Origin of the sequence: Xanthomonas sp. LMC-A-07 (genome assembly GCF_030208825.1) — a bacterium.
GTDB classification, from domain to species: Bacteria; Pseudomonadota; Gammaproteobacteria; order Xanthomonadales; family Xanthomonadaceae; genus Xanthomonas; species Xanthomonas campestris.
On sequence record NZ_JARVTF010000006.1, the window covers coordinates 1 to 114293 of the forward strand.

The 114293-nt window shown below is 66.4% G+C and carries 99 protein-coding genes, 3 other RNA genes and 1 pseudogene (1 of these 103 running past the window's edge); 50 read left to right on the forward strand and 53 right to left on the reverse strand.

The window, feature by feature from the left end; all coding sequences use genetic code 11:
- The coding region (locus QRM89_RS06445; RefSeq protein WP_285447567.1) for a hypothetical protein at positions 1–229 on the reverse strand (229 nt) is incomplete at its 3' end.
- Positions 230–596: 367 nt separating this feature from the next.
- Between QRM89_RS06445 and lepB the strand changes: the two genes are divergently transcribed.
- Entirely contained in the window at positions 597–1223 is a 627-nt protein-coding gene (gene lepB, locus QRM89_RS06450) for a signal peptidase I (RefSeq protein WP_103700489.1), read from the forward strand.
- A 377-nt stretch (positions 1224–1600) separates the two neighbouring features.
- On the opposite strand, the gene QRM89_RS06455 is transcribed toward lepB, so the two are convergent.
- On the reverse strand, positions 1601–2653 hold the full coding sequence (locus QRM89_RS06455; RefSeq protein ID WP_285447568.1) for an MBL fold metallo-hydrolase: 1053 nt from the start codon (positions 2651–2653) through the stop codon (positions 1601–1603).
- Positions 2654–2742: 89 nt separating this feature from the next.
- On the opposite strand from QRM89_RS06455, the gene QRM89_RS06460 reads away from it, so the two are divergent.
- A complete protein-coding gene (locus QRM89_RS06460) occupies positions 2743–3375 on the forward strand; it encodes a TetR/AcrR family transcriptional regulator (RefSeq protein ID WP_115572128.1) in 633 nt (210 codons plus the stop codon).
- A gap of 220 nt (positions 3376–3595) precedes the next feature.
- Here the strand turns inward: QRM89_RS06460 and QRM89_RS06465 are convergent, their stop codons facing one another.
- The 3 genes from QRM89_RS06465 to QRM89_RS06475 all read right to left on the reverse strand — a co-directional run bounded on the left by QRM89_RS06465 (position 3596) and on the right by QRM89_RS06475 (position 5743).
- Positions 3596–3937: a VOC family protein gene (locus tag QRM89_RS06465; protein WP_285447569.1), complete on the reverse strand. Its 342-nt coding sequence runs from the start codon at positions 3935–3937 to the stop codon at positions 3596–3598.
- A 75-nt stretch (positions 3938–4012) separates the two neighbouring features.
- Positions 4013–4738 (reverse strand): helix-turn-helix domain-containing protein, encoded by a 726-nt coding sequence (locus QRM89_RS06470; protein WP_285447570.1) that lies wholly within the window; start codon positions 4736–4738, stop codon positions 4013–4015.
- 48 nt (positions 4739–4786) lie between these two features.
- A complete protein-coding gene (locus tag QRM89_RS06475) occupies positions 4787–5743 on the reverse strand; it encodes a LysR family transcriptional regulator (protein WP_012437041.1) in 957 nt (318 codons plus the stop codon).
- Positions 5744–5863: 120 nt separating this feature from the next.
- On the opposite strand from QRM89_RS06475, the gene aceB reads away from it, so the two are divergent.
- From aceB to QRM89_RS06495, 4 genes are all read left to right on the forward strand, one after another.
- On the forward strand, positions 5864–7486 hold the full coding sequence (gene aceB, locus QRM89_RS06480; protein ID WP_285447571.1) for a malate synthase A: 1623 nt from the start codon (positions 5864–5866) through the stop codon (positions 7484–7486).
- A 185-nt stretch (positions 7487–7671) separates the two neighbouring features.
- Positions 7672–8967 (forward strand): isocitrate lyase, encoded by a 1296-nt coding sequence (gene aceA, locus QRM89_RS06485; RefSeq protein WP_103700496.1) that lies wholly within the window; start codon positions 7672–7674, stop codon positions 8965–8967.
- 190 nt (positions 8968–9157) lie between these two features.
- Entirely contained in the window at positions 9158–10201 is a 1044-nt protein-coding gene (locus tag QRM89_RS06490; RefSeq protein ID WP_011035494.1) for a GGDEF domain-containing protein, read from the forward strand.
- A gap of 3 nt (positions 10202–10204) precedes the next feature.
- Positions 10205–12865 (forward strand): putative peptide modification system cyclase, encoded by a 2661-nt coding sequence (locus QRM89_RS06495; RefSeq protein ID WP_285447572.1) that lies wholly within the window; start codon positions 10205–10207, stop codon positions 12863–12865.
- Here QRM89_RS06495 and QRM89_RS06500 read toward each other — a convergent pair.
- Positions 12805–13143, reverse strand: coding sequence for an NHLP-related RiPP peptide (locus QRM89_RS06500; protein ID WP_161960243.1), 339 nt, complete (start codon positions 13141–13143; stop codon positions 12805–12807). The genes QRM89_RS06495 and QRM89_RS06500 overlap by 61 nt on opposite strands.
- Positions 13144–13229: 86 nt before the next feature.
- Between QRM89_RS06500 and QRM89_RS06505 the strand changes: the two genes are divergently transcribed.
- Positions 13230–14426 carry a putative peptide maturation dehydrogenase gene (locus QRM89_RS06505; protein ID WP_119960602.1) on the forward strand — a complete coding sequence of 399 codons (1197 nt, stop codon included), beginning with the start codon at positions 13230–13232 and terminating at the stop codon, positions 14424–14426.
- Positions 14427–14630: 204 nt separating this feature from the next.
- On the opposite strand, the gene QRM89_RS06510 is transcribed toward QRM89_RS06505, so the two are convergent.
- From QRM89_RS06510 to QRM89_RS06525, 4 genes are all read right to left on the reverse strand, one after another.
- On the reverse strand, positions 14631–16724 hold the full coding sequence (locus tag QRM89_RS06510) for a S9 family peptidase (protein ID WP_285447573.1): 2094 nt from the start codon (positions 16722–16724) through the stop codon (positions 14631–14633).
- 102 nt (positions 16725–16826) lie between these two features.
- Complete coding sequence (locus tag QRM89_RS06515) at positions 16827–18854, reverse strand: acetyl/propionyl/methylcrotonyl-CoA carboxylase subunit alpha (protein WP_285447635.1); 2028 nt, start codon at positions 18852–18854, stop codon at positions 16827–16829.
- A gap of 256 nt (positions 18855–19110) precedes the next feature.
- Entirely contained in the window at positions 19111–20721 is a 1611-nt protein-coding gene (locus tag QRM89_RS06520) for a carboxyl transferase domain-containing protein (protein ID WP_285447574.1), read from the reverse strand.
- 10 nt (positions 20722–20731) lie between these two features.
- Entirely contained in the window at positions 20732–21895 is a 1164-nt protein-coding gene (locus QRM89_RS06525; protein ID WP_115529656.1) for an isovaleryl-CoA dehydrogenase, read from the reverse strand.
- Between the two features lie 128 nt (positions 21896–22023).
- Between QRM89_RS06525 and QRM89_RS06530 the strand changes: the two genes are divergently transcribed.
- From QRM89_RS06530 to QRM89_RS06540, 3 genes are all read left to right on the forward strand, one after another.
- Positions 22024–22641, forward strand: a complete 618-nt coding sequence (locus QRM89_RS06530; protein WP_012437051.1) for a TetR/AcrR family transcriptional regulator — start codon at positions 22024–22026, stop codon at positions 22639–22641.
- Positions 22642–22726: 85 nt separating this feature from the next.
- Positions 22727–23101: a hypothetical protein gene (locus QRM89_RS06535; RefSeq protein ID WP_014509401.1), complete on the forward strand. Its 375-nt coding sequence runs from the start codon at positions 22727–22729 to the stop codon at positions 23099–23101.
- The gene (locus QRM89_RS06540; RefSeq protein ID WP_011035504.1) at positions 23098–23634 is read left to right on the forward strand and encodes an RES family NAD+ phosphorylase; all 537 of its coding nucleotides are present in this window, start codon (positions 23098–23100) and stop codon (positions 23632–23634) included. The genes QRM89_RS06535 and QRM89_RS06540 overlap by 4 nt, the downstream gene beginning before the upstream one ends.
- Positions 23635–23932: 298 nt before the next feature.
- On the opposite strand, the gene QRM89_RS06545 is transcribed toward QRM89_RS06540, so the two are convergent.
- The 4 genes from QRM89_RS06545 to QRM89_RS06560 are packed head-to-tail and all read right to left on the reverse strand — an operon-like array spanning position 23933 to position 26856.
- The gene (locus QRM89_RS06545) at positions 23933–24268 is read right to left on the reverse strand and encodes a DUF3325 domain-containing protein (RefSeq protein ID WP_259177353.1); all 336 of its coding nucleotides are present in this window, start codon (positions 24266–24268) and stop codon (positions 23933–23935) included.
- On the reverse strand, positions 24265–25881 hold the full coding sequence (locus QRM89_RS06550) for a PepSY-associated TM helix domain-containing protein (RefSeq protein WP_285447575.1): 1617 nt from the start codon (positions 25879–25881) through the stop codon (positions 24265–24267). The genes QRM89_RS06545 and QRM89_RS06550 overlap by 4 nt, the downstream gene beginning before the upstream one ends.
- Positions 25878–26189: a DUF3649 domain-containing protein gene (locus QRM89_RS06555; RefSeq protein ID WP_285447576.1), complete on the reverse strand. Its 312-nt coding sequence runs from the start codon at positions 26187–26189 to the stop codon at positions 25878–25880. Before QRM89_RS06555 ends, QRM89_RS06550 begins: the two co-directional genes overlap by 4 nt.
- A gap of 19 nt (positions 26190–26208) precedes the next feature.
- Positions 26209–26856: a DUF4198 domain-containing protein gene (locus QRM89_RS06560; protein ID WP_285447577.1), complete on the reverse strand. Its 648-nt coding sequence runs from the start codon at positions 26854–26856 to the stop codon at positions 26209–26211.
- 273 nt (positions 26857–27129) lie between these two features.
- Here QRM89_RS06560 and QRM89_RS06565 point away from each other — a divergent pair, with 273 nt between their 5' ends.
- Together QRM89_RS06565 and QRM89_RS06570 are read left to right on the forward strand one after the other, a co-directional pair.
- Entirely contained in the window at positions 27130–27648 is a 519-nt protein-coding gene (locus tag QRM89_RS06565; RefSeq protein WP_011035509.1) for a c-type cytochrome, read from the forward strand.
- A gap of 194 nt (positions 27649–27842) precedes the next feature.
- Entirely contained in the window at positions 27843–29561 is a 1719-nt protein-coding gene (locus QRM89_RS06570) for an ExeM/NucH family extracellular endonuclease (protein WP_285447578.1), read from the forward strand.
- A 209-nt stretch (positions 29562–29770) separates the two neighbouring features.
- Here QRM89_RS06570 and QRM89_RS06575 read toward each other — a convergent pair whose 3' ends face one another.
- Positions 29771–30154, reverse strand: a complete 384-nt coding sequence (locus QRM89_RS06575; RefSeq protein ID WP_285447579.1) for a MerC domain-containing protein — start codon at positions 30152–30154, stop codon at positions 29771–29773.
- Between the two features lie 61 nt (positions 30155–30215).
- Here QRM89_RS06575 and QRM89_RS06580 point away from each other — a divergent pair, with 61 nt between their 5' ends.
- Entirely contained in the window at positions 30216–31541 is a 1326-nt protein-coding gene (locus QRM89_RS06580; protein WP_285447580.1) for a GTP-binding protein, read from the forward strand.
- A gap of 42 nt (positions 31542–31583) precedes the next feature.
- Here QRM89_RS06580 and QRM89_RS06585 read toward each other — a convergent pair whose 3' ends face one another.
- Complete coding sequence (locus tag QRM89_RS06585; RefSeq protein ID WP_285447581.1) at positions 31584–32474, reverse strand: EamA/RhaT family transporter; 891 nt, start codon at positions 32472–32474, stop codon at positions 31584–31586.
- A gap of 66 nt (positions 32475–32540) precedes the next feature.
- Here QRM89_RS06585 and QRM89_RS06590 point away from each other — a divergent pair, with 66 nt between their 5' ends.
- The 7 genes from QRM89_RS06590 to QRM89_RS06620 all read left to right on the forward strand — a co-directional run bounded on the left by QRM89_RS06590 (position 32541) and on the right by QRM89_RS06620 (position 38329).
- Entirely contained in the window at positions 32541–33203 is a 663-nt protein-coding gene (locus QRM89_RS06590; RefSeq protein WP_050911859.1) for an alpha/beta hydrolase, read from the forward strand.
- Positions 33204–33282: 79 nt separating this feature from the next.
- Positions 33283–34377 (forward strand): cell division protein ZapE, encoded by a 1095-nt coding sequence (gene zapE / locus QRM89_RS06595; protein WP_285447582.1) that lies wholly within the window; start codon positions 33283–33285, stop codon positions 34375–34377.
- 137 nt (positions 34378–34514) lie between these two features.
- Entirely contained in the window at positions 34515–35054 is a 540-nt protein-coding gene (locus QRM89_RS06600) for a hypothetical protein (RefSeq protein ID WP_225043229.1), read from the forward strand.
- Between the two features lie 284 nt (positions 35055–35338).
- Positions 35339–35800: a MarR family transcriptional regulator gene (locus tag QRM89_RS06605; protein WP_285447583.1), complete on the forward strand. Its 462-nt coding sequence runs from the start codon at positions 35339–35341 to the stop codon at positions 35798–35800.
- 97 nt (positions 35801–35897) lie between these two features.
- Positions 35898–36326, forward strand: a complete 429-nt coding sequence (locus QRM89_RS06610; RefSeq protein ID WP_011035519.1) for an organic hydroperoxide resistance protein — start codon at positions 35898–35900, stop codon at positions 36324–36326.
- 20 nt (positions 36327–36346) lie between these two features.
- Complete coding sequence (locus QRM89_RS06615; RefSeq protein ID WP_285447584.1) at positions 36347–37378, forward strand: alpha/beta hydrolase; 1032 nt, start codon at positions 36347–36349, stop codon at positions 37376–37378.
- A gap of 249 nt (positions 37379–37627) precedes the next feature.
- Positions 37628–38329: an alpha/beta fold hydrolase gene (locus QRM89_RS06620; RefSeq protein WP_285447585.1), complete on the forward strand. Its 702-nt coding sequence runs from the start codon at positions 37628–37630 to the stop codon at positions 38327–38329.
- A gap of 137 nt (positions 38330–38466) precedes the next feature.
- Here QRM89_RS06620 and QRM89_RS06625 read toward each other — a convergent pair.
- Positions 38467–39189 (reverse strand): annotated as a pseudogene (locus tag QRM89_RS06625) (DUF2884 family protein); the annotation flags it as partial.
- Positions 39190–39252: 63 nt separating this feature from the next.
- Here QRM89_RS06625 and QRM89_RS06630 point away from each other — a divergent pair.
- Both QRM89_RS06630 and QRM89_RS06635 read left to right on the forward strand, forming a co-directional pair.
- A non-coding RNA gene (locus tag QRM89_RS06630) (sX9 sRNA) lies at positions 39253–39327 on the forward strand.
- A 448-nt stretch (positions 39328–39775) separates the two neighbouring features.
- A complete protein-coding gene (locus QRM89_RS06635) occupies positions 39776–40192 on the forward strand; it encodes a hypothetical protein (RefSeq protein ID WP_042597834.1) in 417 nt (138 codons plus the stop codon).
- 179 nt (positions 40193–40371) lie between these two features.
- On the opposite strand, the gene QRM89_RS06640 is transcribed toward QRM89_RS06635, so the two are convergent.
- From QRM89_RS06640 to QRM89_RS06655, 4 genes are all read right to left on the reverse strand, one after another.
- Entirely contained in the window at positions 40372–40674 is a 303-nt protein-coding gene (locus QRM89_RS06640) for a hypothetical protein (protein ID WP_285447586.1), read from the reverse strand.
- Between the two features lie 162 nt (positions 40675–40836).
- Positions 40837–41637: a 2,5-didehydrogluconate reductase DkgB gene (dkgB, locus tag QRM89_RS06645; RefSeq protein ID WP_285447587.1), complete on the reverse strand. Its 801-nt coding sequence runs from the start codon at positions 41635–41637 to the stop codon at positions 40837–40839.
- A gap of 67 nt (positions 41638–41704) precedes the next feature.
- Positions 41705–42733 (reverse strand): NADP-dependent oxidoreductase, encoded by a 1029-nt coding sequence (locus QRM89_RS06650; protein WP_076038120.1) that lies wholly within the window; start codon positions 42731–42733, stop codon positions 41705–41707.
- A gap of 112 nt (positions 42734–42845) precedes the next feature.
- Positions 42846–43814 carry an aldo/keto reductase gene (locus tag QRM89_RS06655; protein ID WP_285447588.1) on the reverse strand — a complete coding sequence of 323 codons (969 nt, stop codon included), beginning with the start codon at positions 43812–43814 and terminating at the stop codon, positions 42846–42848.
- A gap of 195 nt (positions 43815–44009) precedes the next feature.
- Here QRM89_RS06655 and QRM89_RS06660 point away from each other — a divergent pair, with 195 nt between their 5' ends.
- On the forward strand, positions 44010–44864 hold the full coding sequence (locus QRM89_RS06660; RefSeq protein ID WP_042597825.1) for a class I SAM-dependent methyltransferase: 855 nt from the start codon (positions 44010–44012) through the stop codon (positions 44862–44864).
- A gap of 596 nt (positions 44865–45460) precedes the next feature.
- Complete coding sequence (locus QRM89_RS06665; protein ID WP_285447589.1) at positions 45461–46024, forward strand: pseudouridine synthase; 564 nt, start codon at positions 45461–45463, stop codon at positions 46022–46024.
- A 340-nt stretch (positions 46025–46364) separates the two neighbouring features.
- Here the strand turns inward: QRM89_RS06665 and QRM89_RS06670 are convergent, their stop codons facing one another.
- Positions 46365–46796 carry a hypothetical protein gene (locus QRM89_RS06670; RefSeq protein ID WP_285447590.1) on the reverse strand — a complete coding sequence of 144 codons (432 nt, stop codon included), beginning with the start codon at positions 46794–46796 and terminating at the stop codon, positions 46365–46367.
- 393 nt (positions 46797–47189) lie between these two features.
- Positions 47190–49691, reverse strand: coding sequence for an ATP-dependent helicase HrpB (gene hrpB / locus QRM89_RS06675; protein WP_285447591.1), 2502 nt, complete (start codon positions 49689–49691; stop codon positions 47190–47192).
- Between the two features lie 162 nt (positions 49692–49853).
- On the opposite strand from hrpB, the gene QRM89_RS06680 reads away from it, so the two are divergent.
- Positions 49854–51971, forward strand: coding sequence for a methyl-accepting chemotaxis protein (locus QRM89_RS06680; RefSeq protein ID WP_285447592.1), 2118 nt, complete (start codon positions 49854–49856; stop codon positions 51969–51971).
- Between the two features lie 306 nt (positions 51972–52277).
- Here QRM89_RS06680 and QRM89_RS06685 read toward each other — a convergent pair whose 3' ends face one another.
- The 8 genes from QRM89_RS06685 to QRM89_RS06720 form a co-directional block, all read right to left on the reverse strand.
- A complete protein-coding gene (locus tag QRM89_RS06685) occupies positions 52278–52751 on the reverse strand; it encodes a DUF1456 family protein (RefSeq protein ID WP_285447593.1) in 474 nt (157 codons plus the stop codon).
- 116 nt (positions 52752–52867) lie between these two features.
- Positions 52868–53200: a hydroxyisourate hydrolase gene (gene uraH, locus QRM89_RS06690; RefSeq protein WP_285447594.1), complete on the reverse strand. Its 333-nt coding sequence runs from the start codon at positions 53198–53200 to the stop codon at positions 52868–52870.
- Positions 53197–54618: an FAD-dependent urate hydroxylase HpyO gene (gene hpyO / locus QRM89_RS06695; protein ID WP_285447595.1), complete on the reverse strand. Its 1422-nt coding sequence runs from the start codon at positions 54616–54618 to the stop codon at positions 53197–53199. Before hpyO ends, uraH begins: the two co-directional genes overlap by 4 nt.
- Entirely contained in the window at positions 54615–55106 is a 492-nt protein-coding gene (gene uraD / locus QRM89_RS06700) for a 2-oxo-4-hydroxy-4-carboxy-5-ureidoimidazoline decarboxylase (RefSeq protein WP_274341445.1), read from the reverse strand. Before uraD ends, hpyO begins: the two co-directional genes overlap by 4 nt.
- Positions 55103–55498, reverse strand: a complete 396-nt coding sequence (gene hpxZ, locus QRM89_RS06705; protein WP_285447596.1) for an oxalurate catabolism protein HpxZ — start codon at positions 55496–55498, stop codon at positions 55103–55105. The genes uraD and hpxZ overlap by 4 nt, the downstream gene beginning before the upstream one ends.
- Positions 55495–56385 (reverse strand): allantoinase PuuE, encoded by an 891-nt coding sequence (puuE, locus tag QRM89_RS06710; protein WP_285447597.1) that lies wholly within the window; start codon positions 56383–56385, stop codon positions 55495–55497. Before puuE ends, hpxZ begins: the two co-directional genes overlap by 4 nt.
- Positions 56382–57638, reverse strand: a complete 1257-nt coding sequence (locus tag QRM89_RS06715; protein WP_285447598.1) for an alanine--glyoxylate aminotransferase family protein — start codon at positions 57636–57638, stop codon at positions 56382–56384. The genes puuE and QRM89_RS06715 overlap by 4 nt, the downstream gene beginning before the upstream one ends.
- Positions 57628–58899, reverse strand: a complete 1272-nt coding sequence (locus QRM89_RS06720; RefSeq protein ID WP_285447599.1) for an allantoate amidohydrolase — start codon at positions 58897–58899, stop codon at positions 57628–57630. Before QRM89_RS06720 ends, QRM89_RS06715 begins: the two co-directional genes overlap by 11 nt.
- A 314-nt stretch (positions 58900–59213) precedes the next feature.
- On the opposite strand from QRM89_RS06720, the gene QRM89_RS06725 reads away from it, so the two are divergent.
- The 3 genes from QRM89_RS06725 (at position 59214) to QRM89_RS06735 (ending at position 63475) form a co-directional block, all read left to right on the forward strand.
- Positions 59214–60107 (forward strand): LysR family transcriptional regulator, encoded by an 894-nt coding sequence (locus QRM89_RS06725; protein WP_011035540.1) that lies wholly within the window; start codon positions 59214–59216, stop codon positions 60105–60107.
- Positions 60108–61107: 1000 nt separating this feature from the next.
- A complete protein-coding gene (locus tag QRM89_RS06730; protein ID WP_285447600.1) occupies positions 61108–62304 on the forward strand; it encodes an MFS transporter in 1197 nt (398 codons plus the stop codon).
- A 436-nt stretch (positions 62305–62740) separates the two neighbouring features.
- Positions 62741–63475 (forward strand): endonuclease/exonuclease/phosphatase family protein, encoded by a 735-nt coding sequence (locus tag QRM89_RS06735; protein ID WP_285447601.1) that lies wholly within the window; start codon positions 62741–62743, stop codon positions 63473–63475.
- Here QRM89_RS06735 and QRM89_RS06740 read toward each other — a convergent pair.
- Positions 63442–63756, reverse strand: a complete 315-nt coding sequence (locus QRM89_RS06740) for a hypothetical protein (RefSeq protein WP_285447640.1) — start codon at positions 63754–63756, stop codon at positions 63442–63444. The two genes, QRM89_RS06735 and QRM89_RS06740, sit on opposite strands and share 34 nt — an antisense overlap.
- A 56-nt stretch (positions 63757–63812) precedes the next feature.
- Here QRM89_RS06740 and clsB point away from each other — a divergent pair, with 56 nt between their 5' ends.
- Positions 63813–64652, forward strand: a complete 840-nt coding sequence (clsB, locus tag QRM89_RS06745; protein WP_285447636.1) for a cardiolipin synthase ClsB — start codon at positions 63813–63815, stop codon at positions 64650–64652.
- 149 nt (positions 64653–64801) lie between these two features.
- Here clsB and QRM89_RS06750 read toward each other — a convergent pair whose 3' ends face one another.
- A complete protein-coding gene (locus tag QRM89_RS06750) occupies positions 64802–65734 on the reverse strand; it encodes a LysR family transcriptional regulator (protein ID WP_285447637.1) in 933 nt (310 codons plus the stop codon).
- Between the two features lie 366 nt (positions 65735–66100).
- Here QRM89_RS06750 and QRM89_RS06755 point away from each other — a divergent pair, with 366 nt between their 5' ends.
- Both QRM89_RS06755 and QRM89_RS06760 read left to right on the forward strand, forming a co-directional pair.
- On the forward strand, positions 66101–66988 hold the full coding sequence (locus QRM89_RS06755; RefSeq protein ID WP_285447602.1) for an alpha/beta hydrolase: 888 nt from the start codon (positions 66101–66103) through the stop codon (positions 66986–66988).
- 112 nt (positions 66989–67100) lie between these two features.
- Positions 67101–69602, forward strand: coding sequence for a prolyl oligopeptidase family serine peptidase (locus QRM89_RS06760; RefSeq protein WP_285447603.1), 2502 nt, complete (start codon positions 67101–67103; stop codon positions 69600–69602).
- 204 nt (positions 69603–69806) lie between these two features.
- On the opposite strand, the gene QRM89_RS06765 is transcribed toward QRM89_RS06760, so the two are convergent.
- Positions 69807–70337, reverse strand: coding sequence for a DUF2199 domain-containing protein (locus QRM89_RS06765; RefSeq protein ID WP_285447604.1), 531 nt, complete (start codon positions 70335–70337; stop codon positions 69807–69809).
- Between the two features lie 182 nt (positions 70338–70519).
- Between QRM89_RS06765 and QRM89_RS06770 the strand changes: the two genes are divergently transcribed.
- A non-coding RNA gene (locus QRM89_RS06770) (sX9 sRNA) lies at positions 70520–70594 on the forward strand.
- A gap of 602 nt (positions 70595–71196) precedes the next feature.
- On the opposite strand, the gene QRM89_RS06775 is transcribed toward QRM89_RS06770, so the two are convergent.
- From QRM89_RS06775 to QRM89_RS06805, 7 genes are all read right to left on the reverse strand, one after another.
- Positions 71197–72777 (reverse strand): gamma-glutamyltransferase family protein, encoded by a 1581-nt coding sequence (locus QRM89_RS06775; protein ID WP_285447605.1) that lies wholly within the window; start codon positions 72775–72777, stop codon positions 71197–71199.
- Positions 72777–74237: an AtzE family amidohydrolase gene (locus QRM89_RS06780; protein WP_285447606.1), complete on the reverse strand. Its 1461-nt coding sequence runs from the start codon at positions 74235–74237 to the stop codon at positions 72777–72779. Before QRM89_RS06780 ends, QRM89_RS06775 begins: the two co-directional genes overlap by 1 nt.
- A 136-nt stretch (positions 74238–74373) precedes the next feature.
- Positions 74374–75537, reverse strand: coding sequence for a nucleoside hydrolase (locus QRM89_RS06785; protein WP_285447607.1), 1164 nt, complete (start codon positions 75535–75537; stop codon positions 74374–74376).
- 143 nt (positions 75538–75680) lie between these two features.
- Complete coding sequence (locus QRM89_RS06790) at positions 75681–77249, reverse strand: adenosine deaminase (protein WP_285447608.1); 1569 nt, start codon at positions 77247–77249, stop codon at positions 75681–75683.
- Positions 77250–77370: 121 nt separating this feature from the next.
- On the reverse strand, positions 77371–78684 hold the full coding sequence (locus QRM89_RS06795; RefSeq protein WP_285447609.1) for an NCS2 family permease: 1314 nt from the start codon (positions 78682–78684) through the stop codon (positions 77371–77373).
- A gap of 453 nt (positions 78685–79137) precedes the next feature.
- A complete protein-coding gene (locus QRM89_RS06800) occupies positions 79138–80097 on the reverse strand; it encodes a PDR/VanB family oxidoreductase (RefSeq protein WP_285447610.1) in 960 nt (319 codons plus the stop codon).
- Positions 80098–80114: 17 nt separating this feature from the next.
- Positions 80115–81167, reverse strand: a complete 1053-nt coding sequence (locus tag QRM89_RS06805) for an aromatic ring-hydroxylating dioxygenase subunit alpha (RefSeq protein WP_285447611.1) — start codon at positions 81165–81167, stop codon at positions 80115–80117.
- Between the two features lie 127 nt (positions 81168–81294).
- On the opposite strand from QRM89_RS06805, the gene QRM89_RS06810 reads away from it, so the two are divergent.
- A complete protein-coding gene (locus QRM89_RS06810; RefSeq protein WP_011035553.1) occupies positions 81295–82212 on the forward strand; it encodes a LysR family transcriptional regulator in 918 nt (305 codons plus the stop codon).
- A gap of 335 nt (positions 82213–82547) precedes the next feature.
- On the forward strand, positions 82548–83354 hold the full coding sequence (locus QRM89_RS06815) for a TatD family hydrolase (protein ID WP_076053267.1): 807 nt from the start codon (positions 82548–82550) through the stop codon (positions 83352–83354).
- 15 nt (positions 83355–83369) lie between these two features.
- Here the strand turns inward: QRM89_RS06815 and QRM89_RS06820 are convergent, their stop codons facing one another.
- Both QRM89_RS06820 and QRM89_RS06825 read right to left on the reverse strand, forming a co-directional pair.
- The gene (locus QRM89_RS06820; protein WP_285447612.1) at positions 83370–84038 is read right to left on the reverse strand and encodes a hypothetical protein; all 669 of its coding nucleotides are present in this window, start codon (positions 84036–84038) and stop codon (positions 83370–83372) included.
- Positions 84039–84534: 496 nt separating this feature from the next.
- The gene (locus QRM89_RS06825; RefSeq protein ID WP_100101131.1) at positions 84535–85422 is read right to left on the reverse strand and encodes a LysR family transcriptional regulator; all 888 of its coding nucleotides are present in this window, start codon (positions 85420–85422) and stop codon (positions 84535–84537) included.
- 97 nt (positions 85423–85519) lie between these two features.
- Here QRM89_RS06825 and QRM89_RS06830 point away from each other — a divergent pair, with 97 nt between their 5' ends.
- Positions 85520–86788 carry an MFS transporter gene (locus QRM89_RS06830; protein ID WP_285447613.1) on the forward strand — a complete coding sequence of 423 codons (1269 nt, stop codon included), beginning with the start codon at positions 85520–85522 and terminating at the stop codon, positions 86786–86788.
- Between the two features lie 209 nt (positions 86789–86997).
- Here QRM89_RS06830 and QRM89_RS06835 read toward each other — a convergent pair whose 3' ends face one another.
- On the reverse strand, positions 86998–88026 hold the full coding sequence (locus QRM89_RS06835; RefSeq protein WP_285447614.1) for a nuclease: 1029 nt from the start codon (positions 88024–88026) through the stop codon (positions 86998–87000).
- 68 nt (positions 88027–88094) lie between these two features.
- Entirely contained in the window at positions 88095–90620 is a 2526-nt protein-coding gene (locus QRM89_RS06840) for a TonB-dependent receptor (RefSeq protein WP_285447615.1), read from the reverse strand.
- 619 nt (positions 90621–91239) lie between these two features.
- Between QRM89_RS06840 and QRM89_RS06845 the strand changes: the two genes are divergently transcribed.
- The 5 genes from QRM89_RS06845 to purU all read left to right on the forward strand — a co-directional run bounded on the left by QRM89_RS06845 (position 91240) and on the right by purU (position 96044).
- The gene (locus QRM89_RS06845) at positions 91240–92121 is read left to right on the forward strand and encodes an NAD-dependent protein deacetylase (RefSeq protein WP_285447616.1); all 882 of its coding nucleotides are present in this window, start codon (positions 91240–91242) and stop codon (positions 92119–92121) included.
- Positions 92122–92169: 48 nt separating this feature from the next.
- Positions 92170–93300 (forward strand): NADH:flavin oxidoreductase/NADH oxidase, encoded by a 1131-nt coding sequence (locus tag QRM89_RS06850; protein ID WP_012437089.1) that lies wholly within the window; start codon positions 92170–92172, stop codon positions 93298–93300.
- 52 nt (positions 93301–93352) lie between these two features.
- A complete protein-coding gene (locus QRM89_RS06855) occupies positions 93353–94228 on the forward strand; it encodes an NAD(P)-dependent oxidoreductase (protein WP_285447617.1) in 876 nt (291 codons plus the stop codon).
- A 353-nt stretch (positions 94229–94581) separates the two neighbouring features.
- Positions 94582–94974, forward strand: a complete 393-nt coding sequence (locus QRM89_RS06860) for an XVIPCD domain-containing protein (protein ID WP_011035564.1) — start codon at positions 94582–94584, stop codon at positions 94972–94974.
- Positions 94975–95192: 218 nt separating this feature from the next.
- A complete protein-coding gene (gene purU, locus QRM89_RS06865; RefSeq protein WP_161962224.1) occupies positions 95193–96044 on the forward strand; it encodes a formyltetrahydrofolate deformylase in 852 nt (283 codons plus the stop codon).
- Between the two features lie 90 nt (positions 96045–96134).
- On the opposite strand, the gene QRM89_RS06870 is transcribed toward purU, so the two are convergent.
- Positions 96135–97052 carry an AraC family transcriptional regulator gene (locus QRM89_RS06870; protein ID WP_285447618.1) on the reverse strand — a complete coding sequence of 306 codons (918 nt, stop codon included), beginning with the start codon at positions 97050–97052 and terminating at the stop codon, positions 96135–96137.
- A 97-nt stretch (positions 97053–97149) separates the two neighbouring features.
- Between QRM89_RS06870 and QRM89_RS06875 the strand changes: the two genes are divergently transcribed.
- Positions 97150–97908, forward strand: coding sequence for an SDR family oxidoreductase (locus tag QRM89_RS06875; RefSeq protein WP_285447638.1), 759 nt, complete (start codon positions 97150–97152; stop codon positions 97906–97908).
- Positions 97909–98522: 614 nt separating this feature from the next.
- Here the strand turns inward: QRM89_RS06875 and QRM89_RS06880 are convergent.
- The 3 genes from QRM89_RS06880 to QRM89_RS06890 form a co-directional block, all read right to left on the reverse strand.
- Positions 98523–100478 carry a choice-of-anchor X domain-containing protein gene (locus QRM89_RS06880; RefSeq protein WP_285447619.1) on the reverse strand — a complete coding sequence of 652 codons (1956 nt, stop codon included), beginning with the start codon at positions 100476–100478 and terminating at the stop codon, positions 98523–98525.
- A 276-nt stretch (positions 100479–100754) separates the two neighbouring features.
- Positions 100755–101630 (reverse strand): methylenetetrahydrofolate reductase, encoded by an 876-nt coding sequence (locus tag QRM89_RS06885; protein ID WP_285447639.1) that lies wholly within the window; start codon positions 101628–101630, stop codon positions 100755–100757.
- A gap of 112 nt (positions 101631–101742) precedes the next feature.
- The gene (locus tag QRM89_RS06890; protein ID WP_115556980.1) at positions 101743–102648 is read right to left on the reverse strand and encodes a LysR family transcriptional regulator; all 906 of its coding nucleotides are present in this window, start codon (positions 102646–102648) and stop codon (positions 101743–101745) included.
- A 97-nt stretch (positions 102649–102745) separates the two neighbouring features.
- Between QRM89_RS06890 and msuE the strand changes: the two genes are divergently transcribed.
- From msuE to QRM89_RS06905, 3 genes are all read left to right on the forward strand, one after another.
- Positions 102746–103339 (forward strand): FMN reductase, encoded by a 594-nt coding sequence (gene msuE / locus QRM89_RS06895; RefSeq protein WP_228419664.1) that lies wholly within the window; start codon positions 102746–102748, stop codon positions 103337–103339.
- Between the two features lie 152 nt (positions 103340–103491).
- Positions 103492–104511, forward strand: coding sequence for a DUF1852 domain-containing protein (locus QRM89_RS06900; RefSeq protein ID WP_285447620.1), 1020 nt, complete (start codon positions 103492–103494; stop codon positions 104509–104511).
- The gene (locus tag QRM89_RS06905) at positions 104504–105535 is read left to right on the forward strand and encodes a methionine synthase (RefSeq protein ID WP_228437622.1); all 1032 of its coding nucleotides are present in this window, start codon (positions 104504–104506) and stop codon (positions 105533–105535) included. The genes QRM89_RS06900 and QRM89_RS06905 overlap by 8 nt, the downstream gene beginning before the upstream one ends.
- A gap of 63 nt (positions 105536–105598) precedes the next feature.
- Here the strand turns inward: QRM89_RS06905 and kdgT are convergent, their stop codons facing one another.
- Positions 105599–106573 carry a 2-keto-3-deoxygluconate transporter gene (gene kdgT / locus QRM89_RS06910; protein ID WP_115572076.1) on the reverse strand — a complete coding sequence of 325 codons (975 nt, stop codon included), beginning with the start codon at positions 106571–106573 and terminating at the stop codon, positions 105599–105601.
- 411 nt (positions 106574–106984) lie between these two features.
- On the opposite strand from kdgT, the gene QRM89_RS06915 reads away from it, so the two are divergent.
- Entirely contained in the window at positions 106985–107722 is a 738-nt protein-coding gene (locus QRM89_RS06915; RefSeq protein WP_259176124.1) for an SDR family oxidoreductase, read from the forward strand.
- Positions 107723–107821: 99 nt separating this feature from the next.
- Here QRM89_RS06915 and QRM89_RS06920 read toward each other — a convergent pair whose 3' ends face one another.
- Complete coding sequence (locus QRM89_RS06920) at positions 107822–108520, reverse strand: YafY family protein (protein ID WP_285447621.1); 699 nt, start codon at positions 108518–108520, stop codon at positions 107822–107824.
- 1 nt (position 108521) lies between these two features.
- Positions 108522–109415 carry an NAD(P)-dependent alcohol dehydrogenase gene (locus QRM89_RS06925; protein ID WP_285447622.1) on the reverse strand — a complete coding sequence of 298 codons (894 nt, stop codon included), beginning with the start codon at positions 109413–109415 and terminating at the stop codon, positions 108522–108524.
- A gap of 624 nt (positions 109416–110039) precedes the next feature.
- Between QRM89_RS06925 and QRM89_RS06930 the strand changes: the two genes are divergently transcribed.
- The 5 genes from QRM89_RS06930 (at position 110040) to QRM89_RS06950 (ending at position 113444) form a co-directional block, all read left to right on the forward strand.
- A complete protein-coding gene (locus QRM89_RS06930; RefSeq protein WP_285447623.1) occupies positions 110040–110642 on the forward strand; it encodes a TetR/AcrR family transcriptional regulator in 603 nt (200 codons plus the stop codon).
- 163 nt (positions 110643–110805) lie between these two features.
- Positions 110806–111669, forward strand: coding sequence for an oxidoreductase (locus QRM89_RS06935; RefSeq protein ID WP_285447624.1), 864 nt, complete (start codon positions 110806–110808; stop codon positions 111667–111669).
- Positions 111670–111727: 58 nt separating this feature from the next.
- Positions 111728–112726: an NADP-dependent oxidoreductase gene (locus tag QRM89_RS06940; RefSeq protein WP_285447625.1), complete on the forward strand. Its 999-nt coding sequence runs from the start codon at positions 111728–111730 to the stop codon at positions 112724–112726.
- Positions 112727–112856: 130 nt separating this feature from the next.
- Positions 112857–113282, forward strand: a complete 426-nt coding sequence (locus QRM89_RS06945; RefSeq protein ID WP_103700555.1) for a DUF1801 domain-containing protein — start codon at positions 112857–112859, stop codon at positions 113280–113282.
- An 86-nt stretch (positions 113283–113368) separates the two neighbouring features.
- A non-coding RNA gene (locus tag QRM89_RS06950) (sX9 sRNA) lies at positions 113369–113444 on the forward strand.
- Positions 113445–113625: 181 nt separating this feature from the next.
- Here the strand turns inward: QRM89_RS06950 and QRM89_RS06955 are convergent.
- A protein-coding gene (locus QRM89_RS06955) for an OprO/OprP family phosphate-selective porin (protein ID WP_014509334.1) crosses the window boundary here: on the reverse strand, positions 113626–114293 show its end. It continues 772 nt past the right edge of the window; 668 of the gene's 1440 nt are visible here — the last part of the coding sequence; the start codon falls outside the window, past its right edge — the gene reads right to left on this strand; the stop codon is at positions 113626–113628.

Genomic DNA, 114293 nt, shown 5'->3' on the forward strand with positions numbered 1-114293 from the left:
CCGGGAATTTTTCAAAGGGACGTCCCTGTCCCTTTGAAAAACGTCGCGCATCCATGCGCGCCGCCCCTGCGGGGTTTGCCCCGAATGGCCTGCCGCTGCGGTATGGGGCCCCAAGAGCGCGGAGCACGAGCAACGACAAGAGCAGCGGCGACAGCAAAGCAAAGCAATAGCTGCTTGGTCCGTGGACCAACCTAGCCTGGATCTTCACTGCCAGCAGCATCTTGCTCACACATGCCGCAACAGCGTAATGATCTGGTGGAACAGCGCGACCAAGCTGCGCCACACCAGATAAAACTTTTGGTGCGCCTAATTCTCCAAGCGCACGGCGCCGTAGGCACCGCGCAGCAACATAGGGCAACCGCAACCGCAACCGCAACCGCAACCGCATCAGCAGCGTGTCGCTCGATCAACCCGTCAGCGCGCCAGCGGATGAACACCTTTGATTTAGCAACCAAGCGCCCGGGCACAACCATCATCGATGCGAAGCAACCCGCAAGGATCCAGGCACCCCTGCCTTTCGTCACTTCCAACAGCCACCGACCTCGGCGCATCGTCCTGCGCAATCGTCCGCATCCCACGCCGCCACAGGTGACCCAATGCATCACCCCACTCCCGCCGCATCCCGCGTACGTCGTCTTGCACACTGGTCACGCAAGGAGCTGCTGCCGCTGTGCGTGATGCTGGTGTTGCTCACCGCTGCACGTTCGTCGTTTGCCAACCACTACCAGGTGCCGAGCGGGTCGATGCAGCCCACCCTGCAGCCGGGCGATCGCGTGGCGGTGGATATGCGCGCCTATGGCTGGCGGTTGCCGCTGAGCAACGCGATCGTGCTGGCCGGTGCGCAGCCGCAGCGGGGTGATGTGGTGGTGTTCGATTCGCCACGCGATGGCACGCGGTTGATCAAGCGCGTGGTTGCGGTGGGTGGTGACCATGTGGTGCTGCACGACGGGCACCTGCAGATCAACGGGCAGCCGCTGGCGCTGGGCGACGGGGACGTGGAACAGATCGGTGGGCAGCTGGCGCAGTTGAATCTGGACCGGGGCGGCGGCCCGGAGATTGCGGGGCTCACCGTGCCGGCAGGGCGGTTGTTGATGCTGGGCGATCACCGTGGCGACAGCCTGGATGGGCGCTTCTTCGGCCTGGTCCCGGCGCAGGAGGTGTATGGCAAGGCGGTGGCGGTGTACTACCGCCGTGGTGAAGGCCTGGAGTGGCGCTCGCTGTAACCCGCGCAATGCGGTGTGTCCGAACACCGCGCTGTAGCGGTCAACCCGCTGGTGTACCGCCCGCGCCAGGTGGTGCTGGAGCGGGGGCGGGGCAATCGCGTGTGAGACACCAGGGCCGCGAGTATCTGGATCTGTCTTCCGGCATCGCGGTCAACGTGCTGGGCGCAACGAGCACTCCACGGCGTTGCGTTGATTCAGTGCCCGCAGCCAACGCGTAGGCAGCAATGCGGTATAGCGACACCCGTGTAGCGCGCAATGTCGCTAGTGGCGCCGATGTGGCGCGCATCGGTGATTGCGCGTTACCGCAGATCACCGGGCTGTTCGAACAAGCGCGCCTCAGCACGAAGCAAAGCGCGCAGCAGCGTCAGCACATCAGCTCACAGCGCTGGCACCATCCCATCGGCTGCGTCGGCCCGCACGCTGCGCCGCCACCAGCGTGCCGTGTTGGCCGGTGCCGTCAGGTCCACGCGCTCGCCCATGCACGGCGTTGCCACCGGCACGCCGGCGGTCTCGGCCAGCGCGACGATGCGGTCGAGCGGGTCGTGCCAGCTGTGCATGGCCAGATCGAAGGTGCCGTTGTGGATCGGCAACAAGGTGCGCGCGCCGAGATCCAGAAACGCCTGCAGGCTCTGTTCCGGATACATGTGCACGTGCGGCCATTGCTGGTCGTAAGCGCCGTTTTCGATCAGCGCCACATCGAACGGGCCGAGCTGCTCACCGATGGTCTTGAAGTGCGGCGCGTACCCACCGTCGCCACTGAAGAACACCCGCAGTTCCTCGTGCTGGATCACCCACGAGCACCACAGCGAACGGCCGCTATCGAACAACCCGCGCCCGGAAAAGTGCTGCGATGGCGTGGCGGTGAGCTGCACACCGTCCACGTTGAGCGAGTCCCACCAGTCCAGCTGGCGCACCTTGGCCGGGTCCACGCCCCAGCGCACCAGTAAATCGCCCACGCCCAGCGGCGCGACGAACACGCCAACGCGGTCGGCCAGTGCGCGGATGGTGGCGCGGTCCAGGTGGTCGTAGTGGTTGTGCGACAGGATCACCCCGGCCAGCGGCGGCAGGTCGGCCAGCGCAATCGGCGGGGCATGGAAGCGTTTGGGGCCGGCGAAGGAAAACGGCGAGGCGCGCTTGGCAAACACCGGGTCGGTCAGCCAGAAACCGCCGGCCAGCTTCAGCAACACGGTGGAGTGGCCAAGCCGGTACAGGCTGCGGTCCGGCGCGGCGAGCAGCTGCGCGCGAGTCAGCGGCAACACCGGCGGCGGCGTGGACGGTACCGTGTCACGTGGCTTGTCGAAGAAGAACGTCCACAGCAACCGCAGCTGCTCGCCCAGGCGCAGCGAGGTGGTCAGCGTGGGCTGGGCGTTGCGAAACCGGCCATTGCGGAACTGCGGCGAAGCGGCATAAGCGGAAGAAGGGGGGGGCACGGGCGAAGTCCGTCGGCGGGGGAAGTGATTACACTGCACAGTGTAGTTTCTGTGGCGTTAAAGTAAACTGCCCGGTGTAAAATCGGCGCATGTCCATTCACTCGTCTACTCCCGCCGCGCCGCAGCGGCTGACCGACCGTAAGCGTCACGCGATCCTGGAAGCGGCGATCGCCGAGTTCCGCCAGCAGGGCTTCGAGGCGACCAGCATGGACCGCATTGCGGCCACCGCTGGCGTCTCCAAGCGCACGGTTTACAACCATTTCCCCAGCAAGGACACGCTGTTCGGCGAGATTCTGCGCGGGTTGTGGCAGCGCAGTGCCGAGGCGGTGAGCCTGGCGTATCAGCCCGGCCAGCCATTGCGGCCGCAGCTGCTGGAGTTGCTGCAGCAGAAGCTGCGGCTGCTGGAAGACCCGGCCTTCATCGATCTATCCCGCGTGGCGATTGCCGAGGGCATCCACTCGCCGGCGCGGGCACGCGAACTGCTCGCGCAGCTGGGCAGCAAGGAGGAAGGCACCACCACCTGGGTACGCGCCGCGCTGGCCGACGGCCGCCTGGTGGCAGTGGACCCGGCCTTCGCCGCGCAGCAATTGCAGGCCCTGGTGAAGGGCTTTGCGTTCTGGCCACAGCTGGCCCTGGGCCAGCCGGCGCTGTCGCCGGAAGAGCAGGCGCAGGTCGCGGCGTCGGCGGTGGACATGTTCCTGGGCGTGTACGCGCGTCAGTGAGTGCGCATTGCGCGTGCCGGGCGTTGGCTCTCGGATGGTGGGCACGCGCGCAAGCCGCTACAGATGACCTGCGCAAGTCGGCACTTACATAGGCAAGCCGTGCTGCCGCCGTCGCGTTGGCGCAGCAACTCCTGGAGACGCCCAGCTGTGCCGCCCACGACCTGCGGGTCACGCGCTTCCAGCGAAGCGGCCTGCAGGCCGAGCGGCCCCGCAGTCGCCGCTAGTCCTTCGACCACACCGCCAGCGCATAACCATGCGGATCGGTGAAGTGGAAGCGCCGCCCGCCGGGAAAGGCGAACACCGGCCGGGTGATCCGCCCGCCGGCGGCTTCGATGCGCGCCTGGCTCTGTGCCAGGTCATCGGAGTCCAGCACCACCAGGGCACCGCCGGGCTGCGGCGTGCCGTGGAAGAATCCGCCGCTGAGCCGGCCATCGCGGAACTCGCAGTAGTCGGGGCCATAGTCCTGGAAGGTCCACGCGAAGGCCTGGCCGTAAAAGGCCTTGGCGGCGGCGATCGAGGTGACGGCGAATTCGAGATAGTCGATACGGTGCTGGGTGTCCACGGCGGGTCCTTGCGAAGGCGAGGGGGACCCAGCATGCCGGCCGCACGGCCCCGTGGCTTGGCGAAAACGGCCAACTCACCGCGCGTGTTGCTGCACCAGCTCGCGCGGCGCCAGCCCGGCCAGCTGGCGGGCATCGCGTACCAGGTGCGGCGCATCGCCGTAACCTGCGGCCAGCGCGGCGTCGGTCAGGGTGCGGTGCCGGTGTGCAATGGCCAGAAAGCGCTGCAGCCGCAGGATCCGCTCCAGGGTCTTGGCGCCGTAGCCGAAGGCGGTCTGGCAGCGCCGCCGCAGCCCACGCTCGCTGATGCCCAGCGTGGCGGTGAGCGCGGCCATCTGCATCGGCATGCCGGCCGCCAGCTGTGCGAACAGCCAGGCCATGGTCGGGTCGCTGCGGCCAGCGTGCTGCTGACACAGTGCCTGCAGCGTCAGCACGGGGTCGGCGCCGTCTTCGAGCCGGTGCTGCCAGGCCAGCCCGGCGGTGCCCCACAACGCATCCAATGCCACGCGCTGGTCGGTGAGCGTGTGCAATGCGGTGCCCAGCACCGCCGTGGCCGCCCCGGGCGCCAGGCGCACACCGCTGAGCACGCGTCCGGCCGGCACGCAGGCCAGGTTGGCTGCGCGATCCGGCCCGGCGACGAACAGCTGCGCACCATCCCAGATCAGGTCGACATGCCCGTCGGGCAGCACCCGCACCGGCGCGTCCGCCACCGCACCCTGGCGAAATCGCCAGCTGCACAGCAGTTGCCCGCGCAACGCAGCGGGTGCGGCGCGTTCGGCATAACGGCTCGCAAGGTCGGTCATCGTGGCGGGCAGGGCGCGTGGACGTAGAGCGCTCAGCGTAGCGCGCGTTCAGCGCTCGGAGTGACCACTCTCGTCGTAGCCGCGCGGGGTGAACAGGTCCGGCTGGATCAGCTCGATAAAAGCGCGTGCCTGCGGCGAGAGGTATTTGCCCTTACGCACCACAACGCCGTAGCTGCGCGTGGGGAAATAGTCCTTGAGCGAGCGGGCGGCGAGTTTGTCGCGGTCGGCATCAGTCAGGCAGATCGCGGTGACGATCGAAATGCCCATCCCCATCGCCACGTATTGCTTGATCACCTCCCAGCCGCCGACTTCCAGCGCCACCGTGTAGGGCACGCGCGCCTGCTGAAAGACCAGATCGACCAGGCGATAGGTCACCTGCCGGCGCGGTGGCAGGATCAACGGATACGGCGACAGGTCCTGCAGCGAGACCGTGCGCTGTCTGGCCAGCGGGTGGTCGGGCGGGGTGATCAGCAACTGCTCGAAGCGGTAGACCGGCGCGTAGTGGAGGTCGGCCGGCACGTCCAGCATCGAACCGATCGCCAGATCCACTGCGTCTTCGCGCAGCAGGTCAGTGCCGTCGGCGCTGATGGCGTTGTGCAGGGTCAGGCGCACGTCCGGATGGCGCGCGCGGAAGTTCTCCACGATGCGCGGCAGCAGATACAGGATGGTGGAGCTGTTGGCGGCGATGTTGAGTTCGCCGGCGTCCAGCCCGCGCACCTTCTCGCGGAAGGCGGCCTCCAGGCCGTCCAGGCTTTCCACCAGCGGCAGCGCCATGTCGTACAGCAGCTGGCCCTCGCGGCTGGGCGCCAACCGCCGGCCGGAGCGTTCGAACAGCGCCACCCCCAGGTCACGCTCCAGCGCCTGCAATTGCAGGGTCACCGCCGGCTGGCTCACATATAGCGCCTCAGCGGCGCGTGAGACAGAGCCCAGTCGCACGGTCTGGCAGAACGCCCGCAGCGGCTTGAGGCGGTCGGATTTGTAGGAAAACCGCGGGGTTGGCGCCATGGCTTTAGGGCTCAGCGACTAACTATAAGTTAGGCTTATTTACAGCATTGATAAAACTGCTTTGTCAAATAGATTGCCGAGGCGCAGGTTGGAGCTCCGGATCACACCAGGATTCCCCCAATGTCTGCCACCGCCGCTTCCGCCCGTCCCGCCGCCGCTGACCGTGCCACACCCGGCGTGTCGCTGACCACCCAGCTGGCGGGTCAGGCCGAGCTGCTCCCCGCTGCCGCGCTGGCCCTGCTGGTGTCGCTGCACCGGGCGATCGAGCCCGGCCGCCAGCAGCGGCTGGCGCAGCGTCGCAGCCGCCAGGCCGCGTTCGACGCCGGCCAGTTGCCCGACTTCCGCACTGACACCCGCGCCATCCGCGCCGGCGACTGGCGCGTGGCCGAACTGCCGGCCGCCCTGCAGGACCGCCGGGTCGAGATCACCGGCCCCACCGATCCGAAGATGGTCATCAACGCGCTGAACTCCGGCGCCAAGGTGTTCATGGCCGACTTCGAAGATTCCACCGCGCCCACCTGGCGCAACCTGCTGACCGGGCAGCGCACGTTGGCGGCGGCGGTGCGCGGCGAGCTCACATTCGACGCGCCCAACGGCAAGCACTACGCGCTGCGTCCGGAACACGAACGTGCGGTGCTGATCGTGCGCCCGCGTGGCTGGCACCTGGACGAAAAGCACGTGTTGATCGATGGTCAGCCGATGGCCGGCGGCTTGTTCGATGCGGCGCTGTTCGCCTTCCACAACGCACGCACGCTGATGGCCAAGGACCGCGGCCCATACCTGTATCTGCCCAAGTTGCAGAGCATGGAAGAAGCCGCGCTGTGGGAGACCGCGCTGGCGCATATCGAAGCGATGCTCGGCCTACCGCACGGGCAGATCAAGGTCACCGTGCTGATCGAAACGCTGCCGGCGGTGTTCGAGATGGACGAGATCCTGCACGCCTTGCGCGCACGCATCGTCGGGCTCAATTGCGGCCGTTGGGACTACATCTTTTCGTACCTGAAAACCTTTCGCGCACATCCGGACCGCGTGCTGCCCGAGCGTGGCCAGGTCACCATGACCCAGCCGTTTCTCAAGGCGTATTCGGAACTGCTGATCAAGACCTGCCATCGTCGCGGCGCGCATGCAATGGGCGGCATGGCCGCGCAGATTCCAATCAACCACGACGAGGCCGCCAACGAACAGGCCATGGCGCGCGTGCGTGCCGACAAGCTGCGCGAGGTCAGTGCCGGCCATGACGGCACCTGGGTGGCGCACCCGGCACTGATTCCGGTGGCGATGGCAGTGTTCGACGAGCACATGCCCACCGCGCATCAACACCATGTGCTGCGTAACGATGTGCAGGTCACCTCCGACATGTTGATTGCCACACCGCCCGGCGGCATCACCCGCGCCGGTTTCGAGGGCAATGTCGAGGTCTGCGTGCGTTACCTGGCCGCATGGCTGGACGGCAATGGCTGCGTGCCCATCCATAACCTGATGGAAGATGCGGCCACTGCGGAAATCAGCCGCGCGCAGCTGTGGCAGTGGCTGCATCACGGCCGCCATCTCGATGACGGCACCGCCATCGACCAGCACCTGCTCGACACCACTCTGCGGCAGTTGCCGGCGCGCCTGGGCGCCACTGCTGGCATGCCGGGCGGCGCACGTATCGCCGAGGCCATCGGCTTGCTCGACCAACTGAGCCGCGCCGAGGAACTGGCCGACTTCCTCACGGTTCCAGCGTATCGCCTGATCGACTGACCGCCGCGCGCATGCGCCAGCTACGGCAGGCGCATGCGCGCACACCGATGCACCCGAGAACACCCGCGTTGCAGCTGCGTGCTGCGCGCAACGGCAACGCCTTGCCTGCAATCACGCAGCACCGCACCCCATCACACCGCCCAACACCGCTGCATTTGCCCCATCCCTGCCCGAGGAGACGCACGATGAGCACACCGCTGCAGACCGCCGAACAGATTCAGCATGACTGGGCCACCCACCCGCGCTGGGCCGGCATCACCCGCAATTACAGCGCCACCGATGTGGTGCGCCTGCGCGGCACCGTGCACGTCGAGCATTCGCTGGCACGGCTGGGCGCGGACAAACTCTGGACATCGCTGCATGCCACGCCCTTCGTCAACGCCTTGGGCGCGCTCACCGGCAACCAGGCGATGCAGCAGGTCAAGGCCGGCTTGAAGGCGATCTATCTCTCCGGTTGGCAGGTGGCGGCCGACGCCAATCTGGCCGGGCAGATGTATCCGGACCAATCGCTGTACCCGGCCGATTCGGTGCCGGCGGTAGTCAAGCGCATCAACAACACCTTGCTGCGCGCCGATCAGTTGCACCATGCCGAAGGCGATGATGCGATCGACTTCCTGCAGCCGATCGTGGCCGATGCCGAAGCCGGTTTCGGTGGCGTGCTCAATGCCTTCGAACTGATGAAGGCGATGATCGAAGCTGGCGCGGCCGGCGTGCATTTCGAGGACCAGTTGGCCTCGGTGAAAAAATGCGGACACATGGGTGGCAAGGTGTTGGTGCCCACCCGCGAGGCGATCGAGAAATTGAATGCCGCGCGGCTGGCCGCCGATGTGCTGGGCGTGCCCACCGTCTTGATCGCACGCACCGACGCCGAAGCCGCCGATCTGATCACCAGCGACGTGGACGACAACGACCGCGGTTTCACCACCGGCGAGCGCACTGTGGAAGGCTTCTTCAAGACCCGCAACGGCCTGGACCAGGCCATCAGCCGCGGCCTGGCCTATGCGCCGTACGCGGATGTGATCTGGTGCGAAACCGGCAAGCCTGACCTGGAATTTGCCCGCGCCTTTGCGCAAGCCATCCATGCCAAGTTCCCCGGCAAGCTGCTGGCCTACAACTGCTCGCCCAGCTTCAACTGGAAGAAGAACCTGGACGACGCCACCATCGCCAGGTTCCAGACCGAACTGGCCAGCTATGGTTACAAGTTCCAGTTCATCACCCTGGCCGGCTTCCACGCGCTGAATTACGGTATGTTCCACCTCGCCCATGGCTATGCGCGCAGCCAGATGAGTGCCTTTGTCGAGCTGCAGCAAGCCGAGTTCGCGGCGGCAGAGCGTGGCTTCACTGCGGTCAAGCACCAGCGCGAAGTGGGCACCGGCTACTTCGATGCAGTGACGCAGGCGATCCAGCAGGGGCAGTCCTCGACCACCGCGTTGCGTGGCTCCACCGAAGAAGCACAGTTTCACGGCGAGAAGGCGGCTTAGCCTGCAGCGGGCCGCCAGCGTGCCGACCCCGGGAGGGGGAAGGGTCCGGGAAACCGGACCCTTTTTTTGCGCTGAAAACCCGTCATTTCGTCTCTTTGTCTGTGAGAACAAGTGTGATCTGGTGCTGAACAAAACCCTCATGTACGATTCGGTGACGGGCCGGCGCTGCAGGTCGGCCTAAGGGATCTGGATGACCTGCCATACCTCCAACGGCGCCGTCGAACCGACTGGAAGCGTTGCCAAAACGCTGTCCGACGGGCTGCATGCCTTGATGACCGCTGAAGAACTCGCGTTTTTCGCGCGTTTCGGCCGTATGCGCGAGATCGCTGCAGGCCAGGCCTTGTTCGAACGCGGCGCGGTGGGCACGCAGATGTTCATCGTGGTCACCGGCCAGATCGACCTGGATTTCGGCGAAGACCTGATGCTCAAGCATCTGGGCCCGGGCGAGTTCTTTGGCGAGCTCGGCCTGCTGATCGGCGACCACGCCCGCAGTGCCGGCGCCAGCGCTTCGGTCGACAGCCGCCTGATCGAACTGGCACATGACGATTTCCAGCGCCTGGTCGATCACGACCCGTCGATGGTGGCGCACTTCCTGCGCCGCTCCATCGTGCGCGTGGTCAATAACGAGCAATTGCTGATCCGCCAGCTGCGCCGCCGCAACCACGACCTGGAAGCGGCGCTGGACAATCTCTACGTCACCTCGCATCAGCTCAACCACACTGAAGAACTCAGCCGCACCGACGAGCTCACCGGCCTGCACAACCGCCGCGGCCTCGCGCTGCATTTGCAGGAATGTCGCCGCGGTGGCGGCGCGCCGGGCGTGGGCCTGATCCTGATCGACTGCGACCGCTTCAAACACATCAATGACGAGTACGGCCACCTGGCCGGCGACCGCGTGCTGCAGAACGTTGCCCACGCGCTGCGCTCGGTGATCGCCGAAGGCGACCTGGTCTGCCGCCTGGGCGGTGACGAATTCTGCGTGCTGGTGGCGCAAGGCTCGATCGAGCTGGTGCAACACATGGGCGAATGCATCGTCAACGCAGTGCAGGCGCGCCAGGCCAGCAGCCCGGATGGCTGCCACAGTTGCTCGGTGAGCGTGGGCGTCTGCAGCATCGACGCCAGCACCTCCTACAACGACTGGTATACGCGCGCGGACACTGCGCTGTACCAGGCCAAGCGCCAGGGCGGCAACAGCCTGTGCGTCTATGAAGCCTTGCCGTTGGACAACAGCTAAGCGATGACCACCCGCAGCCACGCACGCAAGGAGGCGTCGTCGGAAGCGATCCAGGCACCGCGTCTACGCACCCTGTTGTTGACCGACCTGTGCGATTCCACCGCGCTGGTCGAACGCATCGGCGACAACGCCGCCGCCGCACTGTTCCGCGAGCACGACCATCTGGTGGTCAAGCTGCAGCAGCACTGGCGCGGACGCTTGATCGACCGCTCCGATGGCCTGCTGCTGTTGTTCGATCGCCCGATCGACGGCCTGGGCTTTGCACTGGATTACGCGCGCGGCCTCAAGCTACTGGGCGAGACGCGCGACCTGGTCGTGCGTGCGCGCCAGGGCCTGCACGTGGGCGAAGTGCTCACCTGGCGCAATAGCGATGAAGCGGTGAGCATTGGCGCCAAACCGCTGGAAGTAGAAGGCCTGGCCAAGCCCACCGCAGCCCGCCTGATGTCGATGGCCCGGCCCGGGCAAATCCTGCTCTCGGCGGTGGCCGAATCACTCACCCACCGCGCCGCCCGCGAACTCGGCACGCCCAGCGAGCGCCTGCTGTGGAAATCCCACGGCCGCTGGCGCTTCAAGGGCATGCCCACGCCGATGGAGATCTACGAAGTCGGCGAAGTCGGCCTCACGCCGCTGCGCGCGCCAAAGAGTTCTGCCAAGGCATGGCGGGATATTCCGTTGTGGCGGCGGCCGGCGGCGTTGCTTGCCGAGGCGCTATTGGTGACCACGGTGTGTGTTGCGATCTGGTTCTTCACCCGCGCCGAGCCCGCAATTGCGTTCGCCGAACGTGACTGGGTGGTGGTGGGGGATCTGCGGAACCTGACTGGCAACACGGTGCTCGACAACTCGTTGGAGCAGGCACTGCGGATCAGTCTGGAGCAGTCGCGCTACGTCAATGTGCTGAGCGACATGAAAATGCGTGACACGGTGACGCGCATGAAGCGCGACCCGGACCGTGTAGTTGTCGATCGCGCCATTGCCTCGGAGATTGCGATACGTGATGGCGCCAGCGCCGTCATCCTGCCCACCGTTGCCGAGATCGGCGGCAAGCTGCGCCTGAGTGTGGAGCTGGTGGACCCGCGCACGCAGACCACGGTGTACTCGGAGTTCGTGCAGGGAAATGGGCTGCCGTCTGCGCTCTCTTCGGTTGATCAGCTCACGCGGAAATTGCGTCAGGGCCTGGGCGAAGTAGTAGCCTCGATCGACAAGACCTCCGTCCCGCTACCGGCGGTTACCACGGCAAGTCTTGATGCGCTGCGCGCCTATGCATTGGGTGTGGATGCCACGGTCAAAGGCCAATGGCGCGAAGGTCTGGAGCTGTTCAATCGCGCGGTCGCCGTCGATCCGGAATTTGCTTTGGCGTATCTCGGCGCCGCCCGGATCAAGGTGGCGGTATCAGACCGCACGGGAGCGCTTCCCTACCTCGACAAGGCCATTCGCTTTCGACAGCGCCTGCCGCAACGTGATCAGCTGTATCTGGACGCCTGGGCGGCAGAGTTGCGTGCGCCGGACAAGGCGCTGTCGTTGTGGAGAACCCTGGCGTCACTGTATCCGGACAACTTCGCCGGGACTGCGAATGCATCGTGGCATCTCTTCGAGGCCAACCGTTTTGCCGAAGCGCTGCCGTACGCGCAGGCTGCCGATGTACCGCAGGATCCGTTGCGCTCGATTGCCGCCGACCGCGTAGGCCGAATTCTGCTGGCCCAGGGCAAGCCGGAGGCGGCGCTGCAGCGCTTTGCCACCTCCGGTGACGCCGATCGCGCTGGTCCGCTGCGGCGGCAAGCCAACGCGTTGGCGGTGCTGGAACGCTACCCAGACGCGCAGCGCGTGCTCGACCAGATCGTGGGCAATGGCTACAGCAACGATGATGTGGTCCCGTTGATCGACCGCACCAGCATGGCGATCGATCAGGCGGATTGGGACGCGGCACGTAAGGCGATCACGCGCGGCTTGCAGCACAGTCAACAACACGATGACTTCAACCATCGCCAATTCTCGGTCATCGCAGCGACCACCGAGGCGTTGACCACACCTTCCAGCGCAACAGCGACGCTGTTGAGGCCAACACTCGATCGCCTGGCCACTGCGGTCGTCAATGAGGACTGGGCAGCGGCCAACCTGCAGGACAGTGCAGCCATGGTGCTGATCGTTGCCAGTCAGGCGCAGCGCCATGGCGACGATGGCCTGACCGCGCATGCGCTTGCAACGATCGAACCGGCACTCGCACACGAGACACCAATGCTTGCCGAGCTGCGCACCATCGTCGAGGCGCAGCACCTCGCGCTTGCGGGCGACACCAACGGGGCAATCGCACAGTTGCGGCCGCGCGAGGACGACCTGTTTCAGTCCCGCGTTGCGCTCTACAAGCTTTTGAGCGATGCGGGGCGGCATACCGAGGCGTTGGAGCAGGCGCGTTGGCTCACGCAACACCGCGGGCGCGCTTACATCGAAGCCAACGCATCGCAGACATTGCAGCCGCTCAACGTTGCGGATGCGCGTCTTGCCCAGTTGTGGGTTGCCGAGTCGTTGTACGCGCTTGGCCGCAACCAGGCCGCGCGCGAACAGGCGCAGGCGTTTGTTCGCGCCTGGCCCGTCACGCGTCTGCCTGCTTACCTGCGCAGCAGGGTGGAGCGGATACTTTCCGATTCGAAGGCAAAGATGACCGTGTGATTGGTCTTTTCGGTCAGGTAGCTTTGCAGTTCCGCACGGGCCTGGGCGATGTCTTCCTTCGATGCAAGCTGCTGGGTGGTCATGCAGAAGTAGGGCTCGCCCGCGACCGGTGCGCTGTCGTTCGCGCTCGCGCCGCGTGCTCCGATCTGGGCCAGCGCTTGCGCCGGATTGCATTGAAAGCAGTCACGGAAAGTGTCGTCATTGGCAAGCAGTTCAAGCAGCTTGTCAGCGGTGGCTGCGTCTAACGGGGCGTGGACGTTGTTGGCTGGGTCGGTCATTGGTCTGTTCTGAAGGGTGAGGGTGGGTGCAACGCCAGTGAGCTGACACAATATCGACCGTGCTCATGCGTCCTTGAGAGAGTCCCATGCAACTACGTCGCTGTGCCACGCTATTTTTTGAACTTCGCGACGCTGCGGTGTTTGACCTGTCGCAGCTACTCGCAGGAGGCGATGGTCTGCGTCGGCGCATCCGTTGCTTTGCGTTGGCGCCGCATCTGGATGCAGAGGTCGAAATCGCCGCGGCCGATCGCGAGTGGCTGAGTACATTGAGCAGCGTGCGCTGGTGCGCTGTGGATCAGCTGCCATCCTTGCCCGAGTCGCTTGATCAGTTGATCAAGCAAGGCCTGGTGATCAGTGATCAGCCAGAGCACGCACAGCACCGCAGCAACGACGAACAGGTCCAGCAGCAGCGCTGGTGGCCTCTGGCCGCGCTGTGGCATCGCTTTGCACGCTGGCGAGGCGAAGACAGCGTGGCAACGATGGAAGCACAAGGCATGACAACGGCCGAAGGCATGGTGGAGCGTCTCGGCGCACCTCCGCCAGAGGTGGTGGACCGTGGCGACGCTGGCCAGCGAATCCCGTTGCCGCGTGCCACGCCAGGGCCTTTTGATGCGCTGTTGGCCCGCCGCGTGACCTGCCGCAATTTCGACCCGCAACGTTCGCTCTCTGCCGAATTGTTGGGGCAGATGTTGGAGCGCAGCGTCATGGCGCGTGCGCGCGTCGAGGTGGGGCATGACACGGCGTTTCTAAAGAAGCCGGTTCCCTCCGGGGGGAGTCTGCATCCCACGGAAACCTATCTGCTGGTGCAGCGTGTGCAGGGAGTGGACAGTGGGCTGTACCACTATCGCCCGCTGGAGCACGCGCTTCAACGGTTGCCATCGCCTGCGCAGCCGCTTGCTGCTGTTGCGCGCAATGCCCTGTCCGGGCAGCACTGGTTTGCCGATGCGCCGGTGCTGATGATCCTGGCGCCACGCTTCTTGCGTAGTTTCTGGAAGTATCGCAATCACGCCAAGGCCTATCGCGCGATGATCCTGGACGTGGGGCATATCGCACAGACCGTCTATCTCAGTGCGACCGATCTTGGGTTGGGCGCGTTTGTCACCTCTGCCATCAATGAGGTCGACATCGAACAAGTGCTCGGGCTCGACGGGCTGCAGGACGGGCCATTGGCCATCTGCGGATTTGGCTGGCGTGCCGAGCAGATGCGCAACACGGAGCTGGACCCTGGCGGTGCAATCTGGTCGCAAGCAGGTAATCCAGCGCAGGCTGGTAACCACGTGTAAGGCCAAGTTCAAGCTGTCCGCGCCAACGATCCGAGAGGCGAGAGCGAGGAGCGCCACACGCAGCGCGTGCGCCAGACATCGGTTCCAGAATAGATACAACACTGGCTGGCCCCAGCGATACGGCCTGAATTTTCGCGCTGCAAAAATAACCACGTAGAGCGGTTCGTCGCCAGCGTCCGCTGGCGACGAACCGCATCGGCAGGCCTACTTCCGAATCGCCTGCGTATGCGTCTTCAACGCATCGGCCAGGCCAGTGATGCGGTCTGCGCCCTCGGGCACGGTGATGCTGGAGCCTTCGAAGTCTGCGCCGATGGGTTGTGCGCGGCCGCCCAGGCATTGGCTCAGGAACCCTTCGGTCACTGCGCTGAACGCCTTGCTGTTCTCTGGCCGCTTGAAGCCGTGGCCTTCGTCGGGGAACAGCACGTAGGTCACCGGGATGTTCTTGGCCTTCATGGCGTTGACGATCTGGTCGCTTTCGGCCTGTTTGACGCGCGGGTCGTTGGCGCCCTGGCCGATCAGTAGCGGTTTGCTGATCTTGTCGACGTGGCTGAGCGGCGAGCGTTCGGTGAGCCACTGCTTGCCGGCGGCGGTGGCCGGGTCGCCCATGCGTTTGGTCAGTTGCTTGTAGAAGCTGGCCCAATAGGGCGGCACGGTGCCGAGCAAGGTGTTGAGGTTGGCCGGGCCCACGATGTCCACGCCGCACTTGAACGCGTCCGGGGTGAAGGTCATGCCCACCAGCGTTGCGTATCCACCGTAGCTGCCGCCCATGATGGCGACGTCCTGCGGCGTGGTGACGCCCTGTTTGACCGCCCATTGCACGGCATCGAGCAGGTCGTCGTGCATCTTGCCGGCCCACTCGCCGTTGCCGGCATTGGTGAACGCCTTGCCGAAGCCGGTGGAGCCGCGGAAGTTCACCGACAGCACCGCGTAGCCGCGGTTGGCCAGCCATTGCTCGTACGCGCCATAGCCATAACTGTCGCGCGCCCACGGGCCGCCGTGCACGAACAGCACCAACGGCACTGCTTTATCGGCCTTGCCATCATGGTTGCTGTCGGCCTCGGCCGGTAGCGACAGGTAGCTGACCAGTTTCAGGCCGTCGCGCGCCGCAATCTCCTGCGGCCACATCGGCACCAGCGGTTTGCCCTCCAGCGCCGGGCGTGCGGAGAACAGCTTGGTGAGCTTGCCGCCATTGGCACGGTCGTAGCGGTAGTAGGTCAGCGGGGTTTCGGCGGCCGAATAGGCGACGATCCAGGTGCGGTCATCGAGCGTGCGTGCGGCAATGCCGGCATCGCCTGGGCCGAGTGATTTGAGCTTCTGCAGGTCGGCGGCGATGCTGGTGTCCAGCGTCTTCCACTCTTCGCGCAGATAGTCGGTGGACACGGCCTGCACCACGCCGGTCTTGGGGTCGTTCAAGGTGCTGCCGGCATCGGCGCGCGGGTCTTCGAACAGCAGCGTGCGTGCATTGCTGGCGGTGTCGATCGCGTACAGCGCGGCGGTATCGCGGTTACGCGAGTCCAGCATGTAGAGCGTCTTGCCGTCATCGGTGAGGCCGGCCGGCGCGGTGTTGGTGACATCCTCGAACGGGATGCGGTCCACGCTCTTCCAACTCTTGCCCTCGGGCACCAGTAACTCGCGGCCGGCGTCATCGGTGGCGCGGGTGGCGTAGCGCAGCTGGTAATTGCCATCGAGCAGGTAGCTGTCCAGGCTGTCGGTGTTCTTTTGCATCAGGGTGCGTGTGCCCGAGGCCAGGTCGACCTTGTACAGGTCGTGCCATTTGGCATCACGATCGTTCATGCCAACCATGATCGCGTCCGGATGCTGGTCGCTGATGCCGTACACCTCGGCATTGGTCTTCTTGAACGGGGTGAGGTCCTTGCTGCTGCCATCGCTGAGGTTGACGGCATAGAGGTGGAAGTCCTCATCGCCGCCGGTGTCGCGCAAATAGAGCAAGGTGTCGCTGTGATAGGTCCAGTAATAACTGCGGATGCCGCGTGCGGTGTCCTTGGTGATGGCGCGCGCCTTGTCCGGCGCGTCGACCGGCGCCACCCAGACGTTGAGCACGCCATCCAGTGGCGCGACCCAGCTGAGATATTTGCCATCGGGGCTGATGCGCACGCTGGCGCGCTCGGGATTGCCGAACAGGGCGTCGCGGGGAATCAATTCGGGCGCTGTGGCGGGCGCGGTCGCTGCCGGTGCCGCAGCGGGGGCGGCGGCGTCAGCGGTGTTGGCGGGCGCGGATTTGTCGCTGCAGGCGCTGAGCGCCAGGAGCAGGCTGGATGCGAGAAGCAGGCGTTGCATGAAAGCCTCCGGAGGGAACCTCGGCCAATCCAGCCGAAGCAGCCACGCTAGAGGCAGCGGCCGCCCCAAGGGACGTGCCGTTGGTCACGCTGGCGGATGCAACTACGCAGACGCGGACACGAATTCCACTAACGCGACACCGTCTGCGACCAGGTCGCCTTCGGCCACCAGATAGGCCTGCACGGTGCCGTCGGCAGGTGCATGCAGGGTGTGCTCCATCTTCATGGCTTCCAGCACCACCAGGGCCTGGCCACGGCGGACCGGCTCGCCGAGCTGCGCAACCAGCGCGACCACGCGGCCTGGCATGGGTGCGGTGAGGCCACCTTCGGCCTGCGCCGGTTGCTCGGCTTCGACCAGGGCATCGTGATGTTGGAAATGCGCGCGCTGCGCGCCACTGAGCACGGTGATGGCAGCACCATCGCGCAGTATCTGCGCGCGCCATTGGCGGCCATCCATGTCCACACGCAGGTGCTCGCCGTGTGCGTGATAGCGCAGCGTGTGGGTTTGATCGGCACTGTCCACCTGCCAGCCATCGGCGGTGGGCCGCACCGCCAGTGTGCGGCGCTCGCCTGCGGCTTCCAGCACCAGCGTACGCGCGGCATGTGCGCCGATGCGCCAGCCATCCGCGAGTTGCCACGGCGAGAACGGGTCGGCCGGGTCGGCGGCGGCGTGCGGTGCGGCTTCGGCCAGCAGCACCGCGGCCAGGCACCACCATGCCATGGGCGGCGGCTGCGGCGCGGGAAACAGCGCCGCCTGCTCGCGTTCGATCAGGGCAGTGTCCAGGTCGGCAGTCGCAAACGCCTGCGTGCTGACCAGCCGCGCCAGGAACGCGCTGTTGGTGGTCACCCCGATCGCATGGCAGTGCGCCAATGCCTCACGCATGCGCGCCAGCGCGGCCGGGCGGTCGTGATCCCAGACGATCAGCTTGGCGATCATCGGGTCGTAGTACGGGCTGATGGTGTCGCCCTGTTCCACACCGGCATCGATGCGCACATGCGCGCTCGCGGCCGGCAGGCGCAGTTGCCGCAAGGTGCCGGTGGAAGGCAGGAAGCCGCGGTCGGCATCTTCTGCGTACAGGCGCGCTTCCAGGGCATGGCCATGGATGCGCAATTCGTCCTGGCGCTTGGGCAGCGGCAGGCCGGCGGCCACGCGCAGCTGCCAGTCCACCAAATCGGTGCCGGTGATCAGCTCGGTGACCGGGTGCTCCACCTGCAGCCGGGTGTTCATTTCCATGAAATAAAAATCGCCGTCCGGCCCGGCGATGAATTCCACCGTGCCGGCGCCCACGTAGCCCACCGCACGTGCGGCATCCACTGCCGCCTTGCCCATCGCCGCGCGGCGCTGTTCGGTCATGCCCGGTGCGGGGGCTTCTTCCAGCACTTTCTGATGGCGGCGTTGCACCGAGCAGTCGCGTTCGAACAGATGAACCACCGCGCCATGCGTATCGGCGAACACCTGGATCTCGATGTGCCGCGGGCGCTCGACGTATTTTTCCACCAGCACATGCGCATTGCCGAACGCCGATTGCGCTTCGCGCTGACAGCTGGCCAACGCGTCTTCGAATGCTGCGCTGGCATCCACGCGGCGCATGCCCTTGCCGCCGCCGCCGGCGCTGGCCTTGATCAGCACCGGGTAGCCGATCGCATCGGCCTGTGCGCGCAGAAACGCGGGTGCTTGCTCGTCGCCGTGATAGCCCGGCGTCAGTGGCACGCCGGCGCGCTGCATCAGCGCCTTGGCAGCGCTCTTGTCGCCCATCGCGCGGATCGCCTGCGCGGGCGGGCCGATGAACACCACCCCTGCCTGCGCGCAGGCGTCGGCAAACCCGGCGTTTTCCGATAAAAACCCGTAGCCGGGATGGATCGCCTGCGCACCGCTGGCGCGTGCTGCGGCAAGGATGGCGTCGCCGCGCAGGTAGCTTTGCTGCGCCGGTGACGCACCGATATGGATCGCTTCATCGGCCAGGCGCACGTGGCGCGCGTCGCGGTCGGCATCCGAATACACCGCCACGGTGGCGATGCCCAGGCGGCGGCAGGTGGCGATGACGCGGCAGGCGATTTCACCGCGGTTGGCGATCAGCACTTTGTCGAAATACGGCTGGCAGGTGCCAGTGATGGAGGCGTGCTGGGGCATGTCGTGCTGGGTCATGTCAAAGCTCTCTGCACGCCGCCGTGGTGGCGGGTGGAAGGACGAAGAAAAAACAACCGCTGCGGCAGGTCACTGCCCATCACGGCGCACCCCAAAGCTGCATCGTTGCACTGCACTGCACTGCACAGGCGCGACGCTGTGTGCGCACGCACGTGGAGCGCTGCCGCCGCAGCCGAAAACACACCTGCGTGTATCCACGCGCAACCTGTCGTTTCGGCAAGGCCGGCGCGCCGCATCTGCATCACATCCGGAACACGCCGAAGCGCGTGGCTTCGATCGGCGCATTCAAGGCCGCCGACAACCCAAGGCCCAACACGCGGCGGGTATCGGCCGGGTCGATGATGCCGTCATCCCACAGGCGCGCGCTGGCGTAATACGGGTGGCCTTGCTGTTCGAACTGCGCACGGATCGGCGACTTGAAGGCCTCTTCGTCGTCGCCCGACCACGCGCCGCCCTTGGCTTCGATGCCATCGCGCCGCACGGTTGCCAACACGCTGGCAGCCTGTTCGCCGCCCATCACGCCGATCCGCGCATTCGGCCACATCCATAAAAAGTTGGGCGAATACGCGCGGCCGCACATGCCGTAATTGCCGGCGCCGAACGAGCCGCCGATCACCACGGTGAACTTGGGCACCTTGGCGCAGGCCACGGCCATCACCAGCTTGGCGCCATCCTTGGCGATGCCGCCGTGCTCGTATTTGCGGCCCACCATGAAGCCGGTGATGTTCTGCAGGAACACCAGCGGAATGCCACGCTGCGTGCACAGCTCGATGAAGTGCGCACCCTTGAGCGCGGACTCGGAAAACAGGATGCCATTGTTGGCGATGATGCCAACCGGGTATCCATGCAGGTGCGCAAACCCGGTCACCAGGGTGCTGCCGTAGCGCGGCTTGAATTCGTCCAGGCGCGAGTCGTCCACGATGCGCGCGATCACTTCGCGCACGTCGTAGGGCTTGCGTGTATCGGCGGGAATCACGCCATACAGCTCGTCGGCGGCATGCCGCGGCGGCAGCGGTGCCTGCACCGCCATGGAGGGCGCCGGCTTGCGCCAGTTGAGTTGCGCAATGATCGCGCGCACCCGCGCCAGGGCCTGCAGATCGTTGTCGGCGAAATGATCGGCCACCCCGGAAATGCGTGTGTGCACATCTGCACCGCCCAATTCTTCAGCGCTGACTTCTTCACCAGTGGCGGCTTTGACCAGGGGCGGGCCGCCGAGGAAGATGGTGCCTTGCTCGCGCACGATCACCGTTTCATCGCTCATGGCCGGCACGTACGCACCGCCCGCAGTGCACGAGCCCATCACGCAGGCGATCTGCGGGATGCCTTGCGCAGATAGATTGGCCTGGTTGTAGAAGATGCGGCCGAAGTGATCGCGGTCCGGGAAGACCTCGTCCTGCAGCGGCAGGAACGCGCCGCCGGAGTCGACCAGATAGATGCACGGCAACCGGTTTTGCTGCGCAATTTCCTGTGCCCGCAAATGCTTCTTTACCGTCATCGGGTAATAGGTGCCGCCCTTGACGGTGGCATCGTTGGCCACGATCACGCATTCCACTCCGGACACGCGGCCAATGCCGGCCACCACGCCGGCGCAGGGCACCTGATCGTCGTACATGCCATGCGCAGCCAGCGGCGCAATTTCCAGCAGGGCACTGCCCGGATCCAGCAATGCATCGATGCGCGCACGCACCAGCAATTTGCCGCGCGCGGTGTGCTTGGCACGGGCTGCCTCGCTGCCACCCAGCGCGGTGCGCGCCAGCGTGGCACGCAAGTCCTCGACCACCGCGCGCATCGCTGCCGCGTTGTGCTGGAAGCTCTCGCCGCCCACCTGCAGCTGGCTGTTGATCAGGCTCATGATGGCTCCGTCAGGCAGTGCGTTCGAACAACTCGCGGCCGATCAGCATGCGCCGGATTTCCGAAGTGCCGGCGCCAATCTCGTAAAGCTTGGCATCGCGCCACAATCGCCCGGTGGGGTACTCGTTGATGTAGCCGTTGCCGCCCAGCACCTGGATCGCCTGGCCGGTGAGCCAGGTGGCCTTTTCGGCGGCATACAGGATCGCGCCAGCCGCATCCTGGCGCGTGGTGCGGCCGGCATCGCAGGCGCGCGCCACGGCATAGACGTACGCACGGCACGCGTTGAGCCCCACGTACATGTCGGCCAGCTTGGCCTGCATCAGCTGGAAGGTGCCGATCGGCTCGCCGAACTGCTTGCGCTCGTGCACGTACGGCAGCACCACGTCCATGGCCGCGGCCATCAACCCGAGTGGTCCACCGGCCAGCACCACGCGTTCGAAATCCAGCCCCGACATCAACACACGTACGCCGCCGTTAAGCGTGCCCAGCACGTTCTCGGCCGGCACTTCGCAATCGGTGAACACCAGCTCGCAGGTGTTGGAGCCGCGCATGCCGAGCTTGTCGAGCTTTTGCGCGGTGGAAAACCCGGGCATGCCCTTTTCGACGATGAAGGCGGTGATGCCGCGCGCACCGGCGCTGGGGTCGGTCTTGGCGTACACCACCAGCACATCGGCATCGGGGCCATTGGTGATCCACATCTTGTTGCCGTTGAGTACAAAGCGGTCGCCGCGTGCTTCGGCGCGCAGCTTCATCGACACCACGTCCGAGCCCGAACCGGCCTCGCTCATCGCCAGTGCGCCGACGTGCTCACCGGTGCACAGCTTGGGCAGGTAGCGCTGTTTCTGTTCGTGGGTGGCGTTCTTGCGCAGCTGGTTGAGGCACAGGTTGGAGTGCGCGCCGTAGGACAGCCCGATCGCACCGCCAGCACGCGAAATTTCTTCCATCGCCACCACGTGCGCCAGGTAGCCCATGCCGCTGCCGCCGTATGCTTCTTCGACGGTCAGGCCCAGTAGGCCCTGCTCACCGAACAGCCGCCACAGCTGCGCGGGGAAGACGTTGTCGTGATCGGCCGCCGCGGCGAGCGGGGCGATATGGTGGCTGGCGAAGGCGGCCACGCTTTCGCGCAGCAGATCGATGTCTTCGCCAAGCTCGAAATTCAAGGACGGCACATGCATGAAACGGCTCCGCTAAGGATCGGGACGTGCCGGTGGGAGCGGGCAGGGCCGCGCGGCGTGGTGACCAGCGTAACGGCCCTGATTGAAGAAGTGAACTAAAATTCAACTATTGAACCCGAACTCATCTCATGGCTTATCGACGCTCCGCCCTGATGGAAGAACGCCTGGCCGGCAACCGCGAACGCATCCTGCACGCGGCCCGTGCCCTGATTGCCGAGGGCGGTTACCGCAATGCGCCGGTCACCGCCGTGGCCGCAGCTGCCGGGGTCTCCACCGGGCAGATTTACCGGCATTTCCCTTCCAAAGCTGACTTGTTCGTAGAAGTTTTGAATGCCGCCGTCCAGCATGAAATGGGCATCCTGCGCGCCATCAGCGCCGAGCCAGTGAGTGCGGCCGAGCGCCTGCGCAAGGCGATTGCCGCCTTCGTGCGGCGCGCGCTGGCCGGCCCGGCGCTGGCGTATGCCTTCATCGCCGAGCCGGTGGAAGGCGAGGTGGATGCCGAGCGCATCCGCGGTCGGCGCCTGTTCGGCGAGGTCTTTCGCCAGCTGCTGGCCGAAGGCGTGGCGGCCGGCGAGTTTCCCGAGCAATCACTGGACGCCGCCGCGGCCTGCATCGTCGGCGCCTTCACCGAGGCGCTGGTCGGCCCGGTGGCGCCCAGCCGGCACGACCCGCAGCAGGGCGAGCAGCTGGTCGAGGCCATCTGCGGTTTCTGCCTGCGGGCGGTGGGAGCGCGCGGGCCGGGCTGACAGCGCACTGACTGTGCCGCGGCTGTGCTTCACAAGTGCGTTTTGCTGTGCATATACTGTGCAATCACCTTGCCGGAGCCGCGCGATGGTCGCTGTCCTCAATCCCCTGGCCCTGACCGAACGCCTACGCGTGCCGGACCGGACCATCCTCTCGCCATCGGCGATGGCCGGCCTGCTGGATCTCTCCCAACAGGAACTGGCCGAACTCGCTGGCGTGCACCGCAACAGCCTGCGGGTGCACCCGGAAAGCCCGCGCGTGCAGGACTTGCTACGCAATCTTTCGCGCCTGCTGGTGGCAATGGCGCAGATCCAGCCCGATGAGCGCCAACTGGTGTTCCACTTGAAAAACACCCCGATCCCGGCGTTCGAATTCGCCACCTTGCTGGAGGTGGTCAAGCAGGGCCGCACCGACGATGCGCTGACCTATCTGCGCACCGTGGCCGCCGGAGCGGCTGGTTGAAGCTGAGCGCCCCGGCGCAGTGCACGTTGTACCGCGCGTTCACCCCGCGCTGGGCGGCCGAGCCGCTGAGCGGCGCCGGCGCGGCGCGCTCGGGTGGACGCTTCAACCGCTTTGGCCAGCCGGCGCTGTATCTGTCGCTGCACCTGGACACCGCCGCTGCCGAGTACGCCCAGGCCGCGCCGTTCCTGCCGCCCTTCACCCTGGTGAGCTATCGCGCCGACTTGCCGGCATTAGCCGATGTACGGCTGCTCGACGCGAGCTGGGATGCGCTGTGGGCCGACTGGACCGATGACTGGCGCAAGGCGCTGGTCAATAAGGTCGAACCGGTCAGCTGGGTGCTTGGCGACCTGCTGCGCGAGGCGGCGATTCCCGGGGTGATCTTTCCCAGCATGGCGCAGCCTGGTGGCGTCAACGTGGCGCTGTTCCTGGACATGCTGCAGCCCGAGCAGGTGTTGCACGTGCTCGACGATGGCCGGCTGCCGCGTGATGGGCGCAGCTGGGCAGATCCGGCGGCGGAACGTCCCCCGGAATAATCCGGCGCTTGGCCCACTTGCTGATCGACACCGTGCGCGACACAGGTCCTGAATTGTTTCGGCGACATGAGCCTGGTGTGGGTCGACCAAGCCTCCCGGCAATTCGGCATTGCCGTACCGCCCGGCGACGTTGCGCTGAGACGCGGCACTGCATGCACAGCGCCATGGCCTAACCACTACGCGCCTTTACCCGGCCAAGGTGTGGCCTGCACGATCGCCATGGCCGTGACGCCTGTGCCATTCGAAGTCACTCAGGCTTTCGCAACCGCTGCGCCGCCGTCTGCAGCAGCGCCACGCGTCAGTGCAGCAGCGCGAACGCCATCCCGGCGACGACAGGTGCAGCAATGGCTGCCGGCAAGATCAGGCCGCGCCGGTACGGCAGCAACCACAGCGACAACACCGCCGCGCCTGCGCTCAGCGTGCCCAGCCAGAGTACGCTGCCGATGCCCCAGCCTTGCGCCGACACCGCCAGCGCAAAGGTGACCAGCAACAGCAGCCATCCCAGCGCGCGCAACTGACGTGAGCGGGTGATGCCCAGCGCACGCCCACGCACCTCGTGCTGGTGTTTTTCCATCGCCAGGCACAAGGCCGCGAAGCCGGAAAAATTCAAGGCCAGCAACAGCACTACGCTCATGCGCCTTCCTGTACCGGCAAGGCGTTTTGCGGCGCAGGCGCGGCTTGCGCGCGGGCCTTGCGTGCCGCGGCGGACTGCGGCGCCTTCCAGTGCTGCAGGCGCCAGCCCGCGATGCCAAGGCACACGCCCAGGCTCAGGCACACCAGATCCACGCCGGCCAATGCCCATTGGCCTGCCGGCACGGTCACGCCGAGGTGCAGGTCGGTGGTCAGCGCGTTGAGCAGCGGCACCAGCGCGAACAAGCCTGCGCCCAGGTACAGCTGCCAGCTCCACATCGCACGCCGCGGCCACACGAAGGCGGCGAGCAAGGCGCCACCCCAGGCGGCGAAGAACAGATGTGCTTCCATCGCTGCACGCGCTTCCAGCGCCACCGGCACCAGCCGGTTGGCCCAGAAAAACGCGGCGAACGCGATCGGCAGGCCGGCCACCGTGCCGATGTTGAGCGCGTCCACCAGGCGCAGCCCGAACCCGATGCGTCCAGCCTTGGCATGCTTGGGGCGTTCTTTCACGGCCCACATCACCACGCCGCTGGCCACCATCAGGCAGCCAAGCAGGCCGGAACCGAAGAACAGCGCGCGCATCCAGCCACCGGCGAAATGGGCGATATGCAGGCCCACCATCACCCCGCGGGTCTGACTGGCGCCGCCGGGCGCACCGCTGTACTGCAGGCGTTGCCCGCTGACGGCGTCATAGAGGATGGACGGCGCATCGTTGGACAGGTCGTCCGCCCGCTGGGTTACACCCACCGCCGCATGCGCATCGTTGGGCAGCGATACCGCCACCGTGCCCACATCGCCCCCACGCCAGTCGCTGCGCGCGCGCGCCACAAACTCCTCCAGCGGCCGCATGCGCGCCGGCGTGCCTGCCGCGGTGCGCGTGTCTGCGACGCGGTTGGCGGACTCTTCGTAGAACCGCATTTCGTTGTCGGGGTACTGCGCCTTGATGCCCCACGGCAGATACATGAACATCAAGGTCACGATGCCGGTGTAGGTGATCATCGCGTGGTATGGCAACGCGGTCACCGCGCTGACGTTATGAAAATCCAGCCACGAACGCAGGCCTTTGCCCGGGCGGAACGTAAAGAAATCCTTGAAGATCTTTTTGTGGGTGATCACGCCGCTGATGATCGCCACCAGCATGAACATCGCGCAGAAGCCGACGATGTAACGCGCCCACACCACCGGCAGGTAATGCAGGTCGAAATGCAGCCGGTAGAAGAAATCCCCGCCCAGCGTGTCGCGCGCGCTGATCGGGTTGCCGGTGGCCGGGTCGATGATGGCGTTGCCATACAGCTCGCGCCGGCTGAGCGTCTTGCCCGGCGGCGGCGCGGGATTCTGCCAATACATGGTCACCACCGGCGTACGCGCATCCGGCAGCGTGATGTTCCAGCTTTGCGCATCGGCCGCGTGCGTTTGCAGATAGCGCTCGGCGCTGCGCATTGCCACCGCGCTGCTGACCGTGGTGGTGGGCAGTTCCGGGCGCATCCAGCGGCTGAGTTCGTCGCGGTAATAACTCGCGGTGCCGCCCATGAAGATCAGCAGCAACACCCAGCCCACCAGCAGCCCGGTCCAGGTGTGCAGCCATGCCATCGATTGGCGAAACCCCTGCTTCATGCCGCGCCCCGTTGCAGCCACGCAGCGGTTGCGAACATGGCCGCGGCCGGCACGCCGATGCCGACCCAGGCGCGCAGCACGCTGGCAGTGGCAAACGCCCACAGCGGCGCGCAGGCACACACCACGATGCCCACCAGCATGCTGGTCAGCACCGCCTCGCTGCGCGGCATCGGCAGCACCACGGCGAGCAGCAGGTTGGTCGCGCTGGCCAGCGCATAGCCACCGCCGATCGCGGCCACGCTGCGCCCAAGCACACCCAGCCAGGGGCGCTTGAACCAGGGAGCGGGCAGGGGCGAAGCCATGGACATGCGCAGGACGGTGGCCGGCTTACTCGGCCAGGAAGGTCAGCGTGGTGATGTGGTGCACCACCGACACCGGCTTGCCGGCGATCTCACGCTTCACCGGCTCCTTGTTGGTCACCACCATGATCTGGCGGCCCGCACGCAGTGTTGGCAGCGTCACCTGGCCCTGTGCATCGGAGGTCAGCGTCTTCTGCCACTTCTGCGGGTCGATCAGGGTGACCTCGGCCTTGGGCAGCGGCTTGTTCCGATACATCACCGTGAACGTCTTGCCGTTGGCGGTGGTTGGGACCAGCTCGAAGTCGAGCTTGGCGCTGGTGCTGCTGCGGCCGGCGCGCGCGTAGTAACTCACCGTCTCGAAGGTCTCGCCTTCGCCCTTCCAAGGTTCGAACACCGCATCGTCCTTCAGCCAGGCATCGCCGGCGCCGGACAGCGGCGCGGTCAGGTATTCGCTGCCGCGCTGCAGGGCACCGGCCTTGCCGGCGGCGCCGAACACGGTCGGCTTGACCACGCGCTTGATTTCGTCCTGGCCGTGGTCGAGGGTTTCCTGCGCCGGCTCACCGAAATAGATGCGGACCGGGCCGTTGCCGTCGCGTTCGATCCAGATCTCGTGAGCCTGTGCAGAGGACAGGCTGAGGCTGGCCACGGCCAGGCAGGACAGCAGGAAGGATTTCATCGGACACCTCGTTGAACGCGGGAGTGAGCGCGCTAACCGCGCCATCGGTGGATGGGAATGATACGCAATTCCCGGAACCGAGACCAATGCACATGCGGCGCTGCGGCATTTTTCGAGCGGCCGCGAGCGTGTCGCAACCTTGGATGCAACGCGTGCCCAGTCATTGCAAGGGGTGTTGCACAGAGCGCGACGCCGGGCGCGCAGAGCGGCGCGAACTGTGCTCTATACTCCGGCGCTAGCAGAGGTCTTCGACCAACAGCCAGGGGTGAGCGCGTGCGGAATTACGACCTCGAGTTCCTGAAAAAATTCTCGATGGTGATTGGCTTGCTGGTAGTGATCACTCTGGGCTTGATCGCCCTGGCGGCCTATCTGCAACGTGCGGTCCCCGATGAAGTGTCGCCCACAGCCGCCAAGCGCCTGCAGCAACGCATTGCGCCGGCCGGCGCGGTCTATGCAGGCACCACCGGCGCCGCGGCGCAGGCCGCCGCCCAGGCTGCGGCACTGGCCAAGGCCTCGTCGCAATCGGCCTACGGCGGCAGCACCGACGGCAAGACCATCTTCGACAACCTGTGCACCGCCTGCCACACCACCGGCGTGGGCAAGGCGCCGACGCTGGACCACTCGCATTGGGACGCGCGGATTGCGCAGGGCAAGGACACGCTCTACAAGCACGCGATCGAGGGCTATACCGGCCCGGATGGCGGCATCATGCCGGCCAAGGGCGGCAACCCCGCGCTCACCGAAGAACAAGTGCGCGCCACCGTGGACTGGATGCTGTCCAACCTGAAATAGGGGCTTTCCGCGCCAAAGCGCCACGTGTCATCGCGCTTTGCATGCTTGGGCTAACGACAGCGGGTGCGTAACATTCGCTGCGGCGGTATCCGCCCGCAGCGATGGCTGGCTCACTGCAACTGCCGTTGTCCTGCCTGCGCCGCCGTCCTGGCGGCGTTTGTGTTTGTCTTCCCTTGAACGTGTGGAGTGTCTCGATGCTGCGTTGTCCGCTTGTCGTGCTGGGCCTGATCGGCCTGTTGGCGCCCGTGTTGTGCCGCGCCGCCGAAGGCGCGCCGCAACGCCTGACCATTGCCGACGTGCAGGGCGAGGACACCCGCAGCCCGTTCGACGGCCGCCTGGTCGAGGTGGAAGGCATCGTCACCGCCGATACGCGCGTGGGTCTGGCGGGCCTGTTCGTGCAACAGCCCGGCACCGAGCCGCGGCGCTCGCACGGGGTGTTCGTGACCGGCGCCGGCGAGGCGCAGGTGGCGGTAGGCGACCGCGTGCGGATCGTGGGCACGGTGCGCGAGGTCGGTGCCGGCGGCGACGCCAGCCTGACCACGCTGCAGGCCACCACGCTCGAGGTGCTGGCCAGCAATCAGCCGGTGCCGGTGCGCATGCTCAGCGGGCCGCCCGCCAACTGGGAAGCACTGGAAGGCGAGCACGTGCGCCTGGCCGCGGTCACGCTCAATGGCAGCGACCGCCTGGCCAGCAACGGCGAGCTGATCGCCGCCTTCGGTGGCCGGTTGTGGCAGCCCAGCGAAGTGGCCGCGGCCGGCACGCCGGCCTTCGCGCAGACCGAAGCCGACAACGCGCGCCGCCGGGTGTTGCTGGACGACGCGCGCAACGGCCGCACGCCAAAGGCCGTGTCCTACCTGCCGGCTGAGGCGAACTTACGTGTGGGCAGCCTGCTCAGGCAGGTCGATGGCATTGTCGATCAGCGCTACGACGGCCAGTACCGCATCCAGGTGCTGGCGCCGCTGACGCTGCCCGCACTGCCTGCGCCGGTGGCACCGCAGGTGGGCGGCGATCTGCGCATCGCCTCGTTCAACCTGGAGAACTTCTTCAACGGCAACGGGCGCGGCGGCGGCTTCCCGACCAAGCGCGGGGCGCGCACGCACGAACAGTTCCAGGCGCAGCTGGCCAAGCTGGTGGCCACCATCGTGCCGCTGCAGGCCGATGTGGCCGCGCTGATGGAACTGGAAAACGACGGCAACGACGGCGACACCGCCGTGGCGCAGCTGGTGGCTGCGCTCAACGCCGCCGGCAAGGACAAAGATTGGCGTTTCGTGGACAGCGGCAGCGGCCCGGGCGATGACGCGATCCGCGTCGGCATCGTGTACCGCAGCACCCAGGTCACCCCGGTCGGCAAACCGGCCACGCTGACCGGCGGGCCGTTCGACAGCCATAGCCGGGTGCCATTGGCGCAAGCGTTCCGCAGCAGCCGCGGTGCGACCTTCGTGGTGGTGGCCAACCACTTCAAGTCCAAGGGCTGCGGCACCGCCAGTGGCGCCGATGCCGATCAGCACGACGGCCAGGCCTGCTGGAATGCCACCCGCACCGAGTCGGCCAAGCGCCTGCACCAGTGGCTGCAGAGCGACCCCACCGGCGCGCAGACCAAGCTGGCCGTGTTGCTGGGCGACTTCAACGCCTATGCGATGGAAACGCCGATGCGCAGCCTGCGCGCCAGCGGCTGGCAGGACGCCTTTGCCGTGGTCGGCGTGAAGCAGCCTTACAGCTACGTCTACGACGGCATGAGCGGCCGCTTGGACCACGCCCTGCTGAGTCCGGCGATGGCCAAGCAGCTGCGTGGCGCAGCGGAATGGCACATCAACGCCGACGCGATGGACGATGCCGGCTATGCCAAGCGCAACCTGCCAGGCCCGTGGCGCAGCTCCGACCACGACCCGGTGCTCTTGGGATTCGCGCTCTGAGCGCACTTCCACGCGCGGCAGCAGCGCGCGCTGCTGATCGCAAACGCTGGCCGATCACCCGCCGGCTGGGTTAGGCCAGCCGGCGGTGCGCCGCGGCCGGCACGCGTGCAGGCTTGCCCAGTGGACCTGCGTATGCGGGCGGGGAGCGGGGTATCGCCGGCCCGGCCTTGCCGAGCCGCAGCGAGCCGATCGCCCAGGGCGTGCCGCGCCTAGCGGGCGCAATGCACATGACGGCGCAAGCGCAGGTTGACTAGGTGGGCGCCGGCCAGCAGCAGGCTGCCGGCGACCGTGACCGGCGTTTCCAGCGCGGTGGCCAATAGCCCGCTGGCGCCCAGCACCAGCCCGGCCAGCCCGAACACCGCCAGCCCCCAGACCGGCGCCGGCAACCGGTGGCGGCGATGGCTGCTCCAGAGCGCGTAGCCACTGAGCGGCACCGCGGCGGTGGCGAAGACCACATGCACCCATTCGGCTTGCTCCCAGCGCCCCAACAGCGGCAGCGCCGCCGCCAGCAGCGGCAGGGCCAGGCAGTGCAGCAGGCACAGGCTGGACAGGGCAATGGCCGAGGTGTCCAGCGCAGACGCAGAGGCGCGCATCGATCGTTCTCTGAAATGGCGAAGTGTTATACAGTAACATTTCTAGCCACGAGAGTTCGCCATGCCTGTCCTCGCTCCCCGCGATTCGCGCCTGCCCGTCACCGTGTTGTCCGGCTTCCTGGGCGCCGGCAAGACCACTTTGCTCAACCGCATCCTGCACAACCGCGAGGGGCTGCGTGTGGCGGTAATCGTCAACGACATGAGCGAGATCAACATCGATGCGCAGCTGTTGCGCGAGGGTGGGGCGGCGCTGCGGCGCACCGACGAGACGCTGGTGGAATTCAGCAATGGCTGCATCTGCTGCACGCTGCGCGACGACCTGCTGCAGGAAGTGAAGCGCCTGGCCAGCGAGCGCCGCTACGACTATCTATTGATCGAATCCACCGGCATCGCCGAGCCAATGCCGGTGGCGGCCACCTTTGCGGTGCGCGATGCCGACGGTTTCAGCCTGTCGGATATCGCCCGGCTCGACACCATGGTGACGGTGGTGGACGGCAGCCGTTTTCTCGAGGATTTCGGCTCTGCAGCCACGCTGGCCGAGCTCGGCCAGCAGGCCGGCCCGGACGATACGCGCGGGCTGGTGCAACTGCTCGGCGACCAGGTGGAGTTCGCCGACGTGTTGGTGATCAGCAAGTGCGATCAAATCGACACGCCGCGTCTGCACCGCCTGCATGCCGTGTTACGTGCGCTCAATCGCGATGCGGCGATCGTCGATGCCGCGCATGGCGAGGTGCCGCTGGGGCAGCTGCTGGACACCGGGCGCTTCGACTTCACCCGCGCGCAGCTGGCACCGGGCTGGATGCAGGAGTTGCGCGGCCAACACACGCCGGAGACCGAGGAATATGGCATCACCAGTTTCGTCTATCGTGCGCGCCGGCCGTTCCACCCGCAGCGCTTCGCACGCATGGTGCAGGACGGCCTGCCGCGGGTGATCCGCAGCAAGGGTTTCTTCTGGCTGGCCAGCCGCATGGACTGGGTGGGCGAATTGTCCAGCGTCGGCGGTGCGACCCAGACCATGGCTGCGGGCTTCTGGTTCGCCGCGCGCCATCGTGTGGATGCGCAGATCATCGGTGAGGCACCGCAGATCCCGATCACGCCGCTGCCGTACACCGACATCGGCTGGCAACGTCAGCAGACCACCTGCTGGAGCGCACCGCTGCCGCAGCTGCACGAAGTGGGCGATGCCAGCGAATACGCCGCGATGCAGCGGCTGTGGCACCCGCTGTGGGGCGATCGCCGGCAGGAACTGGCGGTCATCGGTGTGGAGATGGATGCCCCGCGCACACGTGCCGCACTCGATGCCTGCCTGTTGAGCGACCAGGAACTGCGCCAGGGCCCGGCACACTGGCAGTTGCTGGACGATCCGTTCCCGCATTGGGAGCGGTGACGCCCACGCACAACGCGTGCGAGCTGCGCTGTCGCACCGCGGCTATAACGCCGAGCGCGAGCCCCAGGCAATCAGTGCGATGGCCAGCACCGCCATCGCCAGGCCCAGGCGGTTCCAGCGCGTGGTGCGTTCGCCGAAGACCACGATGCCTACCAGTGCACCCAATGCCACCACGCCGATATTCATGCTGGCGAAGACGGTCGCCGGGCTGTGCGGCAGCGTCTGGTGCGCGCGCACGTAAAACAGGATGTTGCCGAAGTTGAGTACGCCCAGCAGCACGCCTGCGGCGAGATTGCGCAGCTGCAGACGATAGCCGCGGCGCAGGCGTACGCATTGCACGCACAGCAGCAACACGAACGCCAGCGCAAAGCACACCGTCAAGGCCGTCAGCGACGGCGTGCCCGACAGTGCCAGCGATTTGAGCAGGATGTCGATCACCGCAAAGCCCGCCCAGACACCGAGCAGCCACGGCCAGCTGCGCGCTGCGGGTGCATCAACGCTGCCGCTCACCACAGCAGCGCCTGCCCGCGGCCGCTGCACGATGGCGACGATCGCCAACAGGCCCACGCCCAATCCGGCCAGCTTCCAGCCACCGGCGCGTTCGCCGAACACGGTAAACGCCGCCGCCAGCGACAACAGCAGCGACAGCCGCTGCGCCACGTCGGTGCGCACGATGCCAGCCACACGCACCGAGCGTGCCAGCACCAGAAAAATGCCCGGCAACGCGACCGCCAGGCCCAGCAATGCCAGCCACGGTGTGTGCGCGGCGGTGAGGCTGGCAAAGGACGGTTTGAGGATGGCAACGGCCAACGCGCTGGCGGTGGCGTAGTTCCAGGTGATGGCCTGAAACACGTCGATCTGGCGGCGTGGCGCAAGCTTCAGCAGCACCGACACCAGCACACTGCAGACAACGGCAAACAACAAAAAATGCATGGGCAACACAACGATCTGTGCAGGCAGGGCGATGAACGCGGCCGGCGGGGCGGCTATTATGACCGTATGTCCAATCCCCCATTCCCCACCGAATCTTCGACGTTGACGCTCGACGGGCCGGTCGGCCCGCTCGATGTGGCAGTCGACCTGGCCGAGCCGGACGTCACCGCGCAGCCGGTCACCGCCATCGTCTGTCACCCGCTCTCCACCGAGGGCGGCAGCATGCACAACAAGGTCGTGACCATGGCCACGCGCGCGCTGCGCGAGCTTGGCATCACCGTGGTGCGCTTTAATTTCCGCAGCGTCGGCACCTCGGCCGGCAGCTTCGATCACGGCGATGGCGAGCAGGACGATCTGCGCGCCGTTGCCGAGTGGGTGCGTGCACAACGCCCGACCGACACGCTGTGGCTGGCCGGTTTCAGCTTCGGCGCGTATGTCTCGCTGCGTGCGGCCGCCGCGCTCGAACCGCAGGTGCTGATTTCGATCGCGCCGCCGGCCGGGCGCTGGGATTTCAGCGACGTGCAGCCGCCAGCGCACTGGCTGGTGATCCAGGGCGATGCCGACGAGATCGTCGACCCGCAGGCGGTCTATGACTGGCTGGAGACGCTGGACCAGCAGCCCACGCTGGTGCGCATGCCCGATACGAGCCACTTCTTCCACCGCAAATTGATCGACCTGCGCGGTGCGCTTCAGCACGGTGTGCGGCGCTGGCTACCGGCCACGCCCTGAGTGCGACAGCTTGCAGGCGCATTGCCAGACGATGCGCCGTTGAACGGCGCCGGCCACGGCCGGCCCGCGGAGAAACACGATGAGTGAGATGACCCCGTCGCAGCGCTACGCCGCCGGCGTACAACGTGGCGACTGGCGTGCCGATCCTGCGCAGCAGGCGGCCCTGGCCGAGCTGGACCGGATCCACGAAGCACTGGTGGACAGTGCGCAGGAGGGCTGGCTGGATCGGCTGTCGGCGTTCTGGAAAAAACCCGAACCGGTGCGCGGGCTGTATTTCTGGGGCGGCGTGGGGCGCGGCAAGACCTTCCTGGTCGACCTGTTCTACGACGGCCTGCCGATCAAGCAGAAGTACCGCACCCACTTCCATCGTTTCATGCGCGGCGTGCATGAGCGCCTGCGCGAGCATGCCGGGCAGAGCGACCCGCTGGCCAAGATTGCCCAGGAATGGCGCGAGAACCTGCGCGTGCTGGTGCTGGACGAATTCTTCGTCACCGACATTGGGGACGCGATGCTGTTGGCGCGCCTGCTCGAGCGCCTGTTCGCCGAAGGCGTGACGTTGGTGACCACCTCCAACACCGCACCGGAAAACCTGTACGCCAACGGCTTGCAGCGCGACAGCTTCCTGCCGGCGATCAGCTTGCTGCAGAAGTTCTGCGTGGAGCTCTACGCCGAGGGCACCGAGGACTACCGCATGCGGGCGCTGACGCGGTCGCCGGTGTACCGCGCGCCGCTGGATGCGCAGGCCGATGGCTGGCTGGCGCAGCGCTGGGCGGAGTTGAGCGGCAATGCCGAGGCGCGCAGCGGCAACATCGAGATCGAAGCGCGCAAGATCGCCGTGCGTGCGCGTGGCAAGAGCATCGCCTGGTTCGATTTTGCCGCGTTGTGCGAAGGCCCGCGCGGGCCGGCCGACTACATCGAGATCGCCCGCGAATTCACCACCGTGCTGTTGGGCGGCATCCCGCATTTCGACCGCATGAACGAAGACGCCGCCCGCCGCTTCGTCAACCTGATCGACGAGTTGTACGACCGCCACGTCAATCTGGTCTGCACCGCGCAGGACGCACCGCCGGCGTTGTACAGCGGCCAGCGCCTGGCCGGCGCATTCGAGCGCACCGCCTCGCGCCTGATCGAAATGCAGAGCGCCGAATATCTGGCAACCGCGCATCGCGCATGAGTGCGCATATGCGCCCTGCGCCGGGTCGCCACACGATCTGCGTCAGCGAAGATGACTGCGGGCTGGGCCAGTTTGGCGGTGGCGCGTGGTTGAGCGATGCAGCGTTGTGGCCCAGCGATCCATCGACCGGCCGGCCCATGACGCCGATCGTCATGCTGACCGATCTGTTCCTGCCCAGCGTCTGGTTGGCCGACGACATGGCTGTGACGGTCTTCGCGGCGCTGGGCCGCGAAGGCGACGCGTACAACCGGACAGCGCTGCGCACGTTCACCATCCACCAGCAGAGCGAGCTCGAAAAAATCGATGCTGGCCACAGCAAGGTGGTGTTGCACCGACGTGCCGCGCGCGAACTGGTGCGCGACACGGTGATGCTCCCGCGGCATTTTGTGGGACTGCAGCCCTTCGACGAACGCGATGCTGAGGAAGAGGCCGAAGACGCCGACAACGGTGCGGGCATGAGCAAGCAGCTGGGTCGCCCGTGCTGGCTGCAAGATCCCATCCACGAGCATCCGCGTCATTACTTCCTTGCCCAGTTCGTCGAGTCGGACCTGCGTCAGCAGGATCCGGCCTACGATGGCCTCTTCGCCGATGGGACGGGTTACCTGTTTGCGGAACAGCGCGCGAAAGTACTGCGCGAAGGCGATACGGCTGGGTATTTCTTCATCCAGTTCACCTGAGCCCAGCCAAGCCCGGGCACTCGGGCTAGCGCTGCGCCACTAATGCGGTGATAGCCATCCGCGCTGGCATCCTGCGAAAGACGCAGGTGCGCCGACGCACGGCCACCGGATGACGGAGGGCAGGGTGGTGCCGATGTGTGCCCCGATCCACAGCCCCGAGTTTTCCCGAACACAGACACAGGTCCAGTTCGCTTGCAGCCACACCCCAGTAGCTGCGACCAGCCGAATCCTTCATCCAGAAAAATCGCTTGCAATTAAATAGCACGCTATGTAAATTGCAGCCCATGGACACCGCAACGCCCACCACCGATCGCACCAACGCCCTGCTGCAGCTGGACAACCAGCTCTGCTTCGCGCTGTATTCGGCCAACCTGGCGATGCACAAGCTCTACCGCGGGCTGCTGAAGGATCTGGACCTGACCTATCCGCAGTACCTGGTGATGCTGGTGTTGTGGGAAAACGATGGCCGCAGCGTGTCGGAGATCGGCGAGCGGCTGTACCTGGATTCGGCCACGCTGACCCCGCTGCTCAAGCGGCTGGAAAGCGCCGGTCTGCTGACCCGGACCCGGGCCGCGCACGATGAGCGCCAAGTGATCATCGGGCTTACCGATGCCGGCCGCGCGCTGCGCAGCAAGGCGGGCGCGGTGCCGGAACAGGTGTTCTGCGCGTCGGCCTGTTCGCTGCAGGAACTGCGTCAGCTCAAGCAGGAACTGGAAAAGCTGCGCACCAGCCTGGGCGCCGCCTAACCGAGCCACGTGATTTCATTGCGCTGCCCAACATGTAGTGCACGATTTAATAACTCGCTATTCAATGCGCAATCCGCGCTCACTCAGGAGAACCACCATGGCCTCACCCGAAAAAGTCCTCTACACCGCCCACGCCACTGCCACCGGTGGCCGCGAAGGCCGCGCCGTGTCGTCCGACAGCGCCCTGGACGTCAAGCTCTCCACCCCGCGTGAGCTCGGCGGCGCCGGCGGCGATGGCACCAACCCGGAGCAGCTGTTCGCAGCTGGTTATTCGGCCTGCTTCATCGGCGCGATGAAAGCCGTGGCTGCGCAGGACAAGCTCAAGTTGCCGGGCGAGATCAGCATCGACGGCAGCGTCGGTATCGGCCAGATTCCAGGCGGTTTCGGTATCGCGGTGGAGCTGAAGATCGCCGTGCCGGGAATGGAGCCGGCCGAGCTGCAGGCGCTGGTCGACAAGGCCCACCAGGTGTGCCCGTACTCCAATGCCACCCGCGGCAACATCGACGTCACCCTGACGCTGGCCTGATCCTTTCCCGGATATCCCCCATGAAACGCTACGCATCGTTGCTGCTGCTGGGCACGTTGGCGTCGGCAATCGGCGGCGCGCTTGCCGCGCCGACCGGTCCTGCCGCACCGGCCGCTTCCCCGAAAGTCCAGGCCTTCCTGGACGTCCTCAACTCCGCCGGCGGCAAGCCGATGGAGCAACTCACCCCGCAGCAGGCCCGCAAGGTGCTGGTGGACGCGCAGGCTGGCGCAACCCTGCCGGCCGCCGAGGTGACCCGCAAGACGATCACCGTCGATGGCAAGCCGCTCGGGCTGGTGGTGGTCAAGCCGCCGGGCAGTGCCGGCAAGACGTTGCCGGTGTTCATGTTTTTCCACGGCGGCGGTTGGGTGCTGGGCGATTTCCCCACCCATGAGCGGTTGATCCGCGATCTGGTGCGGGCCTCGGGTGCGGCAGCGGTGTATGTGGACTACAGCCCTTCGCCGGAGGCGCGCTATCCGGTGGCGATCCACCAGGCCTATGCCGCGACCAAATGGGTGGCTGCGCACGGTGCCGAGATCGGCGTGGACGGCACGCGGTTGGCGCTGGTGGGCAACAGCGTCGGCGGCAACATGGCGGCCTCGGTCGCCCTGCAGGCCAAGGCGGCGGGCATCCCGGCCATCCGCTATGAAGTGCTTCTATGGCCGGTGACCGATGCCGCGTTCGATAACGGCTCTTACCAGCAGTTTCAGCAGGGTTATTTCCTCAGCCGCAACATGATGCGCTGGTTCTGGGACAGTTACACCACCGACCCGGCGCAGCGCCGCGAGATCTACGCCTCGCCATTGCAGGCCAGCGTAGAACAGCTCAAGGGCTTGCCGCCGACCTTGATCCAGACCGCCGAACTGGATGTCTTGCGCGACGAAGGCGAAGCCTACGGCCGCAAGCTCGACCAGGCCGGCGTGGAGGTGACCGTGACCCGCTACAACGGCCTGATTCACGACTACGGCTTGCTCAACGCACTCAGCGATGTGCCGGCCGTCCGTACCGCGATCCGTCAGGCCGGCGACGCGTTGCAGCAGCACCTGGCCAACTAAGCACAGGTGTTGCTGGACTGTCAGGAACACACGCCCGCTGCAGCTGCAGTGGGCGTGCTGCATCCTGGTGTCTGCGCATCACCCATCCTCTGCGTGCCGGTGAACACACTGCGCACGGTATGCCTCCACGTCGGCCGTGTGCTGGCAGGCGCACACAGACTCGCGGCACACTGATGCAATGACTGCCGCACTCGCACGCCAACCCGGTTCTTGCATCTCTGCATTCGCCCTGTGCGGCGCGGCACGCAGATGACCACCGATCGTCCCACGCTATTGCTGCTGCCCGGCCTGCTCAACGATGCCGAGTTATGGCATGCGCAACGCGCAGACCTGGCCGATGTGGCCGACTGCGTGGTCGGCGATCTCACTCACGGTGACAGCCTGTCTGCGCTGGCCACGCAGCTGCTCGCACAGATGCCACCACAGTTCGCCCTGGCAGGCTTCTCTTTGGGTGGCTACGTGGCGCAGGAACTCCTGCGGATCGCACCCGAGCGAGTGGAGCGACTGGCCTTGCTGGACACCTCGGCGCGTGCCGATTCTCCCGAGCGGGCCGCGCAACGCCGCGCGCAGGAAGCCAGCGTGCGTGCGGGCAGCACCTTCGTCGGCTTTGGCGAGCGGCTGATGCGGCAGTACGTGCATCCCTCGCGCTGGCAGGATGCGGCGCTGCTGGCACGCGTGCGTGACATGACCCAGCGCCTGGGCGTGGAGGTGTTCCTGCGTCAGAACCGGCTGGAGCGCGAGGACGGACGCGCGCTGTTGCGTGCCTACACGCGTCCGGTGCTGGTGCTGTGCGGGCAGGACGATGTCATCACCCCGCTGGCGCTGCATGAGGAAATGGCAGCGCTGGCACCGCACGCGCAACTGGTGCAGGTGCCCGAGTGCGGGCATCTGTCGCCGCTGGAACAACCGCAGGCGGTGACGGCTGCATTGCGTGCGTGGCTGCTTGCCTGAGTGCGGAGGCGTGTGCCCGCACGTGCTACCGCACGCGGGGCTCGCTGCAACAGGCAGGAGCGCTGTCAGTGTCGCTGCGCGGATCAAGCCATCGAAGATATCAGCCGGTGCGCGTGCCGTGCCGAACCACGCGCCTGTCAGTGCCCGGCCGCAGCGATCACGCTGCTGCTAGCGGGTGCGTCGTCCTGGCCCGGCGGCAGAGTGTGCGGCGTCTCCGGCCGCGTCACTTCCAGCAGCTGCAATGGCTTGCCGTCGAAGCGGTAGTCCAGCGCCTGTTGCAGTGCGTACAGCGCCTGCACCTGGGTGCACAGCGCCTTTGCCTGGGCTTCCAGCACCTCACTGCGTGCGCGTAACTGCTGATCCATGCGGGCGTCCAACTGGGCGCTACGCCGTTCCAATGCGTCGGTGCGGCCGGTGACCACGGTCCACAGCACGCTGCGAGTGAGGCTGCCGGCCAGCGCTTCGGCGGCGTGCTCCACGCTGGCTTCGAACCGCGCATCGAATAGTTCCTGCTCCCAGCGCCCGCGCCCCAGGGTGTCCTCCACCTGGGCCAGCGCGGTGCCGCGCAGGCGCTCGACCTTGCGTGCCTGGCGGGCACTGCCGGTGAGCATCTGCACCACGCCACCGAGCGCATCGAAGCTCAGGTCCACCACCGAGCGCGCAATGGCGGTGATCGCCGGCATCAAGGCCCGGGTGCCGTGCTCCAGCGCGCGCAGGCGCTGCGCATCGGCATCGCTGACCGGCTGCGGCCGGTGGTCCACATTCAGTTCGCCACCATGGAAAAAGATCTCCCGCGGTGCGCCCTGTTTGCGGCGCAGCCAGATGCCGCCGGTATCGGCCAACACGTCGTAGGAGGTGCTAAGAGCAGTTATCAAAACTACTGCGCAGCCGTCAGGCGGGCGCGGCCGGTGCTCGGAATCGGCATGTACCCACTTACACTCCGGTTCCTCCGCGCCGTCCGCACCCACCTGACGACTGCTCGCTACGTTTTGTTAGCCGCTCTGATGCCGCACTGCTGGGCCGATAGCTGCGGCTTGGGCGTGTCTGCCTGCGCGGCGCAGGCCACCAGCCACAGCAGCGGGAGCAGGAAAACGCTGGGACGCATCGGACGCGCTTCCGTGTCGGGGATTGCAGCATCGGGCAGTGGGCGCCGCCGCGCCATGGCCAGAAAGTCAGGGTGCCGACAGGAGGCCCGGCCAACGGTGGGGTGAGACCAACGATCAAGGCGACCGGGCAGCCGCCAGGCGGGCGCGGCCGCGCCTGGACCCGCATGGACCCGTTCCTCCGCGCCGCCTGCACCGATAACGCCCGCCATGTTTTGTCAGCTGCTCTAAAGCGTGAACCGGGTCGAGCATCTGCGTCATGACGTCGCGCAAACGACTGGATCACTGGAATCTCACGGCGTATGGTGTGAATTATGTTGCACAGCAGCATCGGAGCCCCGCAATGCTCGACTCACGCATCGAAAAGGTTGACCTGGCACTGACCGAGATCGCCCAGGACCCATCGGAGAAGGTGGCGCTTTGGCAATGGGCCTGCCGCGAAATGCTGCATGAGACGCTGATCGGCATGCACCAGCTCTCGCATCTGGCCGGCATCGCACGGCACGTGGCCAATGACTGGCGCGCACCGGTGGATGTGATCGCACCCGCGAAGCCCTACCTGGCGCCGTCGGCACTGGCCGACCGCCGCCTGCCGCAGGTGCTCGATGGCCTGGGCAGCACCCAGGACGACGCCGACCGCGCCAACCTGTGGCGGCTGCGCTACGCCAGCCTGATCGCTTCCACGCTGCAAGGCATGCAGGCGCTGGCCGAAAAGCACCGCATCGATCGCCAGGCAATGGCGATCAGCCAGTTGAATTGATTCGCAGCAGTAACGGTCGGCGCGCTGCGCCGACAGCTGTATTCAAGGCACTACGCATGTTGGCGCGTCAAACGCACGCGCAAGCCGTTAGGGCACAACGCAGTGCGCAGCCTGCGCACTAGCGCACCCTGCAACGTCCAAGCGCAACACGCTTGAGGTGAGTGATGCGCGCAATGCGCCTAGTGACGCACCGCGGCGTCTTCCATATGCCGCCATGCCTGCCGCACGATCCAGCGCGCCTGATCCCAGGGCACCGATAACGTGGGTTGATACCGGTAGTAGCCGTCCTGAAGGACCCGATACAGCTGCGCCTCGGTGGCGCGCGGGTAGGCCAGGTAGATGTCGTAGCCGAGCGTGAGCACGCGTACGTAATCGGCGAAGTCATAGCCGCCCAGATGCCCTTCGGCGTGGATGCCGCGCCAGTAGGAAATCTCGGCGTCGACATTGAAGACGCGCTGGGTCGAAACAGATGCGGTGTGCATGGGTAGGACTCCGTGGTCGAGACTACCCCCCTGTTTTTGCACCCTAGCAGCGCCTTGGCCGCGCAGCCAGCGCATGGCGACGAGCGGTGCAGCAGTGCCGCAAAACCCGCACCGGCGGCGTGCCGGTGCGGATGCAAACCATCGCGTGTGTCGCAGTCAGGCTCAGTCCCAGTCGGGCGCAATCGCTTTCGGGTTGGCCAGGCGTTCGCCACGGTCCAGCGTGGCGATCTCGGCCATGTCCTGCTCACTCAGGTGCAGGCTCTGCGCCTTGAGGTTGCTTTCCAGATTCGCCCGCTTGGTCGAGGACGGAATTACCGAATAGCCCTGCTGCAGCGCCCAGGCCAGCGTGACCTGCGCCGGCGTGGCGTCGTGGCGCTTGGCGATCGCCTGGATCACCGGATCCTTGAGCACTTCGCCCACGGCCAGGGTCATGTACGAGGTGACATGGATGCCGTGCTCGCGCAGGAACGCGATCAGCGTGCGGTTCTGCAGGTACGGATGCACTTCGATCTGGTTGGTGGCGATCGCATCGGCGCCGAGGATCTCGATTGCCTGGCGAATTAGCGCAATGGTGAAGTTGGAGACGCCGATCGCGCGGGTCAGCCCCTGCGCCTTGGCATCGGCCAGCGCCTCCAGATACTCGCGCATCGGCACCTGGTCCTTGGGCGAGGGCCAGTGGATCAGGGTGAGGTCGACATAATCGGTGCCGAGCTTGCGCAGGCTTTCCTGCAGGCTGGGCTGCAGCGTGTCGCGGCTGAACCGGTCCACCCAGATCTTGGTGGTCACAAACAGCTGCTCGCGCGGGCCGGCATCGGCAATGGCCTGGCCAACCTGCGCTTCGTTGTCGTAGATCTGTGCGGTATCGATGGCGCGATACCCCAGCGCCAGCGCGTTGCGCACCGAGTCGATGACAACCTGGTCCTTGAGGCGAAACGTACCGAGGCCAAATGCGGGGACAGTCATGAGGTTCCTTGCGTGTTGGGATGTAGTAATTGAGGCAGTGATACGGATGCAGGTATGGCAGCGCGACTCAGTCGAGTGCGACCACGGCCTTGCCGAAGTTTTCGCCGCGCAGCAGGCTGATCAGCCCTTGTGGTGCGCTATCCAGGCCGTGCAGCACGTGCTCGCGGTACTGGATCTTGTCCTCGCGCAGCCACTGGCCCATTTCGCGTAAAAACGCCGGCATCAGGCGGATGAAATCGTGCTGGATAAAGCCGCGCACGGTCAGGCGCTTGCGCAGCACCTGGCCGATGAAATCAGGCAGCCGATCCGGGCCGGGCGCGACCTGGCCGCGGCTGTTGTAGGTGGCCACCACGCCGCACACCGGGATGCGCGCGAAATCGTTGAGCTGCGGCACCACCGCATCGAACACCTTGCCGCCGACGTTTTCGAAATAGACGTCGATGCCGTCCGGCGTGGCGGCGCGTAGTTGCGCGGCAAAATCCTCGGCGCGGTGATCCAGTGCCACGTCGACACGCAGTGTGTCGCGCAGGTAGCGGACTTTTTCTTCGCCACCTGCGATGGCCACCACACGCAGCCCTTGCAGGCGCGCCAGCTGGGCCACGGTGGCACCGACCGGCCCGCTGGCCGCCGCCACCACCAGGGTTTCGCCGGCTTGCGGCTTGCCGATCTCGTGCAGGCCGGCATAGGCGGTGAAGCCGGGCATGCCGTACACACCGAGCGCGGTGCTCAACGGCAGCGCATCGTCCTTGGGCAGCTTGCGCAGCGGCGCGGTGGGCTCCAGCACGGTGTGGGTCTGCCAGCCGCCGCCCAGCACCAGCAGCTCGCCTGGGTGGTAATCGGGATGGTTCGATTCCAGCACCTCGCCCACGGTGCCGCCTTCCATGACCGCATCGATGGCGACCGGCGCGGCGTACGAGGGGCCTTCGTCCATGCGACCGCGCATGTACGGGTCCAGTGACAAAAAGCGATTGCGGACCAGGATCTGGTTGTGCCCGGTTGGCGGTACCGGGGCGTCTTCGATGCGGAAGTTGTCGGTGCCGGGTTCGCCGTGCGGGCGTGAGGCCAGCACGATGCGGCGGTTGGTGAGCGATGTCATGCGAGTTCCTCGCGGAAGGGACCGCGCCAGGCGCGGTCGTGGGGGCACAGCCGCGGTGCGGCTGCGCGAGGTGAGTGAATGGCGAGCGCGGTGGCGCAGTGGCTGATGCGGATCAGGCGCCGGCCGGTTCCGCTGCGCTGGCCTCGTCGAGCTGCGCGATCTGCGCATCGCTGAGCGATATCTGCCCGGCCGCCAGCACGTCCTGCAACTGGGTCACGCTGGTGGCGCTGACGATCGGGGCGGTGACACTGGGGCGCGCGATCAACCACGCCAGGGCAATTTGTGCAGGTGTTGCTGTGTGGGTGGCGGCCAGATCGTCCAGCGCCTGCAGGATGCGCAAGCCACGCGGGTTGACGTATTGCTTCACCACCGAGGCGCCACGCGCGCTGCTCTTGCCGGCGTCATTGGCGCTGCGGTACTTGCCGGTGAGAAAACCGCTGGCCAGCGAGTAGTAACTGATCACGCCCAGGCCGCGTTCCTGCACCAGCGGTTCCAGCTCGTCTTCGAAGCCGGCGCGGTCGTAGAGGTTGTATTCGGGCTGCAGGCTTTCATAGCGCGGCAGGTTGTATTGCGCCGACACATCCAGCGCATCGCGCAGGCGCGCGGCCGTGTAGTTGGAGGCGCCGATCGCACGCACCTTGCCCTGTTCGATCAGGCGGCCGAATGCTGCCAGCGTGGCTTCCAGCGGAATCGATTCGTCGTCTTCGTGTGCCTGGTACAGATCGATCACATCGGTCTGCAGGCGCGACAGCGAATCTTCCACCGCCGCTGCGATGTTGTCCGGCGACAGGCCCGGGTGTTCGCTCCACTTGGCGACCTTGGTGGCGATCAGCACCTTGTCGCGTTTGCCGCTGCGCGCCAGCCAGCGGCCGATGATGGTTTCCGATTCACCACCACGATTGCCGGGCACCCAACCGGAGTACGCGTCGGCGGTATCGATCATGTTGAAGCCGGCATCGACGAAGGCGTCGAGCAACGCGAACGAGGTGGCCTCGTCGGCGCTCCAGCCAAACACGTTGCCACCGAACACGATCGGCTGGACTTGCAGGCCGGAGCGGCCAAGCGCACGGGAGTGGGGCATCACAGGGCTCCTGTTTCGAACTGGCCACAGGATAGTCATGCCCGGTGCTGTTGCGTGTGACATCGGTGTGGATTCAGCGTTCCGCACACCGCGCTGCCGCGCTCACGGAAATTGAACACACCGCGCCAGGCGTGCGTGGTGCGGTGCAGCCTGCATGCTAGGCTCGCGCTACTTTTCCCGGAGGAGGGCGCTGCGATGATCCGCAACAAACTGGCCTGTGCATGCGTGGTAGGTGTGACATTGGCGATGAGCGCGCCGTTGGTGATGGCGATGAAGCCGGCGGACACCGCCACGCTTCCCGCTCCCGACGCGGCGTTGCAGGCCGCTATCGATGGCACGTGGCGCGACCGCGTGTACGTGCAGCGCGACGTGTACCGCCACCCGGGCCAGACGCTGGCCTTCTTCGGCATCAAGCCCACCCAGACCGTTATCGAGATCACCCCCGGTGGTGGCTGGTATTCGGAAATCCTGGCGCCGTACCTGCGCGAAAAGGGCAAGTACGTGGGTGCGGTGGTCGACCCGGCCGCGGTGCCGGAAGGGCGCAGCCGCGACTACGCGCAGCGTGCACGCGACGGCTTGGAAAAGAAGTTCACCGCAAAGCCGGACATCTACGGCAAGCCCACCCTGGTGGCGTACAACCCGACCGCGCCCAGCTTCGGTGCGGACAATTCTGCAGACCTGGTGTTGACCTTCCGCAACGTGCACAACTGGCGCATGGCGGGCCAGGCCGAGTCGATGTTCAAGAGCTTCTACAAGGTGCTCAAGCCCGGCGGCGTGCTCGGTGTGGTCGAGCACCGTGCCAAGACCGATGTGCCGGCCGATGACAAGAGCGGCTACGTGGGCCAGGCGCAGGTGATCGCCATGGCCGAGGCGGCCGGCTTCACCCTGGCCGGCAAGAGCGAGCTCAATGCCAACCCGCGCGACACCAAGGACTACCCGGGGGGCGTGTGGACATTGCCGCCGAGCAACAGCCACGACGCAGCCGACGCTGCCAAGTACAAGGCGATCGGTGAGAGCGACCGCATGACCCTGAAGTTCGTCAAGCGCTGACCGCGGCGATGCGGTGGCTGCGCCGGTCAATGGGCTGGCGCAGCTTCTGCTGGGTTGATGGCAGTTGGTAAGTGGCGCGGCGCTCTGCGTGTCTGCGCCATTTTTTGTTGCTTTGAATTGGCTCAGGGCGTGGTGAGTGCTGCGCATTGCGCTGTACTTTTGTGACTCATCAGTGCGCCGATAGGGCGGCTTGCAATGAGATCGACGAATTGCTCATTGATGCAATTCGCAATTCGCAATTCGCAATTCGCAAACCGCATGAGCCGTAGATATTGGTTGCACGTGCACAGCCGCTGAGCTACGCCGTACCCTGTATCACCGACACTTCGCTAAGGATCGGCAATGCGGGGTAACGGCCGATCAGCAGCCGCGAGCATGAGTGCTTGGTTGAAGCGATCGCACATGCTGTGCCTCCACGGACCTTCCAGAGGGCGTAAGGCCTTCGGGAACCAGGAAAAAGTCGCTGCATCGCTGTCGTCAGCGCGTTCCCTGAGATGTGGGTTGCGCACCGCAGCTCCATGTGCTGCCCGCGATTTCCCACGCGCTGCCGATTGCCCGATCATGTCGCCTTCCGCGATCTGCCTGGATGGGCTCCGATGTTGGTGTTGTTGAACAAGCCGTACGGTGTGCTGTCGCAATTCAGTGACCGCTCCACGCCACCCAAGCGCACGCTGGCCGAGTTCGGCCTGCCGCCGCAGGTGTATGCGGCCGGGCGCCTGGACCACGACAGCGAAGGACTGCTGCTGCTCACCGACGATGGCCCGCTGGCGCATCGGCTAACCGACCCGCGCCACAAGCAGCCCAAGACGTATTGGGTGCAGGTGGAAGGCGACCCGGATGCGGCACAGCTGCAGGCGCTATGCGATGGCGTGCTGCTCAACGACGGCCCGACGCGCCCGGCCAACGTACGCAGGCTGGAGTGCGCGCCCGGGTTGTGGCCGCGCGATCCGCCGGTGCGTGTGCGCAAGACCGTGCCCGATGCCTGGCTGGAAGTGCAGATCACCGAGGGACGCAACCGCCAGGTGCGGCGCATGACGGCGTCGGTGGGCCTGCCCACCTTGCGCCTGGTGCGCGTTGCTATCGGCGGATGGTCGCTGGCGTCGCTACAGCCCGGGCAGTGGCGCGTGGACGACGCGCGTGCGGTGCGGCCGGCGCGTTGATCGGTCGAGGTCTGCGTCATCCTGGTCACGTGCAACCGTTGCGCTGAGAAGGCCGTCGGGCGTACAGGCGCGAACAGTGCTGATTGCGCCATCGATGCACGACGCTGCTCCGCGGTGCCAGTGCCGTACGGTCACCGGATGGCGCCTGGCCGCGCAAATGGCTGCCAGCTTGCATGCAGTGTCTTGCGACTCACCGCTGAGCTGAAGACGCTAGACGCCGGAACCAAGCCGCAAGAACGAAGACGCACGTGCGTCCCTAGACCGCCGGAAACATCCGGTGCCACAACGAAAAACGCCACGGTGTCAGCCGTGGCGTCAAAGGGTATTACAGCGCGGCTGCTTATTCGATGCCGTCGCTCGGTGTCACTGCACCGCGACGCTGGTACGCGGCGCGACGGGCATTGGCGTTGCTCGCGTGCTCACGGTCCAGACGATGCACGTTGCCGCCCAGCACTTCCTGATCACGCTTGCGCTTGCGATACACCGCATAACCGATCAGGCCGATGCCGGCGACCGCTGCGGCGACCGTGACGGCCGGATTGCGCTTGACCAGCCGCGTGGCAACCTTGCCGCCGGTGCGCACGGCACCGAGCGCTGCGCCCGTCTTCAGCCACTCGCTGGCACCGGGGCCGAAGTGGCGCAGGCTGCTGCCGGCATGACGTGCCTGGTCGCCCGCATTGGAAGCCGCGTGACGCAGGTGGTCGCCGGCATTGCCTGCCAGTTCCAGGGCACGCTCCAGGGCGCGTTCGGTGATCACTGTCAGCTTGCTCATTGGGGGCGTTTCCTTTCTGAGTATCGTGGGGCGCAGTCTGTGCGCTGGCGCGTATAGGCAGTGTTAGCGCGGCTGCGCGCGTTTTGCTCGCGGTTAGGATTGGCGCGCGGCGGGCTGCTCGGCAGCGCTGGCCGGGCACGGCGGTTGGCGTGGGGCAGAGCACGCTGCGGACCGCAGTTTTATCGTGGCAAGCGCGGCGCTCTGCAGCTGCACACGGGTACGTGGCGCTATCCGCGTGGCGTGTGCCAACACAAAACCGAGGCTTCGCGCACGGGCAAAGTCCGGGACTTGTCCTGCGTGCCGTATGGCCTGGTGCCAGGCCGCAGTTTTGCCGGGGTTTGCGCACGCATCGCACGGCACGCATCCCTGCGCCCATGCAGCCGCACGATTGCCTCAGGTGCCCCTGGGTTTGGCCCGATGCGTGGCGTGGGCGGTCCAGGGATCGTCTGGCCAGGGGTGCCGTGGGTAGCGGCCTTTCATTTCCTTTTTGACGTCCGGGTAGGTGGTGGCCCAGAAGCTCTTCAGGTCCTGGGTCACCTGCAACGGCCGCCCACCGGGTGAGAGCAGGTGCAGGGTGAGCGGGATGCGGCCATCGGCCACCCGCGGGGTTTCGGCCAGGCCGAACAGCTCCTGCAGTTTGACCGCCAGCACCGGCGGCAGCGGCTGCTGGTCGTGATCCAGCGCGTAGGTGATGGCGCGTTCCATGCCCGAGGGCACGCTGATGCGGGTGGGCGCGTGGCGGTCGATGGCCTGCCGGCGCTCCCAGGGCAGCGCGGCCTTGAGTGCTTCGCCCAGGCTGGCTTCGTCCAGCGCATCCAGCCGGCTCTTGCCGGCAAACGCTGGGCGCAGCCAGTGGTCGAGCGAGGCCAGCAGTGCGGTGTCGGAGAGGTCTGGCAGGCCGAGTTCCGGCATCCAGGCACGCAGCGACACCACCCGCGCGCGCCACTGGCGGAGCCCATCGGTCCACGGCAAGGCGTCCAGCCCCAGCTGGCGGACCGCCTCGGTGAGCGCGGCGGCGGCCTGGGCCGGGTCGACGCGGCCGGCCGGGCGGCTGTCCAGCACGATGCGGTCGAAGCTGGACTGCCGCCGTGCAACCAGTGCGCGTTTGTCGGCATCCCACTGCACCACGTCCTGCTGCACGAAGCGCTCGGGCACGCTCTGGCGCAGATAGCCTTCGTCCACCGGTGCGGCGCGCAGCAACAAGGCGTCCTTGGCTTCGTAACGCAATTCGCTGGCGACCAGCCACGGTTCGCCGCGCAGGTCACTGTGGTCGAACAGGCGCGCGCTGCGGCCATTGGCCAACAGGTAGCGCAGCGGGTCAGTGGGGTGGCGTGCGGCGATGCGGTCCGGAAACGCATGCGAGAGCAGATCGCCCAGCGCATGCGCCTCCACGCTGGTGGGTGGGGTGGCATCGCAGCGCAGGCGGCGGCGCCACTGTTTGGCGGCGGCATCGATCGCGGCCAGCGCACCGCGGTTGGCATCCGCGCCAGTGCGGCCCTGGCGGAACGCGGCCAGCGCCCGCCAGCGCGCGGCCAGCCCGTCGCCGCCTTGGCGGAGGGGGTCGCGGGCTTCCAGCAGTGCGGCCAGGTCGCAGGCCAGCGCCAGCCGCGCCGATGTGCCGGCCTGTGCCAGCAGTGCGGCCAGGCGCGGGTGCGTGCCCAGGGCCAGCATGCGCCGTCCCAACGCCGTGATACCGCCCCCTGCGTTCAAACCGCCCAGCCGCTGCAACAGCTCGCGCGCGGCGGCCAGTGCGCCGCTGGGCGGGGCATCGACGAAGCGCAGCGCATCGCTGCCCCAGGCGGCCAGTTCCAGCGCCAGGCCGGTCAGTTCCACCTGGGTGATCTCGGCGCGGCGCTGCGGCTCCAGCCGCTGCGATTGCGGCCACAGCCGGTAAGCCCAGCCGCTGGCCACGCGCCCGGCCCGGCCGGCGCGTTGATCGGCCGAGGCCTGCGCGATATTTGTCACGTCCAGCCGCGAAAAGCCGCTGTTGGGGTCGTAATGCGGCTCGCGCGCCAGCCCGCTGTCGATCACCACGCGCACGCCCGGCAGCGTCACCGACGACTCGGCCACGTTGGTGGCCAGCACCACGCGGCGCCGGCCCTGCGGGTCGGGCTGCAGCACCTGGCTTTGTGCCTCCACCGGCAGCTCGCCGTGCAGCGGCAGCAGCTGCATTGCCGGATCCAGCGCGTCCTGCAAGGCCGCCTGCACGCGTGCGATCTCGCGTTGACCGGGCAGGAACACCAGCACGTCGCCAGGATGCGTGGCCAGCGCATGTTCCACCGCGCGGCGGGTCTGCGGCTCCAGCGCTTCGTCGCGACGCGCCGGAAAATGCGCCACTTCCACCGGGTAGCTGCGCCCGGCACTGCTCAGGCGTGGGGCATCGAGAAAACTGGCCAGGCGCTCGCCATCCAGCGTGGCCGACATCGCCACGATGCGCAGGTCCTCGCGCACCTGGCTCTGCACATCCAGCGCCAACGCCAGACCCAGGTCGCCGGCCAGGTGCCGTTCGTGGAATTCGTCGAAGAGCAGCGCGCCCACGCGTTCCAGCATCGGGTCGTCCTGCAGCATGCGGGTCAGGATGCCCTCGGTGACCACCTCGATCCGCGTGCGCGCGGAGGTCTTGTTCTCGAAGCGTATGCGGTAGCCCACGGTCTCGCCGACCGGCTCGCCGAGCTGGCGCGCCATGAACAGCGCGGCGCTGCGCGCGGCCACCCGGCGTGGTTCCAGCATCACGATGCTGCGGCCCGCCAGCCAGGGCGCATCCAGCAGCGCCAACGGCACCTGGGTGGTCTTGCCGGCGCCGGGCGGCGCTTCCAGCACCAGACGCGGATGGGCGGCGAGGCTGTCGCGGATCTGCGGCAGCAGCGGGGAAATCGGAAAGGCAGGGTCACTCATGCGCGGCAAGGATACTGGGGGCGGGGTGGCGCGGGCGATGACCGGCCGTGTCCGGGACTGACCCACACGGTGTCCGTGGCCCGTCCGCCGTGGCCTGCCGCAGACTTCAGTGCCAGGCAGGCGCGTCGATATCAACAAGACATCCTCCAGTGGATCTCCGGTATGTCCTCCCCGTCCCCCCGCTTCATCAGTCTGCAAAGCAAATTGCTTGGCGCGCTCGCGCTGGGTCTATCGGTCATCCTGCTGTGCGCGCTCGGGGGCCTGGGAACCGCGTGGTTGAGCCTGTCCGGCAAGGTGCCGCTGGAAGTGGCACAGGCATCGGCGAGCGAAGAGGTCACCCGCGATTTCCGCATGCAGGTGCAGGAATGGAAGAATGTGTTGATCCGCGGCCGCGACCCGGCGCAGCTGGACAAGCACTTGAGCGCCTTCCGCGCGCAGGGCAGCAAGGTGCAGGCCGGTACCGAAGCGCTGGCCAAGACCTTGTCGGATGCGCAGGCGCGCGCGCTGGCGCAGGAATTCGCCAAGGCGCATCTGACCCTGCAGGCGCATTACGAAGCCGCTTTGGGCAAGTTCGCCGATGCCGGCTATGACACCCAAGTGGGCGATGCGCTGGTGAAGGGGCAGGACCGCGCGCCCAGCCAGACCCTGGAGGCACTGGTGACCCGTGCCAAGACGCTGGCGGACGCCGCGGTGCTCGCCAGTGCCCAGGCAGCGCAGCAGAAGCTGGTGTATGCCGGCGTGGCGACGATTGCCGCTGCGCTGTGCCTGGTGGTGGTGCTGGGCTGGTGGATCCGCCGTTCCATCGTGCGCCCGATCGAAACCGTGGCGCGGGCGGCGCGTTCGGTGGCGGCCGGCGATCTGGCCGCACGTGCGGTGATCGGCAACCGCGATGAAATCGGCCTGCTGGGCCAGGCCATGACCCAGGTGGTCAGCACGCTCACCGATGTTTCCAGCGCGCAGGCCGACATGGCGCAGCGGCATGAAGCCGGCGAAATGAGCTACCGGATGGACGCCGACGCATTCCCGGGCGCCTACGGCCGCATGGTGGGCGACACCAACGGCCTGGTGGGTGCGCAAGTGGGCCTGATCGGCGACATGTTGCAGGTGATGCAGCATTACGCGGTGGGCGACATGTCGGTGGACATGCCGCGTTTGCCGGGCGAAAAGGCACGCATCACCGAAGCCATGGACACCACCAAGCACAACCTGGCCGCCATCAACGGCGAAATCCGCGGGCTGGTCGAGGCCGCGGCAGCCGGCGACTTCGCCACGCGCGGCAATGCGCAGGCGTATCAGTTCGAATTCCGCGGCATGGTGGAAGGCCTCAATGGCCTGATGCACAACGTGGACCACAACCTGGGCGAGCTGTCGCAGTTGCTCAAGGCCATTGCCGACGGCGACCTGACCGCGCGCATGCACGGCAACCAGCAAGGCGTATTCGCGCGCATGCGTGACGATGCCAACGCCACCGTGCAGCGGCTCACCGACATCGTCGGCGATATCACGCTGGCGGCGCAGACCATCCGCACTGCTTCGGCGGAAATTGCCGCCGGCAATGCCGACCTGGCCCAACGCACCGAACAACAGGCCGCCAACCTGGAAGAAACGGCCGCCTCGATGGAGGAACTCACCTCGACCGTGCGGCAGAACGCCGACACCGCGCAGCAGGCCAGTCGCGGCGCGCAGGCGGCAGCCGACATCGCCGGCCGTGGCGGCGACATGGTGGGCAGCGTGGTGGAGACGATGGGCGAAATCGAAGTGTCGTCAAAGAAGATCGCCGAGATCATCAGCGTCATCGACGGCATTGCGTTCCAGACCAATATCCTGGCCCTGAACGCTGCGGTAGAAGCGGCGCGCGCCGGCGAGCAGGGCCGTGGATTTGCGGTAGTGGCCTCGGAAGTGCGTGCGCTGGCGCAGCGCTCGGCCGGTGCCGCCAAGGAGGTCAAGCACTTGATCGACGCCTCGGTGGATAGCGTCGAACGCGGCAGTGCACGGGTGGAGCAGGCCGGGCAGACGATGCAGCAGATCGTGCAGTCGGTGCAGCAGGTCACCACCTTGATCGCGGAGATTTCCGCGGCGTCGCGCGAGCAGTCGTCCGGCATCGAACAGGTAGCACGCACGGTCAATGACATGGACGAAACCACCCAGCGCAACGCCGCGCTGGTGGAAGAAGCCTCGGCCGCGGCACGTGCGATGGAAGAACAGGCCGTGGAACTGAGCGAAGCGGTCTCGGTGTTCCGCCTGGATGCACGGCGCCCGCGTCTGGTGGCCGCTGCCTGAGCAAGCGCATCGACCTGGCGATGTGGCCGTGTCATCAGGCTGCATCGAGGTCGTGCGGGTCGCAGCGTGGGTGCATTGCTGCCCTCTCACACGCTGCGATGCGTGCAGGTGCGGCGCACTGGCGTGCCGAGCTTCATCACCCGCAACGGCCGTTGCACGGCAGGTAGCGTTGGGGCGGCCGCGAGACGCCGTCAGCGGCGGTCAGAGGGTGCAATGCTGCGAAGGGACCGGAACGTACGCGTCGTCCATGCCGGTTCCATGCACATGGCCGCCTGCCGGTTGAGCAGGCGCCTGCTAGTCGGAGGCTTAGCCGGCTTCGCGCATGCGGGCGGTGAGGCCCTTGAGGAAGGCGCGTAGCAGCTGGTCGCCGCAGGGGCGGAAGTTCTTGTGGCCGGGTTGGCGGAACAGTGCCGACAGTTCCGGCTTGGACAGCGGGAAGCCGGCGTTGGCGAAGATGGCGTGCATGTCCACGTCCTTCAGTTCGAAGGCCACGCGCAGCTTCTTCAGCACCAGGTTGTTGCCGACGCGGGTTTCCAGCGGGCGCGGCGGCTGGCTTTCGTCGCGGCCGCGGAAGCGCAGCACCAGGCCGTCCAAAAAGCGCGCCAGCATCGCATCGCTGCAGGGCTCGAAACCGGGCTCGTCTTCTTTCTTCAGCCAGGCCTGTACCTGCGGCTTGTCGAGCGCGAACTCGGGGTCGGCGAGCTGGGCGATCTCCACCACCTTGTCGTCGCTGAGGTCGAGCATGTAGCGGATGCTGCGCAGTACATCGTTGTGAATCATGGCGGTTCCGGAGCTCCGGCGCGGTGCCGGAAAGCGGCCATTCTACGGGCGCGCGGTGAAACCGGGCGTGTGGTCGGTGCCGCTTGCGCCGGTGACGCGGCCCGCACCGGCGCAGATCAGCTGCCGCGATAGGTGGAATAGCCGTAAGGCGACAGCAGCAGCGGCACGTGGTAATGGCCATGCTCGCCCAGGTTGAAGACGATCGGCACCATCTCCAGGAACGGCGGGTCGGCCAGCGCGGTGCCGCTGGCCTGCCAGTAGCCGGCCACGTCGAACTCCAGCCGGTAGCGGCCCCTTGCCAGATGCAACGTGGCCAGGGCCGGGCAGCGCCCGTCGGCATCGGTGGCCGCCTCCAGGCACAGGGTGTCGCCGGCGAACAGGCGCAGCGCGACGCCCGCAGCCGGGCGGCCGGCGGCGGTGTCGAGCACATGGGTGGAGAGCGTGCTCATGCCACCGCCTGCGTGGGCTGTGGCCATTGGCCGACGAATTCGGCCTGGTCGTAGCCCAGGTAGGCCTCGACCATGGCCTGGCGGTCGTCCAGAAACAGCTGGTCGGCCACTGCACGGGCCAGCCGCGGCAGCGCCACCTTCAGTCCCGACAACGCCGCTGCGGACAGGCCGTGGTTGATCAGCGCCGAATAGTTGAAGGCGAACAGCCCGTGCACCGCGGCGGCATCGTCGGGCGTGCGGGGCAGCAGCTCGAATCCGGGGCCCAGGTAGGGGTGTGCGTCCAGTACCGGATTGGCCTGGCCGGGCGGGGCCTGGTAGCGGTCGGCCCAGCAGGCGATGCGCCCGGACAGCGCGGCCAGCTCCGGGCGCAGCCGCGGGTCGGTGACCAGGCCGGTGGCGATGGCCAGGAAGTCGAAACGGTGCTCGCCCTGCGGGGTGCGCACCACCACCGCGTCGTTGCGTTCTTCCACGCCCAGCCATGGCGCGTCCAGGTGCAGCGCAAAGCCGGCATGCGCGCAGGCGCGCTGGAAGGTGTCGTTGGTGGGCGGTTGGTTGCGGCCGAAGAAGCTGGCCATCATCCGGTACTTGTCGGCGTCGGGCAGGGCGGCGAAGCGCGGAATGATGCCGGCCTGTTCCATGTGGCGGATCGGGTTGACCCGCGGCAGCGCGGCACGGCGCACGAACACCTCCGCACGCGCCACGCCCTGGTCCAGCGCGAAGCAGGCGTTGTCGAACGCCGAGGCGCCGCCGCCCAGGATGCCCACGCGCTTGCCGGCCAATGCGGCGTAATCGATGGGCCCGGAGGTATGCGCGTAGCGCTGCGCCGGCAGGGCCTGGGTGATCCACTCCGGCACCTGCCATTGGCCGCCGCCCTGGATGCCGGTGGCCAGGATGATCTTGCGCGCCATCAGCGGCGCGCCCATTGCCAGGTGCAGGCGATGGATGCCGGGCGCGGCGTCTGGCTCGATGCGCACCAGCTGGGTGGCATTGCGCACCGGCAGCCGCAGCGCCGCGCGGTACCAGCGCAGGTAGTCCATCCAGGTGCCGCGCGGAATCTTGTCCAGCGCGTCCCAGCCGGCGGCGCCGTGCTGGGCTTCCCACCAGGCGCGGAAGGTGAGCGTGGGCACGCCCAGGTCGATCGAAGTGATCTGCTTGGGCGTGCGCAGCGTCTGCATGCGTGCGTAGGTGATCCAGGGGCCCTCCTGCCCGGGCGGGTTTTCGTCGATCACCAACACGTTCTGCACGCGCTCGCGTTGCAGGGCGAAGGCCGCGCCCAGGCCGCTCTGCCCGGCGCCGACGATGACCACGTCGTACACATGGCCGGCCGGGTGGACGCGCGGGCGCACCCAGGGTTCGCCGCCGTGGGCGAGGCGTTGCAGGTCGTGTTGCAGCGCGTGTTCGAGTTGAGCCAGGCTCATGGCAATGCCTCCAGGCGCAGGTGCACGATCTTGCCGATCTCGGCGAGGGCGGTGGCGATTTCGTCGTTGCGTGATGCGTCCAGGCGGCGCTGCAGTTCGGCCAGGATTCCGGCCTTGTCCTGCAGGCGCACGCAGATCACGAAGGGGAATCCAAAGCGCTGCCGGTAGGCGTGGTTGAGTGCGTGGAAGCGGTTGAATTCGTCTTCGTCGAGCCGGTCCAGGCCGGCCGAGGCCTGCTCGGCGGCGGAGGCGGCGGTGAGGGTGCGGTCGATTGCGGCCCTGCCGGCCAGCTCCGGATGCGCGCGGATCAGCGCCAGCTGATCGTCGGGTGAGGCGTCGTACACCACCTGCATCAATCCGCCAAACACATCGTCGAACGGGCGGCGGCGCGCAGCGCGTTCGACCACCCACGGCGAATGTTCGAATAGCGCGCGGTAGCGCGCTACGAAAGCGGCAGTGTCCAGCGCGTTGGCATCGATCACGCTCATGCGTGGCTGCCTTGCAGCGAGACGTGCGCAGCCACCACTTTCCAGCCATCGGCAAAGCGCACCCAGGTCTGGCTCTGGCGGCCGTGCGCGGTGCTGCCCTCGCGCACGAATTCCGCATGCGTGGTGGCAAGATCCTGGCCGAAGCCGTGCACCGCAACGTGCACGAGCCGGCGCTGCGGCGAGCCGCCACGGCCGATGCGAAATGCACGGATCGCCTCGCTGCCGTACAGCACGTCGCCCACGCCATAACGCACCGTGCTTGGCGCCGCATGGAACAGCGCATCCATCGCGGCGATATCGTCGTGCATCAAGGCCTGCTCATACGCATGGAATGCCGCGGTGACCTGGGCGATCACCTCCGGTAGATCGATGCTGGCCGTGTCGATGCTCATGCCGGGTGCACCTGTAGCCAGTGGCGCGCGATGTCGATACGGCGTGCAACCCAGGCATCGCCACTGGCCAGCACGTGATCGACAAAACGTGCCAGCGCCGCAGCACGCGCCGGCTTGCCGACGATGCGCCCGTGCAGGCCGATGGAGAGCATGCGCCCGCCTTCGCTGCGCAGCTGTTCGAAGCTGTCGTGCAGATAGCGGAAGAAGGGCTCGCCATCGGCAAAACCGTTGTAGGCGACGAATTTCATGTCGTTGACATCGAGCGTGTACGGCACGATCAGTTGCGCACGGCCGTGGCGCCGGTCGTAGTACGGCACGTCGTCGGCATAGCTGTCGGCGTCGTAGACAAAGCCGCCTTCCTCGGCCACCAGACGCGCGGTGTTGGGGCTGGTGCGGCCTTGATACCAGCCAAGCGGGCGGCTGCCGGTGACTTGCGTATGCAGGGCGATGGCCTGTGCCAGATGCGCGCGCTCGGTGGCTGCATCCACGTGCTGGTAGTCGATCCAGCGCAGCCCGTGGCTGGCGATTTCCCAGTCGGCCGATTGCATCGCCGCCACCGCCTCGGGATTGGCCGCAAGCGCGGTGGCGACACCGAACACGGTGACCGGAACGCCGCGCGCGCTGAACAGCCGATGCAGCCGCCAGAACCCGGCGCGGCTGCCGTATTCGTACAGGCTTTCCATCGCCATGGCGCGTGCGCCCGGATGCGACGGCGCGCCGACCATTTCCGACAGGAACGCTTCCGAACCGGCATCGCCGTTGAGCACGCAGTTTTCCGCGCCTTCTTCATAGTTGATGACGAACTGCACGGCGATGCGCGCGCCACCTGGCCATTGCGCCGGTGGCGGCGTGGCGCCATAACCGACCAGATCGCGCGCCGCACTCATGCAGCCGGCTCCGCATGCCAGGCGGCGCGTGCGGCTTCGACCGCCAGGCCTTGGGTGCAGGCGTAGCCCTCGGCGCGCAGCACCGCTTCCAGTGCGGCCAGGGTGAGCAGCACCTTGTGCTTCATCGCGTTGTAGCCCATCGCACCGATGCGCCAGATCCTGCCTTGCAGCGGTCCGAACGCGGTGCCGATCTCGATCTCGAAATCCTCGCGCATGCGCCGCCGCACCGCTTCACTGTCGACGCCGTGCGGGATGACCACGCCGGTGACATTGCTCATGCGGTGCGCATCGTCGCCGAACACCTCCAGCCCCAGTGCGCGCACGCCGGCACTGACGGCGCGGCCGGCAGCGGCATGCCGGGCGTAGCGCGCCTCCAGGCCTTCCTGCAAGGCCACGCGTGCGCATTCGCGCGCGCCGTACAGCATGGTGGTGGCTTCGGTGTGGTGATTGAGGCGCTTGTCGGACCAGTAGTCCATGATCATCGCCAAGTCGAAATAATTGGAGGCGATGCGTGGGCCGCTGCCGTTGGCGATGTCCTCGCGCACGATGCCGCGTTCGACATGCCGCCGCGCAAAGATCGCCTCCGCTGCCGCGGCAGAGACAGTGATCGGCGCCGAGCCGGACGGCCCGCCCAGGCATTTCTGCAGCCCCGCGGTGACCACGTCCACCTCCCAGCGGTCGCTGGCGATGTCCATGCCGCCGATGGTGGCGGTGGCGTCCACGTAAGACAGCGCGCCCGCTGCGCGGCACAGCGCGCCCAGCCCATCCAGCGGCTGCGCCATGGTGGTGGAGGTGTCGCCGTGCACGGTGGCCACCAGCTTGGGTGCCACGCGTGTGATCGCCTCGGCAATCGCCGCCAGCGGCACCACCTCGCCCCACGGTGCATCCACGGTGTGGACCTCGGCGCCGAGCCGGCCAAGGATTTCGGTCAGCAACAAACCGAAGCGGCCGAAGTTGATCACCAGCACGCGGTCGCCCGGCTGCGCTAGCGACACCAGCGCGGCTTCGATGCCGGCGCGCGCCGTGCCATCGACCAAAAAGGTCCAGCGGTTCTGGGTGCCGAACAAGGGGCGGTACAGCGCCATCACCTCGTTCATGTAGGTGGTCATTTCCGGGTCGAACTGGCCCAGCAGGTCGGCCGCCATCGCACGCAGCACGCGTGGATGCGCATTGACCGGGCCGGGGCCCATCAACAGGCGTTGCGGCGGATCCAGTTCGCCGAAGGTGTGCAGGTGGCGCAGGTCAGGTGCCAATGGGAGCTCCGAAGTGTTCGATGAAATGGCGCATCACCGCCAGGGCGACCTCGGCATCGGCCGGGTCGACGTGTTCGTCCGGATGATGGCTGATGCCGCCGGCGCAGCGCACGAACAGCATCGCGGTGGGGCAGAGCGCCGCCATCACCATGGCGTCGTGCCCGGCGCCGGAGACCAGCGGCCGTGGTGTGATGCCCTGCGCGGCGACCGCTTGCGTCAGGCGGGCGATCAATGCCGGCGCGCAAGGGCTGGCCGCCAGTGCCTGCAGCGGCTCGACGGCGATGGCAACGCCGCGCGCGGCGGCCACCTGCTCCAGGGCGCGTTCGATCTGCGCCACTGCAGCGTCGCGGCGGTGGTCATCGCCGGCGCGCACGTCCAGCGTGCAGTCCACGCGGCCGGGCACCACGTTGATGGCGCCGGGGGCGACCTCCAGCTTGCCAACGGTGGCAACCAGATCGTCGCCGCCACTGCGCGCGATCTGCTCGATCATCAGCAGCGCTTCGGCGGCCGCGCTCAAGGCATCGCGGCGCAGCGCCATGGTGGTGGTGCCGGCGTGGCCGGCGCGGCCGTCGAAGCGCAGCCGGAAGCGCCGTTGCGCGGCGATGCCGGTGACGATGCCAACCGGCAGCTGCGCGACTTCCAGCACCGGGCCTTGTTCGATATGCGTTTCCAGATACGCCAGCACGCTGCCCGGCGCGCGCGCGGCCTCGTGCAGGCGTGCAGCGTCCAGGCCCCACGCAGCCAGCGCGGTGGCCACGTCGACGCCGTCTGGATCGCGCACGGCCAGGGAGGCCGCATCCAGCGTGCCGGCCACCGCGCGGCTACAGAACATCGATGCCGGAAAGCGCGAGCCTTCTTCATCGCCGAACCCAATGACTTCGATCGCAAACGGCAGCCGGCGCCCTTGTGCGTGCAGCGCGGCCACGCATTCGATGCCGAGCAGCACGCCCAGCGGGCCGTCATAGCGCCCGGCCGAGCGCACGCTGTCCAGGTGGCTGCCGATCAACAGCGTCGGAGCGTGCGCATGCGCGCCTTCGTAGCGCCCGACCAGATTGGCGGCCGCATCCAGGCGCACCTGCATGCCGGCCTGGCGCATCCACGTGCCCACCTGCTCGGTGGCGGCCCGATGCGCCGGGCTGAGCCAGCTGCGGAACAGACCGGTGGGGGTATCGCTGAAAGGCGCCACGCCCAGCGCATCACAGCGCGCCACGGCCCGTGCGCCGGAGGCAACGGGGGCGTTGCTGGCCACCGCACTCAGCATGCGGCTACCCGGGAGCGGTGGGGCAGGGCGAACGCAGCGGTGGGCTGTGGCATGTCTGCGTGCTCGATGTGGTGGCCCGTGTTGCGGGGCGGGAGGAGGCGTCTCGACTATACGAACGCGGTCGTGTCGCCCCAAAGCGGTTTTTTTCGAGGTTGGCGTTGCAAAAAATGCGACGGGCCTGGAGCAAGCGCCTGCACAGGGGAGCGCGGACACACGCAGCGGCCGAATTCCGTGCTGCGGGCATCGCCGACCGGGCGTGCCAGGCCCATTGCCGGACTGTTACAGTCGGTGCGGGGCATGAATCGGATTCACCAATGGCGCGCGATAATTTCAAGGACCTGCTGGCGCTGATCGCCATCGTGCGGGAAGGCAGCTTCACCCGGGCCGCGGCAAAGCTGGGGGTGTCGCAGTCGGCGCTCAGCCACACCATCCGCGGCCTGGAGGCGACGCTCGGCCTGCGCCTGCTCACCCGCACCACCCGCAGCGTGGCGCCGACCGAGGCCGGCGAGCGCCTGATCCAGACGGTGGCGCCGCGCTTTGCCGAGATCGAAGAGGCGCTGTCGGCGCTGAGTGAGATGCGCGACACCCCGGCCGGCAGTGTGCGCATCACCGCCACCGACTATGCCGCGCGCGAAATCCTGTGGCCCAAGCTGGCGGTGCTGCTGCGCCAGTACCCGGACATCAAGGTGGAACTAGTGGTGGACAACGGCCTGACCGACATCGTGGCCGACCGCTACGATCTCGGCGTGCGCCTGGGCGACCAGGTGGAAAAAGACATGATCGCCGCGCGCATCGCGCCGGACATGCGCATGGCATTGATCGCCTCGCCGGCCTACCTGGAACGCCGGCCGCTGCCCAAGACCCCGCAGGATCTCACCGCGCACCTGTGCATCAACCTGCGCATGACCACCGCCGGCGGCATCTACGCCTGGGAACTGGAAAAGGACGGCCGCGAGATCGCGGTGCGCGTGGAGGGCCAGCTCACCTTCAACAGCATCTATGAAGCGCTGGATGCGGCGCTACAGGGATTCGGCATTGCCTTCGTGCAGGAAGACCTGGCCCGGCCGCACATCAAGGCCGGGCGGCTGCGCTGGGTGATGAAGGACTGGTCACCCACCTGGCCTGGCCTGCATGCGTTCTACCCCAGCCGCCGGCATTCCTCGCCCGCGTTCAACCTGGTGCTGGAGGCGCTGCGGCATAAGGGCTGAGGGTTGCGCTGGTGTTGGGACGCGGTCGAAATCCTGAGCGTGTAACTGGCCAGGGAGTTGGGGCCGCGCAGTATCACGGGCAACACGGTGGCGCCCGGTGCAATTGCCACTGGCTTTCCCGGCGGTGCGGTGCGCGATAGGCCGGACTACACCAACGCTGTCGTCATCGCACACCACGTAGGAGCGCGCTCGCGCGCGAAGAAGCTGTCCCGGCAACGCCCCATCGCGCGCAAGCGCGCTCCTACGACCGCCGACGCGTGCGGAAGTGTCGTGACATCAGACCAGCCACAACAGATTCGCCTGTTTGGCAGAGGTGTCGTATGCGTGATTGTGACCGCCATCCGTGACGGCGGCACACAGCATGTAGGAGCGCGCTTGCGCGCGATGAAGCTGTCGCGGTGACGCCCCATCGCGCGCAAGCGCACTCCTACGACCGCCGACGCGTGCGGAAGTGTCGTGACATCAGACCAGGCGCCGCAGCTTTGCCTGTTTAGCGGAGGCGTTGCACGCGTGACTGTGACTGCCATCCGTGACGGCGGAGCACATCACGTAGGAGCGCGTTTGCGCGCGATGAAGCTGTCCCGGTAACACCCCATCGCGCGCAAGCGCGCTCCTACGGAGGGCATGTGCGTGGCCAGCCGGTGCCGCGTTCCGCACCGGGCGCATGACCTCCGCCCGTGCCTGAGTAGACAGATGCCGCAGACGGCCAGGCAGCGGGAACGCACACGAGCCAATGAACAGCGCTCATAAGCCCATGCGGCTTGCCCAGCTTTATCGCACTGGCCATTCTGCGTACGCTGCGCAGCCTGGCGTTGCCCTTGTTGAGGCTTGCAACGCTGCGTGCGTTGCGGCGTGGGCGCTATGCGCCAACCGTGACTTCTTCAGAACAATGCCTCACGGCGCAGCGTATGCGTACGCCACAGCTCGGTACTCCCACGCCGTCATGTGCGGCGCTAAAGCGCAGTGGCGCTCTCCCGTTCCAGTCTTCAAAGGATCCTGCATGTCTTCCGCATCCACTGCTTCCGCCGCCGTGCGCACAGCGCCCAGCGCCAGCCGCCAGACCTGGAGTGCGGTGGGGTCGTTATCGTTGTGCGTGGCGTTGTTGATCGCTTCAGAGTTCATGCCGGTCAGCCTGCTCACGCCGATCGCGGCTGATTTGCATGCGACCGCCGGCATGGCCGGGCAGGCCATCTCCATCTCGGGGTTGTGTGCGGTGCTGGCCAGCCTGCTCATCGCGCCACTCACGTCGCGCTTCAATCGCCGGCATGTGCTGATCAGCCTGAGCGCGGTGATGTTGCTGTCGTTGCTGCTGATCGCCAATGCGCATTCGTTCGGCATGTTGATGGCAGCGCGTGCGCTGCTGGGGATCACCATCGGTGGTTTTTGGGCACTGGCCACCGCCACGGTGATGCGCATGATGCCGGAAGAGGCGGTACCCAAGGCGCTGGGCATCGTCTACATCGGCAACGCGGTGGCGACCGCATTTGCCGCGCCGTTGGGTAGCTATCTGGGCGCGGTGATCGGCTGGCGTGGCGTCTTCTGGGGCATGGTGCCGTTGGTGGCGCTGACCATCGTCTGGCAGTGGCGCAGCCTGCCATCCTTGCCTGCGCAGGGTGGCACCTCGCTGGGCAGCATCGCCGCATTGCTCAAGCGTCGCTACGTGGCGCGCGCGATGCTGGCGATCATGTTGGGCTTCGCCGGTGCGTTCTCTGCGTTTACCTATTTCCGCCCGTTCCTGGAGAACGCCGCGCACGTGGATGTATCCCACTTGTCGTTGCTGCTGCTCGGGCTGGGCCTGGCCGGTTTTGCCGGCACGTATGCAGCCACGGCTCTGCTGCCGAAGCGCTTGTTCAGCCTGCTCACGGTGGTGCCGGTGGCGCTGGGCGTGGCCACCCTGGCGATGCTGCTGACCAGCCATCTGCTGTGGGGCGTGGCAATCGCGATGATTGCGTGGGGCACGCTCAATTCGGCACTACCGGTGGCGTGGTCCACCTGGCTGAGCCGCTGCATCAAGGACGCACCGGAAGCCGGTGGCGGCCTGATGGTGGCCGCCATCCAGCTGGCCATCATGCTCGGTGGCGCACTGGGCGGCGTGCTGCTGGATCACGTCTCCATCGCCGCCACGTTCATCGGTGCCAGCGTGCTGCTGCTGGCTGCATCGCTGGTGGCCGGTAATGGCGCGCGGTTGCAGCCTTGACCGTGAAATCCTCATCAATTTCGGCCCGCGCGGCGAAACGATTTTAGGGTTTACGCCGACTTGTGTGGTGAGCCACGTAAGCCTGATCTGGCTGGTGTGCATGTGCGATGTACGTGCTCAGCGGCCGCGAGAGGTCATACGCAGCTTGGAGCGCGACAGAGCTCTCCGTGCAACGCGTGCAGCCTGGCGACTGGTCAGGCACTCTGCTTGCTGCCGTTGTAGAGCTTGATCGACGATGCGCTAGGTAGATCGGCTGCGTCCAAATCACCGCCAAACAGCAGACGGATCGAGCAAGCGAGCCGATCCATCTCATCCGCACAGGTGCTGACTCAAAGGAGGCCGAGCGGTCGCTGGCACAACGCCGGCCGCGCGCTCACACATGCACTGAACACGTCATCGGCACAATCGGTCGTCAGCCCCACGCAACTGACATCCGTTGATCAATGTCCTGACCCTCAATGCCCACATGGGCTTTGACCTGCTCAAGCGGCGCTTCATTCTTGCCGCGTTGCGTGAGGCCATTCGCGAGGTCTGCGCCGAGATCGTGTGCCTGCAGGAAGTCCTGGGCGAACACACGCTGCACGCCCGGCGACATGCGCAGTGGCCTGCCGTGGCGCACTACGAATATCTCGCGGAAACGCTGTGGCCGCAGTTCTCCTATGGGCGCAATGCGGTGTATCCGCACGGGCACCATGGCAACGCGGTGTTGTCGAAGTTTCCTATCTCAAGTTTCGCCAATCACGATGTGTCCGTGCCCGGCCACGAGCCACGGGGTGTGCTGCACTCGGTGCTGCAGGTGCCGGGCTGGTCGGAGGAGCTACACGTGTTCTGCGTGCACCTCGGCTTGCACGAGGCGCACCGGCAGCAGCAGATCGGCCTGCTATGCGCGCGCGTGGCTGCGCTCCCGGCCGATGCGCCGGTCGTGGTGGCGGGCGACTTCAACGACTGGCGGGCGCGCGGCCATCCGCTGCTTGCGCGCTGTGGTCTGGTCGAGGCCGTCGAATGCATGCACGGGCGCTTGGCACGCAGCTTTCCCTCGCGCTTTCCCATCTTGCCGCTGGACCGCATCTATCTGCGCAATCTGCGGGTGGTGCAGGCGCGCGTCTTGTCCGGTCCGCCGTGGTCGCGGCTCTCCGATCATCTGCCGTTACTGGCGAGTATCGCGCCATGAGTCAGCAGCGCGCGCTCTGCTGGCGCCAAGGGCATCGCATGCGCCTGCTGGAAAATGGCGAGGACTACTTCGCACGCATTTACCAGATGATCGCCGCCGCGCAAGACGCGATTCTGCTGGAAACGTTCATCCTGTTCGACGATGCGGTGGGCCTGCAATTGAAGCAGCACCTGATCGACGCGGCACAACGCGGCGTGCGGGTACACCTGCTGGTGGATGCATTCGGCTCGCGCACACTGTCCGCGCAGTACGTACGCGACCTTGCCGAGGCAGGCGTGCAACTGCGCCTGTTCGACTGCGCCTGTTCGACCCGGAGCCCACACCGCTGCGCAGACGCATCAACGTGTTCCGCCGCCTGCATCGCAAGCTGCTCGTCGTCGACCAGGCCATTGCCTTCGTCGGCGGCATCAACTATTCGGTCGATCAACTGGCCGGGTCGGGGCCGCAGGGGAAGCAGGATTACGCCATCGAGCTGCAGGGGCCGGTGGTGCGTGATATCGCTGCCTTCATGCAGCAGGCCGCGCGTGGCAGTGGGACCGGCGAGGGCTGGACGCCGGATCCGTCATCGCCGGCATCAACAGCTGCCGAGGGCGGCGAGGTTTGCTTTATCGCGCGTGACAACGGCTCACGCTCGCGCAGCATCGAACAGGCGTACCGGCAGGCATTTGCCGATGCGCGGCAGGAAATCATCATCGCCAACGCGTACTTCTTCCCGGGCTACGGATGTCTGCGTGATCTGTGTGCGGCCGCGCGGCGCGGCGTCCAGGTGCGCCTCATCGTGCAGGGACAACCCGACACCCCGCTTGCCTTGTTGGCGGCGCGCCTGCTGTACCGCCAGCTGCTCGCTGCCGGTGTGCAGGTCTTCGAGTACTGCGAGCGGCCTTTCCATGGCAAGGTTGCGGTGATCGATGGGCACTGGAGTACGGTCGGTTCCAGCAACCTGGATCCACTGAGCCTGGCACTGAACCTGGAGGCGAACGTGCTGGTACGCAACCATGCCTTCGCAAAGGTCTTGCGTGAGCGCCTGCAACGGTTGATGACCCATCACTGCCAGCGCGTGGAGCCGGCACACGTCCCACGCAGCCGCTTCTGGGATCTGCTGACACGGCCATTGCTGTTCCACGTGATGCGCTATTTTTCGCGATGGGCGCGCCACCTGCGTGGCCAGTTTGCATGAGCCGATGCATTGCCCACATCGGCCGGGCGCGTGCCTGCGTAGAACGACGGCTGTGATCGTTCGAGGGTTACCCCTGCATTGGTGAAGACGTGGGTACGTGTCGATATTCGGTGCATCGGCATGTACCGCGATCTATCTGGCACCGCGCATCACAGGTGTGCCGGCGCTACCTGCGCTGCACGTTGGTCGAAGCCCAAATCCTGCCGCAGCGAGGTCACGCAGGCCTCCACGAAACTGCGCACTTTGGAGGAACCACGGCGGCCGGCCAGATACACCACGTGCACCGGTTCGGGGGCGATCTCGAACGCATCGAGCACGCTGCACAGCGTGCCCGCTTGCAGGTGAGCACGCACCTGATACGACGGCGCTTGCGTCAGCCCCCAGCCCTGCAGTGCCGCACTGATCGCAGCATTGAACGCGCTGACGGTGAGCCGCGACTCCACAGTGACCAGATGTGCGGTGCCGTCGATCTGGAACGGCCATTTGTGCGCGCGTTCTGCGGCGGAGGTCGAGATGGTGGCGTGCGTGCGCAGCGCGTCGGGATGCTGCGGCGTGCCGTGTGCGGCCAGATAGCCAGGGGAGGCGACCACCATGCGCCGCACGCTGCCGACCGGGATGGCGGTCAGGCCCGAATCCGGTAGCGTGCCGATGCGCACCGCCACGTCGATGCCTTCTTCCAGTAGCGGCACCACGCGGTCCACCATCACCGCGCGGATCGCGATGGACGGATACATCGCAAGAAACCGCGTCAGTACCGGCGTGACATGCAGCGCACCAAACATCTGCGGCGCGGTGACGGTGAGCAGGCCGCTCGGGTGCGCGTGCAGCCCGCTGGCGCGGCCTTCCATCTCTTCAAGTTCGGCGAGCAGGCGCCGGCAGTCGGCGGCGAACTGTTGGCCGGCATCGGTGAGCCGCATGCTGCGCGTGGTGCGCACCACAAGCAGCACGCCGAGGCGGCTCTCCAGTTGTGCGATGGTGCGCGTGACCGTCGCGGTGGATAGCCCGAGCCGCCGCGCCACGCCGGCAAAGCTGCTGTCCTCGGCCAGGGCGGCGAACAACGTCATTTCCTGGATACGGTCCATCGGTGGCTGTGTCTGGGTGAAGTGCACAGTATCCACCGGCGCATGGGGCACTGGTTTGTCCGGCGATCATTCCCCGCCGTATCGCATGCGCACGCATGGCCGCGTTGCAGCGGCCGCAATGGTGAATTGAGCGCCATGGTGGTTCTACGCATTGGCGGCCAGGCCTAGCATTGCCACCTGTTCACTGCCCGCAACGTCATGACGCAACTCCCCATATCTGCCGCTGCCGCGCCCGCCATCACCGCGCCAGACCTGAAGCGGCGCCAGCTACTCGCACATGCGGTCGGGACCGCTGTTGCGTTGGGCGCCGGCACTGTGAGTAGCACTGCCGCGGCTTTCACCTCTTCGACCACCAAGGAGCTTTCCATGTCCAGCAACGCCACCCCACGCGTCACCTTCCATACCCAGCAGGTGGGCGATGTGGGGGTGTTTTATCGCCAGGCCGGGCCCAAGGACGCACCGGTGCTGTTGCTGTTGCACGGCTTCCCTAGTGCCAGCCATATGTTCCGCGACCTGATGCCGCTGCTGGCCAGCCGGTATCGCCTGATCGCGCCGGATCTGCCAGGGTTCGGCAATACCCAGGCGCCGCCGCGCGGGCAGTTTGCGTACACCTTCGAGCAGCTCTACAAGGTGATCGAAGGTTTTACCGAAGCGCTCGGGCTCACACGCTACAGCCTGTACGTATTCGACTACGGTGCGCCGATTGGGTTGCGCCTAGCTGCGGCCAATCCGCACAAGATCAGCGCCATCATCAGCCAGAACGGCAACGCCTATCTGGAAGGCTTCAGCGACGAATGGGGGCTCTGGCAAGCGTACTGGCGTGACCCCACGTCCGCCCATCGCGAGGCCTGCCGCGCGTCGTTGTCGCCGCAGACCATCCGCGACTGGCAGTACGGCACCGGTGCCGATCCGGCCAGGCTGTCGCCGGACGGCTATACGTTGGATATCGCCTACATGGCGCGCCCGGGTGCCGAAGAGATCCAGCTCGACCTGATCCTGGACTACCGCAGCAATGTGGCCGCCTATGACGCATTCCACGCGTATTTCCGCGCGCAGCAGCCACCGCTGCTCGCGGTGTGGGGCAAGCACGACCCGGCCTTCATTCCCGCAGGCGCACACGCCTATCGCAAGGACCTGCCAAACGCCGAGGTGCATCTGCTCGACGCCGGCCACTTCGCGCTGGAGACACATGCGGTGGAAATTGCGCAGTACATCGGCGATTTCCTGGAGCGGCTGCCGCGCGGTGTGGGCTAGGCCGGTCGCTGCGCGCACCTGCTACGCACGCAGCGACGGGGGTGCGTCTGCGTGCCGCATCGGTTGGCAGCGACCTGCTACGGTCTGGTCGTGATTCTTCCGAAGGGACACCATGATTGCCACGTCGCACCGATGGAGTGGGTTGCTGGTGCTTGCCAGCCTGTTAGCAGCGTCTGCGTTTGCGGGAACGCCCGACGGCGGCTACCGGCAACCACCGGAGCCATTGCTGAGCGTGATGCGCGCGCCGTTGTATCCCTCATCACTCCCGGATCCCACGGGCAAGACACTGCTCCTGGCGCAGCGCACTGCGTATCCGCCGATTGCGCGCGTGGCCGAGCCCTATCTGAAGCTCGCTGGCGTGCGGGTCGAGCCGCGCACACATAGTCGGCACGACAGGCGCAATAGCTATGGCATTCGCTCCTGCCTTGCGGGTTTGAGCCTGGTCGATATCGCGAGCGGCAAGCAGACAGACATCGCACTGCCGGCCGAGGCGTGCCCCGCGCAACCGGTGTGGTCGCCGGATGGACGTCGTTTCGCGTTCAACAACACCGCTGCCGATCGTGTGGAGTTATGGCTTGGCGACGTGGCCACCGGCAGCGTGCGCCGTATCGATGGCGTGCAGCTCAATCCAGTGCTCGACGGCGAAATCCAATGGCTGGGCGGCTGCGACACGCTGTTGGTGAAGGCAGTCCCGCAAGACCTGGGCGCCGCGCCGCGCAAGGCAGCGGTGCCGCCCGGCCCGGAGGTCAAGGAGACCATCCAGGGCAAGGGCGAGAGCAGCACGTACGAAGCACGCGACACGCTGTCCAGCCCGGAAGACGAGGCGTTGTTCACCTATTACGCAACCTCACAATTGCTCACGGTCAATGTCGCCAACGGTAGCGTGACCAAGCTGGCAGCACCGGCCGTCTACGCGGAGGTCGATGGTGCGCCGGACGGGGCGCATGTGCTGGTGGAGCGCTTGAAGCGGCCTTATTCGTATGTCACCACCTACGCACGCTTCGCGCGCGATGTGGCGGTGCTCGACCGACGCAACGGCAGCGAGCGCGTGTTGGCCACGCTGCCGGTCGCCGACCGTGTGCCGGTACAAGGCGTGCCAACTGGACCGCGTGCCTATGCCTGGCGCGCCAATCAGCCGGCCACGCTGATCTGGGCGGAAGCGCTGGATGGCGGCGACTGGAAAGCGACGGTGCCGGCACGCGACAAACTGCTGACCCTGTCAGCGCCATTCACCGCCAAACCACGCGAGCTTGCACGCGTGCAGCAACGCTTCGACGGGTTGTCGTGGTTTGCCCAGGGTGGAAAGGCGCTGCTGGATGACTATGACGAGAACCGCCATTGGCGACGCACCACGCTGCTGGACACCGACCACCCTGGCGTTGCCGGACGTGTGCTGTTCGATCTCTCCACCGATGACCTGTACGCCGATCCGGGCAAGCCGGTCCTGCAGACGCTGGGCAACGGTCAATCCGTGGTGCGCGAGCAGCAAGGCGCGCTGTTCCTGGGCGGCAAGGGCGCGTCGCCGGCGGGTGACCGTCCCTTTCTGGACCGCTACGACCTGGCCAGCGGCAAGACCACGCGGCTGTTCCGCAGCGCTGCCGATGTCGACGAGTTGTTCTTGGGGTTTGCGGGCGACGACGCGTCGCGCCTGTTGACCTGGTACCAGTCGCCGACAGCGCCGCCCAACATCCATCTGCGCACGCTCGGTCAGCCGTTGCCGCCCACAGCCGCAGGCGAGGCCGTGTATGCCTCCACCGCCACGCCGATCACACACTTCCCGGACGCCACGCCGTTGGTACGGCAAATCAAGAAGCGACTGGTGACCTACAAGCGCAAGGATGGCGTGGCGTTGTCGTTCACTCTGTACACGCCGCCCGGCTACACCGAAGGCACGCGTGTGCCGGCGATCCTGTATGCCTACCCGCTGGACTATGCCGACCCCTCCAAAGCCGGCCAGGTCAGCGGCGCCAGCGAGCGCGACTTCACGCGTCTGTGGGATTATCAGCTGCTGTTGCTGGCCGGCTACGCCATCATCGACGAAACCGCCTTCCCGATCGTCGGCGATCCCAAGACCGCCTACGACACCTATCTGCAGCAGTTGGTCGACAACGCCACCGCCGCAGTGGACAAGGCCGTGGAGCTGGGTGTGGTTGACCGTCAACGCATCGGCGTCACCGGCCACAGCCACGGCGCGCTGATGACGGCCAACCTGTTGGCGCATACCGATCTGTTCCGTGCCGGCGCCGCCACCAGCGGCAGCTACAACAAGACACTGACGCCGTTCGGCTTCCAGAACGAGCGTCGTTCGTTCTGGGCGGCGCCCGAGGTCTATGCACAGGCGTCGGCGTTCTTTCATGCCGACAAGATCAACGAACCGCTGCTGATCGTGCATGGCATGGACGACGCCAACCCGGGCACGGAAACCACGCAAGCGCCACGCCTGTTCCAGGCGATCCGCGGCAACGGCGGCACTGCGCGTCTGGTGCTGCTGCCATTCGAACCGCACTGGTACACCGCGCGCGAATCCAACGAGGACCTGGTGGCGGAAATGCTCGACTGGTTCGATCGCTATGTGAAGAATGCGCCACCGCGCGAACAAGCGCCAAAACGCTAAATATCGGCAACCTGAAGAATGGCGCGGGGAGCGGCTGAGCAGGCGCCGCGCTCCATCTTGCAGACCAGCGCGGTGGGCGATTGATCACGTGCCGTGCCGGTCCCTCGCGTGACGTCCCTTTGCATCGCGGGGACGCACGCTGAGCGTGCTGCGATCGCAAACAGATTGCGTGGTCTTGCCCATGCTGTTGGGAAGCGGTGGATATCAGGCAGGCTGAGCAGATGCAGGATGATGCGACGGCAGTGAACCGGTGGCGACCAGCATGTCGTGGTGGCGCTGATTGCTGATGCCGCCGATTTGTTCGGCTGCCAATGGATGGTCGCTGCCGTTCGGTACGATCACCGAGGGCCTGCTCGTACTTGTTTGAAACTGCACCATGACCGGAAGCCCGAGCGTTGGCCGATAGCCGGAGATCATGTTGGCGATCGCGCCCGAGATGGCCGGTTCACTCCTTCCGTCCGCGTTGTACAGCTCGACATAACGCCAGAAGTCCTGCTTCGCCACTTCCACCCAAATGCCCCAGCTAAAAAAGTCACGCTGCTCATTGAATGGAAGCTTCAAGACGCAGCGGATGAAGTAGCGCTCGCCCAGCTGGCAGAGATCGCTGTCGAACTTGGCTTGATTAGCCCGTTCCTGCTCCGGGATGGCCCACACCACGTCCGGCAGTGTCCAGCCATGATCGGTGGGTAACCCTTCGTGTGTGGAACCGCAGGTGTGGCAAACAAAATGATGCATGGTGATGGATGTCTTGTGTCTCAACGCAATGCGGATGGGTGCGCATCCTCTTGCCACGCAATCGCTCAGCGGTTATCGGGATCGGCACCGTGTGCCGTGTCTGCTAGCTCAGCGGCCCTAAGAGCAGCTATCAAAACGACTGCGCAGCCGCCAGGCGGGCGCGGCCGGTGCTCGGAATCGGCATGTACCCCCGTACACTCCGGTTCCTCCGCGCCGTCCGCGCCCACCTGACGGCTGCTCGCTACGTTTTGTTAGCCGCCCTAAGCCTCAGTGCGCACAATCCAGTTCGCCTGAAATGTCTGCGTCCGCGGTACGCAGATGCACCTGTTTTCCAGTGCCTTTGAGGGCAAAGGAAGACGGGAGATCCGGATTACCGGGGCTCCGATAAACAAGATCAATGGTTGCACTGCGCTCGTCGAATGACAGCACCTTGTAGGAGCCACCTGGGAGGCTGCTTGGCGACGCCGAGCCAGGCCAGCGGAATAAAACTTGCTGGATCTCGCCATAGCCCAGGAACTCAAGTTCGTAACGGGACGCGTCACTGGAAGGCCGGGACGTGCACATGGTGCTGCTGGCGCAGACCGAGGCCGCGACCAGCAATAACGGGACGGCAATGAGCCACGGGCAACGGGTACGGATGACGCCAGATGGTGCAAAAAGGGCTGGGTTGCGTCCCCGGCGCCCTGCGAACCAGCCTAAAAGCAGACACGACGCAAGAATGGTAGGAGCCGGCAAGGCGATGTTGCTGTGCTGTGTTGTCTGGGTGCGTCAGCATGATCTTTGCGCTTCCATGGCAGTGCGTTGTAAACCCATCATCCGGGCTGGCTGACGAAAAGGCACGAAAGGTCGCACCCAACCCTCACCACCCAGCCACCGCACCATCCGATCTTGGGTCGCTCGCACCACTCACCACGCCGGTGACCTCACGCACCAGTGCGCCAGCGTGCCCCATCACCGAGCTATAGGCCGGTAACAGTTCGACGGCGTGGCCCGCGTCGCGCAAGGCTTGCACCACGGCCGGGTCGAAGCGGTCTTCCAGCTTCAAGGTGGTGCTGTCTTCGCCCCAGGTGCGGCCGAGCAGCCAGCGCGGCGCGGTGATGGCCTGTTGCAGGGGCATGCCGAAGTGGGCGTAGCGCGAGAACAGCGCGGCCTGGGTTTGCGGTTGGCCTTCGCCGCCCATGGTGCCGTAGGCCATGACGCGGCCGTCGTCGAAGGTGGCCAGGGCGGGGTTGAGGGTGTGGAAGGGTTTGCGGCCTGGGGCAAGTGCATTCCAGCCGTCGGTGGCGAGGCGAAAGCTGCAGCCGCGGTTCTGCCAGGTGATGGCGGTATGCGGCAGCACCAGGCCGGAGCCGAATTCGAAATAGGTGGACTGGATGCAGCTCACCGCGCGGCCCTGCGCGTCGATGGCGCCGAACCAGACGGTGTCGCCGGCCTGCGAGGGCTGTGGCCAGGGCAGGGCCGCGTGCAGGTCGATGCGGGCGGCCAGTGCGTCCAGCGCAGCGCTGTCGTCGAGCAGGGCTTGTGCGTCGAGCGTCATCCAGGCGCGGTCGCCGATATAGGCATCGCGAATCAGGAAGGCCTGTTTGGTGGCTTCGATCAGGCCATGCAGGTGCGCGAAGCTGTCTGCCTGCGTGGCCGGCAGGCGGTCGAATAGCGCCAGGATCAACAGCGAGGCCAGCCCTTGCGTGGGCGGTGCGTGGTTATACAAACGTGCGCCGGCGATGGCGACTGAGAGCGGCACGCTGGCCTCGGCGGTGTGTGCGGCCAGGTCATCCGCATGCAACGGGCTGCCGAGTGTGCGTAGGTCGGCGGCGATGTCATCGGCGAGCGCGCCGCGGTAGAAACTGTCCAGGCCATCGTGCGCCAGCCGTTGCAGGGTGCGGGCGAGGTGCGGTTGCTGCAGCACGGCGCCCTCGTGCAGGGGCGCGCCGCGTGGCTCGAAGATGCGTGCATAGGCGCCCGGCAGGCAACGCAGTTCATCGCCCTTGCTGGCGGCGATGTGCGCACCGCCGAGTGTGATTGGCACGCCCACCTCGGCATGGTGAATGGCCTCTTCCAGCAGCTGCTGCAGCGGGAGCGTGCCACCGCCGTGCTGGAGCGCGAGCGCCCAGCCGGACACGGTGCCGGCCACGGTATTGGCGGCGCCCGGGCCGCGCCAGGGGATGTGGGCGTGGCCGCGATAGAAGTCCAGCGTGGCCGCCTGTGCGGCACGGCCGCAGGCGTCGATGGCGTGTACGCGGCCATCGGGTTCGTGGATCAGCCAGAAGCCATCGCCGCCGATGCCGGTCATGTGCGGATACACCACGGCCAGACAGGCGGCGGTGGCCACCGCTGCTTCGATGGCGTTGCCGCCGGCGCGCAGGATGTCGCGCCCGGCCTGCGCGGCCAGATGGTGAGGCGCGACCACCATGCCGCGGCGTGCGCGCAAGGTGTGCAGCATCAGCGTGTCTCCGCCGGTGCGCTGAACGCGAGCAGCCCATCGCGTTCGAGTTGCGCGGCCAGCGCGAACAGGCGGTCTTCGCGGCCTGGCGCGGCAATCAGCTGCACGCCTAGCGGCAAGCGACCCGGGCGCGGTAGCGGCGCGGCCAATACCGGGCAGGCGGCCAGCCCGAGCGGTTGGGTGAAGATGCCCAGGTTGGCGCGCGCCGAGACCGGCAGGCCATCGATGATGATGCTCTCTTGGTCGATGCGTGGCGCCACGCCAGGTGTGGCCGGCGCGATCAACACATCCACACGGTCCCACAGCATGCGCATGACCCGCGCGAACCACTGCGCGAAGTGGTGTGCATCGGCCACCGCGCTGGCCGGCAATTGCAGGCCGGCCAGCAGGCGGTCGCGGGTGGCTGGGTCGAATTGGGCGGCCTGTGTGCTGAGGGCGTTGCGATGGCGGTGCCCGCCCTCGGCGGCGGTGAGCACGAAGGCGGCGGCGCGTGCGCGCTCGGCGTCCGGTAACTCCACGATGGTGGTGCTGCCGATCGCAACGAGCAGCGTGCCGAGGCCGGCCTCCAGTTCGGGACCGAGATTGCGTTGGAACCAGCCGCCCAGTTGCGCGATGCGCAGCGTCTCCATGCTGCAAGCGGGCACCGGGTGGCCGTGCATCACTTCGTAGACGCGGCGCAAGTCGGCAACCGAGGTCGCGAACGGGCCCACCACATCCAGCGCATCTACGAACGGGAACACGCCCTCCAACGGCAGCGTGCCGTGGGTCGGTCGCAACCCGTACACGCCGCACAAGGCAGCCGGCACGCGGATCGAACCATTGGTGTCCGAGCCCAGTGCAAACGGCACCCATCCAGCCGCCACCGCGGCGGCCGAGCCACCGGACGAGCCGCCGGCCAGATGGCGATGGTCGTGCGGATTGGCGGTGGTGCCGTAATGCGCATTGACCGTGGCAAAGCCGTAGGCAAATTCGTCCATGTTGGCGGTGCCCACCAGCACTGCACCGGCATCGCTCAGGCGCTGCACCACAGCCGCGTCGCGCGTGGCCGGCGCGCTCTGTGCGCGCAGCGCAGCACCAGCGGTGGTGACCTGGCCGGCCACATCGAACAGATCCTTGACCACGAACGGCACGCCGGCCAGCGCGCCGCCATCGCTGCCGCCGGCCAGCGCGGCCTGCACACGCGCGGCATCGGCCGCGGCGCGCGCCGGCAACAAGCGGGTGATGGCATGCAGGCCGTCGTTGGCCTGATTGATGCGGCCCAGTGTCTGGGTGGCCAGGCGCGCCGCCTGTGCGGGCTGGCTGCGCGTGCTGCCGACGATGGAGGCGATCTGCCCGCGCGAAGTGCTTGTGTCCGGTGATGCGGGGCGCGGTGCGTTGAAGCTGGCGAGCAGCTGCGCGTGACCACGCAGGACCTCGGTGTTGCGATCGATGCCGGCCTGCCACTGCGCTGGGAGTTGCATGGGGTCACCTTGGGTTGCTGGGAGTGGTGCGGGTGCGTGGTGTCGCTCGAGCCCCTCTCCCGCCGGGAGAGGGGTTGGGGTGAGGGTGCCCCGCTAGTTGGAGATGTATCAGGTACGCGTTTACCTTGCTTGCCACCTACTCAACTGGCGCAGCATTTTTCTCAGTTGCCGTACCCTCATCCGCCCTTCGGGCACCTTCTCCCGATGGGAGAAGGGGGAGCGGTAAACCCACTGCTGGTGATTGCGGTGCAGTGAGGTGATCGACCAATAGCTGCTCAAACGCCTGCACATTCACCGCATGCACCACCGTCTGCGCCTGTTCGCCCAGGCCCGGCTGGTAGCCCGGCGCCCACGATAAGATGTCGCCGTAGCCTGCGTCGAATGCGGTGTTGGTGTCGATGTAGAGCGTTTCGGTGTGCGTCGCCAACTCGGGGCGCAGCCACACCGCGGTGGCCAGCTCGTCCCACATCGGAAAGCCGGTTTCGCGGCGACGCAATGCGTGGCCGATGGGGGTATCGGCCGCGCTCATGCGCGCCAATAGCTCCGGGGTGAGTTCGGTGGCGGTGGAGGGATCCACCGGCACCATGGTGATCTTGCGCCACGGTGCACGCATGACGATGCTGGCGGCTTCAGGATCCCAGCGGATGTTGAATTCGCGGCGTGGCGAGTTGACGAACTCGCGCGCAAATTGGCGCGCACTCACGCTGTCGCGCTGCTGCCGTGGATTGAGGCTGCCGCCCATGTAGACCAGTTCGCGTGCCAGCGTGGCGAAGGCCGGGTCTAGCGCCTGCGCGAGGGCCAGGTTGGTCAACGGGCCGGTGGCAATGATGCTCACCTCGCCGGGGTACTGGCGCACCATGCGCAGCATGAACAATGCCGCCGGTTCGTCGGATGCGCGCACCACGCTGGGATTGCCCAACGCCAGGTCGGGCACCACGTCGTGCGCGTGATAACGCGGCGCGCTCTGCACGGTGTCGCCATCCACCCAGTGTTTGGTCCACGCACCTTTCCACACCAGCTTGCCGTACAGCGCTTCCCACCGTTCGGTGGCCAGCTCGCTGTTGAGCAGCGGATGCACCGGGCCGGGATGCACCGGAATCTGCGGCTGCCCGGCCAGTTCCAGCAGGCGGCAGCTGTGTGCGATCACCTCATCGCGCCAGATGTTGCCGCTGACCGCGCTGATGCCGAGCACCTCGACCTCTGGCGACTGCAGCAGCAACAACTGCGCAGGCGTGAAGCCGTCGATGTCGTCTTCGAGGATGACGCGGCGTTTGGATGAGGCGGCGTGCGAGTGGGTCATTGCGCTGTGGTCATGGGGTGGAATGCATCGCGGCGAAGATGGAATGGAGGTGCGTTGATGGAGGTTGCGTTTGTAGGAGCGTGCTTGCGCGCGATGAGGCGTTATCAGTGATGCCTCTCCGCGCGCAAGCGCGCTCCTACGGGTTATGCGTCAGCTGGTGTTGTCTGCACTTTGCGCTGCTCCATCAGCATGCGCTCGTACTGCGCCAGATCGATTTCAAGCTGCCATTGCAGCCGTGCCTTCTCGCTGCTCTGGCGAAATGCTTGGCACCCAGCATCATCGGTTTCGCGCTGTAATGCAGTGGCGCAGGCCTGCGCAGCTTTACCGTCGGCGCTCCACAAGCTGGTGCCCGGCAGGAAGCTATACGTCAGCCCGTTGCGGGCGAGTTGTTTGAGTGTGGGGTAGTCGATGCCCTGCTCCTGCACGGCGCGTTGATATTCATGGGTCATGTCCGCGCGCGACACGCCGGCATCGTCGGTGGAGAGCACCACCGGCACACCGGCGCGCAGATACATCGCCAACGGATGCGCGGCCCCGCTGACGCCCAGGATCACATCGTTACTGGTGAGGTTGATCTCCACCGCCACCTGGTCGCGGCGCATGCGCTGCAGCAGCTCCTGCGCGTCGTCTTCGTAAGGCAGATCCACGCCATGACCGATGCGCCGCGCGCCGGCATCCACCGCCTGGCGGATATGCGAGCGCAGCTGCGCGGGCGGCACCAGGCCCAGGGTCAGCTCGCCGGCATGCAAGGACAACGGCACGCCGGGGTAGCGCTGTGCAAAGAACCGGAACATCGCCATGTGGCGCGCGTAATCGGCCACCGCCACCGGGTTGTCCTCGGGCGCGACGATGTTCACCGCCACCGCGCGGCTGCCGCCGGCGGCCACGAGCGCATGGGCGAGCGCCATCTGCCCGAACACCCGCGGCGCAGGCAGCACACGCAACACATACGGCACATAGCGGTACTGCACCTGGCAGGCCGCGCGTGGCTGCGCCTGGTCACACTGCAGGACGCGGCGCACCTGCGCGTCGAGATCGGCAAGATTGCGCTGCGCGGCCTGCACCAGCGGCGGCAGCGCGTCCTGCAGTTCGCGCAGGTTGGCGGCATCGTCGGTGCCATGCCAGGGCAGCGCCTGCATGCGCTGCGCGGCGTCGTCCATCTGCGGCGGGTTGGCGATGATTTCCACGTACGGCACGCGGTCGCGCGCGGCCTGCTCCAGCACGGCGGCCACGGTGTCGGCCACGCGTGCGCGCACCACCGCATCGAACTTGCCGAAGGTGCTGAAGAACTGCCCGTGCCCGCTGGGTTGGGCTGGGCTGGCCAGGTGATTGCGCATCGACAAGGCATCCACTACCCGGCCATACAACGCGGCATCGCGCGTGGCCAGCCCGCGTGCGGGCACCTGGCCGGCAACGCACGGCGGTGCGCGCAGGCTCAGGTCGTCCAGCTGCACGCAGGCGCCGTCTTCGCTGGCCCACTGCAGGTAGTCCTCGGCATACACCGAGCCGGAGAGGTGGTTATGCAGGTCGCCGCCCTTGGGCATGGCCTGCAGCCAACTGCGCAGTTGCGCCGATTGGCCGGCTGCATCGCGAAACAGCTGCGCAACCTGCTGCTCGCGCGGTTGTGCCGGCGCAGGCGTGTGGCGCGCCTGCGCAAGCGCGGGCAGCAGCGCGCACACGGTGAGGATCAGACAACGACGCAGAATGGGCATACGGAAAACTCGCAAAAAGGTGTGCCGGCGCGCATGCGCGCCCAGCGGAGGGGTAGCTTGCCTTGCAGTGCGTTGCACGGCCAGCGCGCTGCGCGCCTGCAGGCAGCGCGGTGCAGGCGCGTCACTCCAGTGCATAACGCAGCACGAACAGGCCGGCGATGGCCCAGGTGGCCGGATGCACCTCACGCCAACGCCCGCTGCCCAGCCGGAGCACCGCGTAGGTGATGAAGCCCAACGCCAACCCATTGGCGATCGAATAGGTGAAGGGCATCGCCAGCATGCACATGGCGGCCGGCAACGCTTCGCCGACATCGTCCCACTGCAGATGCGCGCACTCGCGCAGCATCACTGCCGCCAGATACAACAACGCCGGTGCGGTGGCATAGGCCGGCACCATGGCCGCCAGCGGGGAGAACAGCAGGGCCAGCAGGAACAGCGCGGCCACCACCAGCGCGGTCAGCCCGGTGCGCCCACCCACCTGCACGCCGGCGGCGCTTTCCACATAAGCCGTGGTGCTGGAGGTGCCAAGCAGCGAACCAGCCAGGATGGCGCTGCTGTCGGCGAACAGGGCGCGGTCGAACTGCCGCCGCTGGGCTGCGGTGCGCAGCAAGCCGGCGCGCTGCGCCACCCCCATCAAGGTGCCGGTGGCATCGAACATCTCCACCAGCACGAACACCAGCACCATGTGCAGTACCGCGGTCAATGCGCCTTCGCCCGCGTGGCCCTGCAGGGCACCGGCAATATCCAGTTGCAGCAAGGTGGGTGCCAGGCTCGGCGGCAGCGCGATCACGCCCTGGTACTGCACCAGCCCGAGTGCGAGCGCCGCAGCGGTGACCGCCAGGATGCCGAGCAGCATCGCCCCGCGCACGCGCCGCAGCTCCAGCACGCCGATCAGCAGCAACCCGGCCAACGCCAGCAAGGGCTCGGGCCGGTGCAGGTCACCCAGGGTGATCAAGGTCTGCGGGTGGGCCACCACCAGCCCGGCTTTCTGCAGGCCGATCACCGCCAGGAACAGGCCGATACCGGCGGCGATTGCGCTGCGCAACGTGGTGGGGATGCCGTCCACCAGCCACCGGCGCGCGCCGGTGAGGGTGAGCAGCAGGAACACGCAGCCGGACACGAACACCAGGCCCAGCGTCTGTTGCCAGCTGTAGCCCAGCGTGCCCACCACGCTGAAGGCGAAGAAGGCGTTCAAGCCCATGCCGGGCGCCATGCCGATCGGGTAATTGGCCAGCAGGCCCATCACCACCGAGCCGAATGCCGCGGCCAGGCAGGTGGCCACGAACACCGCGCCGTGATCCATGCCGGTGGTGGCCAGGATGTCCGGGTTGACGAACACGATGTAGGCCATCGTGAGGAAGGTGGTGGCGCCGGCCAGCAGCTCGGTGCGCACGTTGCTGCCGTTGGCGGCAAGTGCAAAGTCGGGCCAGCGCATCAGGCGCGCCCCAGCGGCCGGCAAGCGGCGGCACAGCAGAACAGTGTCATCGGCAACGTCTCATCGAACACAGGCACCGGCGCATAAGCGCGGGCTGCGTATCTTGCACTGTGCGCGGTGGCATGCTGTGGACGTGTTGCCCGAAATGGGCAGTGGCCTGTGGATCGCGTTGGTTGGCAACGCCTGATGAGAAGGCTGCAGCGCGCCGTTGCGCCACGCGTGTGCCTGGGCGGCAAGCCGAGCGTGCTCATGTCTGCATCGCACCCGGCACGCGGCACCCGCAACAGCTGACTCGTCCTCTCGCTGGATGGCAGCGAGCGTGACGCAGCGGTGCCAGTGATGGCAAGAGTCGCTAGCGGGGACATGGATCACGGCGTGTTTGAGCATCGCCAACGCGCCCGCGCTTGATCGTTGCCGCGTCGGTCGCATCACGTGTCGGCCCTGCCGCCGTGCTCAAAGGTCCAGCACCAGCCGTGGCGTGCGGCTGCGCGAACAGCACAGGGTAATCTGCGTGTTCTGCGCGTGTTCGCTGTCGCTGAGCACGCTGTCGCGGTGATCGGGCACGCCATCGAGCACGCCGGTCAGGCACGCCCCGCACATGCCTTGCTCGCACGACAGCGGCACCTCCACGCCTGCGGCCATCAGCGCATTGGCGATACTGCAATCGGCCGCCACCTGCACCACGCGCCCGCTGACGGCCAGCTCAACTTCGAAGGCGTCGTCGGCGACGTGTGGCAGGGCCGGCGCGACCGCGGCGAAGTGTTCGCGATGCAGCTGCGCCGGCGCCCAGCCCTGCGCCAGGGCCAGCGCGCTGAAGTGATCCATGAACGCGGCCGGCCCGCACAGATACAGCTGGTCGCGCGTATGTGCCTGGTGCAGTTCGGTGGGGATGTGCACACGCGGGCTCTCGCCCCCATCGCTCAGGTGCACCTGCACCTGGCCATGCTGGAAGCCCTGCTGCAGGCGCTGCCCGAAGGCCACATCCGCCTGCCGGCGCGCGTAGTAGTGCAGCACGAAGGCCTCGCCGCGCGCTTCCAGCGCCTCGGCCATCGACAGCAGCGGAGTGATGCCGATCCCGGCCGCCAGCAGCACATGACGTTCGCCCGGGTGTAACGGGAACAGGTTGCGCGGCGTGGAGATCTGCAGCCGGTCGCCGGCCGCGAGCTGCTCGCACAGGTGCCGCGAGCCGCCGCGCGAGGCATCGGCCAGCTTCACGCACAACAGGTAATGGTCGCGCGCATGCGGCGCGCTGGCGATGGAGTACTGGCGGATCAAGCCGTCGGGCAGGTGCAGGTCCACATGCGCGCCGGCTTCAAAGGCCGGCAATTCCGCGCCGATCGGCTCCAGCCGGATCGCCCGCTGGCGATGCCCCTGGTCGACGACTTCCGCCACACGCACCTCATGCAGGCTCATGCCGTCATCCTCGCCGGTCAACGCAGGAAAAAGTCGCTATAGCCCTGGCTGCGCAGGCCACGGCGATAGGCGATCGAACTGCGATCGGCGGGGATGTGCACTTCCAGCAGCGGGTCCAGCGGCAGGTATTCCGGGCGCTGCGCTTCCACCATGGCGCGGTCTTCCTCGAATACGCGCAGGTTGAAGGCATGCACGTCCTCTACCGGCAGATGGGTGTCGAAGTTGCGCGCGATCGGCACCAGCAGCCGGGTCTTGTGCTTGGACATCGGGCTAGCCGCGTTCATGATCACCAGCCGCTTGCCCGGCACCGGGAAGTGGATGGTGAGCGTGGCGGTGAATGGCAGGTGCACTTCGAAATGGCGCAGCCACTGGAAGCCGGGGTCCACGTCGGGCAGTGGCATATCCACCGAATAATTGGCCACGCTGCTGAGGTAATCGGCGTTGAAACCGGTCGGCGTTTCGGTGGTGGTGTAGGCCGGCACTTCGCGCTTGTCCGGCTGGGCGAAAGTGGCGGTGTGCACGAAGGCGAAATGCGCCACGTCGATAAAACCTTCCAGCTGCCGCGCGGCACTGCCGGCGATGTCGAAGCCCGGGCACACGATCTGCTGGAAGCCGTCTTCGTCCCAACCCGGCATCGGCGGGATCTGCACCTCGGCCGCGCTCACCCCGGCCGGCTTGGCCAGGCACACCCAGATCAGCCCGTAGCGCTCGGCCACCGCATAGGTATGCAGGCGCATCTTGGCGGGGATGTTCTGGTTGGGGCTGGCCGGGATGTGGTTGCAGCGCCCGCCCGCGCCGAAGCGCAGCCCGTGATAGGCGCACACCACCCCGGCGCCGTCGGCGCTGCCCATGCTCAGCGGCACGCCGCGGTGCGGGCAGACATCGCGCGCGGCCACCAGCTCGGCACCCAGCCGGTACAGCACCAGCGGCTCGTCCAGCAGCATGGCCTTGAACGGCGCCTCGCTCACCTCGCTGCTCAGCGCCACCGCGTGCCAGTGCTGGGCCAGGCGCTGCCAGTCGGCGGCCTCAAAGGTGCAGTGCAGCGGCAGGGCGGGGACGGCGACATCCATGGGGCGGTCTCTGGCGTAAGGCGGGAGCGGTGCCGGATTGACTCTAGGAAGCCGGGGGTGTGTGATCAAACATCGTTTTTCCGTCAAGCCATTGCAAAAAATGCAACGGCCAACCGAGCCCCGCCCCATGCTGACCTTCTCCCGCTTCACCCGCTACTTCATCGAAGTGGCCCGCTGCGGCAGCATCCGCAAGGCATCGGACGTGCTGCACGTGTCCGCCTCGGCGATCGACCGGCAGATCCTCAAGGCCGAGGAAGAGCTGGGCGCGCAGCTGTTCGAACGCCTGCCCGGCCGCCTGCGTCTCACTGCCGCCGGCGAGCTGCTGCTGGTGGATGTGCGCCAATGGGAGAAGGCCTATGCGCGCACCCTGGAGCGCTTCGACGAGCTCAAGGGGCTGCGCCGCGGGCACGTGGAGATCGCCATGATCGACGCACTCAGCGAGGGCGTAGTGCCGGCCGCGGTGGCGGCGCTGGTGCAGGAATACCCCGGCATCACCTTCAACCTGTCCACCGCGCGCAACCAGCGGGTGATGGAGATGGTGACCTCGGCGGATGTGGACATCGGCCTGCTGCTGGACCCGGTGAGCAGCGTGGACCTGGAGGTACGCGCGTTCGCCGACATCCCGCTCGGCATTGCGATGCCGGTGGGTCACCCGTTGAGCAGCCGCAGCGAGCTGCAGCTGAGCGAAACGCTGGAGCACCGCCTGCTGCTGCCGGCCGCGCCGTTGATCGTGGGCGAGCACGCCAAGGTGCTGTACCAGCGCCAGCATATCGACGTGAAGCGGCTCACCCACTGCAACGACGTACGCACGCTGCGTGGGCTGGTGCGGGCTGGCGCCGGCGTGGGCCTGATGTCGTGGCTGGACGCCGCCCCCGATGTGGCCGACGGCCGCCTGGCCTTCGTACCGTTCCGCCAGCACCTGACCAAACCGATGACCCTGGCCCTGTGCGTGGCCCCGCAGCGCCAGCTCTCGCGCTCGGCACAGCTGGCGATCCAGGCGCTGGCGGCGAAGATCGACGCGATGGCGGTACCGGCGGTGGGTTGAACCCCTCTCCCTCTTGGAAGAACGGAGCAAAGCCCCTCTCCCTCGGGGCGAGAGGGCACAGTTTGCGCGCCACTGGCGCGCGTGCCTTGGAGCGCCCGCGTCGCAAACGCGGGCCGGGGCGCGCAGCGGGGGTTGGGGTGAGGGTACGGCGGCGCAGCAGTCGGTGCAGCACTTCTGAAGGCGCGTGGCGACGCGTTTGTCACTGCAGGCACTGACAGATGCAGGAGGCGCCATCCGGCGCTGCGCGCCACCTTCTCCCATGGGAGAAGGGACGCCAAGCGCATACGACTTCCGTTAGTTAAACTTGCCAGGCTTCCCCCACACGACACCCGCACATGCAGTTGATCGATATCGGCGCCAACCTCACCCATGACTCCTTCGATCGCGATCGCGACGCCGTGTTGCAACGTGCGCGCGATGCCGGTGTGGCGCAGCTGGTGATCACTGGTGCCAGCCGCGAGCATTCGCCGCTGGCCCTGCAGCTGGCGCAGCAGCACCCCGGATTTCTCTACGCCACCGCCGGCGTGCATCCGCACCATGCGGTGGAATTCACCGCCGAATGCGAGCGGGAAATGCGCGCGCTGCAGGCGCAGCCGCAGGTGGTGGCGGTGGGCGAATGCGGGCTGGATTACTACCGCGATTTCGCGCCGCGCCCGGCCCAGCACAAGGCCTTCGAACGGCAGCTGCAGCTGGCCGCCGATAACGGCAAGCCGCTGTTCCTGCACCAGCGCGATGCGCATGCCGATTTCCTCTCGATCATGCGCGCGTTCGACGGCCGCCTGGGCGCGGCGGTGGTGCACTGCTTCACCGGCACGCGCGAAGAACTGTTCGATTACCTGGACCGCGATTACTACATCGGCATCACCGGCTGGTTGTGCGACGAGCGCCGCGGCGCGCACCTGCGCGAGTTGGTGCGCAACATCCCGGCCAACCGGCTGATGATCGAAACCGATGCGCCCTACTTGCTGCCACGCACGCTCAAGCCGCTGCCCAAGGACCGCCGCAACGAACCGATGTTTCTCTCGCACATTGTCGAAGAGCTGGCGCGCGACCGCGGCGAAGATGTCGCGGTGACCGCTGCCAACAGCACGGCCGCCGCGCGCGCGTTCTTCCGGCTGCCGGTGCCCGCCACCGCCGAGTGAGTGCGGCAACGGTGTTTACGCCGCCAGCAATTCCCAGCCTTGCGCATCGCGCAATCGCAGGCCTGGCTGCGGCGCGTCCACGCTGACGCGCAGGCCGCTGGCCCACGGAAGTTGGCGTTGTTGCGGAAACCAGCGCCGCGCCTGGTCCACCACGATCAACAGCCCGTGGTCGTCGCCAAGCGCGGCAAACCCTTCCAGCGTCGGTGCAAATGGCTGCACGCCGAAGTGATGGCCCACGCTGCTGGTCACCGCAGCCACATTGTTGCTGGGCAGCCCGATCTCGCTCAGGCACAGCAGTTCGCTACCGTGAAACGCACCCTGGCCGGTGGGTGCGTCCTGCAGCGCGTTGCGGGCGATCAGTTCGAGCACGGCGCCATCGGGGCCGGCGAAATACACCGACTGCGATTGCCACACGCCATCGAGCTGGAAGCGCTCCTGGCCATGTGGATCGGTGAGCAGCGCGGCACGTGCGCCGATCCAGGCAGCTGCCGCGTCGAAGCGCGCAGGCGCCACATTGAAGGCCAGATGCACGCTGCCCACCGGCTGCTGCGCCTGCACGCATTCCAGCGTGCTCCAGCCAATGCGCACGCTGTTGCCGGCGAGCGGCAGCTGCAGCACATCACGATAGAAGCGCAGGGTGAGATCGGGGTCCAGACACGGCAACAGCAGATGACGCAGACGCATGGCAAGCACACCAGTCAGAAGGTGCACCCATTCAACGACCTCAAGCATGGTTGAGGTCAAGCGGTTTGTCTGCAATCTCTCCGCACGCATGGAGTGCACATAGGCACGTGCCCTTGTAGCAGCGCACTCGTGCGCGAACGCATTACCGGTAAAGCCACATCGCGCGCAAGCGCGCTCCTAGCTGGGTGTGCACGGCGCAGCTGCTGCGTGTGCAGCCCGCACGCATGGAGTGCACATAGGCACGTACCCTGGTAGGAGCGCACTCGTGCGCGAACGCGTTACCGGGAATGCCACATCGCGCGCAAGCGCGCTCCTACGTGGCTGTGCACAGCGCAGCTGCTGCGTGTGCAGCGCGCAAGCGTGGAGTGCCCATAGGCACGTGCCCTGGTAGGAGCGCACCCGTGCGCGAACGCGTTACCGGTAAAGCCACCTCGCGCGCAAGCGCGCTCCTACCTGGTCAATGACACTGCAACCGTCTGCAGCCACTCACCTACTCTCAAATCAACTCCGCCAACGTCCACAAATGCCGCACCAGCGGCGCGTTCTCCAGCGCTCCCGGCGAGACCGCCAATGCGAGGCGGGCCAGCGGCATCTGGCCTTCGATGTCCAGATAGCGCACACCTGGCAGCTGCAGCTGCGCCGTGGAGGCGGGCACCACCGACACGCCCAATTCGGCAGCCACCAGGTTGACGATCGAGGACATCTGCGGCGCTTCCTGGGTGATGCGCAAGGTCACGCCGGAGGCGCGGCAGGCGGCCAGGATCTCGTCGTACAGGCTGGAGCCGAAGCTGCGCGGAAACAGGATGAACGGCTCGCCGGCCAGCGCCGCCAACGGTGCACTGTCCAACGCGGCAAGCCGGTGCGCGGCGGGCACGGCAATCTTCATCGGTTCGTCGGCAAAGCGCAGCAGCTGCAGGTCCGGCGGCGTGCTCAGGCCGTAACGCACGAACGCCGCATCCAGCTTTCCTTCGGCCAGGGCCACCAGCAAACCGGCGGTGTTGGTTTCTTCCAGCAGGAGCTCCACCTGTGGCCACTGCCGGCGGAAATCGCGGATCAGTCGTGGCACCACCGGGTTGAACGCGGCCGAGGCGGTGAAGCCCAGCCGCAGCCGGCCGGATTCGCCACGCGCCACGCGGCGTGCGGTCTCGGCAGCCCGTTCCACATCAACCAATACCCGGCGCACCTCGCCCAGGAACGCCTCGCCGGCCGCGGTGAGTTCGGCGCCGGCATGGGTGCGACGGAATAGCGGCGTGCCCAGGTCGCGTTCCAGCGCCTGGATCTGCTGGCTCAGCGGCGGTTGCCCGATGCCCACGCGTGCCGCGGCGCGGGTGAAGTTGCCTTCTTCGGCAACGGCCAGGAAATAGCGCAGGTGGCGAAGTTCCAAGGTATCTGTTTCACATATGGAGGCTGCCACAATCATATATTGGACAGGGGGTAAGCCGGGGCGAATACTCGCCGTCCCACGTCTCGGTTGCGCTCCTGTGTCTTCCTCCGATTGCCGCCCCGGCGCCCTGTCCGCCGCCGCCCTGCCCGCAGACACGCCGGCAACCGGCCGCATCCGCCTGGCATTGTTCCTGGCCGGCTTTGCCACCTTCTCGCTGCTCTACAGCGTGCAGCCGGTGCTGCCGGAATTTGCCCGCACCTTCGGCGTGGATGCGGCCGCGGCCTCGTTGCCGTTGTCGCTGGCCACCGGCGCGCTGGCGATTGCGATCTTCTGTGCCGGTGCGGTGTCGGAGAACCTGGGCCGGCGCGGGTTGATGTTTGTCTCCATCGCGCTGGCCGCGCTGCTCAACCTGATCGCCGCCTTCCTGCCGCACTGGGGCGCGTTGGTGGCGGTGCGCACCTTGTCCGGCATTGCCCTGGGCGGGGTGCCGGCGGTGGCCATGGTCTATCTGGCCGAAGAGCTGCCGGCCAGCAAACTGGGCGCGGCCACCGGGCTGTACGTGGCCGGTAACGCGTTTGGCGGCATGAGCGGGCGCATCGTGATGAGCCTGCTCACCGACCACTACGACTGGCGCACCGCGCTGGCAGTGTTGAGCGTGTTCGACCTGCTGTGCGCCGTGGCGTTCGTGTGGCTGCTACCGCCCTCGCGCCACTTCGTGCGCCGGCACGGCGTCAACCTGCATTACCACCTACGCGCCTGGGGCGGGCATGTGCGCAACCGCCAGTTGTTGTGGCTGTTCTCGATCCCGTTCCTGTTGATGGGCGTGTTCGTCAGCGTCTACAACTACGCCGGGTTCCGCCTGGGCGGCGCGGAATACGGCCTGAGCCAGAGCCAGATCGGCATGATCTTCAGCGCGTACGTGTTCGGCATTGTGTCCTCGTCGGTGGCCGGTGCGGCTTCGGACCGCTACGGCCGTGGCCCGGTGGTGCTGGCCGGCACGCTCACCGCCGCGGCCGGTGTGGCGTTGACGCTGGCGCATGCCTTGCCGGTGGTGATCGCCGGGGTGGTGTTGCTGACGATCGGGTTTTTCATTGCGCACTCGTCGGCCAGCGCCTGGGTGGGCCGGCTGGGCGGTGCGGCGCGTAGCCATGCAGCGTCGTTGTATCTGCTGGCCTACTACAGCGGTGCCAGCCTGGTCGGCGCGGTCAGCGGCTGGTTCTGGCAGCACGGCGGTTGGGGTGCACTGGTGGCGTTCTGCGGCAGCTTGCTCGCCCTGGCCTTGCTGGCCGCGCAGGTGCTACGCCGCGGTGCGGACGACTCGCGCCCGTATGGGCGCTTTGCGCCACATCCACCGCGCGGGGAATAAGCGCAGCGCGGCGCTGTCTGCTCGCTATACAGTTGCTCGGCGTGCTTGCGTGCGCTCCGCCGCAAGGTCGGCACTCACGTGCTTGCGGCCTGTGATTGCGCACGTGCGCGCACCGGTTACGCGCGCCATTGCATCCGCGCGCCGCGCGACGTGCAACAACGGCAACCGTGCGTGCCGCATCACGCGCGCACCGTTAGATCGCGCCTGCATTACTGCGTTTGCGTCGCAGGCAATGCTGGTGAGCGCGGCGCAGGCGCGCTGCCGGTGCTGGGGTCGTACTGCGGATGTGCCGGATCCATGCTGCGCGGCCCGCGCACGGGAACCGGCTGCAGCGCGCTTTCGCGCCACGCGCGCACCACCAGATCGCGCAGCATTGCCGCGCCGTCGCCGGCGGTGAGGTAGACCATCGCGCGGCCGTCGGTGCGGGAGGCATCGTCGAACGCACCGGCTTTTTCCAGGCGATACACCTGCTCGACGCGGCTGGTGCCGATGGCGAGAAAACCCAGCAACTGCTCGAACACATCGCCGCCCTGATGCGCCAACGCCGGCATGCGGGTCAGCAAGTCCTGCGGAGTGAGCGCGATCTTGTCGACGTAGTCGCTCTCGAACTTGCCGTGCACCTTCGGGTCGGTGCTGTAGCCGTGTGGATTGGGCCCCTGCCAGCCATCGTGGTGGATGCTGTCGTGCTGCGGCTGCGCGCCGTCACCGATGTAGTGCGCAAACCAGCTCACCAGGAACGCGCAGGTGCGCTCCAGTTCGCGCGTGTCCTCACCGGCCGCACGCAACGCGCGGATCTGGCGCATGGTGGCAACGATGCGTTCGTAGCCTTCGGTGGCTGCATACGGCAAGGTGCCGGCCCAGCGCACATTCATGCGCTCGGCGGCGGTCGGGTCGCGTTGTGCAAGGCGCCGCTGCTCGTCGTACAAGGCCAGCACGAAGGCATAGCGCGAGCGCGGCGGGTTGGCCATGAATGCGAACTGCTCGCGGAACCAGCCGTGGTTGGGATCTTCTTCGATCTTGAGGAACGGCTCGCTTTCGCTGCGCCAGCCATCGGGCAGCACCGCACCATCGGCAATCACCTGCAGATGGCGCTTGAGAAACACCGGCCCGTCGTCGGGCAGTGCCTGGATTGCGGCGGTATCGATCGCCGCGTGAGCGCGTTTTCCCCAGGCCAGCGCAGCCGTGGGGGCGAAGCAGGCCGTCAGCAGGACGGCCGCAGCAAGCAGGGAAGGCTTCATAAGGATCCTGGTCGGGCGTGCGCCGGGCAGTGCCGCGGCGCACGCGAAAGCGGCGGTGGCCGTGCTGCTCAGAAGTGGTAGGTCACCACCAGCCGGGTGTTGCGCTCGTAGATCGGCCGCCCGTAGATGGGTTCGCGCGTGCCTTGCCCGGAGATGGTGTCGGTGCGCGGGTTGCCTTCTGTCAGCGCAAAGGTGTTGGTGAGGTTGTCTACCGCCAGCTGCACATCCCAGGGCCCGTTGCGCACCAGGATGTTGGCCGCCAGCGTGTGATAGGCGGCCAGTTCGGTGGTGTTTTCCAGGTCGGCGTAGCGCTTGCCCACGTAGGCGTAGCGCAGCGAGGTTTCCCAATCGAACGTGCCGGTGCTGAAGAGCAGCGTGGGCCCGACGTTGCCATAGAGCTTGGGCTGGCGGTTGGGCATGTTGCCGTCCACATCGACCACCGCGACTGCACCATTGGCGACCACTTCGGTCAGGTCGGAGACCTTGGTGTCGTTGTAGGTGACATTGGCATCCAGGCGCAGCCACTGCGCCGGCGTCCACACCGCAGCCACTTCCACGCCCGGGTTGGTGACGCTGCCACGGTAATCCTTGGACTCGGCCGCACCGGTCAACGGATTCACCGCGCTGGTGCCGATGTTGTACGGGTCGTACTTGGTGTAGAAGGCGGTGGCGAACACATCCAGCGTGGCGAAGTTGAGCTTGGTGCCTAGCTCGTACTGTTCGGCGGTGGGAATGTTGACGTTGCCTTCGTTGGCGCCCTCGCTGGGCGCGCGGTGCGCACGCGAGGCGCGGCCGTAAACACCGACAATCGGGGTGACGTCGTAGTTGAAGCCGGCGGTCCAGTTGGTCACGCCCACATCCAGTGCGGTCTGCGTGCGGGCACCGGTGAACAGCCGTGCGGCATCGTCGGCCAGCGTTGCGGGCATGCCCAACGTGCCGGTGGTGCGGGCCATGGCCCAGGCGCGGTAGCGATAGCGCTCGTGGCGCACGCCGCCTTCCAGGCGCAGCTTGTCGGTCACCTGCCAGGTATCGGCGATGTAGGGCGCCAGCATGCTGGTGTAGGCCTTGCCCTGGGTGCGGTCGGCGCCGTAGATCACCACGCCGTCCTGGGTGACGCCGCCGACAATCGCACCATTGGCGTCATAGCCGAGCAGGTCGATGCTGCGCGGGTTCTGGCGCATCTCAAAGAGGTAGCTTTGATAGCGCGAGTTGTAGGAACGCGCGTAATAGGCGCCATACAGGCCCAGCGTGATGTCGTGGGTGTCGCCGCCCCAGTCGAAGCTGCGGTGCAGGCGCAGATCGTCGGCGATTGAATCGGCGCGCACATCCATCGCACGGTACTGGCCCTGGATCACCAGCCCGTCGGTGCTGGCCGGATCGAAGCGGCTGCCATCGTCGGTGTACACGTAGCCCAGCCGCGTCAGGCCCGGAAACGCTGCGCTCGCGGCCGCACGGCGGCTGTTCGCATAGGCGGTGGCATCCTGCGGCGCGTTGCTGGAATACAGCGCGTCGAAGGTCATGTCCAGGCGATTGACCACCGCCTTGTTGGACAGGCTCCAGCCGTTGTCGAACGCCAGGTCCAGGTTCGCGCCCAGATGGTTGAATTTCATGTGGCGGCCGTCGGAGAGATCGCGCGCCTCGCGTTGCGGCTGGCCGTTGGCATCGCTGGAAATAATCGTGGCGCGCTGCAGTTGCGGCGCGCTCAAGGTGCCGGTGAAGCGGTCGATCAACGGGTCCAGCGACCGCGTGGTGTCGCGCGGGTCATACAGCGGGATCGGCATGTAGAACGCGTTCTTGTCGTCCAGATGCTTGGCGGTGAAGGTGATCTTGCCGTGGTCCAGCGTGTGCGTGAGGTTCATGCGGAACTGGCCGCCCTGATCGGCAGGAAAGCCCACATCCCGGTAACCATCGTTGCGGCGCACGAAGCCGCCGGCGGCCAGGTACCAGTCCTGCGCCAGCTTGCCCGACCAGTAGCCATCGAGCCGATACAGGCCGGTATCGCCCACCGTGGTGCGCACTGCGCCTTCGGGCGTGTCGCCGCCCTGGCGGGTGACGAAATTGACGATGGCTGCAGCATTGGAGGCGAAGATTGGCGAGGGCCCGCCGCGCACGGTCTCCACCGATTCGACCATCAAATCCGGGCGCACCAGGCCTTCTGTCTTGTAGAAATAGCCGTTGTTGTCCGGATACGGGCTGATGCCGTCTTCTTGGATCACCGCGAACGAGCCTTCATCGGGGATGCCGCGGATGCGGTACACGTTCTGCACTTCGCCGCCGGTGGATTCGGCGTAGATGCCCGGCATCGAACCGATCAGGCTGGTCAGGTTGAGCGGCGCCAGTTTGTCGATCTGTTCGGCGGTCATCGAGGTGATCGCATAGGACGCTTCGAACTGGCTCTGTGCCTGGCCGGCGCCGGTGACGATCATGCGGTCGAGCGAGAAGATGCCGTCGTCGCTTGTACGTGCCGGCGGTGAAGCGGTGGTCTGCTGCGCCAGCGCCGGGCCGGCAAGCGTGGAGGCAAGTGCAAGGGACAGGCAAAGACACAGCGGGGCGCGACGCAGTCCGGAGGCGATCCGGATGTCGGTGGTTGGCATGGCGGGCATGGGCGAGCGGGGGAGCGCGTCACTTTCGCGATGTCATATTGCAGATGCGTTGCGTGTGCGGCAGATCACGCAAAAAAGCCGGTGCAGTGCCTGGAAATGTGACGTGTGCAGGCTTTACTTCGCTCTGTCATCAGCGCGCCCTGCGCTGGCGCTCGCATCGGTTTTGGCGTTGCACTTTGCATCAGTGATGGTGGCGTTCGCCAAGACGGTTGAGACGCAAGATTCAGCGTGCAGGTGGAGGTGAACGCCGCGCCTCACGCGCGCAGCGTGCAACCAGGAGACGAGCGCAACCGCGATGCACGCAGATGCGCCTGTGCTTGGAATCGCACCGCGCACCCCAATTGAAGGGCCATCTCCCGTGGCGTCTTTGCATCGTGAATCGCTCTGCGTCATCCCCCGCCCCGTGCACCTCGCCACTGCGCGCGTCCGTGGCAACGTGGGGCATGAAGGACAGGCCTGTCAGTGTGTGCAACCAGCACCTGCGCGCAGCGTGCAGGCCACGGCCGCGGCACCGGCCAGCGCTCACCGCAGCGCCTGAACGTGTTGCACCGCTACAGGCACTCGCGCGGGCGTTGTTGCACAGTGACCACACCATGACCGGAGTTGCACGATGACTGTTGCGATCACGCAGACCGGCCCGGCGCTGCAGGAGTTCATCGAGCGCCACCAGCGCCTGTTCGTGCTCAGCGGCGCGGGCTGCAGCACCGATTCGGGCATTCCCGATTACCGCGATCTGCAGGGCGGCTGGAAGCGCCCGCAACCGGTGACCTTCCAGGCGTTCATGGGCGAGCTGTCCACGCGCCAGCGCTATTGGGCGCGCAGCCTGGTGGGCTGGCCGCGCTTCGGCCTGGCGCGGCCCAACGCCACCCATCACGCCCTGGCCGCGTTGGAGGCGCGCGGGCAACTGGAGTTGCTGCTCACCCAGAACGTGGACCGCCTGCATCAGGCCGCCGGCAGCCAGGCGGTGATCGATCTGCACGGCCGGCTCGATGTGGTGCGTTGCATGGGCTGCGAACAACGCATGCCGCGCACCGAGTTCCAGTTGCTGCTGGAGCGCGACAACCCTGGTTGGGCCGACCTGGAGGCCGCCCAGGCGCCCGATGGCGATGCCGATCTGGACAACGTGGCCTTCGACAACTTCGTGGTGCCGGCCTGCCCGGCGTGCGGCGGCGTGCTCAAGCCGGATGTGGTGTTCTTCGGCGAGAACGTGCCGCGCGAGCGCGTGGAGCGCGCCTTTGCGCATCTGCAGGCCGCCGATGCGGTGCTGGTGGTGGGGTCTTCGTTGATGGTGTATTCCGGCTTCCGTTTCGTGCAGGCCGCCGCACGCGCCGGCCTGCCGATTGCCGCGCTCAACTTCGGGCGCACCCGTGCCGACGACCTGCTCAGCCTGAAGGTGGAACAGTCCTGCGCGCAGGCGCTGGCGTTCCTGCAACAGCCGCCAGACCCCCTGCGCACGGCGACCGCCAGGTACCACAGTGCGCGTTCGGCATGACGCAGTGATCCATCGCAGCGGTTGTGCCCACGCGCGTGGCGCAGTGCAATGGGCATCCCTACGTCGCGTGTGGATGTCGCCTTGAGCCAGTTGTTCACCCCCATCAATTTTGGTCCGCTTGCGCTCGCCAACCGCATTGTGATCGCGCCGATGTGCCAGTACTCCGCACAGGACGGCCGCGCCACCGACTGGCATCGCATCCACCTGGGCACGCTGTCGCAATCCGGTGCCGCGCTGTTGATCCTGGAAGCGGCCGCGGTGCAGCCGCAGGGCCGTATCTCCTATGCCGACCTGGGCCTGTACGACGACGCCACCGAGCAGGCGCTGGGCGAAGTGCTGGCATCGGTACGGCGCTGGTCGCCGATGCCGATCGGCATCCAGTTGGCACATGCCGGGCGCAAGGCCTCCACCGATCTGCCGTGGAAGGGCGGTGAGGCGATCGCCCCCGACCATGCCAATGGTTGGCAGACCGTTTCCGCCTCGGCACTGCCGTTCCGCGATGGCCAACCGTTGCCGCAGGCCCTGGACGCCGCCGGCATCGATGCGGTGGTAGAGGCCTTCGTGACCGCGGCCAAACGTGCCGAACGCCTGGGGCTGCAACTGATCGAACTGCATGCTGCGCACGGGTACCTGATGCATCAGTTCCTGTCGCCGCTGAGCAACCAGCGCAGCGATGCGTACGGCGGCTCGCTGGACAACCGCATGCGGCTGACGCTGCGCATCTTCGATGCGGTACGCGCGGCGGTGTCTGACCAGATGGCCATCGGCGTGCGCATCTCGGCCACCGACTGGGTGGATGGCGGCTGGGACCTGCCGCAGAGTATTGCGTTGTCCAAGGCGCTGGATGCGCGCGGCGCGCACTACATCCATGTCTCCAGCGGCGGGCTGGACCCGCGCCAGCAGATTCCGGTGCAGGCCAGCTACCAGATCCCGTTTGCCGAGGCGATCCGCGCGCAGGTGGACACGCCGGTGATCGGCGTGGGCCTGATCACCGAACCGCAACAGGCCGAAGCGATCCTGCGCGATGGCCAGGCCGATGCGATCGCGCTGGCGCGCGGCATCCTCTACGACCCGCGCTGGCCGTGGCATGCCGCCGCCGCGCTGGGCGCATCGGTCACCCCGGCGCCGCAGTACCAGCGCTGCGAACCGCGCGAAGCGCGTGGCGTGTTCGCCAGCTGACACGCGCACAACCGACCATGGACCGATCATCTCGACCAAGCAGAGGGCATGCATGCCAATAGGATTTCTGGGGCTGGGCACGATGGGCCTGCCGATGGCGCACAACCTGCTGCGCGGCGGCTTTGAACTGACGGTATGGAACCGCTCGCCGGCACGTGCGCAGCCGCTGCGCGAAGCCGGTGCACACGTGGTGGAGCAGCCGCAGCACGCCGCGCACGGCCCGCTGCTGTTTTCGATGCTGGCCGATGACGCCGCGGTGCGGCAGACGGTGCTCGACGGCGGCGTGCTGGATGCGCTGCCGGCCGGCAGCGTGCACGTCAACATGGCCACCATCTCGGTGGCGCTGGCGCACGAGTTGACCGCACTGCATGCCGAGCGGGGTGTGGCCTACGTCGCCGCCCCGGTGCTTGGCCGCGTGGAGGTGGCCGAAGCCGGCAAGCTCAACATCCTGGCCGCTGGCGACGACGCCGCACTTGCCCGCGTGCAGCCGATGTTCGATGTGCTGGGCCAGCAGACCTGGCAGATTGGCAGCGCGCCCGAGCAGGCCAACGCAGTAAAGCTGGCCGCCAACTTCTGCCTGGCCAGTGCGATCGGCGCGATGGCCGAAGCTAGCGCGCTGGCGCGCGGGCATGGCGTGGATGCCACGCAGTTTTTGGGCATGCTCACCAGCACCTTGTTCGCTGCGCCCGCGTATCAAGGCTATGGCCGGCTGATCATGCAGCGCCAGTACATGCCTGCCGGCTTCACTGCCACCCTGGGCCGCAAGGATGTGGATCTGGCGATCCAGGCAGGCGCGGCACGGCAGGTGCCGATGCCGCTGGGCGAGCTGCTGCGCAGCGGCCTGGACGAGGCAATTGCGCACGGTGATGGCAACGCCGATTGGGCCGTGCTGGCCGAGGTCTCTGCACGCCGCGCAGGGCAGGCGTAGCACCGCCGGCGCGTGTGACTGCTGCAGTCGCGCGCGCTGTTCGCAGTGGCATCGTGCGAGCGGCGCCGTGCACCACGGTGTGGCGACGACGGCACGCCGCTCAGGCACCGCGCTGTGCCAACCGCCTTCAACGACATGCGCATCAAGCGCCCGCGTTGCGCATCTTGCGGTGTGTCCCGCAGGCATGACGCCTGGTGCGACGTGGCTGGCTTGAGGCCTGGCAGGCAAGCGGCTAAGGTGCCTGCTCGTAACAGCCGCCGCTCCAGGGAGGATGCGATGCGACACCCCAACATCAGGCCCGGTTCGACCGTGCACACCACGCGCACATCGGCCCACGCCGGTGGTGGCGCACGATGACCAGCGCACCGGTCATCCATCAGGGCCCGGTCGGCCCGGACCATCCCGAACATCCGGACCATCACCTGTTCTCACAGATCCAGGAAGCGGTGAGCGTGCTGGACACAGAACTAGGCAAGCCTACCGACGAGGCCAGCATGCGCATGGCCGCGCGGCTGCTGCCGCTGGCCAAGCAGCACGGCTTCGACCAGGTGGATCTGGTGGTGCTCAGCCGCCATCTCGGCGAGGTGGGCGAAAACGTGTTCCTCGTGCGTGGCGCCCTGGACGACCCGGCGCATCTGCGCGCCCACATCACCACCCAGGAAGCGATGGAGACCTCGGTCGATGCCTCGCTTGCGCAGCTGGACGAAATCAACCGGCGGCTGATGCTGCGCCTGCCGCCGCGCTGATCCTCATCGTCAGTGGCATGCGCACCGCGTCCTGCGATGCATGCCACCAGCGCAACACCTGCGATGCGTTGGTCAGCGGATCTGCATGCACGGCGAGCACAGTGCCACGGTGCAGAGCTGCAGTGCGGCTGGCCCAAAGGTTGCACCGCGGCGCAACGTAAAAGTTACCGACGCAAGCACTGCGCCAGCGGTGTCATCCATTGGCTATCATCTCGCCGATGCGCTCTGACTACATCCTCACCCTGTCCTGCCCCGACCGTACCGGCATCGTCTATCGCGTGACCGGGCTGTTGTTCGATCTTGCCTGCAATATCCTCGACGCCCAGCAATTCGGAGACGACGAGAGCGGGCGGTTTTTCCTGCGCGTGCATTTCGACAAGCCGCCGCGAACCGACATCGCGCAGCTGGAGCAACAGTTCTCACAGCTGGCCGCCAGTTTTGAAATGACCTGGCAGCTGCACGATGCGCGCCGCCGCGCGCGGCTGCTGGTGCTGGTGAGCAAGCAGGGCCACTGCCTCAACGATCTGCTGTTCCGCATGCATAGCCGGCAGTTGCCGGTGGATATCGTGGCGGTGGTCTCCAACCACACCGACTTCGCACCACTGGCGGCGTCCTACGGCATCGCCTTCCACCATCTGCCGGTGAGTGCAGATACGCGCGCCGAACAGGAAACGCAGCTGCTCGCGCTGGTCGAGCGCCTGCAGGTGGACCTGGTAGTGCTGGCGCGCTACATGCAGATCCTTTCGCCTGCACTGTGCCGCGCATTGGCCGGGCGTGCGATCAACATCCACCACAGCTTCCTGCCCAGTTTCAAGGGCGCCCAGCCGTATCACCAGGCGCACGCGCGCGGGGTCAAGATCATCGGCGCCACTGCGCACTACGTCACCGAAGACCTGGACGAAGGCCCAATCATCGAACAGGACGTCGCCCGCGTGGACCACGCCATGACCCCGCGCGACCTGGTGCGCCTGGGCAGCGACACCGAATCGCTGGTGCTGGCACGCGCGGTACGCCGCCATGTCGAACACCGCATCGTGCTCAACGGGCACCGCACGGTGGTGTTCCGCTAGCGGAGCGCTGCAAGGGCGTAGCTGCAGCTGTCTCTCACCGCAGCTGCAGGCGCATCACCGCGCGCTCGGGCCTGACGGCATTGGGCGCCGTTACACAGCATCTAACGAGGTTGCAGTGCGCACGCGGGCGTACTGCGATGGTGGGCTGCCAGTGTGGCGAGTGAAGGCAACGCTGAAACTACTGGCCGAGCCATAGCCCACCCGCTGCGCCGCCTGCGCCACGCCATGCCCCTGTTCTGACAGCAGCGTCTTTGCCAGCGCCATGCGCCATGCCAGCAGATACTCCATCGGCGTCACACCCATCGCACGGTTGAAGCGCGCAAAGAACGATGATCTCGACAGCGCCGCTTCCTTGGCCAATGCGTCGATCGTCCAGGCATGCGCCGGTGCGCCGTGCAGGGCGCGCAGCGCCGCCGCCAGGCGCGCATCGGATAACGCCCGCACCAGTCCCGGCGTGGTGTCGCTCGCCGTCAGCGAGCGTAATGCTTCGATCAACAGCACTTCCAACAGTCGTGCAAGCACCACCGCACGGGCGGGCCGGTTTGTGCGCGCCTCCTCACCAACCAGATTCACCAACATGGTGAGCCGCGGCTCACCGCGCACATGCACCAGCCGGGGCAGCAGCGACACCAGCAGCGCCGCATCCGGCGAGCCGAAGCTGCAATGTCCAATCACGATGCGAACATCCGCCGGGCCGTCCTGCGCGCCGATGCGGAAGCTGCCATCGTCCGTCTGGGTCGGCACGGTGTGGGCCTGCCCGGTCGACGCCTGCGCGCTGGAGAGCGTGACAGCAAGCATGGCGGGTGCCAGCACAAAGTCGCCTGCTTCCAGCACATGCGCCTGGCCATCTTCAAGCGCCAGCCGGCACTTTCCCTCGATCACCGCGCAGTAAAACGGGCCGGGCGCATCGGAGCGGTACGCCGACCACACACCAGCGCCAAGGACAAGTTTGGAGAACCCTGGTGCCGGCCTCAGCAGGAGGACGACCTCAGCAAGCGGGTCGAGCATATTGGACTCTCGCTAATGGATTAAGCACTTTGGAATATCGAAAGTGCGACCTGGGCAGCCTAACGTAGATCCCTCACACCGTCACCGAGGGCGCCTCATGCAAACCGTACTCATCACCGGCTGTTCGTCGGGCTTTGGCCTGGCAACCGCACATTACTTTCTCGAACGCGACTGGAACGTGGTTGCCACCATGCGCACTCCACGTGAGGACCTGTTTCCTGCATCGCCAAGATTGAAGGTGCTGCAGCTCGACGTCACTGACCCCGCGAGCATCCAGGCCGCGATTGCTGCGGCCGGCACGGTGGACACGCTCGTCAACAACGCAGGCTTCGGTGCGCCCGCACCGCTGGAACTGGCAAGCCTGCAGGCGGTACGCGACCTGTTCGAAACCAACACCTTTGGCACGCTGGCTGTTACGCAGGCGGTCTTGCCGCAGATGCGCGCGCGCCGCGCCGGGGTCATCGTCAATGTGTCGTCGAGCGCAACGCTCAAGCCACTTCCGCTGATCGGCGCTTACCGTGCAGCGAAGGCGGCGGTGAATGCGCTGAGTGAATCGCTGGCCGCCGAGCTGGAGGCGTTCGGTATCCGCGTGCGGGTCGTCTCGCCGGGCTCGTGCGGGGAGACGGACTTTCGTGCCACCGCCCGCGCGGGTCTACGCGGTGCTGATGACGAGATCTATGGTGCGTTTATGCAACAAACGCTGGCGCGCATGAGCGCATCCGCTGGCCCCGGAACGCAGTCGATCGACGTCGCGCGGGCCATCTGGCGCGCAGCCACCGACCCGGCTGCGCCGATGTTTATTCCGGCAGGCGCAGATGCAGAACTGTGGGCTGCCGAAGCTGCCGAGCGTGGCTAATACATCTCTCGACGGCATGCGGAAATCAGACGCTGAATCGGCCTAGCGCGGTGCCTAGCTGATCGCGCGACACGCCGTGAATCCAGTTATGGAGGGCTCGGTGAAGGTATTCATGCCACCAGACGGTCCCGCAAGAGTGAGGGCACCGCACCAAAAAAGGTGATCCGCAGCGAGGTAACAGCGGGCCATCGCTAATTACATTGGTTTGCCGTATGGGTCACAACTACAAGAGAGCGAATCAGAAGAACGGCGTGCGCTTCTAGCACCATGCGCACCGACACCCGCGACTGGTCCTTGCCCGCTCACCGTCGCGGGACCTTACGCGGCATGGATGCCGCGTAAGAGCTTACAAGGACGTACTTGCAGCGTGTCCCGCGATGGTGAGCGGGCAAGGGCCCTGCAGCAAACCCGCAGATCATTCGCTCTAAAAAAACCAACCAATCCACACCGTTCAATCACCTCTCAAGGCAACCAAGAGTGGTGAACGCAGGCGTTGTGTGGGCCCCGCCTAAGCAAGAGAAAACTGACTGCACGCAACACGCTACGTGGTCCCACACATGTTGCGATGGCCGACGCAAACGCCGGCCATCGCGGTGCACACCGCTAAACCCGCATCACTTCGCCGCGTTGGCGTTCATCACCGCGTTGCGGCTGGCGTCCAGGTATTGCGCCGGGTCGCGCATGCCGGTGGTGTGGCATTGCCCGGTGGTGTGCCCCCTGTTTACGCCGCCCGGCAGCTGCGCGTTGGCCTGCTCCACGGTGCCGTCTTCGGGGTCGTTCAAGACCAGGTCCGAGGCGGCGTTGCAGTAGTCGTTGGTGTACCAGTTGGTTTTGGCGAACGAGGTTGTGTAGTAGTTGACCTTGGCGCGCGCATCGGCGGGAATGCCGGCCAGCCAGGCCTTGGCGCCGTCGTAGGTGAGGTCGGTGTTGCTGCCGCACCCGACGCCGAACCACGAACCCACCGCAGCCAGAATGCCGGAGAGGTTGGTGCCCTGGTACGGCGTGCCTACCGACTGCATCACGCGCCCACCGGCAGCGTTATCCAGCCCGCTCCAGTAGTAGGTGTATAGATGCAATGCCGCCATGCCGCCCTGGCTGTGCGCCACCGTGGCGAACGAGGACCATTGGCTGGCGAACTGCGCCAAGCGTTGCGCGAACTGATCGTTGCTGCGGTTCTGCTTGGCATCGATAAACGACGAGGCGTTGCTGAACTGCGCTTCCGGCCACACGCCGTTGGAGCAGTACCCATGCACCAGCACCAGCCGCGATCCGGCCGCCTGCGGTTGCGCCAGTGCACTGGCAGTGGCCAGCGTGCGCGGGCGTGGCCCCATGCGCATGCTTTCATCGATGCCGGCCGTGGTGCGCGCAATACTCGCCCGGCGCAGTGCAGGCAGTTGCAACGGCAGCGTGTCGGCCTGTGCCAGCGGGATGTAATGGTCCGGGTCCTCGATGCGCAGGCCGCGCAGCGTGAAAGGCGCACGCGCACCGGCACGCGCCACCCAGCGCTCGTCCAGGCTCAACGGCAGCTGGCCTTGCTGCGGTGTGAGCATGCCGCCGATCCAGGCCACCGGAATCAGCTTGCCCTTGGCATCGGTACCCCACACCTGACCGAACACGCGGTAATGCGTGGGCGCCTGCCCGCGCGCGGCGATCGGCAGCCCGATACTCAGGCGCGTGCCGTCCGCCGCGCGCGCGCTGAGCGCGGTGCCGAGCAGGCGCACAGAGGTGTCCAGCACGGGTAACACGTGCTCGCTGGTGCGCACGAACGGCTGCCCGGCCTGGTCGCGGCCATGCACGATCACCTGTGCGATCCAGGTGCCGGCACTGGTCGGCTGAAAGCTGCCGCCATACACGCCATCGCCGGCAGCGCCGTCGTCGTGCTTGCCGTCATCGGCCATCGCAAACGTGCGTGCCGTGCCCTGTGGATCGAGCACGCGCAGGCTGGCCTGATCGATCTGCCCGGCCTGGCCGGCCAGCAAGCTCGCGCCTTGTGCATCGCTGCCGCTGAGCAGCGCGTTGAGTGTCAGCGACTGACCCACCTGCTGGTGACGATGCCGTGGATAGGAGGCCAGCTGCGTGCGCGGGTCGCCTTCCATCAACACATAGCCACGTTGCGCCGTGGGCGAGGCCGATTGCAGCGTCAGCGACCACGCGCCGTTCTGCGCAGCGTCCACTGCATAGCGCATGCCGCTGGTGCCGCTGTCGGCACTGCCGAGCTGTGTGCGTTGTGCTTGCAGCTGCGGCGCTGCTGCGGCGCGCGCGCCGGCAACGCGCGGTGCGGCCACGGCCGCGTCCCACTGCTGGTCACCGGCCAGCACCATGAAACGCAGGTGGCCGTTTTCCACCGGCAGGTTGCCCTGCCAGCGTGCACTGGCACCGGCCGGTGCAAGCTCCACCGGCAGTAATGCGCTTTTCGAAAGGATGGCCGATTCCGCCGGATCGGGCGCGCGCATCTGCGCGAACTCTTCTGGCGGGCCGGCCAATTGTTTGGGCTGTAGCTCGGCCGCGCCCAGGGGCGCGGCGATGAGCGAGAGGGCGCACGACAACGACAACAGCGACGGCGTATGCATGGCAACAGCGCTCCTTGGAGTTGCAAAGTGATGCGCTGCGATCGAACACAGCGGCATCGGATGCAGCGCCCCCCCGCTGCGACTCGGAGTCGGTTATACCCCGCACGCATGACAGCTCTGCTGTGCGCTGCAACACCTCACGCGCAACAAACAACCCTGCCGAAATAAATAGTACAGAGTGTGATCCAGGTCGTGGACGTGCCGATTCTTCGCACCGGCAGACCGCAGAAAACCAGAGGTCTGCGGTTGATGGCGAACCCCGAAACTTGGCGGGTGTCAGTCCGCCAAGGGACGCGCGCTGCGGGAGCGGTACTGCTCAACCCACGCGACAGACTGTGCGATGCCGCCAAATGGATAGAAGTGCAGGCTGACATCTCCATGCGCTTTGCTGAGTCCGGCGGTGAGGCGATCCACAAAGCGATCCGGCCCCGCAGTCCCGAACAGCTTGCCGAGCGAGATGCCGTACTTGGAGAGCATCGATGCACACGCGCCAACACCGCACCGTGCGGCATAGCGTGCGAGCACTGCGACGCCCGCAGGACCTGGCACGCCCACACGCACGGGATGGGCAATGCCACGCGCGCGCAGCGCGTCCAACCACGTCAGCACAGTGTCGGCATCGAACGCGAATTGGGTGACGATCAGTGGCGCCATGCCGCGCTCGGCGATGCTGCGGCACTTGCGTTCAAGCACGTCCCACTGCGCGCTTGCAGGCATGCTTGGGTGCCCTTCCGGGTGTCCGGCCACGCCGATGGTCTTGATGCCGGAGCGCTCAAACACGCCTGTCTCGATCAGCGACACGCTATCGGAAAACGGCCCAACCGCAGACGGCACGTCACCGGCGATCACCAGGCAGCGTTCAACGCCGGCGTCCTCGACGGCGCGCTTGACGAACGCCTGTAGCGCGTCCAGCGAGGCGATGCGCCGCGCGGACAGGTGCGGCATGGGCGCGAAGCCGAGCGCGCGCACCCTCTGTGCGGCGGCCAGTCGCGCCTCGTCATTCTGGCTGGGCAGGTAGGGAATGAACATGCTTGAGCCACGCATGATCTGCGGCGCTGCTGCAGTCAGTGCCGCCATGTCGTGTGCGCCGACCTCCAACGAATAGGCATCGGCGATGGTGGCGGCGCGGCTAGGTGGATCCCGGGACATCAACGGCGGCACCGTCCTGCGGTGGTGAGTGATTGGCTCGCGCACATCAGCGTTGATCGTGCGGGAAGGCGGCCATGCAATACGCGCGCCTGTGCGGTGGTGTCCGTCGGTGGAGTCACGGCGCAGTGGCGCTGCCATTGCCAGGCTGGCGTGCCAGTTCGATAAAGGCGCGCAGATAGTCGATGGCGATATCGGCCTCGCGCGCCCCCAGAAAAATTTGCTTGGCGATGCCGCGTGCACCCAGCCGAACCGGTACCACGTCCATCCTGGCGGCATATTCCTCCACCAGCCAGCGCGGCATGGCGGCCACGCCGCGGCCACTGGCCACCATCTGCATCATGATGTCGGTGGTTTCGATGGCTTTGTGGCGCCTGGGCGTGACACCGGCCGGCAGCAGGAACTGGCTATAGATATCCAACCGCTCCAGATCCACCGGATAGCTGATGAGCACCTCGCGTGTCAGCTGCGGCGGCGTGACGTAGGCCGCCGACGCCAGCGCATGACCGCTGGCCACCACAAGCACCTGCTCGTAGTCGAACACCGGCTCGAACGTCAGCCCTGGCTTGTACAGCGGGTCGGGTGTGACCAACAGATCGATCTCGTAGCCGAACAGGGCGCCAATGCCGCCGAACTGGAACTTTTGTTTGACGTCCACATCCACATCCGGCCACGTGGCCAGATAGGGCGCCACCAGTTTGAGCAGCCACTGGTAGCAGGGATGGCATTCCATGCCGATGCGCAGCGCACCGCGTTCGCCCTGCGCAAACTGCCCGAGGCGTTCTTCGGCCAGGTCCAGTTGCGGCAGCACCCGGTTGGCCACCGCCAACAAATATTGGCCAGCCTGGGTCAGCCGCAAGCTGCGCCCCTCGCGCAGCCAGACATCGGTGCCCAGCTGCTGCTCCAGCTTTTTCATGCTGTGGCTCAGCGCCGACTGGGTCAGGTTCAACACGCCTGCGGCGGCCGTCAGCGAGCCCTGCTGCTCGACCTGCTGGACGATGGAGAGATGGATGCGCTCAAGCATTCAGATGATCCGAATTCATGGATTGTTGAAATAACACCATTTTACTTCATCGAATGCGAGCCCTAGCATCGGGGTTCGTCGTTTTAAGGCCATCTGCATGACTGTCAACGTGCCACACCCACTCCGCATCGTTGCGGTGTCCGGCGGGATGCAACGCCCCTCCAAGGCGGCCGCTCTGGCCGAGCACCTGCTGGCATTGATCGCCGCGCAGGTGCCATGCGAGCAGCATCTGGTGGAACTCGGGGCATTGGCACCGCAGTTCGCGGGTGCGCTCTGGCGCTCCCAGCTGCCCGCAACGGTGGAGCAGGAACTGGTCGCGGTGGAGCAGGCCGACGTGCTGGTGGTGACTACACCAGTGTATCGCGGGTCTTTCACCGGGCTGTTCAAGCACTTCTTCGACTTCGTCCATCAAGATGCCTTGATCGACACGCCCGTCCTGTTAGCGGCCACCGGTGGCAGCGAGCGGCATGCGTTGGTGATCGACCACCAGCTGCGGCCGCTTTTCAGTTTCTTCCAGGCACGCACGTTGCCGCTGGGCGTCTACGCAACCGACCGAGATTTTCTGGACTATCGCGTACACAACGAGGCCCTGGCCGAACGCGCCAGGCTGGCGGTGCAGCGGGCATTGCCGCTGATCGCAGTGACGCGGCAGGCTAGCGCCATCGCAAAAGAAAACGTGGCCGCAGCCTGAGAGCCGTCCCGCCCACGGGCGCCTGGCGTGCCACCGGGTCCGTTGGCGAATCGCTTGCCGATCCGGCGTCCCGGCCTCCATCCAGCCAGCATCAACCGCTGCGCTGAAAACGGCGTTTCGTATTGATTTCGAGAACAAGGCGTCAGTGTGCAATGACTCAAGAATTGACCTTCACCATCAAGAGCCTCCGCTTCGATGAGGACTACCGTCCCGCGGCCAATACGCGCAACACGACGAACTTTGCCAACCTGGCCAGAGGGCAGCGTCGCCAGGAGAATTTGCGCAACACGCTGGCGATGATCAACAACCGCTTCAACGACCTGGCGCATTGGGATAACCCCACGCGTGACCGCTACGCTGTCGAACTCGACATCATCTCTGTCGAGATGAAGATCGGTGAGCGCGACACAGGCGATGCATTCCCGTTGATCGAGATATTGCAGCCCAGCATCCTCGATCAAACAACTGGCGCGCGTATCGATGGCATCGCAGGGAATAATTTTTCCTCCTATGTGCGCGACTACGATTTCAGCGTGCTGCTGCCAGCGCACAATCAGGACACATCCAGCTTCAGCCTGCCGGAGGGGTTCGGCAGCCTGCATGGCACGCTGTTCAAGCAGTTCGTGAACTCGGATACCTACACGGCGCGGTTCGCCAAGCCGCCGGTCATCTGCATCAGCGTCTCCAGCAGCAAGGTTTATCACCGCACCGGAAACCGGCACCCCATCCTGGGCATTGAATACAGGCAGGACGCATTTTCGTTGACAGATCAATACTTCGAAAAAATGGGCCTGCAGGTGCGTTATTTCATGCCGCCGAACAGTGTCGCTCCCTTGGCGTTTTACTTCCTCGGCGACCTGCTGAACGACTACACCAATCTGGAGCTGATCGGCACCATCAGCACCATGGAAACATTCCAGAAGATCTACCGGCCGGAAATCTACAACGCCAATTCCGCCGCGGGGACCATCTACCAGCCGAGCCTGAAGCATCAGGATTACTCCGCGACCCAGATCGTCTACGACCGGCAAGAGCGCAGCCAGCTCGCGGTGACGCAGGGCAAATTCACCCAGGAGCATTTCATCAAGCCCTACGGGGACATTCTTGAGCAGTGGGCCTCCAGCCACGCTTTCTCGTCAACACCAACGCAAGACGTCGCCCATCATGAATAAGCTGCTCCCCACCTCCACCGCCGGTAGTTTGCCCAAGCCGTCCTGGCTCGCTCAGCCCGAGAAACTCTGGTCGCCCTGGAAGCTGCAGGACGAGGAGCTGACCGAAGGCAAGCAGGACGCGCTGCGCCTGTCGCTGCAGGAACAGCAGCACGCCGGCATCGATATCGTCAGCGACGGTGAACAGACCCGCCAGCATTTCGTCACCACCTTCATCGAACACCTCAGCGGCGTCGATTTCGAAAAGCGCGAGACCGTACGCATTCGCAATCGCTATGACGCCAGCGTCCCGACCGTTGTTGGCGCGGTGAGCCGGCCCAAGCCCGTCTTCGTGGACGATGCCAAGTTCTTGCGCCAGCAAACCCGGCAGCCGATCAAATGGGCGCTGCCCGGCCCCATGACGATGATCGACACGCTCTTTGATGCGCACTACAAAAGCCGCGAAAAGCTGGCCTGGGAATTTGCAAAGATCCTCAATCAGGAAGCCAAAGAACTCGAAGCGGCCGGCGTGGATATCATCCAGTTCGACGAGCCGGCCTTCAATGTCTTCTTCGATGAAGTCAACGACTGGGGCGTTGCCACGCTTGAACGCGCGATCGAAGGGCTTAAGTGCGAGACCGCCGTCCACATCTGCTATGGCTACGGCATCAAGGCCAATACCGATTGGAAGCAGACGCTGGGCTCGGAGTGGCGTCAATACGAAGAGTCGTTTCCCAAGCTGCAGGCATCCACAATCGACATCGTCTCGCTGGAGTGCCACAACTCGCATGTGCCGATCGATCTGATCGAACTGGTGCGCGGCAAGAAGGTCATGGTCGGCGCCATCGACGTGGCAAGCAACACGATCGAAACACCGCAAGAGGTGGCCGACACGCTGCGCAAGGCGCTGCGGTTTGTGGATGCCGACAAGCTCTACCCGTCCACCAACTGCGGCATGGCGCCGCTCGCCCGGCACGTCGCACGCGGCAAACTCAGCGCCCTCAGTGCGGGTGCAGACATCATTCGTGGTGAATTGTCAGCTCAGTAGCGCACTGGTGCTTGTGTAGATCGCCTGGCGAAGGAGGTGAGGGCGGCGCGTTCCGTATGGCCTTCAGCCCGGTGAGGCCGCCGCCGCTGCGGTTCGTTTGAGCAGGCGCCAATAACAGGCGGTGAGCAGCGGCACCAGCAACGCGGTGACGATCACCGCGCTGGCCACCAATGCGGTGGCGGCCGGTGCGGCCGCTGCGAACTGCGGCGCCATCGCTGCGATCAATGCTGGTGTGGCCACCGCCGCACCGGCAGTGCTGGAGGCGGCCAGACCGGCGGTGCCATTGCCGCCGCCGATCAGGCGGTCGGCCAGGATCAGTGGCACGCCGGTGATGACCACTACTGCCATGCCCAGCAGCACGCCATGCACGCCGGTGGTGGCGATCGTGGTCAGGTCCAGCGTGTTGCCGAGTGCGAAGCCGAAGAACGGCACCAGTGTGTGCGTGGCTTGCGCGAAGAACTGCCGTAGCTCCGCGTCGAGATTCCCAAGCGCAAGGCCTGCCAGCAACGGCAGTACGGCACCGAGGAACAGACGCGGCTCGAACGAGGCGGCACCGCTGGCGCCCAGGATCAGCATGGTCACCAAGGGGCCCGATTCCAGCGACATCAGCACCACCGCACCGGCTTCCTCGCGGCTGCCGTATTGCTGCATCAACGAGGCATACAAGCCGCCGTTGGTCATGTCCATGGCCGCCACCAACGCTAGCACCGACAATCCTGCCAGCGGGCCGCTGGGCAGGCCGGCGGGCGGCAGCAGCGGTTGACACAGCACCGCCACCAGCCATGCCACGCCGGTCTTGGTCAGCACCAGCGTGCCGGACTTGCGCAGGACCTGACCGGTGGCACGTAACTGGATGGTCGCGCCCATGCAAAAGAACCACACCGCCAGAATCGGGATGGTGCCGCTGATCAAGCCGTTGCTGAAGCTTCCCAAGGTGGTGCCGGCAGTTGGCCACAACGTGTGGCAGAGCGCCCCCAGTAACAGCGGGACCAGCATCATGCCGCCAGGCAGTCGCTCGAGTGTGGCTTTGATGCGCATACAACCCTCGGGGACCAGCAGCCATGCGCGCATGCGTGGTCTGCACATGCGTCAATCGGCCATGACAACAGCATGCGGCGTCACCCGGCGTGGAACCTGCGCGCGGCGCGAACCGATGCGGCCGCGTGCGAACGGGGTGCATGCCGGCCTGCCGACACAGCGCCGATGCTGAACCTTCTCTCGTCGCTGCGGGCTGCCCAATTGTCTGCGCTGCGTGGCCTCGCTACAGTTGCGGGGTCGAAAGAGTGCAGGCCGGATGGTAGCCCGGTCATCCATCCGATCCGGGTGGCAAGCTCTCCCGCTGAGGGTATCCGCGACACCGAGACCGGCCTTGCCGGAACGAGGTGTGCCCGGTGATCTCTCACGACCCATCATCGGCGCGCCTCCACTGACCCTGGAAGGATATTGCGCATGAATCTCACCTCAAACACCATCTTGATCACCGGCGGTGCCACCGGCATCGGCTTTGCGCTCGCACGTGCGCTGGTGGTGCAGGGCAACACCGTCATCATCTGTGGGCGTAGCGCCGCTGCGTTACGCCAGGCCAAGGACACGCTGCCGGCGCTGATCACCCAGGTCTGCGATATCACCGACACCGCAAGTCGTCGTGCACTGGTGGATTGGTTGCGGGTAGATCACCCGCACTGCAACGTGCTGATCAACAACGCCGGTGTGCAGCAGCATCGTGATTTCACCGGCACCGATGCTGTGGCCAATCTCGATCAGGAGATCGCCATCAACCTGGCCGCGCCGATCCATCTGAGTGCCGAGCTGCTGCCGTTGCTGCAGCAGCAACAGCATGCGGCCATCATCAACATCACCTCGGGGCTGGCGTTCTCGCCGATGGCCGATGTGCCGGTGTACTGCGCCACCAAGGCGGCGCTGCACTCCTTCACCCTGAGTCTGCGTCACCAGTTGAAAGGCAGTGCCGTCCGCGTGATCGAGATCGCCCCGCCAATCGTCGATACCGGGCTGGGTGGCGGGACGCGCAGTGCAGGCACGGCAACACGCAACATGATGTCTGCCGAGCAGTTTGCCGCCGAGGCGATCACCCAACTTGAAGACGACAAGGAGGAGGTGCTGATCGGGATCTCGGCCGACACCCGTCGTTTGGGTGAAGCCCTGTTCGCGCGGATGAATCACCGCTAGGGTGTTGGGCAACGTCGCTGGTGGTGGTTGCGTGGTGCAACCACCACCAGCGGCTCTCGGCTGCGGTAACGATCGGTATAGCCGCTGAATGTCAGGCGCTCAGCAATCGCCCTGCTTGCAGGGATGGCGATCGCTGGCGCGCCACTGCTTCACCAGCTGGCGGCGATTGCGCTGATACTGCTCCTGCAGATAATCGATCGTGCCAATGGCCTCTGCGCGGAAGATGCGGAAATCGCCGCATGCTTCGCACCACGCGGCAATCTTCCACCGCGCGTCGACCAGGCCCAGCATGATCGGCCAGATCGTGCGTTCCGACACCACGCCGGCCGTGCTCGTGTACCCGATTCGCAGCTTGCGTTGTGCATGCAGCGCTTTGCGGATCTTGCCAAGGTCCACGATGGACTCCAGTTGGTGTCCCCGGCTGATATACAGCGCACTGTCGTCCAGCGCCGGGCGCATCTCCTGCGGGATCACGCCGTCGAGTTTTGCCAGCGCATTCTGCACCGCCTGGGTCATCGCCTCATCGCTCTGGCGGCTGACCCACTGCGCGCCGGTGACCAGCGCGCGGAGTTCTTCCTCGGTGAAGGCGAGAGGCGGGAGCACAAAGCCCGGCCTCAGGATGTATCCCACACCCGCCTCTCCCTCAATATCGGCACCCGTCGCCTGCAAGGTCGCAATGTCGCGCCGGATTGTGCGCAGCGACACGCCGAGTTCTTGCGCAAGCGTGCGACCGGACACCGTTCCGCGGTGTCGACGCAACACTTGCAACAGATCGAACAGGCGCTGGCTACGCGACATGTCAGTCCATCCTGACCAAGCCCTTACCTGGGCGTCTTTGGCCGGATTCAAGGGCATTCATCAAGCCGATGGCACCGTCCAGCGGAACGATTTCGCCGATTGGCAGGCCGAAGGTGCCGGCCGCCGCCGCGTTGGCGAGGTGGGTCAGGATGGCGGCGGAGGGTTTGCAGAACACCAGCTTGAAGCGGCGATCCACCACGGCGCGGACGAACTTCCCCAGGTCCGGTTCCAGATCCAGCACACTGCCGCGCTTGTCGCGCAGCAGCGCCAACCCTGCAGCTGCCTTCATGACGGCCGAGGTGTCGAGGATCACATCGAAGCGCTCACGGATGTCTTGCAGTCGGGTCACCCTGTAATCGTAGACCTGTTTCAGGCCCAGCGATCTGGCCCGTTCCATCGAGCCTGCGCTACAACTCCCGGACACGGCTGCACCCAATCGCTGCGCCAGCTGCACCGCCGCTTCGCCGACCGCGCCGGCGCAGCCGTTGACGAACACATGCTGGCCTTTTTTCAGGCCAGCCTTGTCGACCAGACCATTCCACGCGGTGACCCCGGGCGTGCCCAGGCTGGCGGCGTTTTCGTAGGAAACGTTGTCAGGCTTCTTGACCAGGTTCTCTTCGGTGGTAATCACCGCCTCGGCCAATGCGCCGCACTCCTTGAAGCGTGCCAGGCCGAAGACGGCGTCGCCCGGCTTGAAGCGGGTGACGCCTTCGCCCACCGCGAGCACCACGCCCGACAGATCCATGCCCATCGCACGCGGAAACTGCCGGCCGGTCACGATCTTCATGACGCCATTGCGCATCTTCCAGTCGACCGGATTGATCGCGGCGTATTTCACCTTCACCGCGACCTGGCCCTTTGCCGGCGCAGCAAGCGTGAAGTCGGCCAGCTGCATGACATCCTGGCCACCGTAGCGGTTGTATTGAAGGCGCTTCATGGGCGCGATACTCCGGTCGCAGCGGCACCTGCGGATGTGACCTTGCAAACAAGATGTGCGCGCAGTTGGTCGACTGGGCTGGCTGGATGGGCAGTAGGGTCGGTTCGGCGACCGGCGAAAGGTCCGCCGGCGCGATAGCGCGTGCGCGTAGGCGAGGGCATCAGGGCGGGCGCGTGGACATCGCGCGCGCATGACGCTGCGGGATCGGTCGGGTGGGAGCGGGTGAAGATGGTCACCAGGACATTCCTTGGAGTGGGCGCCCAGTGTAGAAAGCCGTAGTGACAGATTCTGGCACCATGCTTTCATCAGGCCTTCAATGCGCAACAGGCGTCGCCGGCACCGCGTGACATCGCCGCATACCCGCGAGAACCTGACCTCACCATTCGCTCGATCAAACAGCCGCGTACCGTAAGACATCGCTTCATGGATGCATGCGACTGCCATTCCCGCTCCCTCGTATGCGCTGTCGCAGTGCCGGCTGGGTGCTGAAAGCAGGCGGTGCCCGGCCCCCTATGCCTACCGCTCGTCGGACAGCCGCCGGTGCGGCGTCCATCGCTGCCGATCTTATGTATGATGACCATCATGAAAAAGACCTCGCCACGCTCCCGTGCATCGTCAGGCCGCAAGGCCGACAGCCATGCGCGCATTGTCGAGGTCGCTGCACGTGCCATCCGCCGGACCGGCTACGACGGCACCGGCGTGGCCGACATCATGAAAGAGGCGGGTCTGACTCACGGCGGCTTCTACGCGCATTTCGCCTCGCGCGATGCGTTGTTGGCCGAGGCCGCGGACCACGCCGGCGCGCAGACCGTGGCGACCTCGGCGCAGATTGCTTCGTCCGTGCCACCGGAGCAGGCAGCCGTGGCGCTGATGCAGGCGTACCTCTCCGATGGGCACTTGAATAACCTCGAATCCGGCTGCCCGATCGCTGCGTTAGGCTCGGAAATGCCACGCCAGGCACCGGCGGTGCGGCAGGCGGCAACCCGCCGCATCAAGGAGATGATCGACCTGGCCGCACGCCAATTCCCGGACTGGGGAACGCCGCAGGCGCATGAGCGCGCGTTGGTCACGGTGTGTGCGCTGGCAGGCACCTTGATGCTGGCGCGTGCCGTGAACGACCCTGCGCTGTCTGCGGCCATGCGCGACGCCGTGCTGGCGCACTTCGGTGCAGCCGGCGTGGAGTAGCTCCGAATTGTTTTTGCTCAATAATATGACGTTCGTAATATTTAATAGGGTTTCCGCAGCAATCGCTCACCCGCTTTTCCTTCCTTGACAGCCCGATTCCGTGGCGACGGCAGCGCCTCCAGCGCCGACCGGCCGGCACCTCACCCAAGAGACAGAGGCACCTATGAACAGCAAGATTGCACTTGTGACCGGAGCCTCCTCGGGCATCGGCGAAGCGACCGCCGCACGTCTGGCCAACGCCGGCTACACGGTCTACGGCACCAGCCGGCGCGGTGGTACCTCCACAACGGCCGGCGTGCAGATGCTTGCGCTGGATGTCACCGACGACGCGTCAGTGACCGCAGTGGTGGACACCATCCTGCGCAAGGAAGGCCGGCTGGATTTGCTGGTCAACAACGCCGGCTTCAGCGTGGCGCCGTCTGCTGCGGAAGAGAGTTCCATCCAGCAGGCGCAATCGGTGTTCGATACCAACTTCTTCGGCACCGTGCGTATGACCAATGCGGTGATCGGCCAGATGCGCAAGCAAGGCGGTGGGCGCATCCTCAATATCGGCTCGGTGCTCGGCCTGGTGCCAATCCCGTACGCGGCGCTGTATGTGGCCAGCAAGCACGCCATCGAAGGCTATACGGAGTCGCTGGACCACGAACTGCGCGACTGGGGCATCCGCGTGTCGGTCATCGAGCCGGCCTACACCAGGACGGCCTTCGACACCAACGCGCTGCAGCCCGATACACCGATGGAGATCTATCAGGCAGTGCGCACGCATGTGGCCGCGCACATTGCGCAGGTCATGCAAAAGGCCGATGCACCCAGCGTGGTGGCCGACGTGGTGCTCGCCGCGGCGCAAGATGCACGCCCGAAAGCCCGCTACACCGCGGGCAAGGTCGCTCGGCAGTTGAGCTTCCTGCGCCGCCTGCTGCCGAACCGGATGGTGGGCGACGCGGTGCGCAAGGACCTCAAGCTGCACCAGGTGGCCGCAGTGCCGGCAGCGGCACATGCCGCGCAGGCCGCGGGCGTGCGCTCGTGAGCCACCTCACCACCGTAACTAGCACGCGTCTGCATGCACGCCGGTGCGAGGTGCACCGATGAAAGCCGTCATTGTCGATCGCTACCAGAAGCGCGGGCCGGTGCGGATCGGTGAGGTGCCAGTGCCGCACGTGCGCGCCAACGATGTGCTGATCCAGGTACACGCGGCCAGCATCAATCCACTGGACCTGATGCTGCGCAATGGCGACTTCAAGCTGATGTTGCCGTTCAAGCCGCCGTTCGTCCTGGGCAACGATGTTGCCGGCGTGGTGACCCAGGTCGGCCCGGCGGTGCGCGGGTTCGCGGTCGGCGATGCGGTGTTCGCCAAGACCGAACCGGGGCGCATCGGCACGTTGGCCGAGTTCGTGGCGATCGACGCGGCAGCGGTGGCGCAGAAACCTGCGCGCTTGAGCATGGAAGAAGCCGCCGCGTTTCCCCTGGTGGGCCTGACCGCGTGGCAGGCGTTGGTAGAGACCGCTGCGCTCAAGCCGGGCCAAAAGGTGCTGATTCACGCGGGCTCCGGCGGCGTGGGCACCATCGCGATCCAGCTGGCCAAGCACCTGGGCGCGTTCGTCGCCGCAACCACCAGCACGGCCAATGTGGAACTGGTCAAGCGCCTCGGCGCCGATCTGGTCATCGACTACACGCAGCAGGATTTCGAAACCCTGGTGCGCGATTACGATGTGGTGTTGCATAGCCTGGACACGCCGGTGCTGATGAAATCGGTGCGGGTGCTCAAGCGCGGTGGCGCACTGGTGTCGCTCTCTGGCCCGCCGACGCCTGCGTTTGCGCAGCAGCTGGGCCTGGCATTGCCGCTGCGGCTCATCATGCGGCTGCTGAGCCGCAAGGTCCGTCAGCAGGCCAGGCAGCGCGGCCTGGCGTACACATTCCTGTTCATGCGCGCCGAAGGCGCGCAGCTACGAGCGCTGGCAACGCTGCTCGACAGCGGCGTGCTGCAGCCGGTGGTGGATACGGTGTATCCGTTCGCGCAGGCACAGGACGCGGTGACCTATGTCGAAACCGGCCGCGCCAAGGGCAAGGTGGTGGTGCGGCTGTAATCGCGCGGCATTCGCGCTGTAATGAGCAGGCGCGACATCACGGCGCAGTACTCAGGCGCGCTGTCACACGCTGTGGCAAGGCTATAGTGCAGCCGTGCAACGCAACTTCCTTCTGGCCAGGCGGGACAGCATGCAAGCGACCTCGACCTTTTCCACCGCGCATACCTCAGCCGCCGATTCAACGCAGGCCGTCGAGCAGTTTCTGGTGCAGCTCAACCACCCGCACAAGGACCTGATTGTGGCGGTGCGCAGCGCACTGCTGTCGGCGGATGCGGCGATTGCCGAAGGCATCAAGTGGAATGCGCCGAGCTTTCGCACGGTTGAGTACTTCGCCACGCTACAACTCCGCGCCAAGACGGGGATCGCAGTGGTACTGCACCGGGGCGCCAAGGTGCGTGCGTTGCCACCGGGCGGGCTAGTGATCGATGACCCGGCGCAGTGGCTGCGCTGGCCGGCCGCGGACCGCGCGGTGCTGACCGTGCGTGACCTTGCCCATCTCGCTGCCGAGCGCGCCACCTTTCAAGCGGTGATCCGTCAGTGGATTGGTTTGCTGTAGAGCACTATGGCGCCAGCGTGATTAAGAGCAGCGATCAAAACGACTACGCAGCTGCCAGGCAGGAGCGGCCGGTGCTCGGAATCGGCATGTACCTACGTACACACAGGTTCCTCCGCGCCGTCCGCATCCACCTGACGACTGCTCGCTACGTTTTCTTGAGCCGCTCCAAGCACCGGTGCGGACTGCAGGAGGCGGCCGTTGCGTAAAGCCGCGCTGCGTTCAAGCCTGCGATGCAGGCAACCATCGCGCCACCCCATGCAGTCGCAGGCTGGCAATGACGCGCTAATCGACTGACAACGCACCACCACGGCGCAACCCATGCGCCGTGGTGCAGCCACGTTGATCAGTAATTGACCTGCAGCTGCAGCCGCAGCAGATCGCCTTCGACCACCGGATACGGCGCGGTGGTGACGTCGGTGCGCTTCATCTTCGAATAGGCGAAGACCAGTTCCAGCGCATCCATCGGCTGCCACTCGACACCGGCTTCCACTTCGTCCAGGCGCATGCGCGGCGCATTGGTATCGAACTTGGAACCGCCACGGTAGGTCTGCCACTTGAGGTAAGGCAGCAGCGTGCCGTAGTTGAAGTCGTGCTTGAACATCGCCTGCACGTAACCGCCGCTCAACGAACGCGTGCGGATACGCCGCTGCGCCACGTCCAGCTCCGGGCCGCGGCCCACGGTCCACTCGGCCTGCAGGCCAAACGGCTGCGGGTAATAGATGATGTGCGCGGCCACGCGTTGATCGGTGTAGCCGTTCGGCTCGGTGATGGTCGGGGTGAAGCTGCGGCCACCGATGTTCACCGCTGCCGCCGTCGGCACGAACTTGCCGGCGTAGGCATCGGCGCCCACTTCCAGGTACTGGCCGTTGGCGAACTTGAACGGGTAGGTGGCGTGCACCACCGCATGCATGCCGTCGTTGCGCTCGGCGCGGTTGGCGCCCTGGCCGTTGTACACACCGGCACCGAGCACGCCGTAGTCGCCCGAGCCCTTCAGCCCGGATTTGACCAGGT

Excerpts from the sequence above, each read along its gene's own strand:
- QRM89_RS06800 (WP_285447610.1), bottom strand. The coding sequence starts at position 80,097 with ATGAGCCTGCATGAGGTGCGTGTGGCGGAAGTCGTCGACCAGGGGCAT.
- QRM89_RS06780 (WP_285447606.1), bottom strand. The coding sequence starts at position 74,237 with ATGCAACTCCCAGCGCAGTGGCAGGCCGGCATCGATCGCAACACCGAG.
- QRM89_RS06810 (WP_011035553.1), top strand. The coding sequence starts at position 81,295 with ATGCTGACCTTCTCCCGCTTCACCCGCTACTTCATCGAAGTGGCCCGC.
- QRM89_RS06500 (WP_161960243.1), bottom strand. The coding sequence starts at position 13,143 with ATGACCGACCCAGCCAACAACGTCCACGCCCCGTTAGACGCAGCCACC.
- QRM89_RS06945 (WP_103700555.1), top strand. The coding sequence starts at position 112,857 with ATGCAAGCGACCTCGACCTTTTCCACCGCGCATACCTCAGCCGCCGAT.
- QRM89_RS06900 (WP_285447620.1), top strand. The coding sequence starts at position 103,492 with ATGACTCAAGAATTGACCTTCACCATCAAGAGCCTCCGCTTCGATGAG.
- puuE (WP_285447597.1), bottom strand. The coding sequence starts at position 56,385 with ATGAGTGCGGCGCGCGATCTGGTCGGTTATGGCGCCACGCCGCCACCG.
- QRM89_RS06555 (WP_285447576.1), bottom strand. The coding sequence starts at position 26,189 with ATGTCCATGGCTTCGCCCCTGCCCGCTCCCTGGTTCAAGCGCCCCTGG.
- QRM89_RS06575 (WP_285447579.1), bottom strand. The coding sequence starts at position 30,154 with ATGCGCGCCTCTGCGTCTGCGCTGGACACCTCGGCCATTGCCCTGTCC.
- QRM89_RS06750 (WP_285447637.1), bottom strand. The coding sequence starts at position 65,734 with ATGGACCGTATCCAGGAAATGACGTTGTTCGCCGCCCTGGCCGAGGAC.
- QRM89_RS06795 (WP_285447609.1), bottom strand. The coding sequence starts at position 78,684 with ATGCGCTGGCCCGACTTTGCACTTGCCGCCAACGGCAGCAACGTGCGC.
- kdgT (WP_115572076.1), bottom strand. The coding sequence starts at position 106,573 with ATGCGCATCAAAGCCACACTCGAGCGACTGCCTGGCGGCATGATGCTG.
- QRM89_RS06460 (WP_115572128.1), top strand. The coding sequence starts at position 2,743 with ATGTCCATTCACTCGTCTACTCCCGCCGCGCCGCAGCGGCTGACCGAC.
- QRM89_RS06930 (WP_285447623.1), top strand. The coding sequence starts at position 110,040 with ATGAAAAAGACCTCGCCACGCTCCCGTGCATCGTCAGGCCGCAAGGCC.
- QRM89_RS06805 (WP_285447611.1), bottom strand. The coding sequence starts at position 81,167 with ATGGATGTCGCCGTCCCCGCCCTGCCGCTGCACTGCACCTTTGAGGCC.
- QRM89_RS06600 (WP_225043229.1), top strand. The coding sequence starts at position 34,515 with ATGACGCCGATCGTCATGCTGACCGATCTGTTCCTGCCCAGCGTCTGG.
- QRM89_RS06850 (WP_012437089.1), top strand. The coding sequence starts at position 92,170 with ATGGGCATCCCTACGTCGCGTGTGGATGTCGCCTTGAGCCAGTTGTTC.
- QRM89_RS06760 (WP_285447603.1), top strand. The coding sequence starts at position 67,101 with ATGATTGCCACGTCGCACCGATGGAGTGGGTTGCTGGTGCTTGCCAGC.
- dkgB (WP_285447587.1), bottom strand. The coding sequence starts at position 41,637 with ATGACTGTCCCCGCATTTGGCCTCGGTACGTTTCGCCTCAAGGACCAG.
- QRM89_RS06720 (WP_285447599.1), bottom strand. The coding sequence starts at position 58,899 with ATGCTGAGTGCGGTGGCCAGCAACGCCCCCGTTGCCTCCGGCGCACGG.
- QRM89_RS06775 (WP_285447605.1), bottom strand. The coding sequence starts at position 72,777 with ATGCTGCACACCTTGCGCGCACGCCGCGGCATGGTGGTCGCGCCTCAC.
- QRM89_RS06490 (WP_011035494.1), top strand. The coding sequence starts at position 9,158 with ATGACCTGCCATACCTCCAACGGCGCCGTCGAACCGACTGGAAGCGTT.
- QRM89_RS06835 (WP_285447614.1), bottom strand. The coding sequence starts at position 88,026 with ATGAAGCCTTCCCTGCTTGCTGCGGCCGTCCTGCTGACGGCCTGCTTC.
- QRM89_RS06610 (WP_011035519.1), top strand. The coding sequence starts at position 35,898 with ATGGCCTCACCCGAAAAAGTCCTCTACACCGCCCACGCCACTGCCACC.
- QRM89_RS06475 (WP_012437041.1), bottom strand. The coding sequence starts at position 5,743 with ATGGCGCCAACCCCGCGGTTTTCCTACAAATCCGACCGCCTCAAGCCG.
- QRM89_RS06470 (WP_285447570.1), bottom strand. The coding sequence starts at position 4,738 with ATGACCGACCTTGCGAGCCGTTATGCCGAACGCGCCGCACCCGCTGCG.
- QRM89_RS06530 (WP_012437051.1), top strand. The coding sequence starts at position 22,024 with ATGGCTTATCGACGCTCCGCCCTGATGGAAGAACGCCTGGCCGGCAAC.
- QRM89_RS06590 (WP_050911859.1), top strand. The coding sequence starts at position 32,541 with ATGTCCAATCCCCCATTCCCCACCGAATCTTCGACGTTGACGCTCGAC.
- QRM89_RS06890 (WP_115556980.1), bottom strand. The coding sequence starts at position 102,648 with ATGCTTGAGCGCATCCATCTCTCCATCGTCCAGCAGGTCGAGCAGCAG.
- lepB (WP_103700489.1), top strand. The coding sequence starts at position 597 with ATGCATCACCCCACTCCCGCCGCATCCCGCGTACGTCGTCTTGCACAC.
- hpxZ (WP_285447596.1), bottom strand. The coding sequence starts at position 55,498 with ATGAGCATCGACACGGCCAGCATCGATCTACCGGAGGTGATCGCCCAG.
- QRM89_RS06815 (WP_076053267.1), top strand. The coding sequence starts at position 82,548 with ATGCAGTTGATCGATATCGGCGCCAACCTCACCCATGACTCCTTCGAT.
- aceA (WP_103700496.1), top strand. The coding sequence starts at position 7,672 with ATGAGCACACCGCTGCAGACCGCCGAACAGATTCAGCATGACTGGGCC.
- QRM89_RS06790 (WP_285447608.1), bottom strand. The coding sequence starts at position 77,249 with ATGCCCATTCTGCGTCGTTGTCTGATCCTCACCGTGTGCGCGCTGCTG.
- QRM89_RS06670 (WP_285447590.1), bottom strand. The coding sequence starts at position 46,796 with ATGAGCAAGCTGACAGTGATCACCGAACGCGCCCTGGAGCGTGCCCTG.
- QRM89_RS06870 (WP_285447618.1), bottom strand. The coding sequence starts at position 97,052 with ATGCTCGACCCGCTTGCTGAGGTCGTCCTCCTGCTGAGGCCGGCACCA.
- QRM89_RS06860 (WP_011035564.1), top strand. The coding sequence starts at position 94,582 with ATGACCAGCGCACCGGTCATCCATCAGGGCCCGGTCGGCCCGGACCAT.
- hrpB (WP_285447591.1), bottom strand. The coding sequence starts at position 49,691 with ATGAGTGACCCTGCCTTTCCGATTTCCCCGCTGCTGCCGCAGATCCGC.
- QRM89_RS06640 (WP_285447586.1), bottom strand. The coding sequence starts at position 40,674 with ATGCACACCGCATCTGTTTCGACCCAGCGCGTCTTCAATGTCGACGCC.
- uraD (WP_274341445.1), bottom strand. The coding sequence starts at position 55,106 with ATGAGCGTGATCGATGCCAACGCGCTGGACACTGCCGCTTTCGTAGCG.
- QRM89_RS06615 (WP_285447584.1), top strand. The coding sequence starts at position 36,347 with ATGAAACGCTACGCATCGTTGCTGCTGCTGGGCACGTTGGCGTCGGCA.
- QRM89_RS06925 (WP_285447622.1), bottom strand. The coding sequence starts at position 109,415 with ATGCAGCTGGCCGACTTCACGCTTGCTGCGCCGGCAAAGGGCCAGGTC.
- QRM89_RS06730 (WP_285447600.1), top strand. The coding sequence starts at position 61,108 with ATGTCTTCCGCATCCACTGCTTCCGCCGCCGTGCGCACAGCGCCCAGC.
- QRM89_RS06635 (WP_042597834.1), top strand. The coding sequence starts at position 39,776 with ATGCTCGACTCACGCATCGAAAAGGTTGACCTGGCACTGACCGAGATC.
- uraH (WP_285447594.1), bottom strand. The coding sequence starts at position 53,200 with ATGAGCACGCTCTCCACCCATGTGCTCGACACCGCCGCCGGCCGCCCG.
- aceB (WP_285447571.1), top strand. The coding sequence starts at position 5,864 with ATGTCTGCCACCGCCGCTTCCGCCCGTCCCGCCGCCGCTGACCGTGCC.
- QRM89_RS06520 (WP_285447574.1), bottom strand. The coding sequence starts at position 20,721 with ATGAGCCTGATCAACAGCCAGCTGCAGGTGGGCGGCGAGAGCTTCCAG.
- QRM89_RS06510 (WP_285447573.1), bottom strand. The coding sequence starts at position 16,724 with ATGCAACGCCTGCTTCTCGCATCCAGCCTGCTCCTGGCGCTCAGCGCC.
- QRM89_RS06525 (WP_115529656.1), bottom strand. The coding sequence starts at position 21,895 with ATGCATGTGCCGTCCTTGAATTTCGAGCTTGGCGAAGACATCGATCTG.
- QRM89_RS06495 (WP_285447572.1), top strand. The coding sequence starts at position 10,205 with ATGACCACCCGCAGCCACGCACGCAAGGAGGCGTCGTCGGAAGCGATC.
- QRM89_RS06785 (WP_285447607.1), bottom strand. The coding sequence starts at position 75,537 with ATGACCCACTCGCACGCCGCCTCATCCAAACGCCGCGTCATCCTCGAA.
- QRM89_RS06920 (WP_285447621.1), bottom strand. The coding sequence starts at position 108,520 with ATGTCGCGTAGCCAGCGCCTGTTCGATCTGTTGCAAGTGTTGCGTCGA.
- QRM89_RS06915 (WP_259176124.1), top strand. The coding sequence starts at position 106,985 with ATGAATCTCACCTCAAACACCATCTTGATCACCGGCGGTGCCACCGGC.
- QRM89_RS06845 (WP_285447616.1), top strand. The coding sequence starts at position 91,240 with ATGACTGTTGCGATCACGCAGACCGGCCCGGCGCTGCAGGAGTTCATC.
- QRM89_RS06580 (WP_285447580.1), top strand. The coding sequence starts at position 30,216 with ATGCCTGTCCTCGCTCCCCGCGATTCGCGCCTGCCCGTCACCGTGTTG.
- zapE (WP_285447582.1), top strand. The coding sequence starts at position 33,283 with ATGAGTGAGATGACCCCGTCGCAGCGCTACGCCGCCGGCGTACAACGT.
- QRM89_RS06855 (WP_285447617.1), top strand. The coding sequence starts at position 93,353 with ATGCCAATAGGATTTCTGGGGCTGGGCACGATGGGCCTGCCGATGGCG.
- QRM89_RS06765 (WP_285447604.1), bottom strand. The coding sequence starts at position 70,337 with ATGCATCATTTTGTTTGCCACACCTGCGGTTCCACACACGAAGGGTTA.
- QRM89_RS06505 (WP_119960602.1), top strand. The coding sequence starts at position 13,230 with ATGCAACTACGTCGCTGTGCCACGCTATTTTTTGAACTTCGCGACGCT.
- QRM89_RS06725 (WP_011035540.1), top strand. The coding sequence starts at position 59,214 with ATGGCGCGCGATAATTTCAAGGACCTGCTGGCGCTGATCGCCATCGTG.
- QRM89_RS06535 (WP_014509401.1), top strand. The coding sequence starts at position 22,727 with ATGGTCGCTGTCCTCAATCCCCTGGCCCTGACCGAACGCCTACGCGTG.
- QRM89_RS06585 (WP_285447581.1), bottom strand. The coding sequence starts at position 32,474 with ATGCATTTTTTGTTGTTTGCCGTTGTCTGCAGTGTGCTGGTGTCGGTG.
- QRM89_RS06880 (WP_285447619.1), bottom strand. The coding sequence starts at position 100,478 with ATGCATACGCCGTCGCTGTTGTCGTTGTCGTGCGCCCTCTCGCTCATC.
- QRM89_RS06820 (WP_285447612.1), bottom strand. The coding sequence starts at position 84,038 with ATGCGTCTGCGTCATCTGCTGTTGCCGTGTCTGGACCCCGATCTCACC.
- QRM89_RS06515 (WP_285447635.1), bottom strand. The coding sequence starts at position 18,854 with ATGCCCCAGCACGCCTCCATCACTGGCACCTGCCAGCCGTATTTCGAC.
- QRM89_RS06680 (WP_285447592.1), top strand. The coding sequence starts at position 49,854 with ATGTCCTCCCCGTCCCCCCGCTTCATCAGTCTGCAAAGCAAATTGCTT.
- QRM89_RS06560 (WP_285447577.1), bottom strand. The coding sequence starts at position 26,856 with ATGAAATCCTTCCTGCTGTCCTGCCTGGCCGTGGCCAGCCTCAGCCTG.
- QRM89_RS06935 (WP_285447624.1), top strand. The coding sequence starts at position 110,806 with ATGAACAGCAAGATTGCACTTGTGACCGGAGCCTCCTCGGGCATCGGC.
- purU (WP_161962224.1), top strand. The coding sequence starts at position 95,193 with ATGCGCTCTGACTACATCCTCACCCTGTCCTGCCCCGACCGTACCGGC.
- QRM89_RS06755 (WP_285447602.1), top strand. The coding sequence starts at position 66,101 with ATGTCCAGCAACGCCACCCCACGCGTCACCTTCCATACCCAGCAGGTG.
- QRM89_RS06905 (WP_228437622.1), top strand. The coding sequence starts at position 104,504 with ATGAATAAGCTGCTCCCCACCTCCACCGCCGGTAGTTTGCCCAAGCCG.
- QRM89_RS06685 (WP_285447593.1), bottom strand. The coding sequence starts at position 52,751 with ATGATTCACAACGATGTACTGCGCAGCATCCGCTACATGCTCGACCTC.
- hpyO (WP_285447595.1), bottom strand. The coding sequence starts at position 54,618 with ATGAGCCTGGCTCAACTCGAACACGCGCTGCAACACGACCTGCAACGC.
- msuE (WP_228419664.1), top strand. The coding sequence starts at position 102,746 with ATGACTGTCAACGTGCCACACCCACTCCGCATCGTTGCGGTGTCCGGC.
- QRM89_RS06665 (WP_285447589.1), top strand. The coding sequence starts at position 45,461 with ATGTTGGTGTTGTTGAACAAGCCGTACGGTGTGCTGTCGCAATTCAGT.
- QRM89_RS06650 (WP_076038120.1), bottom strand. The coding sequence starts at position 42,733 with ATGACATCGCTCACCAACCGCCGCATCGTGCTGGCCTCACGCCCGCAC.
- QRM89_RS06620 (WP_285447585.1), top strand. The coding sequence starts at position 37,628 with ATGACCACCGATCGTCCCACGCTATTGCTGCTGCCCGGCCTGCTCAAC.
- QRM89_RS06570 (WP_285447578.1), top strand. The coding sequence starts at position 27,843 with ATGCTGCGTTGTCCGCTTGTCGTGCTGGGCCTGATCGGCCTGTTGGCG.
- QRM89_RS06655 (WP_285447588.1), bottom strand. The coding sequence starts at position 43,814 with ATGCCCCACTCCCGTGCGCTTGGCCGCTCCGGCCTGCAAGTCCAGCCG.
- QRM89_RS06840 (WP_285447615.1), bottom strand. The coding sequence starts at position 90,620 with ATGCCAACCACCGACATCCGGATCGCCTCCGGACTGCGTCGCGCCCCG.
- QRM89_RS06875 (WP_285447638.1), top strand. The coding sequence starts at position 97,150 with ATGCAAACCGTACTCATCACCGGCTGTTCGTCGGGCTTTGGCCTGGCA.
- QRM89_RS06605 (WP_285447583.1), top strand. The coding sequence starts at position 35,339 with ATGGACACCGCAACGCCCACCACCGATCGCACCAACGCCCTGCTGCAG.
- QRM89_RS06660 (WP_042597825.1), top strand. The coding sequence starts at position 44,010 with ATGATCCGCAACAAACTGGCCTGTGCATGCGTGGTAGGTGTGACATTG.
- QRM89_RS06940 (WP_285447625.1), top strand. The coding sequence starts at position 111,728 with ATGAAAGCCGTCATTGTCGATCGCTACCAGAAGCGCGGGCCGGTGCGG.
- QRM89_RS06550 (WP_285447575.1), bottom strand. The coding sequence starts at position 25,881 with ATGAAGCAGGGGTTTCGCCAATCGATGGCATGGCTGCACACCTGGACC.
- QRM89_RS06545 (WP_259177353.1), bottom strand. The coding sequence starts at position 24,268 with ATGAGCGTAGTGCTGTTGCTGGCCTTGAATTTTTCCGGCTTCGCGGCC.